Annotated in this window: 123 protein-coding genes (2 of these 123 running past the window's edge); 60 read left to right on the top strand and 63 right to left on the bottom strand. The window is 68.4% G+C overall.

Annotated elements, in window-relative coordinates:
- The 17 genes from M2351_RS36810 to M2351_RS36730 all read right to left on the bottom strand — a co-directional run.
- Positions 1-198: the 5' portion of a phage tail protein gene (locus M2351_RS36810; protein WP_264660941.1), read on the bottom strand. Its footprint begins 171 nt before the window's first position; 198 of the gene's 369 nt are visible here — the first part of the coding sequence; the start codon lies at positions 196-198; its stop codon lies beyond the left edge, outside the window.
- Positions 195-3,092: a phage tail length tape measure family protein gene (locus tag M2351_RS36805; RefSeq protein WP_264660940.1), complete on the bottom strand. Its 2,898-nt coding sequence runs from the start codon at positions 3,090-3,092 to the stop codon at positions 195-197. The genes M2351_RS36810 and M2351_RS36805 overlap by 4 nt, the downstream gene beginning before the upstream one ends.
- A gap of 2 nt (positions 3,093-3,094) precedes the next feature.
- Positions 3,095-3,736, bottom strand: coding sequence for a DUF6441 family protein (locus tag M2351_RS36800; RefSeq protein WP_264660939.1), 642 nt, complete (start codon positions 3,734-3,736; stop codon positions 3,095-3,097).
- A 9-nt stretch (positions 3,737-3,745) separates the two neighbouring features.
- A complete protein-coding gene (locus tag M2351_RS36795) occupies positions 3,746-3,943 on the bottom strand; it encodes a hypothetical protein (RefSeq protein ID WP_264660938.1) in 198 nt (65 codons plus the stop codon).
- Between the two features lie 47 nt (positions 3,944-3,990).
- Positions 3,991-4,338: a hypothetical protein gene (locus M2351_RS36790; protein ID WP_264660937.1), complete on the bottom strand. Its 348-nt coding sequence runs from the start codon at positions 4,336-4,338 to the stop codon at positions 3,991-3,993.
- A gap of 92 nt (positions 4,339-4,430) precedes the next feature.
- Entirely contained in the window at positions 4,431-4,892 is a 462-nt protein-coding gene (locus tag M2351_RS36785; protein ID WP_264660936.1) for a hypothetical protein, read from the bottom strand.
- A 54-nt stretch (positions 4,893-4,946) separates the two neighbouring features.
- On the bottom strand, positions 4,947-5,393 hold the full coding sequence (locus tag M2351_RS36780) for a hypothetical protein (protein ID WP_264660935.1): 447 nt from the start codon (positions 5,391-5,393) through the stop codon (positions 4,947-4,949).
- Positions 5,390-5,695, bottom strand: a complete 306-nt coding sequence (locus M2351_RS36775; protein ID WP_264660934.1) for a head-tail joining protein — start codon at positions 5,693-5,695, stop codon at positions 5,390-5,392. Before M2351_RS36775 ends, M2351_RS36780 begins: the two co-directional genes overlap by 4 nt.
- A 66-nt stretch (positions 5,696-5,761) precedes the next feature.
- Entirely contained in the window at positions 5,762-5,938 is a 177-nt protein-coding gene (locus tag M2351_RS36770) for a hypothetical protein (RefSeq protein ID WP_264660933.1), read from the bottom strand.
- A gap of 13 nt (positions 5,939-5,951) precedes the next feature.
- On the bottom strand, positions 5,952-6,974 hold the full coding sequence (locus M2351_RS36765) for a major capsid protein (RefSeq protein ID WP_264660932.1): 1,023 nt from the start codon (positions 6,972-6,974) through the stop codon (positions 5,952-5,954).
- Between the two features lie 63 nt (positions 6,975-7,037).
- Positions 7,038-7,400, bottom strand: a complete 363-nt coding sequence (locus tag M2351_RS36760; protein WP_264660931.1) for a head decoration protein — start codon at positions 7,398-7,400, stop codon at positions 7,038-7,040.
- Positions 7,401-7,434: 34 nt separating this feature from the next.
- Positions 7,435-7,935 carry a hypothetical protein gene (locus tag M2351_RS36755; RefSeq protein ID WP_406567487.1) on the bottom strand — a complete coding sequence of 167 codons (501 nt, stop codon included), beginning with the start codon at positions 7,933-7,935 and terminating at the stop codon, positions 7,435-7,437.
- An 11-nt stretch (positions 7,936-7,946) separates the two neighbouring features.
- The gene (locus M2351_RS36750; protein WP_264660930.1) at positions 7,947-8,789 is read right to left on the bottom strand and encodes a S49 family peptidase; all 843 of its coding nucleotides are present in this window, start codon (positions 8,787-8,789) and stop codon (positions 7,947-7,949) included.
- Complete coding sequence (locus tag M2351_RS36745; protein WP_264660929.1) at positions 8,789-10,339, bottom strand: phage portal protein; 1,551 nt, start codon at positions 10,337-10,339, stop codon at positions 8,789-8,791. Before M2351_RS36745 ends, M2351_RS36750 begins: the two co-directional genes overlap by 1 nt.
- A complete protein-coding gene (locus M2351_RS36740; protein ID WP_264660928.1) occupies positions 10,339-10,563 on the bottom strand; it encodes a phage head-tail joining protein in 225 nt (74 codons plus the stop codon). The genes M2351_RS36745 and M2351_RS36740 overlap by 1 nt, the downstream gene beginning before the upstream one ends.
- A gap of 7 nt (positions 10,564-10,570) precedes the next feature.
- Positions 10,571-12,526 carry a phage terminase large subunit family protein gene (locus M2351_RS36735; RefSeq protein WP_264660927.1) on the bottom strand — a complete coding sequence of 652 codons (1,956 nt, stop codon included), beginning with the start codon at positions 12,524-12,526 and terminating at the stop codon, positions 10,571-10,573.
- Complete coding sequence (locus M2351_RS36730; protein ID WP_264660926.1) at positions 12,501-12,995, bottom strand: hypothetical protein; 495 nt, start codon at positions 12,993-12,995, stop codon at positions 12,501-12,503. The genes M2351_RS36735 and M2351_RS36730 overlap by 26 nt, the downstream gene beginning before the upstream one ends.
- A 397-nt stretch (positions 12,996-13,392) precedes the next feature.
- Here M2351_RS36730 and M2351_RS36725 point away from each other — a divergent pair, with 397 nt between their 5' ends.
- Positions 13,393-13,707 (top strand): hypothetical protein, encoded by a 315-nt coding sequence (locus M2351_RS36725; RefSeq protein ID WP_264660925.1) that lies wholly within the window; start codon positions 13,393-13,395, stop codon positions 13,705-13,707.
- On the opposite strand, the gene M2351_RS36720 is transcribed toward M2351_RS36725, so the two are convergent.
- The 13 genes from M2351_RS36720 to M2351_RS36660 all read right to left on the bottom strand — a co-directional run bounded on the left by M2351_RS36720 (position 13,690) and on the right by M2351_RS36660 (position 20,897).
- Positions 13,690-13,827 carry a hypothetical protein gene (locus M2351_RS36720; RefSeq protein WP_264660924.1) on the bottom strand — a complete coding sequence of 46 codons (138 nt, stop codon included), beginning with the start codon at positions 13,825-13,827 and terminating at the stop codon, positions 13,690-13,692. The genes M2351_RS36725 and M2351_RS36720 overlap by 18 nt on opposite strands.
- 2 nt (positions 13,828-13,829) lie before the next feature.
- Positions 13,830-14,063 (bottom strand): hypothetical protein, encoded by a 234-nt coding sequence (locus M2351_RS36715; RefSeq protein ID WP_264660923.1) that lies wholly within the window; start codon positions 14,061-14,063, stop codon positions 13,830-13,832.
- Positions 14,064-14,245: 182 nt separating this feature from the next.
- Complete coding sequence (gene nusG, locus M2351_RS36710) at positions 14,246-14,818, bottom strand: transcription termination/antitermination protein NusG (RefSeq protein ID WP_264660922.1); 573 nt, start codon at positions 14,816-14,818, stop codon at positions 14,246-14,248.
- A gap of 156 nt (positions 14,819-14,974) precedes the next feature.
- Entirely contained in the window at positions 14,975-15,478 is a 504-nt protein-coding gene (locus tag M2351_RS36705; protein WP_264660921.1) for a DprA-like winged helix domain-containing protein, read from the bottom strand.
- Entirely contained in the window at positions 15,475-16,128 is a 654-nt protein-coding gene (locus tag M2351_RS36700; RefSeq protein WP_264660920.1) for an SAM-dependent DNA methyltransferase, read from the bottom strand. The genes M2351_RS36705 and M2351_RS36700 overlap by 4 nt, the downstream gene beginning before the upstream one ends.
- A complete protein-coding gene (locus M2351_RS36695; protein ID WP_264660919.1) occupies positions 16,128-16,355 on the bottom strand; it encodes a hypothetical protein in 228 nt (75 codons plus the stop codon). The genes M2351_RS36700 and M2351_RS36695 overlap by 1 nt, the downstream gene beginning before the upstream one ends.
- Positions 16,352-17,728, bottom strand: coding sequence for a DEAD/DEAH box helicase (locus M2351_RS36690; protein ID WP_264660918.1), 1,377 nt, complete (start codon positions 17,726-17,728; stop codon positions 16,352-16,354). Before M2351_RS36690 ends, M2351_RS36695 begins: the two co-directional genes overlap by 4 nt.
- Entirely contained in the window at positions 17,725-18,132 is a 408-nt protein-coding gene (locus tag M2351_RS36685) for a RusA family crossover junction endodeoxyribonuclease (protein WP_264660917.1), read from the bottom strand. The genes M2351_RS36690 and M2351_RS36685 overlap by 4 nt, the downstream gene beginning before the upstream one ends.
- Positions 18,129-18,914, bottom strand: coding sequence for a hypothetical protein (locus M2351_RS36680; protein ID WP_264660916.1), 786 nt, complete (start codon positions 18,912-18,914; stop codon positions 18,129-18,131). The genes M2351_RS36685 and M2351_RS36680 overlap by 4 nt, the downstream gene beginning before the upstream one ends.
- A gap of 25 nt (positions 18,915-18,939) precedes the next feature.
- Entirely contained in the window at positions 18,940-19,227 is a 288-nt protein-coding gene (locus M2351_RS36675; protein ID WP_264660915.1) for a LexA family protein, read from the bottom strand.
- Positions 19,224-19,682: a hypothetical protein gene (locus tag M2351_RS36670; RefSeq protein WP_264660914.1), complete on the bottom strand. Its 459-nt coding sequence runs from the start codon at positions 19,680-19,682 to the stop codon at positions 19,224-19,226. Before M2351_RS36670 ends, M2351_RS36675 begins: the two co-directional genes overlap by 4 nt.
- Positions 19,683-20,256: 574 nt before the next feature.
- Positions 20,257-20,637, bottom strand: coding sequence for a hypothetical protein (locus M2351_RS36665; protein WP_264660913.1), 381 nt, complete (start codon positions 20,635-20,637; stop codon positions 20,257-20,259).
- Positions 20,634-20,897: a transcriptional regulator gene (locus tag M2351_RS36660; RefSeq protein ID WP_264660912.1), complete on the bottom strand. Its 264-nt coding sequence runs from the start codon at positions 20,895-20,897 to the stop codon at positions 20,634-20,636. The genes M2351_RS36665 and M2351_RS36660 overlap by 4 nt, the downstream gene beginning before the upstream one ends.
- A 27-nt stretch (positions 20,898-20,924) precedes the next feature.
- On the opposite strand from M2351_RS36660, the gene M2351_RS45415 reads away from it, so the two are divergent.
- The gene (locus tag M2351_RS45415) at positions 20,925-21,317 is read left to right on the top strand and encodes a helix-turn-helix transcriptional regulator (protein ID WP_406567486.1); all 393 of its coding nucleotides are present in this window, start codon (positions 20,925-20,927) and stop codon (positions 21,315-21,317) included.
- 203 nt (positions 21,318-21,520) lie between these two features.
- Here M2351_RS45415 and M2351_RS36655 read toward each other — a convergent pair whose 3' ends face one another.
- Complete coding sequence (locus M2351_RS36655) at positions 21,521-22,876, bottom strand: IS701 family transposase (protein WP_264657647.1); 1,356 nt, start codon at positions 22,874-22,876, stop codon at positions 21,521-21,523.
- Between the two features lie 62 nt (positions 22,877-22,938).
- Between M2351_RS36655 and M2351_RS36650 the strand changes: the two genes are divergently transcribed.
- From M2351_RS36650 to M2351_RS36635, 4 genes are all read left to right on the top strand, one after another.
- Positions 22,939-23,217 carry a hypothetical protein gene (locus M2351_RS36650; RefSeq protein ID WP_264657648.1) on the top strand — a complete coding sequence of 93 codons (279 nt, stop codon included), beginning with the start codon at positions 22,939-22,941 and terminating at the stop codon, positions 23,215-23,217.
- A gap of 323 nt (positions 23,218-23,540) precedes the next feature.
- Positions 23,541-23,786, top strand: coding sequence for a hypothetical protein (locus M2351_RS36645; RefSeq protein ID WP_264660911.1), 246 nt, complete (start codon positions 23,541-23,543; stop codon positions 23,784-23,786).
- A 110-nt stretch (positions 23,787-23,896) separates the two neighbouring features.
- Positions 23,897-24,034: a hypothetical protein gene (locus M2351_RS36640; RefSeq protein ID WP_264660910.1), complete on the top strand. Its 138-nt coding sequence runs from the start codon at positions 23,897-23,899 to the stop codon at positions 24,032-24,034.
- Positions 24,035-24,069: 35 nt separating this feature from the next.
- Positions 24,070-24,300, top strand: coding sequence for a hypothetical protein (locus M2351_RS36635; protein ID WP_264660909.1), 231 nt, complete (start codon positions 24,070-24,072; stop codon positions 24,298-24,300).
- A gap of 59 nt (positions 24,301-24,359) precedes the next feature.
- Here M2351_RS36635 and M2351_RS36630 read toward each other — a convergent pair whose 3' ends face one another.
- From M2351_RS36630 to M2351_RS36615, 4 genes are all read right to left on the bottom strand, one after another.
- Positions 24,360-24,806: a hypothetical protein gene (locus tag M2351_RS36630; RefSeq protein WP_264660908.1), complete on the bottom strand. Its 447-nt coding sequence runs from the start codon at positions 24,804-24,806 to the stop codon at positions 24,360-24,362.
- Complete coding sequence (locus tag M2351_RS36625; RefSeq protein WP_264660907.1) at positions 24,800-25,192, bottom strand: helix-turn-helix domain-containing protein; 393 nt, start codon at positions 25,190-25,192, stop codon at positions 24,800-24,802. The genes M2351_RS36630 and M2351_RS36625 overlap by 7 nt, the downstream gene beginning before the upstream one ends.
- Before the next feature lie 37 nt (positions 25,193-25,229).
- Entirely contained in the window at positions 25,230-25,634 is a 405-nt protein-coding gene (locus M2351_RS36620) for a hypothetical protein (protein WP_264660906.1), read from the bottom strand.
- A 199-nt stretch (positions 25,635-25,833) separates the two neighbouring features.
- Positions 25,834-26,301: a hypothetical protein gene (locus M2351_RS36615; protein WP_264660905.1), complete on the bottom strand. Its 468-nt coding sequence runs from the start codon at positions 26,299-26,301 to the stop codon at positions 25,834-25,836.
- 307 nt (positions 26,302-26,608) lie between these two features.
- Here M2351_RS36615 and M2351_RS36610 point away from each other — a divergent pair, with 307 nt between their 5' ends.
- The 9 genes from M2351_RS36610 to M2351_RS36570 all read left to right on the top strand — a co-directional run bounded on the left by M2351_RS36610 (position 26,609) and on the right by M2351_RS36570 (position 31,466).
- Positions 26,609-26,809 carry a hypothetical protein gene (locus M2351_RS36610; protein ID WP_264660904.1) on the top strand — a complete coding sequence of 67 codons (201 nt, stop codon included), beginning with the start codon at positions 26,609-26,611 and terminating at the stop codon, positions 26,807-26,809.
- Entirely contained in the window at positions 26,809-27,141 is a 333-nt protein-coding gene (locus tag M2351_RS36605; RefSeq protein ID WP_264660903.1) for a hypothetical protein, read from the top strand. Before M2351_RS36610 ends, M2351_RS36605 begins: the two co-directional genes overlap by 1 nt.
- Positions 27,138-27,506, top strand: a complete 369-nt coding sequence (locus M2351_RS36600; RefSeq protein WP_264660902.1) for a hypothetical protein — start codon at positions 27,138-27,140, stop codon at positions 27,504-27,506. Before M2351_RS36605 ends, M2351_RS36600 begins: the two co-directional genes overlap by 4 nt.
- Entirely contained in the window at positions 27,506-27,694 is a 189-nt protein-coding gene (locus M2351_RS36595) for a hypothetical protein (RefSeq protein WP_264660901.1), read from the top strand. Before M2351_RS36600 ends, M2351_RS36595 begins: the two co-directional genes overlap by 1 nt.
- Positions 27,695-27,915: 221 nt before the next feature.
- Positions 27,916-28,680: a hypothetical protein gene (locus M2351_RS36590; RefSeq protein ID WP_264660900.1), complete on the top strand. Its 765-nt coding sequence runs from the start codon at positions 27,916-27,918 to the stop codon at positions 28,678-28,680.
- Between the two features lie 5 nt (positions 28,681-28,685).
- Positions 28,686-28,925, top strand: a complete 240-nt coding sequence (locus M2351_RS36585) for a hypothetical protein (RefSeq protein WP_264660899.1) — start codon at positions 28,686-28,688, stop codon at positions 28,923-28,925.
- Positions 28,922-29,914 (top strand): hypothetical protein, encoded by a 993-nt coding sequence (locus M2351_RS36580; protein ID WP_264660898.1) that lies wholly within the window; start codon positions 28,922-28,924, stop codon positions 29,912-29,914. Before M2351_RS36585 ends, M2351_RS36580 begins: the two co-directional genes overlap by 4 nt.
- A 5-nt stretch (positions 29,915-29,919) precedes the next feature.
- Positions 29,920-31,260, top strand: coding sequence for a recombinase RecT (locus M2351_RS36575; protein ID WP_264660897.1), 1,341 nt, complete (start codon positions 29,920-29,922; stop codon positions 31,258-31,260).
- Entirely contained in the window at positions 31,260-31,466 is a 207-nt protein-coding gene (locus M2351_RS36570) for a hypothetical protein (RefSeq protein ID WP_264660896.1), read from the top strand. Before M2351_RS36575 ends, M2351_RS36570 begins: the two co-directional genes overlap by 1 nt.
- A gap of 11 nt (positions 31,467-31,477) precedes the next feature.
- On the opposite strand, the gene M2351_RS45410 is transcribed toward M2351_RS36570, so the two are convergent.
- A complete protein-coding gene (locus M2351_RS45410; RefSeq protein ID WP_406567507.1) occupies positions 31,478-31,858 on the bottom strand; it encodes an HNH endonuclease in 381 nt (126 codons plus the stop codon).
- Positions 31,859-32,578: 720 nt separating this feature from the next.
- Complete coding sequence (locus M2351_RS45405; RefSeq protein WP_406567485.1) at positions 32,579-32,770, bottom strand: hypothetical protein; 192 nt, start codon at positions 32,768-32,770, stop codon at positions 32,579-32,581.
- Positions 32,771-33,029: 259 nt separating this feature from the next.
- Between M2351_RS45405 and M2351_RS36560 the strand changes: the two genes are divergently transcribed.
- The 5 genes from M2351_RS36560 to M2351_RS36540 all read left to right on the top strand — a co-directional run bounded on the left by M2351_RS36560 (position 33,030) and on the right by M2351_RS36540 (position 35,773).
- A complete protein-coding gene (locus tag M2351_RS36560) occupies positions 33,030-33,581 on the top strand; it encodes an HNH endonuclease (protein ID WP_264660894.1) in 552 nt (183 codons plus the stop codon).
- Positions 33,578-34,072, top strand: a complete 495-nt coding sequence (locus M2351_RS36555) for a hypothetical protein (RefSeq protein WP_264660893.1) — start codon at positions 33,578-33,580, stop codon at positions 34,070-34,072. The genes M2351_RS36560 and M2351_RS36555 overlap by 4 nt, the downstream gene beginning before the upstream one ends.
- The gene (locus tag M2351_RS36550) at positions 34,073-34,339 is read left to right on the top strand and encodes an excisionase (protein ID WP_264660892.1); all 267 of its coding nucleotides are present in this window, start codon (positions 34,073-34,075) and stop codon (positions 34,337-34,339) included. It abuts the gene before it with no gap.
- Entirely contained in the window at positions 34,323-35,435 is a 1,113-nt protein-coding gene (locus M2351_RS36545; protein ID WP_264660891.1) for a phage integrase Arm DNA-binding domain-containing protein, read from the top strand. The genes M2351_RS36550 and M2351_RS36545 overlap by 17 nt, the downstream gene beginning before the upstream one ends.
- A 155-nt stretch (positions 35,436-35,590) precedes the next feature.
- A complete protein-coding gene (locus M2351_RS36540; protein WP_264660890.1) occupies positions 35,591-35,773 on the top strand; it encodes a DUF1178 family protein in 183 nt (60 codons plus the stop codon).
- A gap of 30 nt (positions 35,774-35,803) precedes the next feature.
- On the opposite strand, the gene M2351_RS36535 is transcribed toward M2351_RS36540, so the two are convergent.
- Positions 35,804-36,769, bottom strand: a complete 966-nt coding sequence (locus tag M2351_RS36535; RefSeq protein WP_264660889.1) for a peptidoglycan-binding domain-containing protein — start codon at positions 36,767-36,769, stop codon at positions 35,804-35,806.
- A 231-nt stretch (positions 36,770-37,000) separates the two neighbouring features.
- Here M2351_RS36535 and M2351_RS36530 point away from each other — a divergent pair, with 231 nt between their 5' ends.
- Positions 37,001-37,261, top strand: a complete 261-nt coding sequence (locus M2351_RS36530) for a hypothetical protein (protein WP_264660888.1) — start codon at positions 37,001-37,003, stop codon at positions 37,259-37,261.
- 17 nt (positions 37,262-37,278) lie between these two features.
- On the opposite strand, the gene M2351_RS36525 is transcribed toward M2351_RS36530, so the two are convergent.
- A complete protein-coding gene (locus M2351_RS36525; RefSeq protein ID WP_264660887.1) occupies positions 37,279-37,689 on the bottom strand; it encodes a hypothetical protein in 411 nt (136 codons plus the stop codon).
- A gap of 7 nt (positions 37,690-37,696) precedes the next feature.
- On the bottom strand, positions 37,697-39,130 hold the full coding sequence (locus M2351_RS36520) for a GH1 family beta-glucosidase (protein WP_264660886.1): 1,434 nt from the start codon (positions 39,128-39,130) through the stop codon (positions 37,697-37,699).
- Between the two features lie 145 nt (positions 39,131-39,275).
- Here M2351_RS36520 and M2351_RS36515 point away from each other — a divergent pair, with 145 nt between their 5' ends.
- The 6 genes from M2351_RS36515 (at position 39,276) to M2351_RS36490 (ending at position 43,585) form a co-directional block, all read left to right on the top strand.
- Positions 39,276-39,470, top strand: coding sequence for a twin transmembrane helix small protein (locus tag M2351_RS36515; protein ID WP_264660885.1), 195 nt, complete (start codon positions 39,276-39,278; stop codon positions 39,468-39,470).
- Between the two features lie 20 nt (positions 39,471-39,490).
- Positions 39,491-40,087 (top strand): cob(I)yrinic acid a,c-diamide adenosyltransferase, encoded by a 597-nt coding sequence (locus M2351_RS36510; RefSeq protein WP_264660884.1) that lies wholly within the window; start codon positions 39,491-39,493, stop codon positions 40,085-40,087.
- A 158-nt stretch (positions 40,088-40,245) separates the two neighbouring features.
- Complete coding sequence (locus M2351_RS36505; RefSeq protein WP_264660883.1) at positions 40,246-41,010, top strand: electron transfer flavoprotein subunit beta/FixA family protein; 765 nt, start codon at positions 40,246-40,248, stop codon at positions 41,008-41,010.
- A gap of 1 nt (position 41,011) precedes the next feature.
- Positions 41,012-41,959 (top strand): electron transfer flavoprotein subunit alpha/FixB family protein, encoded by a 948-nt coding sequence (locus M2351_RS36500; RefSeq protein WP_264660882.1) that lies wholly within the window; start codon positions 41,012-41,014, stop codon positions 41,957-41,959.
- Between the two features lie 40 nt (positions 41,960-41,999).
- A complete protein-coding gene (locus M2351_RS36495) occupies positions 42,000-42,878 on the top strand; it encodes a 3-hydroxybutyryl-CoA dehydrogenase (protein ID WP_264660881.1) in 879 nt (292 codons plus the stop codon).
- Between the two features lie 146 nt (positions 42,879-43,024).
- Positions 43,025-43,585, top strand: a complete 561-nt coding sequence (locus M2351_RS36490) for a DUF4142 domain-containing protein (protein WP_264660880.1) — start codon at positions 43,025-43,027, stop codon at positions 43,583-43,585.
- Positions 43,586-43,734: 149 nt separating this feature from the next.
- Here the strand turns inward: M2351_RS36490 and M2351_RS36485 are convergent, their stop codons facing one another.
- Complete coding sequence (locus tag M2351_RS36485; protein ID WP_264662408.1) at positions 43,735-44,382, bottom strand: TlpA family protein disulfide reductase; 648 nt, start codon at positions 44,380-44,382, stop codon at positions 43,735-43,737.
- Positions 44,383-44,421: 39 nt separating this feature from the next.
- Here M2351_RS36485 and argH point away from each other — a divergent pair, with 39 nt between their 5' ends.
- The 5 genes from argH (at position 44,422) to M2351_RS36460 (ending at position 50,539) form a co-directional block, all read left to right on the top strand.
- Positions 44,422-45,846, top strand: a complete 1,425-nt coding sequence (gene argH / locus M2351_RS36480; protein ID WP_264660879.1) for an argininosuccinate lyase — start codon at positions 44,422-44,424, stop codon at positions 45,844-45,846.
- Entirely contained in the window at positions 45,843-46,028 is a 186-nt protein-coding gene (locus M2351_RS36475; protein ID WP_264660878.1) for a hypothetical protein, read from the top strand. Before argH ends, M2351_RS36475 begins: the two co-directional genes overlap by 4 nt.
- Positions 46,025-47,290: a diaminopimelate decarboxylase gene (gene lysA, locus M2351_RS36470; protein ID WP_264660877.1), complete on the top strand. Its 1,266-nt coding sequence runs from the start codon at positions 46,025-46,027 to the stop codon at positions 47,288-47,290. Before M2351_RS36475 ends, lysA begins: the two co-directional genes overlap by 4 nt.
- A 119-nt stretch (positions 47,291-47,409) precedes the next feature.
- Complete coding sequence (locus M2351_RS36465; RefSeq protein WP_264660876.1) at positions 47,410-47,829, top strand: bacteriohemerythrin; 420 nt, start codon at positions 47,410-47,412, stop codon at positions 47,827-47,829.
- A 211-nt stretch (positions 47,830-48,040) separates the two neighbouring features.
- Complete coding sequence (locus M2351_RS36460; RefSeq protein ID WP_264660875.1) at positions 48,041-50,539, top strand: TIGR02302 family protein; 2,499 nt, start codon at positions 48,041-48,043, stop codon at positions 50,537-50,539.
- Positions 50,540-50,694: 155 nt separating this feature from the next.
- Here the strand turns inward: M2351_RS36460 and M2351_RS36455 are convergent, their stop codons facing one another.
- Entirely contained in the window at positions 50,695-51,339 is a 645-nt protein-coding gene (locus M2351_RS36455) for a zinc-ribbon domain-containing protein (protein WP_264660874.1), read from the bottom strand.
- 219 nt (positions 51,340-51,558) lie between these two features.
- On the opposite strand from M2351_RS36455, the gene ftsE reads away from it, so the two are divergent.
- The 11 genes from ftsE to M2351_RS36400 all read left to right on the top strand — a co-directional run bounded on the left by ftsE (position 51,559) and on the right by M2351_RS36400 (position 67,589).
- The gene (gene ftsE / locus M2351_RS36450; RefSeq protein WP_264660873.1) at positions 51,559-52,239 is read left to right on the top strand and encodes a cell division ATP-binding protein FtsE; all 681 of its coding nucleotides are present in this window, start codon (positions 51,559-51,561) and stop codon (positions 52,237-52,239) included.
- A 19-nt stretch (positions 52,240-52,258) separates the two neighbouring features.
- Positions 52,259-53,152 (top strand): cell division protein FtsX, encoded by an 894-nt coding sequence (locus tag M2351_RS36445; protein ID WP_264660872.1) that lies wholly within the window; start codon positions 52,259-52,261, stop codon positions 53,150-53,152.
- Between the two features lie 52 nt (positions 53,153-53,204).
- Entirely contained in the window at positions 53,205-53,843 is a 639-nt protein-coding gene (locus M2351_RS36440) for a YdcF family protein (protein ID WP_264660871.1), read from the top strand.
- A 12-nt stretch (positions 53,844-53,855) separates the two neighbouring features.
- Positions 53,856-54,647 carry a lysophospholipid acyltransferase family protein gene (locus M2351_RS36435; RefSeq protein ID WP_264660870.1) on the top strand — a complete coding sequence of 264 codons (792 nt, stop codon included), beginning with the start codon at positions 53,856-53,858 and terminating at the stop codon, positions 54,645-54,647.
- Positions 54,648-54,767: 120 nt separating this feature from the next.
- Complete coding sequence (locus tag M2351_RS36430) at positions 54,768-58,268, top strand: LAGLIDADG family homing endonuclease (RefSeq protein WP_264660869.1); 3,501 nt, start codon at positions 54,768-54,770, stop codon at positions 58,266-58,268.
- Between the two features lie 251 nt (positions 58,269-58,519).
- Positions 58,520-60,037 carry an alpha/beta hydrolase gene (locus M2351_RS36425; protein ID WP_264660868.1) on the top strand — a complete coding sequence of 506 codons (1,518 nt, stop codon included), beginning with the start codon at positions 58,520-58,522 and terminating at the stop codon, positions 60,035-60,037.
- A gap of 4 nt (positions 60,038-60,041) precedes the next feature.
- A complete protein-coding gene (locus M2351_RS36420) occupies positions 60,042-61,301 on the top strand; it encodes a patatin-like phospholipase family protein (protein ID WP_264660867.1) in 1,260 nt (419 codons plus the stop codon).
- Positions 61,302-61,328: 27 nt separating this feature from the next.
- Positions 61,329-62,789 (top strand): GntP family permease, encoded by a 1,461-nt coding sequence (locus M2351_RS36415; RefSeq protein WP_264660866.1) that lies wholly within the window; start codon positions 61,329-61,331, stop codon positions 62,787-62,789.
- A gap of 27 nt (positions 62,790-62,816) precedes the next feature.
- On the top strand, positions 62,817-63,899 hold the full coding sequence (locus M2351_RS36410) for an efflux RND transporter periplasmic adaptor subunit (RefSeq protein WP_264660865.1): 1,083 nt from the start codon (positions 62,817-62,819) through the stop codon (positions 63,897-63,899).
- The gene (locus tag M2351_RS36405) at positions 63,896-66,979 is read left to right on the top strand and encodes an efflux RND transporter permease subunit (RefSeq protein WP_264660864.1); all 3,084 of its coding nucleotides are present in this window, start codon (positions 63,896-63,898) and stop codon (positions 66,977-66,979) included. The genes M2351_RS36410 and M2351_RS36405 overlap by 4 nt, the downstream gene beginning before the upstream one ends.
- 31 nt (positions 66,980-67,010) lie before the next feature.
- Entirely contained in the window at positions 67,011-67,589 is a 579-nt protein-coding gene (locus tag M2351_RS36400) for a hypothetical protein (protein ID WP_264660863.1), read from the top strand.
- A 79-nt stretch (positions 67,590-67,668) separates the two neighbouring features.
- Here M2351_RS36400 and M2351_RS36395 read toward each other — a convergent pair whose 3' ends face one another.
- The 4 genes from M2351_RS36395 to M2351_RS36380 form a co-directional block, all read right to left on the bottom strand.
- Positions 67,669-68,160, bottom strand: coding sequence for a HEPN domain-containing protein (locus M2351_RS36395; RefSeq protein ID WP_264660862.1), 492 nt, complete (start codon positions 68,158-68,160; stop codon positions 67,669-67,671).
- On the bottom strand, positions 68,157-69,239 hold the full coding sequence (locus tag M2351_RS36390; RefSeq protein ID WP_264660861.1) for a DUF262 domain-containing protein: 1,083 nt from the start codon (positions 69,237-69,239) through the stop codon (positions 68,157-68,159). The genes M2351_RS36395 and M2351_RS36390 overlap by 4 nt, the downstream gene beginning before the upstream one ends.
- A gap of 231 nt (positions 69,240-69,470) precedes the next feature.
- Positions 69,471-69,731, bottom strand: a complete 261-nt coding sequence (locus M2351_RS36385; RefSeq protein ID WP_264660860.1) for a carbohydrate kinase family protein — start codon at positions 69,729-69,731, stop codon at positions 69,471-69,473.
- Between the two features lie 138 nt (positions 69,732-69,869).
- Positions 69,870-70,757, bottom strand: coding sequence for a hypothetical protein (locus tag M2351_RS36380; RefSeq protein ID WP_264660859.1), 888 nt, complete (start codon positions 70,755-70,757; stop codon positions 69,870-69,872).
- 252 nt (positions 70,758-71,009) lie between these two features.
- Between M2351_RS36380 and M2351_RS36375 the strand changes: the two genes are divergently transcribed.
- The 3 genes from M2351_RS36375 to M2351_RS36365 all read left to right on the top strand — a co-directional run bounded on the left by M2351_RS36375 (position 71,010) and on the right by M2351_RS36365 (position 72,832).
- Positions 71,010-71,744 carry a helix-turn-helix domain-containing protein gene (locus tag M2351_RS36375; RefSeq protein ID WP_264660858.1) on the top strand — a complete coding sequence of 245 codons (735 nt, stop codon included), beginning with the start codon at positions 71,010-71,012 and terminating at the stop codon, positions 71,742-71,744.
- A 103-nt stretch (positions 71,745-71,847) separates the two neighbouring features.
- Positions 71,848-72,300, top strand: a complete 453-nt coding sequence (locus M2351_RS36370) for a DMT family transporter (RefSeq protein WP_264660857.1) — start codon at positions 71,848-71,850, stop codon at positions 72,298-72,300.
- A gap of 79 nt (positions 72,301-72,379) precedes the next feature.
- A complete protein-coding gene (locus M2351_RS36365) occupies positions 72,380-72,832 on the top strand; it encodes a hypothetical protein (RefSeq protein ID WP_264660856.1) in 453 nt (150 codons plus the stop codon).
- A gap of 18 nt (positions 72,833-72,850) precedes the next feature.
- Here M2351_RS36365 and M2351_RS36360 read toward each other — a convergent pair whose 3' ends face one another.
- A complete protein-coding gene (locus tag M2351_RS36360) occupies positions 72,851-73,138 on the bottom strand; it encodes a hypothetical protein (protein ID WP_264660855.1) in 288 nt (95 codons plus the stop codon).
- 229 nt (positions 73,139-73,367) lie between these two features.
- On the opposite strand from M2351_RS36360, the gene M2351_RS36355 reads away from it, so the two are divergent.
- Entirely contained in the window at positions 73,368-73,592 is a 225-nt protein-coding gene (locus tag M2351_RS36355; protein WP_264660854.1) for a hypothetical protein, read from the top strand.
- Positions 73,593-73,641: 49 nt separating this feature from the next.
- Here M2351_RS36355 and M2351_RS36350 read toward each other — a convergent pair whose 3' ends face one another.
- Positions 73,642-74,730, bottom strand: a complete 1,089-nt coding sequence (locus tag M2351_RS36350; RefSeq protein WP_264660853.1) for a TRAP transporter substrate-binding protein — start codon at positions 74,728-74,730, stop codon at positions 73,642-73,644.
- 151 nt (positions 74,731-74,881) lie between these two features.
- A complete protein-coding gene (locus M2351_RS36345; protein WP_264660852.1) occupies positions 74,882-76,249 on the bottom strand; it encodes a dicarboxylate/amino acid:cation symporter in 1,368 nt (455 codons plus the stop codon).
- A 195-nt stretch (positions 76,250-76,444) separates the two neighbouring features.
- Here M2351_RS36345 and M2351_RS36340 point away from each other — a divergent pair, with 195 nt between their 5' ends.
- Positions 76,445-76,606: a hypothetical protein gene (locus tag M2351_RS36340; protein WP_264660851.1), complete on the top strand. Its 162-nt coding sequence runs from the start codon at positions 76,445-76,447 to the stop codon at positions 76,604-76,606.
- Between the two features lie 122 nt (positions 76,607-76,728).
- Here M2351_RS36340 and M2351_RS36335 read toward each other — a convergent pair whose 3' ends face one another.
- The 5 genes from M2351_RS36335 to M2351_RS36315 all read right to left on the bottom strand — a co-directional run bounded on the left by M2351_RS36335 (position 76,729) and on the right by M2351_RS36315 (position 83,375).
- On the bottom strand, positions 76,729-78,402 hold the full coding sequence (locus M2351_RS36335) for a hydrogenase maturation protein (protein WP_264660850.1): 1,674 nt from the start codon (positions 78,400-78,402) through the stop codon (positions 76,729-76,731).
- Positions 78,402-79,544 carry a hydrogenase formation protein HypD gene (gene hypD, locus M2351_RS36330; protein WP_264660849.1) on the bottom strand — a complete coding sequence of 381 codons (1,143 nt, stop codon included), beginning with the start codon at positions 79,542-79,544 and terminating at the stop codon, positions 78,402-78,404. The genes M2351_RS36335 and hypD overlap by 1 nt, the downstream gene beginning before the upstream one ends.
- An 88-nt stretch (positions 79,545-79,632) precedes the next feature.
- Positions 79,633-80,274, bottom strand: a complete 642-nt coding sequence (locus M2351_RS36325; protein WP_264660848.1) for an SH3 domain-containing protein — start codon at positions 80,272-80,274, stop codon at positions 79,633-79,635.
- 123 nt (positions 80,275-80,397) lie between these two features.
- Complete coding sequence (locus M2351_RS36320; protein WP_264660847.1) at positions 80,398-82,362, bottom strand: M1 family metallopeptidase; 1,965 nt, start codon at positions 82,360-82,362, stop codon at positions 80,398-80,400.
- A 38-nt stretch (positions 82,363-82,400) separates the two neighbouring features.
- Positions 82,401-83,375 carry a quinone oxidoreductase family protein gene (locus M2351_RS36315; RefSeq protein WP_264660846.1) on the bottom strand — a complete coding sequence of 325 codons (975 nt, stop codon included), beginning with the start codon at positions 83,373-83,375 and terminating at the stop codon, positions 82,401-82,403.
- A 110-nt stretch (positions 83,376-83,485) separates the two neighbouring features.
- On the opposite strand from M2351_RS36315, the gene M2351_RS36310 reads away from it, so the two are divergent.
- Positions 83,486-84,358 carry a LysR family transcriptional regulator gene (locus tag M2351_RS36310; protein ID WP_264660845.1) on the top strand — a complete coding sequence of 291 codons (873 nt, stop codon included), beginning with the start codon at positions 83,486-83,488 and terminating at the stop codon, positions 84,356-84,358.
- An 83-nt stretch (positions 84,359-84,441) separates the two neighbouring features.
- Here the strand turns inward: M2351_RS36310 and M2351_RS36305 are convergent, their stop codons facing one another.
- Positions 84,442-85,002: a gamma-glutamylcyclotransferase gene (locus tag M2351_RS36305; protein ID WP_264660844.1), complete on the bottom strand. Its 561-nt coding sequence runs from the start codon at positions 85,000-85,002 to the stop codon at positions 84,442-84,444.
- Positions 85,003-85,208: 206 nt separating this feature from the next.
- Between M2351_RS36305 and M2351_RS36300 the strand changes: the two genes are divergently transcribed.
- Both M2351_RS36300 and infC read left to right on the top strand, forming a co-directional pair.
- Positions 85,209-86,222 (top strand): DUF2125 domain-containing protein, encoded by a 1,014-nt coding sequence (locus M2351_RS36300; protein WP_264660843.1) that lies wholly within the window; start codon positions 85,209-85,211, stop codon positions 86,220-86,222.
- Positions 86,223-86,857: 635 nt separating this feature from the next.
- Positions 86,858-87,391, top strand: a complete 534-nt coding sequence (infC, locus tag M2351_RS36295; protein WP_264662407.1) for a translation initiation factor IF-3 — start codon at positions 86,858-86,860, stop codon at positions 87,389-87,391.
- Positions 87,392-87,456: 65 nt separating this feature from the next.
- On the opposite strand, the gene M2351_RS36290 is transcribed toward infC, so the two are convergent.
- Together M2351_RS36290 and M2351_RS36285 are read right to left on the bottom strand one after the other, a co-directional pair.
- On the bottom strand, positions 87,457-88,350 hold the full coding sequence (locus M2351_RS36290) for a prephenate/arogenate dehydrogenase family protein (protein WP_264660842.1): 894 nt from the start codon (positions 88,348-88,350) through the stop codon (positions 87,457-87,459).
- Between the two features lie 103 nt (positions 88,351-88,453).
- Complete coding sequence (locus tag M2351_RS36285; RefSeq protein WP_264660841.1) at positions 88,454-89,566, bottom strand: ABC transporter ATP-binding protein; 1,113 nt, start codon at positions 89,564-89,566, stop codon at positions 88,454-88,456.
- 228 nt (positions 89,567-89,794) lie between these two features.
- On the opposite strand from M2351_RS36285, the gene M2351_RS36280 reads away from it, so the two are divergent.
- Together M2351_RS36280 and M2351_RS36275 are read left to right on the top strand one after the other, a co-directional pair.
- Positions 89,795-91,060 carry a cation:proton antiporter gene (locus M2351_RS36280; protein ID WP_264660840.1) on the top strand — a complete coding sequence of 422 codons (1,266 nt, stop codon included), beginning with the start codon at positions 89,795-89,797 and terminating at the stop codon, positions 91,058-91,060.
- A 135-nt stretch (positions 91,061-91,195) separates the two neighbouring features.
- On the top strand, positions 91,196-92,431 hold the full coding sequence (locus M2351_RS36275; RefSeq protein ID WP_264660839.1) for a YeeE/YedE family protein: 1,236 nt from the start codon (positions 91,196-91,198) through the stop codon (positions 92,429-92,431).
- Between the two features lie 168 nt (positions 92,432-92,599).
- Here M2351_RS36275 and M2351_RS36270 read toward each other — a convergent pair whose 3' ends face one another.
- Positions 92,600-93,415, bottom strand: coding sequence for a mechanosensitive ion channel family protein (locus M2351_RS36270; protein ID WP_264660838.1), 816 nt, complete (start codon positions 93,413-93,415; stop codon positions 92,600-92,602).
- Positions 93,416-93,556: 141 nt separating this feature from the next.
- Here M2351_RS36270 and M2351_RS36265 point away from each other — a divergent pair, with 141 nt between their 5' ends.
- Positions 93,557-94,672 carry an S-(hydroxymethyl)glutathione dehydrogenase/class III alcohol dehydrogenase gene (locus M2351_RS36265; protein WP_264662406.1) on the top strand — a complete coding sequence of 372 codons (1,116 nt, stop codon included), beginning with the start codon at positions 93,557-93,559 and terminating at the stop codon, positions 94,670-94,672.
- Positions 94,673-94,733: 61 nt separating this feature from the next.
- Complete coding sequence (gene fghA / locus M2351_RS36260; protein WP_264662405.1) at positions 94,734-95,579, top strand: S-formylglutathione hydrolase; 846 nt, start codon at positions 94,734-94,736, stop codon at positions 95,577-95,579.
- Here fghA and M2351_RS36255 read toward each other — a convergent pair.
- Complete coding sequence (locus M2351_RS36255; protein WP_264660837.1) at positions 95,576-96,574, bottom strand: sensor histidine kinase; 999 nt, start codon at positions 96,572-96,574, stop codon at positions 95,576-95,578. The two genes, fghA and M2351_RS36255, sit on opposite strands and share 4 nt — an antisense overlap.
- 154 nt (positions 96,575-96,728) lie before the next feature.
- Between M2351_RS36255 and M2351_RS36250 the strand changes: the two genes are divergently transcribed.
- Genes M2351_RS36250 through M2351_RS36240 form a run of 3 tightly spaced genes read left to right on the top strand, consistent with a single transcriptional unit; the run spans position 96,729 to position 100,426 of the window.
- On the top strand, positions 96,729-97,250 hold the full coding sequence (locus M2351_RS36250; protein WP_264660836.1) for a (2Fe-2S)-binding protein: 522 nt from the start codon (positions 96,729-96,731) through the stop codon (positions 97,248-97,250).
- A 6-nt stretch (positions 97,251-97,256) separates the two neighbouring features.
- The gene (locus M2351_RS36245; RefSeq protein ID WP_264660835.1) at positions 97,257-98,240 is read left to right on the top strand and encodes an FAD binding domain-containing protein; all 984 of its coding nucleotides are present in this window, start codon (positions 97,257-97,259) and stop codon (positions 98,238-98,240) included.
- Positions 98,237-100,426, top strand: coding sequence for a xanthine dehydrogenase family protein molybdopterin-binding subunit (locus tag M2351_RS36240; RefSeq protein WP_264660834.1), 2,190 nt, complete (start codon positions 98,237-98,239; stop codon positions 100,424-100,426). The genes M2351_RS36245 and M2351_RS36240 overlap by 4 nt, the downstream gene beginning before the upstream one ends.
- Before the next feature lie 12 nt (positions 100,427-100,438).
- On the opposite strand, the gene M2351_RS36235 is transcribed toward M2351_RS36240, so the two are convergent.
- The gene (locus M2351_RS36235) at positions 100,439-101,191 is read right to left on the bottom strand and encodes a TSUP family transporter (protein WP_264660833.1); all 753 of its coding nucleotides are present in this window, start codon (positions 101,189-101,191) and stop codon (positions 100,439-100,441) included.
- 123 nt (positions 101,192-101,314) lie between these two features.
- On the opposite strand from M2351_RS36235, the gene gcvA reads away from it, so the two are divergent.
- Positions 101,315-102,193, top strand: coding sequence for a transcriptional regulator GcvA (gene gcvA, locus M2351_RS36230; protein ID WP_264660832.1), 879 nt, complete (start codon positions 101,315-101,317; stop codon positions 102,191-102,193).
- Between the two features lie 10 nt (positions 102,194-102,203).
- Here the strand turns inward: gcvA and M2351_RS36225 are convergent, their stop codons facing one another.
- On the bottom strand, positions 102,204-105,032 hold the full coding sequence (locus M2351_RS36225; RefSeq protein ID WP_264660831.1) for an ATP-binding protein: 2,829 nt from the start codon (positions 105,030-105,032) through the stop codon (positions 102,204-102,206).
- A gap of 668 nt (positions 105,033-105,700) precedes the next feature.
- Between M2351_RS36225 and M2351_RS36220 the strand changes: the two genes are divergently transcribed.
- Positions 105,701-107,557: an MHYT domain-containing protein gene (locus tag M2351_RS36220; RefSeq protein ID WP_264660830.1), complete on the top strand. Its 1,857-nt coding sequence runs from the start codon at positions 105,701-105,703 to the stop codon at positions 107,555-107,557.
- 9 nt (positions 107,558-107,566) lie between these two features.
- Here M2351_RS36220 and M2351_RS36215 read toward each other — a convergent pair whose 3' ends face one another.
- Together M2351_RS36215 and M2351_RS36210 are read right to left on the bottom strand one after the other, a co-directional pair.
- The gene (locus tag M2351_RS36215; protein WP_264660829.1) at positions 107,567-108,349 is read right to left on the bottom strand and encodes a Crp/Fnr family transcriptional regulator; all 783 of its coding nucleotides are present in this window, start codon (positions 108,347-108,349) and stop codon (positions 107,567-107,569) included.
- A gap of 145 nt (positions 108,350-108,494) precedes the next feature.
- Positions 108,495-108,661: the end of a methyl-accepting chemotaxis protein gene (locus tag M2351_RS36210; protein ID WP_264660828.1), read on the bottom strand. The gene runs 2,002 nt beyond the window's last position; 167 of the gene's 2,169 nt are visible here — the last part of the coding sequence; its start codon lies off the right edge, out of view — the gene reads right to left on this strand; its stop codon occupies positions 108,495-108,497.

Raw genomic sequence — 108,661 nt, 5'->3', positions numbered from 1 at the left:
AAACGCCTCGATGGTGTCGGCGTCGGCGGTGGTCAGCGCGTCCCATTTCAGGTCCCACGCGGCCGGACGGCTGTTGAGGCCGTCGGCGGCGCGCTGCCGGTAGCCGTCGCCGAACTCGGCCTTGAGCACGCGCGGCTGCACGGTCTTTTGGCTGTTGACGCTCGGGCTGACCGGCGGGGCGAAGGTGGGGGTGGTCATCGGGAGCCTCCGTTGAGCAGGCCCATCGGCCGCATCTGCTGGCGCAGCACGGTCACGATGCGGGCGTCGAGCTGATCACCGACCGCCCGGCCGATCTGGTCGGCGAGGTCGGCGTTCTGCTCCTGCGTGCCGCCGCTGGCGTTGACGGTGATCGGCATGTTAATGGACACCGGGCCGTTGGTGTTGGCCGCGCCGAGGTTGAAACGGTGGCGTGGGTCGTCGGCGGTGAGCACCTCCTCGCCGCGCTGCAGGATGGCCGGGACCTCGTCGCCGGCGATGCCGCCGGTGTGGTAGCGCGGGGCGCCGCTGAAGACGGACGGATCGACGCTGCGCTGGAAGGTCCAGCCCGCCCCGACGACGCCGCCGTCGTGCAGGCCGCCGACGATGCGCCCAGCACCGCCGACCACGGTCGAGCTTGTCGTGTAGGCGCCGAACGACGAGCCGCCGGCAAACAGCCCCGTGAGGCCGCCGAGCACGGCGTTCTTCATGGGGTTGATGACGGCCAGCTTGAGCAGGTCCGACGCGATCGAGGCGAGCACGCCGGAGACGACGCTGCGGAAATTCACCGCGGCGCCGCCGCCCTGCACGAACGCCTGCGTGATCGCGTCGCCGACGCGGTCGAAGGCGTTGTCGAACACTTGGCTGATCTGGTTGAGGCGGTCCATTTCGACGCCCGCCTTGGCGATGGCCTCGGCGTTGGCAAGTGCCCGCTGCGCCTCCGTGCTCGACAGGTCGGCGCCTTCACGGCGCAGTTGAAGCTCCATTTGCAGCCGAGCAAGGCCGACGGCGCGCTGCTCGGCGGTGGCGAACAGCAACTCCCGCTCTTTGCCGAGCGTGGCGAGCTGCTCGCCCTGCCCCTGCAGGATGCCGCCGAGACGGGCTTTGCGCTGCGCGGCATCGTCAGCGACGACCGCCGCCGTCTTGGCCTCGATGATCCGGCGCAGCGCGTCGGCGGTGGCACCCTGCGCGTTCTCCAGGGCGATCGTCTCGCCGATGGTCGCCTGCCGCACCTTCTCGGCGAGTTCCGCCTTCTGCTGCGCCTCGACGCCGAGCAGGGAGGCGTCGGCGAGGCGCTGCCGGGCGGCGGCGCTGACCTGCGTCGTCGCGACTTCCTGCGCCCCGCTGGCGGCCTGCGCCGCGGCGCGCTCGGCGAGGATCTGGCGGTAGCGCGTCTCGACGTCGATGCCGGAGGTCAGGCTGTCGATGCGCGCCTGCTGCATCGCCTTGGCGCGCTCGCCGGCGGCGGAGGATTGCAGGTAGGCATCGGCGGCCTTGAGCGCCTCCTGCGTGTTGATGGTCAGTTGTGCGGTCTGCTCGGCGATGCTGCCGGACAGTTCCAGCCGGGCCTTGCGCTCGGCCTGGAGGCGCAGCGCCGTCGCCGAGGCGTCCGTGCCGCCCCGCTCCATCTCGGCGTCGAACGCCGCCTGCCCGGCGAGGAAGATCGTGCGCGCCGCCCCGACCTTGACCATCGCGGTCGCGAAGTTGTCGTTGGCCTTCGCGGCGTCGGAGACCCGGAACGCCTGGTCAAGCGTCATGCCGGTTTGCGTGGTCGGCTTGCGGCCGGGGATCGGGGCGCCGGGGGCGGCGCCGCTCGCATCCGGGTAGACGGCGCCGGTGAGCGCGCCCTCGCCCGGGCGGCGCGGGTTGTTGTTGAGGCGCGGTGTGTAGGCGACCGTTCCGCCGAACTCTTGGGCGATCAGTTGGCCCATTTCCAGGCCGGGGATGACGTTGCGGATCAGGCGGTCGCGCATCGGGCCGCCGCCGGTCTCGAAAAACGTGCCCAACTCGTCCATCAGGCCCGACGTCTTGACGACGACGGAGATGGTCAGCGGCGAGTTGGCGGCCTTGGTCACCAGCCGGTCGTAAGCGTTGCTGAAATCCTCCATCGCCTTCTGTGCCGGCGACAGCGACTCCTTGTGCAGCCCGCCGAAGCGGTCTTTCAGTGCGTCGACGACGATCTGGAGGGCCTTGGCCTTGTCGCCGTGCTCCAGCGCGGCGCGCGCCGCCTCATATTGCGCGACCGACAGCGCCTTCGTTTCGGTCGCCAACTGGCGCAGGCCGGGGATGCCGCCGGTCAGCCCGGCGGTGAGCTTGCCGAAGGCATCCGTCGTCGAAATGCCGAGTCCGGCGCCCATGTCGGTCGCCAGCGTGCCGAGGTCCGCCGCCGTGCCCGCGCCCTTGAGTTGCCCATTGCGCAGGTACGTCGTTGCCATCGCCACGGCGTCGGCGCGCGAGGTGCCGAGGCGCGTCATCTGCGTAACGGCGCCCTGCATGGCCGTGGCGGTGGTGCGCGCCTCGTTGCCCGTCGCCTTGAGCACGACGTTGAAGCCGCGCACCTCGTCCTGCAGCGCCATCGCCTTGGCGACGACCACGCCGAAGCCGACGCCGAGCGCGGCGACGGACAGCCCCGCTGCGACGGTGGGCGTCGCCAGCAGGGACAGCGCCCGGCCGACGCCGCCGACGGCGCCGGTGGCCTGCGGCCCCTGCTGCATCAGGATCAGGAACGGGTTCTGCCCGCCGGCGAGCTGCACGGCGGCGTCCTGGATCTGATAGGTGAGGTTGGTCATCTCGTGCGCGGCGAGCTTCGTGCTCTTGGCCGCCGCGCCGTGCCGCTGCGCCGAGGCGGCGAGCAACTCGTTGTGGCGGGCCTGCGAGATGATGCCGGCCTGCAGCGCCTTGCCGAGCGTGTCGCTGTCCTTGGCGAGTCCCTGCGCGGCGCGCGCCGCCGGGTCGAGCCGCGACTCCAGCGCCTGCAACTGGCGCTGCAGGCCGTCGGTGCGCAGCCCGCCGACGTGCGTGACCTCGGCACCGAGATCCTTCAGCTTCTGCTTGACGGCGTCGAGGTTGTCGGCCTCGACCTTGAGCCGGACGCTGACTTCTTTTCCTGCGGCCATCGCTACCGTCCGATCATGTTGGAGAGGTTGGTTGCGAGCCGCGCTTCCGCCTTCTTCGCGGCGGCGCCGATGTCGAGCAGCTTGCGGCCACGGGCCTTGCTGACCAGGAGGAACAGCGGCACCGCCGGCGCCCCAGGCTTGCCGTCGGCGACGAGCAGCGCCCGCTTGTTGCCGTCGAGCGGAACGAAGCGCAGCCGCCCGAAACGGCCTTCCGCGGCGGCGACGTTTGACCACTTCGCCATCTGGCCGCCGCGCCCGGTCTTGCCCTGGCGACCGGGGATGCGGCGCTCCCGGCTCTTGTCGAGCCCGGCGGCCTTGGCCGCGTCGAGCGGGATGGCAAGCCACTTGCCGCCGCGCGCGGTGACCGTATCGCCGCCATCGAACGCGTCGTGCAGGCGCTCCGCTTTCGACCACACCAGGCCGGCGGGGCGCAGCGACTTGCGCCCGGCGCGCGGGTAGACGTCGAGCCGCCATGCCTTTTCCAGCCCGACGCCGAGGCCGGCGGCGCGCACCTGCGCGCGCAACTCCGCCTGCAGATCCTCGGCCGCGGCGCGCGTGGCGGCGCGGGCGGCGTCGGCAACCTCGTTGAGCTGCTCGTTGAGCAGCGCTTTGAGGTCGCCGGTGATGTGGCCGACGATCAGCATGGCCCGGCCTCACTCGCCCTTTTTGCGCCCGCGCAGGAACGCCGCCAGCCCCTGCGCGACCTTGCCCTTGTCGGGCGGCGGCGGGGCCGGTTTGTCGTCAGCCGACCCGAACGGGTTGGTGCGCTTGACGAAGTCGAGCTTGCCGTCGAGCGCCAACTCGATCAGGGGGATCGGGGTGTCGAGCGCGAGGTCCGGCGGCCACCCCAACCACCCGGTCGCGTACTTGAACAGTTCGTCCAGGTAGGCGTCGAAGGTCAGCTTTGGCCGTTTCCCTCCGCGCCCTCGTCGGCCGGCGCGGACTCGCCCCGCGGCTTGCCGCCGTTGCACAGGAGGGTGATGAACTCGATGGCGTCGCCGGCGACGTCCTGCAGGCCGGCGGCGAACACCTGCGCCTCGGTGCGCTTGGCCGCGTCGCCCGCCCGGTTGGCGCCGGCGTTGATCACCGCGACGATGGCGGTCATGTCGAGGCCGATGCAGCGCTGCTGCGCCTGGAGCAGCCCGCCGAACGCGTCGGACAGGCGCATGGCGGCGCGCGGCGTGCACAGCATCTCGACGGTCTCGTCGCCGAGGGTGATGGTCTTGCGGCCTTGGGAAATCTGCATGGTCGGGATCCTTGTCGGGGTGTCGGGAGTCGGGAAGGGTGAGGCCGGCAGCGCCCGACACGCCGCCGGCCCCGCTCTCGCGAGAGAGCCGGTTAGGAGGCCGAAGCCGCCGTTTCGGTGATGTCCGAGGTGATGTCGAGGTTCACGGTCGACTTCACGACGCCATCCACACCGCCGATGTTGGTGGTGTAGGACAGCGCGAGCGCCTTGACGATGAAGGTGGTCGGCTTGGCGCCGACGCCGTCGGGGGCGTCGTCCAGCGTGATCTTGATGTTGAAGGCGTCGTTGTCGTCGACGGCAAGCTGGAGCGCCGTCTGCCCGGCATCGTCCGGCACGCGGCCGAGCGTCAGCGACAGCGAGCCCTCGTCATACGAGCCCTTGAGCTTCTGCGTGCGCTTCGACCCCACCGGGTTGAACTTGACGCTCTGGTAGGTCTTGCCGAACTCGCCGAAGGACTCGATCTCGGCGACCTCGGTGTAGGTGTCCGAGGCCCCGTTGCTCGCCGTGGTGCCGATAAACAGCTTGGCACCGGCGGACTGTACAACACCGCTCATGGTTGCTCTCCTAGTGGATGGTGCGCGGCGGAGCGCCGCCGGTGTCCGCCGCGGTCAGGCGACGGTATCGGGGGACCCGTGCGGGGTCCGGTAGGTGATGCGGTACTGCAGGCGCGCGGCGGCGAGGTCGGGCAACCCCTGCCCCTGGTCGCCGGCGCCGGTCAGTTCAATGTCGGTGCGGGTCAATTCGCTGTCGTTGGCGAGGCCGCCGAGGCGCGGCGCGGCGTCCATCGCGGTCTCGACCTGCGCGCACAGCGCGTCGAGGTCGGCCGAGGCATCGTCAGAGCCGGCGGCGGTGAACACGTCCACGGCGAGGGTCAGACGGCGCTCTTTCGTGCGGCCGGTGCTGATCCGCTCGGCGTCCTCCTCCAGCGCATAGACGGCGATGGCCGGGAGCTTGGCGCTGGTCAGCGAGCGCACGCGGTTGACGGCGACGGTGGCAACGAGACCGGCCAGCCGGGCGGCGACGGCCTCGCGGATCTGCTGGCGGGCATGGGTCATTGCAGCTCCAGCCGCCACAAGCGGCGATCGGCGTCGGGCTGCGTCGCCCGGGTGATGCGGTAGGTCTGCCCGGCAACGGCGAGCGTGCCGGACTCCTCGGGCGCGGCGACTTCGGCGGCGCGCACCTCGGCGATCCGCGCCGGCAGCGTCACACCGCCGCCAAACGCCGAAAACTCGGCGTCGGGCTGGCGGAAGGTGACCCAGCAGGGCACCGGGGCTCCGCCATCGGGTGGCGTGTAGACGGCCTCTGTGCCGAGCCTCAGGAACGTACTGTCGAGCAGGCGCTGAAAAGGATTGGCCATGGTCGGGCTCCCGGCGGCGAAGGGCAGACCGAAGCCTGCCCCTCTCCATGTCGCTGGCGGTGCGGCTTACTTGCCGTCTTCCTTGGGCTCGGGACCGGCCTTCTTGGCCGGCTCGACCAGGATCTTCTCAGCATGGCAGGCTGCGATCAGCGCCTTGCCGGCCTCGTCTTTCACGTCGAGTTCCGTTCCGGGGGTGTGGAGCTTCCTGTCGTGCTTCACGGAGACGACGGTGCGGATCTTCATGGCGGGCCTCCCCTTAGAGCACGGTGGCGGCGAAGGAGCCGTTCGGGCGGCGCGGATAGACCAGCGGCGCCGACTGGCTCAGAATGAAGCGGGCGCTCGGGTCCTCCTGGGTCCAGCTCTTCACGAAGATCGGCATCGCCTGCAGGCCGGCCGCCTCGTCGCGGATGGCGCCGAAGGCCTGCACGCCCTCGACGTTCGGACCGAAGCCGAGCACGGTGCCGCTGGGCAGCAGCGGCGTGACGGTGCCCGTGGTCGGGTCCTCGTAGTATTCGCTGTAGACCCAGATATCGAAGGACCCGATGGTGCCCTTGAACTGGGCACCGCCGACGTAGGTGGAGGGGCCGAGCTCGACCGGGGTGCCGGCGGCGCGGCGGACGTCGAGGAGCTTCTGCACCTGGGCGTTCTGGCGGAATGCCGCCCAGGCGTCGGGATCCATGACGATGGTGGTGATGACCGCGCCCTCGGTTTTGTGCACCAGCTCGGCCCAGGCTTCCAGGTCGTCCAGCGGCGTGCTGGCCGCGTCGCCCCACTTGTCCGTGCCGGTCAGCGCGATGGTGAGCGCGGTGCTGCGGCCGAAGCTGACGACCTGCGTCTCAAAGCCCTCGCCGGTGACGGTCACCTGGCTGAGGCGCAGCGCCTCGGCGGCCATCAGCTCCAGGCGACGGGTGATCTGGTCGGCGTGGTCCTCGATGATGGCGCGCACGGTGGCCATCAGGCGCTCCTGCGGATTCATCGTGCCGCCGATCTGCTCGCCGGCCTGACGCTTGAAGGCGCGGTTGGGATCGACCACCGACTTCGGCTTGATGTAGGCCGGCTTGTACAGCTTGGTCGTGAAGCCGTCCTGGGTCAGCACCTTGCCCGCCACCAGCGGCGAGACGAAGGGCGCGACGCGGCGGTTGCCGATCAGAATGTCCACGGCGATCTGCTCGGCCGTCTCGGTCTGGATGGTGCCGAAGACGGTATTGAGGAGGAAGGTCTTCGGACGCTTCAGGCTCTGCACCACGCCGTTGAGGACGGCGGTATCGTAGATGTTCATGTCTGCTCGTTCCCTGTGACGTGGCGCCGAGGCGCACGGGGAGGTGGGGGCGCCGACCGGCGGTCAGCGGATGTGGATGTTCAGGTCGCGCAGGCCGTCGCGGATGGAGGCCAGCGTGTGACCGGCGCCGAGCGTCAGCGCCGAGCCGAGGAACTCACCGCTTTCGTAAATGCCGACCGTCTTGTCGCCGCCGCTGGCGTCGCAGTCGTCGACCAGGACGGCGACCGGCGTCTGGCTGCCGTCGTTCGCGGCCGACGTGCTGAGGACGTACTTGCCCGAGGCGGTGATCTTGCCGAGCACAGCGCCGCGGACGAGGTTCTGGCCGGTCGCCAGGGTCACGCTGCGGGTGATGCGGGGGAAGTCGCCGGCCACCAGCAGGTCCGGCGAATAGGCGTCGGACGTGACGCCCGGCTTGAAAATGCCCATGGGGATGCTTCTCCAGAAAAGGCGAAAGCCGGCGTTAGGCGCCGGCTTTCAGGATTTGCGCGACGAGCGCCTTGGGGTCGTCACCGCCCTCGCCCGGCTTGTCGGCACCGACGTTGGGGTTGCCGATGGCCCCCATGGCGGTGGCGAAGGGGTTGCCGGCGGGAGCCGGGGCCGGAGACGAGGCGGCCGGAGCCGTCTTCAGCACGGCGATCGCCTGCTCGGCGGAGAGGTCGGTGGTGAAGGCGAGCGTGGCGGCCATGGCCACGCGGCCGCCGGCGGCGGGGTCGGCGAAGATGGCCGAGCAGCGGGCGCGCTCCTCCTGCCGGGCTCGGGCGGTGGCATCCTCGCTGCTCGCCTGCGGCGCGGCGGGGGCCGGGGCAGCGGACGGGGGCGGCGCCTCCGACGGCTGGGCGGCCGGAGCAGTGGCGGCCGGCTGGTCAGAGGCGGGCGCTTGCGGTGCCGCGGCCGGAGCGGCGGGCGGCGTGACCGTGGACGGCTTGGCGCTGCCCATGAGGTGGGCGAACATGTTCTTCACGGTGGGCTCCGTCAGGTGGTGAGGGTGTCGAGAAGCGCTTGGAAGGCCCGGTCGGGCGCCAGCACGGCGTCGGCGAAGCCCGACGCCACCGCCTCGGCGGTCCCGCTCGGGCCTTCCCAAGTGCGGGCCTGCGAGGCGAGGACGGCGTCGAGGTCGAGCGATACGCCCGCCGCGGCGCGGTTTTGCGCCACGGAGGCGGCGAACAGCTTTCGGATGTCCTCGCATTCCGCCAGCCAGCGGTCGCGCACCTCGCCGGGCAGCGGCTCATAGGCGTTGCCGTCGGCCTTGCGGTCGCCGGCCGCGATAATCGTTGCCTTGATGCCGGCCTCCTGCAGCGCCGCGCTGAGGTCCCAATGCACCATGATGACGCCGATCGAGCCGACACCGCCGGTGCGCGGCACGCTGATGCTGTCGGCGGCACTGGCCAGCCAGTAGGCGGCCGAGTAGGCGAACTCCGCCAGAATGGCGACCACCGGCTTGCCCGCCGCCGCCTTGGCCTCGACGATCCAATCGGCGAGGTCGGCGACGCCGCTGACCAGGCCGCCGCCGCTGTTGACCAGCAGCACGATGGCGCGAACGGCCGGGTCCTCGAAGGCCATGGCGAGCTGCAGGCGCAGGCCGTTGCAGCCGGTGACGTAAGGCGAGCCGATGTACCAGTAGGTCGGCACGATCACCCCGGCGATGCTGATCACCGCCACGCCGTTGACGACGTCGTACGGCCGGGTGCCGGCGCCGAGGTCGCCGATGTAGACGGCGCCCTTCGGCGGCGTGGCGCTCGCGCCCACCACGGCGGCGGCGCGCGGCACCCACGCCGGCGCCAGCAGGGCCGGGCCGGGCTCAGGCATCAGCAGCATCAGTTGTCTCCGGTCTGGTCGGCGGTCTGCCCGGCCGCGGCGGTAGGGGCGGTCTGTTCCCAGGGCACGGGCAGGCCGAGGTGGCGCAGGAGCGCGGCCTCGCTAGCCCGCTGCTCGGCGACCTCGCGCCAGTCCTTGCCCTGCTCGGCGCACTCGTCCTCCAGAGTCGAGACGCCGATCTCCATGCGCAGCTTGGCGGCCTGGGCCTCCTTGACCGGGTCGACCCAGCCCTTGCCGGCGCCGATCCAGCGGCAGCGCGTGTAGGCGTAGCGGTTCCGGTAGAAGTCCAGCGCCTCGACCTCGCCGAGGTTCACCGTCTCCTCCAGCCAGAGCTCGAAGACCGGCGAGGCCCAGTAGGTGGCCAGCCATTGCCGGCGGCCGTTGAAGAAGCGCCACGCCTCCAGCAGAGCGGCGCGGGCGCTGCTGTAGTTGGTCTGGGTGAAATCCTTCATCAGGATTTCGTAGGGGATGTTCAGGCCGGCGCTGATGTGGCGCAGGACCGACTTGGTGAAAGCATCGAAGGCGGCCGCCGGGCGCGCGGGCGTGAAAGCCTGCACCTCGTCGCCGGGGAACAGCGGCAGCACCGCCCCGCCCTTCAGGTGCACCGCGTGCTCGGCGCGGGCCGCCAAATAGTCGTCGGCGCCGCCGAACAGATCCACCAGCGCGTCGCCCGGCATGGTGCTCTTGACGAAGGCCGCGATCATGGCGTTGACCACCGCGGCCTGCAGCTCGGCCCGGCCGTAGTGGTCGAGCGTCTTGAACTGCGACAGCACCGAGCTCAGCAGCGGCTTGCCGCGGCTCTGCCCGGTCCGCTCGCGGTCGTGCACGTGGATGACCTGGCGGCGGCCCCAATGGGTAAAGGCCGGGACCTTGGTCCACTGGTACAGGCCGGGATCCCAGGTCAGCAGGTCACCCGGATGGCTGTTGCGGATCCAATAGGCCTGCGGGGCGCCGTAGCGGTCGATCTCGATGCCGCCGCGCAGTGTGGCGCTGTCCTGCTCGCCGAGCGGGTTGGACAGCCGGTCGGCCTCGACGAGTTGGATGCAGGTGGCATAGGTGCGGTCGCGGCTGGGCAGCCAGAGCGGCAGCCCCAGCCCTTCGCCGTTGAGCAGGCCGGCGCGCGCCACCTGGACGGTCAGGCCGGCGAAATTCAGCGAACGGGCGGCGTCGCAGTCGGTCGTCTCCGCCCAGGCCCGCCACTTCGCCTCCACGGTGGCGCTCCAGGCGTCCGCCCAGGCCTTGTCCCTGCCGAGCGCCCGGTAATCGGGCGTCGAGTTCAGGCGCAGGCCGCAGCCCACCACGTTGTCCAGGATCGCCTGGATGCCGCTCGACGCGATCCCGTTGTTGCGGGCCAGGTCGCGGGAGCGGGCCACCAGCGTGGACAGCTCGGGCAGCAGCTCGGCGTCGGCCGAGGTCGGCAGCACCTGCCAGGAGGCGAGCTCGCGCGAGGTCATCGACGCGCCGTCGTACGACGTGTCGGCCGCGGCGAACCGCCTGGGCGCCGGCATCGGGTTGCCGTGCCGGTCGAGGATCTGAACGGCTTGGCGCATCAGAAGCTCATGTACAGCGGGCGGCGGGGCTTGCCGGACAGGCGGTCGATCTCGGCGCGGAGCGTCGCGATGTACCGCTCCAGCTTCGGCGCATCGAGCGAGACGGCATACTCGACGGTCTTGCCGTCATAGCTGACCTTGACCTCGGTCTCGCCGATGTTCAGGCGATGCAGAGCGGTCTCGGCCTCGGCAAGCCGGGCCTGAAGGGTCGCAAGATCGGCCATGGGGTCCTCACAGATGCGGGTCGTCGGCGTAGGTCGCCTTGGGCATCGGAATGCGGCGCTTGGTGGGCGCTGCGGCGGCCGACGGGGCGGGTGTTGCTGGTGTCGGTGAGACGGCCTCGGACGCCGGCGTCGTGGTCTTCGGAAACGCGTCCTCCAGCGCCGCCCAGCGCGCGGGTGACCAGCGGTCCATGCCCATCGCTGCGGTGACGGCGCGGGCGTACTTCCAGCCGTCGAGCGCTTCGGTGGCGTGGACCTGCTTCCATTCGCCGCGCTCTTCCATCCACTGATCGCCGACGAGCTGCTTGCAGACCTCTTCGGTGGCCAGCTTGGAGAGGTGGACATAGCCCGCCGGGAAGCCGGCGCCCTCGGCCCGCTGCTCCTCGGTCGGCGGCTCCAGGCTGAGCAACCCGTACAGCTCCAGGGTTGCCAGATGGCCGCCGATCATGCCCAGCCGCAGGCCGCGCTTGCGCGTCTTGCCGTTCGGCGTGACCTCGCGGACGCTCGACCAGGCGAAGACCGGCGCGCCGAGTGTCGTGGCCCCCTTGACCGGGATCACCAGGCCGGGGTGTTTGCGCGCCCAGGCCTCGACCTGCGTGGTGGCGAAGCCGGTGTCCGCCCCGACCTTGGACAGCTTCAGTTCGACGCCGGACTCGTGCCGCCACGTCCGCTGGATCGCCTCGGAGGCCTCGGCCCAGACCTTCGCCTCGTATGGGTTGCCGGGAATGACGATGTGATCGACGAGCCAGCACTGCCGGTCCCGGCCCCACGCCCACACGAAGAGTTCGATGCGGCCGGGGCTCTTCTGCACGTCGAGGCCGGCGGTCAGGATCAGACCGCCCATCGGCACGGTGCCGGGCCGGTAGTCCTCCCGGCGCTCATACAGGCGGCGCCATTCCGGCGCCTCGCCCCGAGCCGCGTAGGTTTCCCCGAGCACCTGGTTGACCCAAACCCGCAGGCGGTTGGGGTCCTTCTTGACCTCGACGAACTCCTTGGCGATGTGCAGCCAGGAGGCCTGCTTGAACTGGCTGTAGGCGGCCCAGATGTGGAAGGAGCGGTGCGGCCAGTTCTGCGGAGCGTGGGCCCGCCACTCGCCGTGCTCGTCCATCCAGGCTTTGTCGTCCTCCTCGATGAGGCAGCCGTTGACGCAGACGTACCAGGCCCGCGTGGGATTGTCCTTCGGCTCATAGCGGATGCCCGCCCCTGTGCCGTCACCGAACACGAGAACCTGCATCTCGCGACAGTGTGGGCACGGCACGTAGCGGTGTTCCTGCGTGCCCTGCAGGAACAGCGTGTCGATCTTGCTGGCGCCCTGCACCGTCGGCGTGGAGCCGGCCGCCTTCAACGGCTCGTCCGAGGTCAGGTTGCGCTTGAAGGCGAGACCGGCCGGATCGCCCTCCACGCCCGAAGCGTAGGGATAGCCGTCCGGCTCCTCCAGCAGCACCTTGTCAGCGGTGATGCGGCGGAACTCCTTGGGACTGTTCGCCCCCTTGATCTTGATCCAGCCGCCGGGGAAGCGCTTGGAGCGGATCGTGTTGTTGCTGGTGCGCGTCTTGTTCGGAATGACCCGGCGCACCGCCGGCCAGGTCAGCAGCGCGGCGATGTCGTCTTTGGCGAAGTCCTCGGCGTCGTCGATGGTCGGTTGGTAGACGAGCACCCGGCAGGGATTCTGGTCGGCGCAGTAGCCGATGAAGTTCTTCACGATCTGCGAGTAGCCGATGCGGCTCGATTTGCGCACCGAGATCTGCGCCACCTCCGGATCGGTGAAGGCGTCCATGATGCCGACCTGGAACGGAAAGGCGGTGTAGCGGCTACCGTCCTCCAGCCGGGCGTTCTTCGCCGACCACTCGGACAGGGACTGCCGCTTCTTCGGTTTCAGCGCGGCCAGCCAGCGACCGACGTGCTCGACCAGCACCGGGCCGCCGCGCACGGCGATCACGTCAGGCATCGTCGGGTTCGTCGTCATCGTCGCTTCCACCGAGCTCTTCGATGATCCGGGACTGGCTGAGTTCGCTGAGCGCGTCGGTGAGGGCGTCGGCGATCCGCGCCTTGAGCTTGCCGTCGCTCTTGGCCACCTTGGTCGGCACCCGCATGATCTTGGCCTTGGCCATCTCCAAGACGGAGACGACGGCGGCTGTGTAATCGCCGATGCGCACCAGTTCCTTGCGCGTCTCGGCGTTATCCAGCGCGATGCGTTCGCGTTGCACCCGCGCCAACGCGGCCCGTTCGGCCGTGAGGTCGAGCTTCTCGTCATCGGCGGCATCCGACGCCCGACCAGCCGCTCTCTCGCGCAGGTGCCGGATGTAGGCAACCCGGCAGGCGTCGAGGTCCATGTTGCCGCGGGCGTCGGCGTGAAAGACCCCGCGCTTCTTCAGGTCGCGCACCGAGCGGTCAGAGAGGTCCAGGTGCGCGGCGATCTCGGCCTGTGTTGCCATCGGCGCACCCTTCGTTCGGAGCGAACCGGAACCCCCCTCTCGACGTTCACGGATTTCGCCGCCTCCCCTGCGGCCAAGGGGGAGGGGGTTCCGGTTCCGAGTAGCCTCAAAGCCGCATGTAAGCTTGGTTCAAGGGGCGAACCGGAAGCGGAACCCCCTCGGCGATTTCTCACACCTGGATGGCGATCGGACTTTTGCCACCCGTATCGGGTTGAGCCGGGGAAGGACCCGCTCCCACCCTGCCGTCGATCGGTCGCCGCTCCATGCCCGCACTTGTCGCCTCGACGCCCTCCCGTTCCTCATAGCACGGGCGTGGCATGTCATCTGTGCGTCGGCACATTGTGATGGATTCGCTGTTCGTCGGGAAAACGGCTGAAGACAAGAGACGAGCGTCACCATGAGCGATGATGACATGAGCGACGATGACCACTTCATCGCGATGATCTGGTACAGGCGCGAGGACTGGCCCGAGATCAAACGGCGATTTCCCGACAGCGCCAAGCTGGGCGATAGCTATGACGAATGGCTTCGGCGATCTGAAGCCGTGGCCATAGGAACTGAGGCCAAGGGTTGCACCGTCTTTAAGGTTTTCATTCGGCCGAACGAGTTTGCTGTCTGGTGCGCCGAGCGGTACCTGGACATGGACGCCGAGGCGCGGACTGCGTTCGCCTCTGAGACGCTGCTTCGCGCACTCCTACGCCTCCAGAAATGAACGACTGCGCGACCTTGCCCCGCCCACATCCGCCCGCGGCCCCATGCGCTGACGCGCCGCCTCGATGACGGCGATCATGCGACCCAGCACGTGGGAGGGAATGTTCAGCAGGCCCACCATGCTCAGCCCTCCTTGCTCTGACGCTTCTCACGAATCTCGTTCCACATCAGGACCAGACGCCCGACCAGCAGGGCGAAGGCGCCGGCGGCCATGATGCCGTGGTAGCCGTAATTCACGAGGTCGATCCACCAGGGCAGCGACAGCACGCTGGTGGCGGCCGTGGCGTCCGCGGCGGCCTTGCGGATGACGGGATCACCGGCAGCGTCCAACGCTGCGGTCACAAGGCGCTGGGACATGGAACAGCTCCGGAATGACAAAACCCGCCGCGGCAGAACCGGGCGGGTGGAGGCGCGTCAAGCGCGGATCAGGTGGGGCGCTTCGATAGCTGCCGCAGTCCCATCCCGGACGGTTGCCGGGGGACCAAGGGCATGGTATGCCCGCTAATCATTTCGAAATGGTTAAGCTTAACCCCATCGCGTTACGCTCCGAGCGCTGATGCGACCGGCTCAAGGTTCGTCACCGGCATCGCGATTCGGCTGGTCCGCCCGAACAACTCGACCAGGACGAGCGCCATGTCCCCGCGCTTGTCGGCCTCCAGGAAGACCGCCGCGAAGTCCCGGAATGGCCCGTCGATCACGCGCAGGGCCTGCTCGGGCTCCCAGGTCACGGCTGGTCGCGGTTCGGGCCGCGCGGGCTGGCGTGGGCGCAGATCAACCGAGCCGCCGTCCGCCATGCAGCGGGCCTGCACGCGGCGCAGCACCAACGGAGACACCCGCAGCGGTATATCACCCACCCCACGCACGATGAACGCCACGCCGATCGTGTTCAGAACCGGCCTGAAGGGCTGCTCGCTGTGGCAGCCCACGAACTGGTAACGGTCGAACAGCGGCCGGGCCACGGTCTCAACCCGCCCAGGGCCGTTGCTGCGCTCCCGCAGGCACATCGGCAGGAACGAGCGATAGCCCTGCTCCTCGAAGCGCCTGTGCACCTCCTGGTTCTTGCCGGGCTTCACCACCACGGCGAACCACTCCCGGTCGGAGAACATGTCCATCGTCTCAGGCGTCCTCAGGCTCAAGGATTTCGGCAACCAGGTCGGGCGGGGCGAAACACCCGGGCTCGAACGGTTCTGGCCCGGCGGTGATCGGCCACAGGCGCTTGTCCCGGTATCCGCTCAGCAACAGCCGCCACGTGCTTCGTGATTTTCCATTCACAATCCCATCATCATCCCCGGCCCCCTCTGGGGGGTTTGGGGGGATATCTGGATTCTGGCCTCTGGCCTCTGGGTGTTATCCCGACCCTTAACCCGCCGCTTAACCCGCCCCTTATCCGACGCGGAATTTTCTTTTTCGGAACAGAGACTTGGGTTGCCTCCGGATTTGCCGTTTTTCCGCGCTGTTTGGGCCTTCTTGTGGTCACGGGTCATGCGCCGGGAGTAGATCACGCCCTTGCTGTTTCGCGAGAAGACGCCGGCCAATTCCAGCTCGGTGAGCAGTGCTGCGAGCTGGTCCGGGCTGGCGCCTGTCAGGAGCGCAAGCTGCGTGTCGGTCACGGGCCGTCCGTTGACGACGAGGTGCCCATAGGGGTCGGCTTCGTGCATGATGCACATGCACTCGATCCAGAGGCCGCGAGCGGCCAAGGAGACGACGCGCAGCCCTTGGTCGGCCCGCCAGTCGGTCGGGTAGAACTTCAGCCAGGGCTGCTCGGCGGTCATGCTGCGGGTTCCTCAAGCGCGGCCTGAGCGGCCGATTCGGTGGGCCAGTCGCTGTCCCGGTCGAGGTCCTTACGGCTCGGGGGAATCCAGCGCAGGCGGGTGTCGGTGTGGCCCTTGGCCCAGACGATCCAGGCATAGCTGGTGGCGGTGCTGGCGGTCCGGTCGAGGCGCCCCTTGACCATCGGCACGCGCTCGGCGAACTGCGCGACGACGGCCGGCGGGCACTCGGTGAAGAACCGGTAGCGCTCAGCGCTCTCCAGGAACGTGGTGCGCACAAGCAGAGCAACGCCGACGTCGGCCAGCTCCAGCGCGCGCCGTGCGAATTCGATGCCCAGGCGGAAGGGCGGGTTGGTGATGATCCAGTCGGCACACCCGATCCCGTCGGGCGTGTAGGGCATCAGGAAGTCGTGCACCGGGAAGCCGGCGCCGTAGTCGTGGACATCCGAACCGGCGACCGCGAGGGCGTATTCCTGGAGCGGCCGCACCATGTCGCCACGCCCGCACGCCGGGTCCCAGGCGATGTGGCCGAACAGGCCGATGACGTGCTCGCACAGCGCCCGAGTGGCCCAAGCCGGCGTCGGGAAGAAGTCGAGGGAGTCGTGCGGCTCGCGCCGCTGGGCCATGACGGCGTGCGAAGTGTTCTGCGCCATCACGCCCACCCCCGCGCCACGCGGTCGCCCGCGGCGGTCCGGCAGTACAGCAGGTCGCGCGGCACGCGGATCGTCTCGACGTAGCCGGCGGCCGTCAGCGCCGGCATGATGGCCAGGGCCTCGGACAGAGAGAGCTTCGCACGCTCGGCGATGACCGGGATCCGTTGCGCCTCCAGGGCGCAGGCGGCCGGCGTGGCGCGCAGCATGGTGAGCATCGAAGGCGTCATGCGTGCCTCCGCTGCATGTCCCGCACCGCCTGCCGCTGCTGCGCGTAGTAGACCCAGCCGGAGGCAAATCCCTTGAGCCGGGCGATGCGCTCCAGGTCGCTCTTGCTGCGCGCCAGATGCTCGGCATCTTCGGTGCGCATGGCGCGGATCGCGCTGTCGGCCAGCATGTCGAGCTGCCGCGGCGCCGCTGTGTCCCAGCCCCGGAACGTCCGGCCGCAGCTCGGGCACTTCGGGCCGGCGACGAAGCGGCGGTGGCAGACCGGGCAACGGATGGTGCGGTGGGCGAAGGGCACCAGCCCGGTTTCCAGCGTCCACACGCGGTCGGACTCGGGCATGCCGTGGATGCGCACGTTGTCGGCCATGTCGATGATGCAGGCACGCTGCTTGCCGTCCGCGATGCGCAGGACGCGGCCAACCTGTTGCATGTACTTCAGCACGCTCTTGGTCGGGCGCAGCAGCATCGCGCCGGCCACCACCGGAACGTCCGTGCCCTCCGACACGATCTCGCACGAGGTCAGGACCTGGATGTCGCCGGAGGCGAGTCCCTGAATGGCCGCGTCCCGGTCCGCCGTGCTCATATCGCCGTCGACCGACACAGCCCGGTAGCCCTGCCGCGAGAAGGCCTTGGCGACTTGGCGGGCATGATCCACCGACACACAGAACGCGATCGCCGGCTCCAAGGCCATGCGCGCGGTATACTGGTTGATGGCGAGGCGGGAGATCGCGTCGTCGTTCATCACGCGGTCCAGGTCCGAGGCGACGTAATCGCCGCGGCTGATCTTCACCTGGGTGAGGTCCAGACTGGCCACTGGAGACCACACCTCAGCCGGGCAGAGCCAGCCGGCTGCGGTCAGCTCGGCGACGCTGGGCCCGCGCACCACCTCGTCGAACAGAGCCCCCAAGGGCTTGCCGTCGCCCCGAAACGGCGTCGCCGTGACGCCCAGGCGCTGTGCATGCGGCATAGCCTCCAGCAGCGCCTGCCAGCCCGGGGCAACAGTGTGGTGGGCTTCGTCGATGACCACCAGCCGGATCGTGCGCAGCCACGCGGCCAGCCGGCCCTGGCGCGCCTTCAGCGTGTCGATGCTGGCGACATGGACCAGCGCCGACGGATCTGGATCATGATCCGGATCGACAACCGCGGCAGGGATGCCCGCCTTCGCGAGCGTGCGCACCGACTGCTGCAGCAGCTCGCGCCGGTGCACCAGGAAGGCGACCGACCAGCCGTGGTTCACCACGGTGCGGATCACGCCCCCGACCACAACGACCGTCTTGCCACCGGCGGTCGGGAGCACGTAGAGCGAGCCCGGCACGCCACGCTCGAGCAGGGCGAGGATCTCGTTGGCGTTCTTCTCCTGATAGGGGCGGAGCTTCATGCCGCCCCCATCAGCTTCAGGGTCGCCTTATAGACGATCACCTCGACGCGCGGCCGGTTCTTGTCGATGAATCCGGACTCGGCGACGTGGCGCACCTGACGATCATTGACGATGATCCGGCCCTGGATGGCGTCGCGGACGAGCGAGGTGTCCAGATCAGGCTGGCGCGTTTTGTAGAAAGCCGCTGCCTCGATCGAGACGTCGCCATCGTAGGGCTCGGCCAGCTCGGGCACGTGCAGCCGCGCCACCGCCTCAAAGGCCAGCCCCTTCTCGCTCTTGATGAGCGCGGGCCGGCCCTTGATCGTGACCAGCTTGCGGCTATTGCCCTTGGCTGCCGGCTCACCAGGGATGGTGAACCGGGCCAGGACGTCGCCGCGGACCCAGGTCGGTAGCGGCGCGGTCATTCGGCGGCCACGACGCTGGCGGCACGCTCGGCCGCTGGGAACGGCACGACAGTCGTGGCGTCGAGAGCCTCGTCCTCGGGCTGCTCCTTGGCTTCGTTATCAGCGTCTTCGCCCTGCCCTTCCGAGGTGGCATTGTCCTCGGCGTCCGCCTGCGCGGCACCCCGCGCACGACCACGCTCCCACAGGCCATGTTCGACCGTGCCGGCCTCATGCGGGTTGCCCTCCGGTGCGGCGCCGTTGCGGCCGGCTTCGAGCCCGGCGTTGGCGACGAAGCCGGCTCCCTCCGGCATGTCCGCGGCCACGGCCAGCGGCGCCGGGTCTTCGGTGGATTCGTCGGCCTCCGTGTCGGCTGATGCGGGCGCGGCCGGCGCGCGATCCGCCTCGAACGGCAGGTCGACGCCTTCCGGCTCGGCCTCGCGCAGCGCATTGCTGGCGTTGCGAAGCTCCTCCTGCACCGCCGGCGCCACGGCCGGAGCAACGTCGGCGCCGAACAGGTCAGGGTGCACCTTGTCGGCCAGCAGCGCCTGCCAGGCAACGCGCAGCTTGTTGATCCGGCGCTGCCGCTGGTCGTCGTCTTCCAGGTGCCGGATTTTGTGGAACATGTTGAAGATGTCAAAGTCGATGCCGGTCGCCTTCACCGCGGCCTTGGCGGCGTTGACGGGCATGCGGGCGGCTTCGAGCGCATCCTGAGCCTCCACCAGCTCGCCCGAGGCGCGGACCAGCGTGTCGGCGACGTCGGCCTGGGCCATGTTGGTGGGGTTGTCTTTGCGTTTGCGAGCCACAGAGGGTCTCCTTGGGTCAAGGGGATCAGGGAACGGGGCGCCGCAGGACCTCAATGGCCCGGGCGCGCTTGTTCAGGCGGCGGATGGCGCCGCGTTCTTCGAGCCCCGCGAGCAGGCGGGCGATGCCGGACGTGGAGGCCAAGCCCATCGGGCGGAGCATGTCGCGCACGCTCGGCGTCACGCCTGTGTTCCGGGCCTGGTACTCGGTGATGAAGGTCAGCAGCTTGCTCTGCTGCGGCGTCAGGCCGACCGGCGTGGAGCAGCGCTCCGCAGTCATGGGTTGGCCGCAGGTCGGGCAGGTGCAGGTGCTCATTCCCCCACCCTCCCCGCCCGGCGCGCGTTGACGTGACCGATCAGCTTCATGGCGAGGTCGAGGGCCTTGGCCTGCCAGATCGGGTCCTCGGTGTGGTCGATCCGGCCGTCGGCCAGCATGTCGGCCAGATCGCGCAGCGCGCTGACCAGCTCGGCGTTCATGCGGAACACGTCCGGATCGCCGGCCTCGGTCGGGCGGGCCTGATAGCCGACCAGCGCCAGCATCTCGTTGAGGATGCGGTCGCCGCCTTCGGGCAGCAGGAACATGCGCAGGAAGACATCGAGCTGCGGGGCGCGTTCGCCCTGCACGTAGCTGTCCATCGTGCGCTGGTCGACGTCGAGGATCTCCGCCGCCTCCTTCACGGAGTAGGTCATCCCGCGCCCGATCCGCTGCCGCAGCAGGCGGGACAGCTTGGCCTTGACCAGATCGGTGGTGATGTCGCGAACTTTCAGCACGGCATTGCTACTCCGAATAAGCGAGGCTAAGGGGATGAGACAGACGCCCCATGCCTGCCCCGATGTGTCAGGCTCCAAGCGCGATCGCGGCCAGCGGGGCGACGCCGAGCAGGACCACGCGGAGGTGATGAGCACTGCTACGCCAGGGGTAGCCGGCATCGCCGAATGCCCAAGCGACAGCGTGGCGCACGATTTCGTAGGATTGACGAGGCGCAGAAAGCTGGGAGTTTATGCCTGTGATCTGAGAAGCCGGCCGACGGCGCGTAAGGTGCTGCATCATTCCCGCGCTCCTCAGCTACATACCGGCGTATGCATATTGGAAGTTGCGGAGCGGGCCATGACAGCCCGCCCCGCTTTCCCTATGCTGGGGGCGTCCAAAACCACAGCATGGGAACTCTTTGAATGGCCAATACCGCAACCCACGCCGAACTCGTTGCCGCGGTGGAGCAAGCGCAGCGGCACGCACAGACAGTCATTTCTGATGCGCGTAGCATCGCTGGGCGCGCCGACAGCTTTTCCCCTGAAGGCCGGCTCGCTGGAGCAGTTCACACTCTTGCTCAATCCCACGATATCCTCAGCCGAGTTCTTCTGGAACTGCTACACCAACAAGCTCAGCAAGGCGCACAACCGACCGGTGATATTCCGTAATCGACCGGCAAAGCCTTTCGACGGGATCGTCAACCGCCTTGTCATCAGTCGGCGGCTCCTCACCAGGGGCCGCCTTCCCGCCAAGCACGAAGTCGGCGTAGGCCTGAGCACGTTGCACGACCTCTGTGGGGTCCACGGTTTCGGTGAAGCCGCGTGCGTTGCTGGACAGAACCAGGCACTCCAGGCGGATGCGCTGCTCGGCGCGCTCCCGTCCTTGGCCGGACGCCTTCAGGGCCTCCATCAAAGCCCGCCCCTCACCGTCGAGGCGCAGCGTTACAGTCGCAGTCGTGTTCTCGGTCGCGCTCACAGCGCCCCTCCATGGCTATGGGTGTGGGAATGCTCCCCCGACGAGCACTTGCGGCGCGGGGCGGGGGCTTCAAAGACGTCCGGTCGCAGGTCGTGCGCGGTAATGGCGCCGTTGAAAGCGCGGACGATGCCCGGGACGGCCTCGGCCGGAATGCGGCGTTCGCGTCCCCACTTTTTCACGGTATCGCGCTTCCTTCCGATCAAATCGGAAAGCTCTTGCAGCGTCATACTGTGTGAGCGGCAAAGTTCGGTGAGCGTCATGACGCGCAATGTACCCATGGTGGGTACATGACGCAAGCGCTATCCCTGAGCTTTCCGTACCCAACGAGAAGCCTGCCAGCACGGACCCAATGCGGGTACATTACCTACACTATGGAGTATCCGAACAGACTGGCCGAGCTACGTAAGCGAGCTGGAGTATCGCAAGGGCGCCTAGCTGATGCCCTGAACTCTGGGCGCTCAACTATTGTCAAATTGGAAAAAGGTGAGCGCGAGCTTTCTTTGGATTGGATGGAGCGCATTGCTCCAATTTTGGGATGCGCTCCTTGGGACCTTCTCCCAGAGGCAAAGTCCGAGCACCACAAAGAAATAGAGATGCGTCTCCGCTACCGCGCTATGACCGCTGAGCAGCGGAATTCAATTTTGAGTGTGGCCCAGCAGATGGTTCCGAAGCGGGGCTAGACACTTCTATCGCGCGCGCAGCTTCCAGCAACACATCCTTCTGCATCCGGGGTAAAGCCGCAAAGAGTTCCATGAACTCTCGCTCTCCACAGACCTCCCCCACTTCGACCATCGCCGTTCCTCTCGGCTTTGCGCATCGTGGGACATCCGTCCGTTCTGGGACGGTGGTCATCCGGCCAAGCGGAGTGCGGGATTGACGTGGCTCATGGAGCGTAGCAGACGGATTCGATGAGGCGGCGCAGGAGCGGAGGGGCGGTTTTCGTCATCTCGGTGGTTTCGGACGAGATGGCGAAAACCTGTTCGAACCACAGGTGCCGGCGCAGGCGGGCCAACGCATCAGCGAAGGTCGGCGCCGGCTTGGGGTACCACAGGGCGCGCCGCGGCGACAGCGCCAGCCGGTCGGCATGTTGGTGCACGTACAACGTGATCAGCGAATACAGCCCGAACAGCAGCGGCGTCGTGCGGAACACCGCCGGATCGGTCCACTGGCGCTGCGTCGCGATCCCGATGTGGGCGCGACTTTCTTCGTAAGTGGTTTCCATGGACCAGCGACGATTGAACCATTCCAGCACCGTGCGCGGCGGCACCGTCGGATCGGTACACAGGAAGGCTTCGGGCTCGCGCCGGCCGTCGGGATAGCGGACCAGCACCCACAGGATCGGCACGACCGGCTTACCCGCATGATACCACAGCGCCGTGCCGCTGGCGTACTCGATCCAGCCACCGGTGCGCCACTGGGTGCGGCTGGCCTGGACAGCGCGCCGCCAGACCGTCTCCGGGTCGCTCAGCCGAGCGCGCAAGCTCGGCTGCCGGGCTCCCTTGACCGCCGGGCGGCCATAGTGTTGCTCGGCCGGCGGGGGATCGAACAGGGCGGCATCCAAGCGCAAGCGCGTGACGACAATGATGGATGGGCTCAGCGCGTCGAGCAAATCCAGCGCGGCGAACCCGCCGTCCATAACGGCGACCACCAGCCGCTCCGGCAGCCAGCGGTGCAGGCGCCGCAGGACGGCGCGTGCCCAGTCGTTGACCGACCGGTAATGTCGTCCGTGCTCCTGGCACCAGGAGCGGCTGGGCGTCAGCGCGGTGAGCACCGGCAGGCCCCAGATGCGGCCGGCGAACGGCACCTCGACCAGCAGCATGGCGGTCAGCCAGCGCAGGCCGTGGCTGGTGACCCGTCTCTTCTTGGACGACCGCACCGCGTCATAATACTGGCTGGCCGGGCGGATGCACGGGCCGCGCCGGCGCTCCAGAGTGTGATCGACGCCGATGACGACCGGTCCGTCCGGAACGAAGGCGCCGACCAGGGCGTGCAGCAGCGTGCGGGCCAGCACCAACCCCGACCAGGCGTTGCGGTTGAGCACGCGGTGAAACGTCGCGAACCCCGGCTCATCGGCCAGACCGAGGGCGCGCAGCGCATTGGCGACCGTGCGCGGGCCGACCGCCAGCACGGCGCCGACGGCGAGTGCCGCCACCGTGGCGCGGGTGCGTCCGGAGAAGGCCTCCAGGTACGGCCAGAGCCACGCGACGAAGCTTTTGGGGAGGACAATGGGGCGTACCATGGTACACCTCTGGCGGCGCCGGATGTATGACCACCCAACAGACTTGCGCACGCGTGATCGCGATGCCCACGACCGACCCCGTCCTGGAGCGGATTGCCACCTATCCCTGGCCGCGCGGCGGCCTCACCGTCCGCCGGATCAACCGCGGCTACTCACTGTTCAGCGCCCGCACCGGCGCGCCAGTTGCCCGCTTGCGGCCACTGGGCGAGACCAACCGCGTCGAAGTTCTGTGGTGGCGGCGCGAGGCCTGGGGACCGGCTGGACCCTTCGGGGCGGTGTTCGACCTTGAGGACGCTCTCGCCTTCATCGCCGATGAACCGGCCTTCTGGATCCGGGCATGAGGGAAGGAATGCCGTCCCAGATCGCGCAAAGCCGAGGAGAACGCACGCCCAAAAACAAGAACACTTCGCGAACGATAACCACACCTCTCGTTCCCGTCTACCGCCCGAATCGGCCTGGATAAGACATAAATCACCTGTATAATTCCTCAGAACGGCCCATCCGGCGTTGATTTTGAACGACCCCGCGCGCCTTTTGTCATATCCCGCTATGCCCTCATAGGCTGCGCATAGCTGATATGCTTCTTATCCTAGAGGTAGGAAACTTGACTTTGGGCCGATATCGACCGGAACGTAATGAGAACACGCCAACCGGAAGAACGTTCATGGCGCTCCAGACCCACATCATCGTGCAGCCCTACGTCAGCGGGAAGAAGGGCGCGCTCGCGCCGGCGCCAGCCATCAAGGTGAACACCGCCGATGCCGGCAGGGCGCGGGCGCAGCGAATCATGGAGATCGGTCGCTTCCTCGGCGTCGACGTCGTGCAGACCGAGCTGGACGAGGAGGCCGGTAATTACGGCGAGCCGGCGTTCCTGTTGCGACTCGGCCTGGTGCCCACCGTTGAGGCGTAAGGGAGGGAGCCATGTTCCAGGACTTGGAGCTCTATGTGGTCGAGCACGACGGCGATCGCGTTATCGTGTTCGCCAAGCACGCAGGCAAGGCCCGGTAGGTCGCATCGGTCATGTTCTATGGCCGGAAGGACGCTCCCGAGCGCGATCGTTTCCTGGTCCGGGAGCCCGAGGAGGAGGAACGCGCGGCATTCGCGGCGCATGAGCCGGCGCCAGGAAGCGAGGTGCGGCTGGCCTCCATCCACCTCTGATCAACCGCGGCATGGAGGGAAGAACGATGCAGGGTATGACCGACGCTGAAGCCCGCATCACGGCCCTGGAGATCCTGGTCGAGCAGTTGATCGTAGAGCGATGCGCGATGACCGACGATCCGCTCGGCACCGCGGAACAGGCGCGCGACCGGTTGACCGCCATGGCTCAGGCCGATACCACGGGCCGGATCACACACAGCGTGGCGGCGGCTCTGACGGACGCCATGCAGCGAGTCGTGGAGCGGATCGAGGGAATGGCAGGCTGAGAGGCGGAAACGCGAAGGGCGCCCGGAGGCGCCCTCACACTTACGCTGAAATTGCTGGATTAGCTTTGCGCCGCTTCCGGAAGAGGCTGGATGCGCACGTATAGCCTGCCAGCCCACATGGTTTCTCTCTCGGTCTCTGCTGTCACCTCAATGAAACCTTCAGAATGAATGACGCACGGAGAAAAGTCGAAGCTTGCACTGATTCCTGCCGCGACCAGAGGCCGCCCATGAATAGGCGTCGGCAGCGGAACTTCCGGAATTACTGCTTCGTGTGAGTCTGGGCCAAGGGGCGGACCAGAAGCGCGGATTTTCAGGCGCTGAATTGGATCATCAATAGCTGACATTGCCTGGACCAAAATTAACAACCGAGGTAACGTGATTGGAGGAGTTCCGAAAATGGACATTTCGGACGAATAAACTCCGATGATTATATGCTTACCGGTTATTTCTTGGCGCACATCGTCACAAAAGATTGTGTGCGCATAGCGAGGCTGCGAGGTCACCATGCGCCAACCTTCACTTTAACCACGTCGGATATAGATTGCGAAACGCCCATTGGAGAGCTTGCCGCGACAACCACACGGGGGTCAGTGACTTTCTCCTGCACCGAAGGCACCGCACCGTTGGTCGTCGTTGCCGCCGAGTACGTGACGTGGTTGTTACCGCCGCCCATTTTGTCACGATCCGGCAGCGAAATGCGCACTGGCCGGTTAAGCGCAAAGGCAATATCCGCCAGCGTCTCCAGCGTCATATTGCTTGCTCCGTTAAGCTTACGCGAAACAAAAGATTTATCTCGTCCAAGGATACGAGAGATTTCAGCCTTGGTCAGCCCGCGCTTAGCATGCTCTTCGGCAAGAGCTTGATTGAGCTCGTGCTGGATGTCGCCGATCATGCGAACATAGGTTCGACGACGCGGATCGTTGGACACCCTAAAGGACATCTTGCAACCTCGTTTCCGTCAGGCATGGAGGAGGATCGAGATCAATCGTCGCCATATAATCCCGCACACGTCTTATATGCGGTTCATAGGCGCCCCAATTGGCCACATTCCTCTTCATTTCTCCATGGTGGACAATGAAGGTGGATCGCCGATAGAAAAAACCAAAAGCACGAACGCTTATTGTTTTGAACTCCCACACATGAAATGGCAGGGGCTCAAGTTTTTTCAGGTCAACGTCGTACGCCATTGGGCGCCCGAGAATGAAAGCAACGAACACATTCCACAGCTCTTCGGATGGATAGAGCTTCCGCTTCGGCGGACGTGGCTCCTGATCAAGCGTGCTGCGCAGCCATTCCTCGCACTCCCGTGTATACCAAAGCGTGCGGTCGGACATTTCGTCAGCCTCCAGATCCCCACGGAACTGGATGAGCTCGCCACGCATCTCTATATCGCCTGGTGTTGCCATATAAGTCAACTACCCTATCGGGCAAGAGGGATTTGCAAGGACGTCACGGGCGGAGAGTGTGGAATTGGCAATGCTGCATCGCCCAGCCCACACCCCACCCGGCGAGGTGCGGCGGCGGGGTGGGTGGTCAAGAGGCAACCAGCCTCAGGTAAGCCACGTTCATTGACGTCGGCCCGTCCCGCCCATCGAAGATCACGAAAGCGCTATCGCCTGCCAGAGCCTGGACTGTGCCCTTTCCAAAGGTTTGGTGCTGAACGCGGGAACCAACCTGAACTTTGCCCGCTTCCGCCGCCGGTTGACTTTCCCACTGAGAAGCGTCTGGAGGGAAAGCCGCAGCTGGCCGATTGACCGGCGCATTTGCCATCCCCCCAAGCCGCTCAATCGCATCACGCACAGTAGCGAACCCGATCAGCATGCAGCCGGTCATGAACAAGAAACCAGAGATGGTGACGGTGGCGGTTTGCTGGCTGAGCAGGCCGATGTTGACCACACGGTTCACTGCGCCAATACCGCCGGACACGCTGGTGTCCATGCCTAATCCCACCAGGATCCCCAACACGCCAAGCGCGATCAGCGCATAGCCAAAACCCCGCATCCTGCCCTCATGCATACCGCAGTATGTGCGCCCACCATCGAGCGCAACCGGAGGGATTGTGGCGATATATCAGCCGAAATGCATGACCCCATTTTGGGTACATTTTGATCTTGACCGAATGTACCCATGGTGGGTACCGTTCTCAACACCACCCGACCGAGCTACCCCGCCCCACGGCGGCCACCTCATCGGATGGGCCGGGCCTGCGGGCCCGCTCTTGGTAGCGTTTCCTCCCTGACTTCCCCTCGGCGCTGACAGTGGCTGCCGAGGGGGCCTTCCCGGGAGGAGCGCTCCGCAGACGGGAGGGATGATGAGCAGGCAAGAGCGTGAACTGGCCGAGGCGCTGAAGGCGCTGGGCCACCTTGTGGACGTGGTGAAGCGCAGCGATCCCGAGCTTTACCCGGATCGTTCCCAGGCTCCGGACGAGCAGGAGTGGGACGCCGCCATTGCGGACGCCGAGGCCCTGCTCGCCTCGCACAAGGCCGCCCAGGCCGTTGAGGTGGCGTGATGAGCAAACACACGCCAGGACCTTGGACCGTCGAGCAAGAAGCCGCTGACTGCCCCATCGACATCATCGGCGGAAATGGCGCCGTTCTCGCTACCGTGCTCGGCGCGCAGGAGCAGTGCCAGATTCTTTCGGAAACCCAGACTGCTAACGCCACGCTGATTGCGGCCGCTCCGGACCTGCTGGCAACGCTGCAAAAGATTGCCGAAGTCCAGGTGCAGAACTACGGAGACGCAACCCGCCTGCATCTCCGCATGATCGAACTCACTGCGGAGGCCAGCACCGTCATTGCCAAGGCCATTTGCTCCACCGCCAACGGGGAGGCCGCCCAATGACCCTGCGCCCCCTCAACACCGTGACCAGCCACGACACCTGGACGTTCCATCCGTTCCTGATCGACACGAACCAGGGACCGATGGGCGTGGACCATGGTAAGGCGCGCCGTGCCTTCGGCATCCACCGGAGCGATGCCGGCTGGAATCTCACGCACCTGCCCACCGGCGCCCTGATCGGCGTGGCGCCCAGCCTCGACGATGCGATGCGCGCCGCCGACGGCATCGAGGGCGCCTGGGACTGGTCGGTCGTGGGCGTGCCCGCCGCCGCCGAGCTGGCGGTGATCAAGGAGGCGCTGCGCTCTTACGGTGTGGAGCATCCGGCCGACCGGCCGGCGTGGAAGCCCACTCTGGAGCTCGCCGCCTGATGGACACGCCTTCCGTATACCACGTCGGGCCCTTCGCCACGACGGACCTTGAGCCGACCCGCGGCTGGTACGTCAGCCGCCTGACCGACGACGGCGAGCCCAACGGCCCCTTCGTCACCCGCGAGCGGGCGGAAGCGTGGCTCGAGGAGGCCCTGCACGGCCTGACGCTCGACCGGCGGTGCGCCTGATGTCGGCTGTCCGCGAACTCCTCACCTTCACCACCCTCTGCCTGGCCGCCTCTGTCGGCTGGCTGGCCTCGGTCCCGCCCGCGCACTGACCCGCGCCTCAAACCTCCATACCCCGCGTTCGCGCGCTCCGGCCGGCATGGGTAATTCCAGCCGGCTTGAGGCGTCAGAGAGAGCCGCGGCGAGTCAGCCCCACCGGGACAACTGCGCAGGACGCAGGACCAATGGCGGGGCATGTGGCCGGCGTCGGCGCGGAGATAGAAGCCGGCTCTCTCCCCTTCTTCGCCCGGCCGTCAGGGCCGATCACCCCGGAGGACGCGATGAACCTGATCGCCATGCCCACCCGCCCCGCCGCTCCGCCCATGACCGTCGAGGAACTGGAGCAGATGGACGACCACGCCCACACCAGCAGCCGGGCCCGCCATCTGGAGATTGCCAACCACGTCCCGCTCACCGTCGACCCGCGCGGCATGGCCGACCGCTGGCGCCGTCGCGCCGAGCAGCACCGCAACACCGCCCGCATGCTCGTCGGCATCCTGCGCTTTCTGAAGCTGCATCCCGAGGCCCACACGGTGCGCGTCGGGGGCTGCGATTGGACGGAGCAATCCGCCCGCAAGGAACTCGCCTACCAGCGCGACCGCCACCGCCAGTGCTGCGGGCAGCTAGGCGGCTGGCTGCCCCAGGCGGCGGCCCTGGACTCGGAGCCTGCGATGATTGTGCGCCCGCAACTTGGCTTTCAAATCCGTCAGCTCGGCGCGCAGGAGCTGTCGCTCGTCATCGACCTTTGGGACGCCCAGCACGACGTCTACATCGCCAGCGTGAATGAAGACGACCGTGCGCTCGATACCGCCCTGATCGACCGTGCCCGCGCCGCGTTCCTGCTGAACGATGCCCGCCGCTGGCTGCTGGTCACGCCCGAGGCCGCGAAGACCTGGTTCACCGACGCGCTGCGCCGCGCCCAGCCGCTGCGCCTCCTCGCCGCGGAGTGACGGGCATGGCCTCGCCCTACACGGTCACCGAATCCGACGAGACCGCCTACGGCAGCCTGATCCTGCTGCATGGCCGCGCGCTGCTGATCACCGGCATCTCCTCCGACCACCCCGACCAGCACAACCGCCTCGCTCACCTCATGGTCGGCGTGCTGGAGCGCCTCACCCCGGCCGAGCAGGCCGAACTCGACCAGATCGTCGGCTCCCACGAGGAGCGCTGGAGCCAGGAGCCCCACTCGCGATGAACGCCATCCTCCCCAAGTCCCGCGACGACTGGCACGAGCTGCGCGCCCAGCACGTCGGTGGGTCGGAGATCGCCAGCCTCTTCTATCTGTGGCAGCTCGCTAACGGGCAGCTGGCCTACCTGCACATGTTCGAGATGCCGCCCGCCGGCGCCACCATGCTGGGCTGCGTGTCCCGCCACACCACCGGCTTCCGGCTCTACCACCAGAAGGCTGAGATCCTGCCGCCGGAGGATCTGGACGGAAATGAGCGCATCCGGCTCGGCCGCTGCCTGGAGGCCGGCATCGCCGAGGCTGCCCGCGACAAGTGGGCACCCTGGCCGCTGCGCAAGGTGCACCGCTACCTGCGCCACGCCGCCGTGCCCGGCATGGGCGCCAGCCGCGACTATGAAGAGCACGCCGAGGGCCTGCCGCCGGTCGAGATCAAGAACGTCGACTATCTCGTCTTCCAGGACCTCTGGCAGGCCAAGGGCGACGACATCGAGGCGCCGCCGATCGACATCACGCTGCAGCTTCAGCACCAGATCGCCTGCGAGCGCATCCACGCCCCGCACGGCTGGATCATCGCCTGCGTCGGTGGGAGCAGCCTGAAGCGTGGCCGCATCGAGCGGCACGAGCCGACCATCGCCAAGATCGAGCAGGCCGTCGCCGCCTTCTGGGCGGCCATCGCCGCCGGCACCCCGCCGCTCGACGTCGCTGACTTCGACACGGTAGCCGACCTCTCGCTGCTGGGCGCCGGGGTGCGCTCGGCGCCGCTCGACCTGACTATGGACAACCGGCTGCCGACGCTGTGTGCCCGGCTTCTGAAGACGCAGTCCATCCGCAAGCGGGCCGAGAGCGCCGAGAGCCGCGTCAAGGCGGAGATCGCCACCAAGCTCGGCGCCGCGCCGGAGACGATCCGCGCCAAGGCCGCCGGATTCAACATCACCTGGGTCTACGTGAACGGCAAGAACGGACCGCATCGCGGGGCCATGACGATTCGCGAGGTTTGATCCCCATGAGCACCAACACCGGCACCGCCGTCGCCACCACGCGCGACGCCTCCCCCCTTGACCGGGTGCGCCAGCAGATCGACGCCATGGGCGACCAGTTCGCCCTCGCCCTGCCCCAACACATCCCGGTGGACCGCTTCAAGCGCATCGTCCTGACCGCCATCAACCAGAACCCCGACCTGCTGAACGCCGACCGCAAGTCGCTCCTAGGCGCCTGCATGAAGGCCTCGCAGGACGGACTCTATCCGGACGGCCGGGAGGGCGCTCTGGTCATCTTCAACACCAAGGTGGGCACGGACGACAAGGGCAAGGCCATCTACGGCAAGGCCGTGCAGTGGATGCCGATGGTCTACGGCATCATCAAGAAGATGCGGAACTCGGGCGAACTGTCATCCATCGTCGCGCATGCGGTCTATGAGAAGGACCATTTCGAATACGTGCTCGGCGACGATGAGCGGATCGACCACAAGCCCACGCTGGCCGACGTCCGCGGCAAGATGATCGCCGTCTACTCCATCGCCAAGCTGAAGGACGGCACCGTGCAGCGCGAGGTGATGACGCGCGCCGAAGTCGAGAAGGTGCGCAGCGCCAGCCGGGCGAAAGACAGCGGGCCGTGGGGACAGTGGTACGAGGAGATGGCCCGGAAGACGGTAGTGCGCCGACTGTCTAAGTACCTGCCGATGTCCACCGAGGTTGAGCAGGTCCTGCGCCGCGATGACGCGCTCTACGCCGGTGGCGACACTGAAGCGGCGAAGATCGCGGCGCCGATATCCGGCACCGCCGCCGGCCAGCTTTCGGCCTTTGCGTCGTCCCCGCTGATCGAGCATGAGGACGCTGGACAGACGCAGCAGGTCTACGCCCTGGTGACGCTCGACGGCGAGGTGAAGGAGTTCACCAGCAGCGCCGAATGGCTGGCCCGCTTCGAGGCTGCGCTGCAAGGCGCCGCCGATCCGGCCAAGCTGTGGGAGCTGAACAACGACGCCGCCGAGTGGGCCGCTGACATGACCGAGGGCGGGGACGACACACTGGCCCGCCTGCGCAAGGCCTACCTGACCAAGCCTGAAACCGAGCAGGGCAAACCGGAGCAGGCCGGACAGCCGGACGCGACCTCCGCGGCCCAGGGTGACACCGCCGCGCCGGCCGGCGACGAGTGGGCGGATGAGGCTGCCGAGCTGCAGCGCATCGGCGGCACCTGCCAGACCTTCGGTCAGTGGACCGCCTTCCTGGACGACCACGCCGACCGGATCACCGCACTGATCGCCGCGAACGGCAGGGCGCATACCGCCGCCTGGCGCGAGTTCGTCCAGGGTCGGACGGCCGGCTTCCAGGGGAAGGGGAAGAAGTGATGGCGAAGAACAGCCGCAGCCATCAGCGCCGCCGGGAGCGGCGCGCCACCATCAGCCGGAAGGAGGGCGGCCTCACCGCCCTCCAGGCTCTCGTCATGGCCGACGATCTCGATCTTCCGGACGGAGCCGCCTACGCCTTCGCCATGGAGATGTCGGGCCTGGATCACGACAGCTTCTTCGACGATCTGGCGGCGGGGGCGCGGTGATGGGCAGCAGTTTAAGCCATAACCCGCTTTCGCCGCGTCCGCTTACCGGGCCCAACCGGGGCCATTGCCCGTTCGAGCTGGAGGATCGCCTCGCCCAGGGCGTCGTTGATCTGCTTGCCATCCGCGCCATGATGGACGCGCCGATGGCAGGTCGGGCACACCCCAGCGACGTGGCGAGGATCGTCCGGCCCACCGTCGCTCACACGTCGGATGTGATGGGGTTCCAGGTAAGGTTCGCCGTTAGCTCGAACGAAGGGCGCGGGGCCCCTGCAGCACTCGCAGATCCCAGCGGCCCGGGCGAGCACATAGCGGCGTACCGCCTCACTGCGCTGGTAGATGCGCCGGCGCGCGCCTTCGACCGGCTCTTCGTCGCCGGTGGATGCAGCTTCCATTGCAGCGCTCCGGAGAGCAGCCAGATGGAGACCGGCCGCGTTGGGGTCTGGCTCAGGCTCCGCAGCGTCCACATCGTTGAGCGCTTCGACCGGCACCAGGTGGAAGACGATCCCGCTCCTCATGTTCCCAAGGCGGTCTGGTGTCGGTTCTCTGGTTGTGTTCACACAGACGAATTGGCCGAGAAACCGAAGCATCCCGGACCGATCCTGCTTCTGGAAAAGGAGCAGATCCTCCCCCTCGGCGACGTGATCGCGGATCGCTTTGTTCCCAGAGGTGAAGGTCATATTGCCTTCCTGACCTTCACCGAAGTAGCGGAACACCTGACCATCGTCGGTCCAGCCATCGTGATAGCCGTGCTGGAGGCCGCTCTCTCCGGTGATTGCAAATATGACCGGATGCTCCGAGGGTGTGATGATTCCGCCTTGGCGCTGACCGCCGTACGGCTGGTGGAGATCGCGCCGGCGATTGTAGCGATGATCACGGACGAAGTTCCCGAAGGTCATTTGCTAAGCCTACAGCCTGGATTGTGTGGACGCGCTTCCACTACCATCGCGTGTCGCACTGGAACCCACAAGCGGGAACGTAACGGCCCCATGAGCGGTGCACTCGATGACCGCTCCAAATCGACCTTGATGGTGCGCGCCCTACGAACCGGCCGGAAGACTCAGACGCGCCGCCTTGCCTCCTCCCCGCTCGCCGCTGTGCAGCCGGGCTCACGATCAATTGATGCGACGACAACTTTTCGCCGGTGTGTTCAAACCAGCGGCAATGAGCTTTGCCGCCTGCTCGGGGAGCGTATCCAAAAGCGAAGATGCCGTAACAACATGCGCCCCGGTTTTCAGATCGATGATGCACCAATGGGCGCTGCTACGGCGAGGGCAAGCGATGAACCTCAGGGTGTCCCCTTCCATGCGTCTCTCCCCAACTTCTCGCGCTTATCGCTCTGCGCTGGGAACGTATGGTCACTAAACAGGTATGCCGTTTCAATAACCAAATCGGCGGCACTTCGGCGTGCGCACCCGATGTGCATTCCAATCACACGACGTACGTTCGACAACGGCCTGTTCACTAGAAAGTGGGGGAACACTAGAACAACCTTCCTCCGTTTGGCTGAGAACACCTTCACCGTCCACCGGGCGAACATCGACGCGCTGACGCCGGAGGTGGCCCATGCCGATCCGGCCTGAGCAGCGTGCTCTCTATCCGAGGGAGTGGAAGGCGATCAGTCTGCGCATCCGGACCGAGCGGGCCGGCGGCCGATGCGAGTTCTGCCGGGTGGCCATCAACGGCCAGCCGCACCCGGTGACCGGCTCCAAGATCGTGCTGACGGTTGCCCACCTGAACCACGATCCGGCCGACTGCCGAGACGAGAACTTGGCTGCCATGTGCCAGAAATGCCATCTGACCTACGACGCGGCCTTGCACCGGGAGAACGCGGCCAAAACGCGGCGCGCGCGGATGGCGCAGCTTGACCTGGTCGACATGCTGGACATTGGAACGGAGCCATCAGTGAAGATTAGCGACGTGTCCGATACCAACGCGGTCGAAAAAATCAACCAACTCGACAGCTTCAAGCAAGTCGATGCCGTGGGCCATCAAGCGCCTGAGATAAGGCGGGGAATCAGCGTAGTCGCCACTGCCGAGCTGGACAACAGCCCAGGTGTCACCAAAGCGAGCAATTTCGTATCGAACAGTCATGACAGAAACGGTGTCGCTACATGAAGTGCATCAGTGATTATCAGAAACGAACTAAAAAACCGATGCGCTTTTCGTCTTTTCAGACGGGACAGGTGCCCCAACAACTCAGCCACGTTTTCAGCTTCGAACCGGAGCAGGCCTACTTGCTGCATTCCCTCAAAAATGACGGGCTTGCCGGTATTGGAATCGAACACCGTCCAGCCAATGCCCTCTTTGTCGGGCTTGATTTCATAACGATTTCCCATGTGCCAAGCATGGCTTTTTGCGACGCAGCAGAATACGACAAAGAAGTAGAAGCGGAACCTTCCATTGATGAAGCGCGCCCTCTTACGAAAGGGGCGGGGTCACCGACTGGGTTGGCGGCCATAGACCGCCCTTTATGCGCCTGCCCGCCACCCTTGCCCCACCTAGTGGGCGATGGGCGCGGCGGCTATCGCTGCTCCTGGTGCGCCCAGCCGCCGGCCCCGGTGCGGCGGAACGATGCCCCGGAACGAGACGAACGGGAGGCGGCATAGATGGACAAGCTCCTGACCCTGGAGGAGTGGGCGAAGGCGGTCTATGGCGAGCACCCGCCGGGGATTGAAACCCTACGACGATGGGCGCGCCAGTCCCGCCTCTTCCCAGCCCCCGAAAAGCACGGCCGGACCTACTTCGTGCGGTCCACCGCCCGATACATTGACCCCTCGAAGCCCATCACGGTACCGGAAGCGCCTGTCCAGCCGCGCCGGGGCTCGCTGGCGGAGCGCATCATGCAGGAGCGTCGGCGTGGGAAGACGTCGTAGCAGAACCACCAAGAGCCTCCCGACAAACCTCTATGAGCGCAACGGGTACTTCTCCTGGCGCGACCCGCAGACCGGCAAGGAGCATGGCCTGGGGCGCGACAGGAGGAGCGCCATTGAGCAGGCGGTCGAGGCCAACATCGTCGTGGAGGGCGCGCGGGCGAAGCGGCGCTTGGTCGACCGGATCACCGGCGCCAAGGAGAGCAGCGTGGAGGCGTTCTGCGATCTCTACGGCGGTGTGATTGACGCGCGCTACGCCGCCGGGCGAATCAAGAAGAACACCTATGCCGCCTTCGTGCGTCAGCTTCGGATCGTCCGCACGGCCATGGAGGGACGTCACATCGACGCCATCACGACTCGGGACGTGGCCGACTTCCTGGCGGATTGGGAGCAGCGCGGCAAGATGCGCATGGCGAAGGCGATGCGCTCGTTCCTGCTCGACTTCTTCGGAGTCGCCGTCTCGAAGGGCTGGGCCCAGACCAACCCGGCCACGGCGACCAAGGCGGCTCATGTGGACGTGCAGCGTGCCCGCCTGACCCTGGAGGACTTCCTGGCCATCTACGAGGTGGCCGTCCGGGACTACGCGCCCTGGCTCGCCCGCGCGATGGCACTCGCCCTGGTCACCGGGCAGCGCCGGGAGGAGATCGTGAACCTCGGCCCCCGTGACGTACGGGACGGGAAGCTGTGGATCGTGCCGGCCAAGACCGAGAAGCACGGAGTCCGCATTTGTGTCCCGGTGGAGCTGCGCCTGCAGGTCGTCGGCTGGTCCGTGGGCGAGGTGATCGCCCGATGCCGGGACAACGTGCTGTCGCGGCACTTCGTCCACCATTCGACCTTCGCCGGCCGCGCCAAGCCGGGGGATCGTGTCCGGCCGCACACCGTCACGGCGTGGTTTGCCGAAGCGCGCGGCAAGGCAGGCCGGTCCTGGCCCGCCGACAGCACGCCGCCGAGCTTCCACGAGATCCGGTCGCTGGCCGCCCGCCTCTACCACGACCAGGGCATCAACGCCCAGGCGCTGCTCGGCCACAAGTCGCCGGACATGACCGCCTTGTACCGGGACTCCCGCGGGGCGGAGTGGACGGAGGTCAAATGCTCCTGACGGGGCGATGGGGCCGTTCGAAACTGCCTGCTAAGTCTTTGATTGCGTTGTCGCGTATGACCGTGTTTTGACGCACTATCGACTGCCCCAAAGGCGCTACCAAGGTGTTGATGCAACTGCGCTTTTTAACTTTCTGTCGCGCATACTTCGAGAACATGGCCGACTACGACGCCAAGAAGGCCTCCGGCCTCGCCTGCCCGTCCTGCGGCGGGGCCGAGGTGTCGAAGGCCATCATGGCCCCGCGGGTCGGCAAGGCGCCGTCGGCGCCCGCCCCGATGCCGGCCTGCAACCCGGCCGGCTGCGGCAACGCCATGTGCCCGATGTCGCAGATGGCGTGAGAGTCTAAAATCCCGTGAGCGGAGGGCGGCCTAACGCCGCCCGCGCCCGCCGCTGGTCAGGGGCGGCAGGGATCCGGTGGTCAGCTCCTCCCGGCGCTTGCCGCCGAAGCTCGGTTCGCGGCGGACGTCGCGCGGCGCCTCGTCCCGCGGCGCGTTCTTCGGGGCCGAGGAGGCCCGGCCGCTGCGCCACCAGCCGAAGCCGATGCCGCCCACAGTCAGGGCGAGCACGCCCATCACGATGTGACGCAGGCTGTTGGTCGCCCAGGCCGGCAGCAGGGATCCGCTGTCGGCCGGCGGCTCGACCACTGGGGCCGGTTGGCCGGACGGAGTCGTGGCGGACACGCTGGCGCGTGGCGCTGCCTGCGGGACAGGACCCTGCGACGCGCTGCTGGTGGACGCGCTGCTGGTGGACGCGCTGCTCGACGGGGCACCGCCGGAGGACACGGCGCCACCACTGTTCTGGGTGCCGCTCGGGGCGCTGCTGCTGGAATGGCTGCTGGTGGCGGGCGGGCCGGCGCTGAACTGGGCGCCGCCGGCGAACTCACCGTTGCCGCTGTCGATTCGCTGCGTCGGGGCGGCGCGCGGCACGACCTCGCGCTGCGGCTCCCGCGGGGCTTGGCCCGGCCCGCCGCCGCCGATCTTCTGCTGGGCGAGATTGCCGACGGTCGGCGCCGCCTTGCCCTGCCGCTCGCCCATCATCTTGTCGACGGTCGCCTTGTCGAGCTGGCCGGTCGCCGGCAGCCCGTGCGCGGCCTGGTACTTGGACAGCGCCGACTTGGTTTCCGGGTGCATCGTGCCGTTGGCACGGCCGCCGATGTCGTAGCCCTTCTCCTTCAGGATGGTCTGCGCCCATTGGATGTCGGCGGTCGACTGCGCCAGAGCCGGCACTGCCCCCAGCACTCCACCCGCGAGAACCGGCACCACAACCGCCAGCGCGACCGCGCGGCGTGCGCGCTGCAACTCCGCGCGGCGCGCGCGATGCGAACCACCCGACATGCCTTCCTCCGTCCGTCCAACCGAACCAAATCGCCAATGCGAATTAGTGTTACCAGATTGCGGCGGATTTCCGGGCGCGATTTTTGTGCGCCTGCGTTGCGTCTGCTCCAGAATACCGCATCCGAATCATCCCATGGGATTGCGCATATTCCTCTTCCGTTAACCTTCGCGCGGACAAAATCGTGGTAATTTGATGCCATCGGGGCAGGAGGCGGGACAGGAGGCCGGGCCATGGCGACGCTGAGGTTTGCAGTTCTGCTGGGCGGCACCCTGACGCTCGTCGCCTGTGGGAGCACCCCGACCTACCGCGAATGGACGGCGACGGAGAACACCGCCACCGCCGCCTTCGACGAATGCACGGACCAGGTGGACACCACCATGCGGCTGCGCGGCTATCCCTATCGTCCCTTGCCGGAGACGCCGCAGTTCAAGTACCGCAAGCAAATCTTCGCGCAGTGCATGCGTCGCAAGGGCTATTCCGCCGACGACTGAGCGTTCAGTGCGCCCGTTTAATGCGGGGGCGCCCCGAAGCGCACGTACAGCAGCACCCCGATCAGCGACCCGATCAATATCACCGTCACGTAGAATCGCAGCGGCAGCGGCACCTTTTCCGCCGCCCGCCGCGTGGCGGCGCGGGCCGGCTTCGGCGCCGGCTTGACCCGGCCGCCCTTCCCGGCCTTTCGGGTGGGATCGTAAAGCTCGATCAGCGTCCAGTTGAACTCCAGCCCCTCGAAGTCCGCCCCGGCGTTGTGGTCCAACTGGATCAGGCGGAAATAGGCCCGCGGGTTGACCCGCACCATCAATTCGAAGCGAGCGCGGGCGTGGTCCAGGTCCTCGCCGACCTCCAGCGTCTTCCAGCCCTTGCCGCGCGCCTTCTGGATGGCGAAGCGGGTGGGTTGAGGGTGCGGGTGGGGCGCCATGCGGCCACTACACCGACGGGACACCGTTCTTGCGGATCACGTCGGCGTACCAGTGGTAGCTGGCCTTCGGCGTGCGCTTCATGGTCTGGCGGTCCACCTGGACCAGCCCGAAATGCCGCCGGTAGCCCTCCGCCCATTCGAAGTTGTCGAGCAGGGTCCACACGAACCAGCCCTTCAGGTTCGCGCCCTCGTCGATCGCCTTGCGGGCGAACAGCAGGTGGTCGCGGATGAAGCCGATGCGGTCGCCGTCCTCGACCTTGCCCTGCGGGCCGACGCTGTCGGGATAGTCGGCGCCGTTCTCCGCCACATAGACGGGCGGGTTGCCGTATTCCTGCTGAAGCTCGCTCAGGATCTCGGCCAGCCCGTCGGGCTCGACCGGCCATTCCATGCCGGTGCGGCGGGTGCCCTCCGGCGCGGAGCCGTAGCCGGTGCCGAACAGCCCGCCGGGATCGGGCTGCTGGTGCGTGCGGCTGTAGTAGTTGAGGCCCAGGAAGTCGATGGGCTGGCGGATCGTCTCCAGGTCGCCCGCCTTGACCAGCGGGGCGAAGCCGTCGCGCAGCAGCTCCGGGTACTCACCCCTCATCAGTGGGTCGAGGCAGGCACGGTTCCACGCCGCGTCCCACATCAGCGACGCCTGGTAGTTGGCGTCCAGCCCGCCGACCGGCCAGACCGGCTGGAGCGACAGCACCGTGCCCAGCTGCCACCCCTTTCCTCCACCAGCGGCACGCAGCGCCTTCAGCGCCGTGCCCTGCGCCAGGTTCTGGTGGTGGATCGCCTTGAAGTAGTTGGCCTTGCCGGTCATCCCCGGCGCATGCACGCCCAGCCCATGCCCGAAGATCGCGACGACGGAGGGCTCGTTCAGCATGCACCAGTGCTTGGCGCGGTCACCGATGTGCCCCGCGACGATCTGCGCGTAGTCGGCGAACCATCCCGCGATGTCCCGATTGGTCCAGCCTCCCTTGTCCTGGAGCGCCTGGGGCAGATCCCAGTGGAACAGGCAGGGCCAGGGCTCGATCCCCTTGGCCAGCAGCGCGTCGGTCAGCCGGTCGTAGAAGTCCAGCCCCTTGGCGTTCGGCGCCCCCGTGCCCGACGGCTGGACGCGCGGCCACGCCACCGAGAACCGATAGGCGCGCATGCCGGCGCGGGCCATCAGCTCCACATCCTCGGCGTAGCGGTTGTAGTGGTCGCAGGCGACGTCCCCGGTGTCGCCGTCCGCCACTTTGCCGTAGGCGTGGCTGAAGGTGTCCCACACGCTGGGGCCGCGCCCGTCCGTGGTCACCGCCCCCTCGATCTGGTAGGAGGAGGTGGAGCAGCCCCACAGGAACCCCTTCGGGAATTCCGTCACCGTCTGCCCTTGGGCCAGCGCCGGCACCGGCCGCACGCCGGCCGCGGACGCCAGTCCGGCCACCGCCGCCGCCTTCAGGAAACTCCGCCGCCGCATTCGCCGATTCCTTCCTCGCTCACGCTTATCCGCGTCAATGTAAGGAGGACGCGGGAAGACGCAACCATGTGATGGAGGCGCCCGTGTAGCCGGGGCACGCGTCGCCGGGATAGGCGGCGGCCACCCGCCGCGCTATATTGGTGGGATGAACGGAATCGTCGCCATCCTCCTGATCCTCGCGCTCGGCGCCGTCGTCGCCTCTCTGTTCGTCGGGCTGTTCTTCATGGCGCGGGGCGGCCAAGGCGATTCGCGCAAGTCGAACAAGGCGATGCGGCTTCGCGTCGCGCTCCAGGGCGTGGCGCTGGTTCTGTTCCTGCTCGCCATCCTGACCCAAGCCTAGGGACTCGGCCGGACCGCTCCATGGTAAAACTGACCCGAATCTACACCCGCGGCGGCGACAAGGGGGAGACGTCGCTGGGCGACGGGTCCCGCGTGCCCAAGCACGACCTGCGCGTCGCCGCCTATGGCACCGTGGACGAGGCCAACGCGGTGATCGGGCTGGCCAGACTCCATACACAGGGCCTGCACACCGCGGCCCTGCCGGCCTCCTTGCCCGACGTCGACGCCATGCTGGCGCGCATCCAAAACGATCTGTTCGACCTGGGCGCCGACCTCTGCACGCCGGAGGAGCCGGACCCCAAATACCCGCCGCTCCGCGTCCTGGAGTCGCAGGTGGACCGGCTGGAGGCGGAGATCGACGCGATGAACGCGGATCTCGCCCCCCTCACCTCCTTCATCCTGCCCGGCGGCTCGCCGGCGGCGGCGCACCTGCATCTGGCCCGCACCGTGGTGCGCCGCGCCGAACGGCACATCACCGAACTGGCGGGCCAGGAGCCGGTGAACCCCGCCGCGGTCAAATACGTCAACCGCCTGTCCGATCACCTGTTCGTGCTGAGCCGTGCGGTCAACGGCAACGGGGCCGGCGACGTGCTGTGGGTTCCGGGCGCAAACCGTTGATCCGAAATGCTGTCCGCGACGTTGAGGCCTTCGCACCTGCGGCGCGGGCGGCGTTGACAGCCAATAGCACAAATCCTATGGTCGCAGCGCTGTCACAGCTGCCCGATTCGGCGCTCGGCCTGAAGGCGCGCCAGGAAAATTGAAGAAAAGGGTGGGATATGAAGGTCCTCGTCCCGGTCAAGCGGGTGGTCGATTACAACGTCAAGATCCGCGTGAAGGCGGACGGCTCGGGCGTTGAGACCGCCAACGTGAAGATGAGCATGAACCCCTTCGACGAGATCGCCGTCGAAGAGGCCGTACGCCTGAAGGAAGCCGGCAAGGCCACCGAGGTCATCGTGGTCACCGTCGGCCCGACCGCCGCGCAGGAGACGCTGCGCACCGCGCTCGCCATGGGCGCCGACCGTGGCATCCTGGTGCAGACCGACGCCGAAACCCAGCCGCTGGCCGTCGCCAAGGTGCTGAAGGCGCTGGTCGACAAGGAAGGCCTGAATCAAAATGGTTCTGGGCTGGTCATCCTGGGCAAGCAGGCGATCGACGACGACTGCAACCAGACCGGCCAGATGCTCGCCGCACTGCTCGGCTGGCCGCAGGGCACCTTCGCCTCCAAGGTCGTGCCCGGCGAGGGCGCGGTGACCGTCACCCGCGAGATCGACGGCGGCCTCGAGACGGTGGAGCTGAAGCTCCCGGCCGTGGTCACCGCCGACCTGCGCCTGAACGAGCCGCGCTACGCTTCGCTGCCCAACATCATGAAGGCCAAGAAGAAGCCGATCGACACGCTGACGCCCGACGCGCTCGGCGTGGACGTGGCGCCCCGGCTGAAGACGCTGAAGGTGGCCGAGCCCGCCAAACGCAAGGCCGGCGTGAAGGTGGCGGATGTCGCCGCCCTGGTCGACAAGCTGAAGAACGATGCGCGGGTGATCTGACATGGCCATTCTCGTCATTGCCGAACACGACAACGCCGCGCTGAAGCCCGCCACGCTGAACGCGGTCACCGCCGCTGCCAAGATTGCAAACTCTCTTGGGGGCGACATCCACCTGCTGGTCGCCGGCCAGGGGGCCCAGGCCGTTGCCGATGCCGCCGCCAAGGTGACCGGCGTCTCCAAGGTGCTGCTGGCCGACGACGCGGCCTACGCGCACGCCCTGCCGGAGAACCTCGCCCCGCTGGTCGTCGGCCTCGCCAAGAGCTACGGGCACGTGCTGGCCGCGGCGACGTCGGAGGGCAAGAACCTTCTGCCGCGCGTGGCGGCCCTGCTCGACGTGGCGGCGATCTCCGACATCACCGGGGTGGTCTCCGCCGACACCTTCGAGCGGCCGATCTACGCCGGCAACGCGATCGCCACGGTGCAGTCCTCGGACGCCATCAAGGTGATCACGGTCCGCACCACCGCCTTTGAGGCGGCGGCGACCGGCGGTTCGGCCGCCGTTGAGAGCGTGGCCGGGACGGGCGATGCCGGTTCCGCCAAGTTCGTCGGCCAGGAGCTGACGAAGTCGGAGCGTCCGGAGCTGACGCAGGCCAAGATCGTCGTCTCGGGCGGCCGCGGCATGCAGTCGGGTGAGAACTTCAAGCTGCTGGAAGCCCTGGCCGACAAGCTCGGCGCCGCGGTCGGCGCCAGCCGCGCGGCGGTCGACGCGGGCTTCGTTCCCAACGACTACCAGGTCGGGCAAACCGGCAAGATCGTGGCGCCGGAGCTGTACATCGCCGTCGGCATCTCGGGGGCCATCCAGCACCTCGCCGGCATGAAGGACAGCAAGGTCATCGTCGCAATCAACAAGGATGAGGAAGCGCCCATCTTCCAAGTGGCGGACTATGGTCTGGTCGCCGACCTCTTCAAGGCGGTGCCGGAGCTGACCGACGCGCTCGGCAAGGCGTAAGCCGGTCCAAGTCCCACCAACCACTCGCGGGGAAGCTCACATGTCCACGATCAAGAAGATTGGCGTGATTGGTGCCGGCCAGATGGGCAGTGGCATTGCCCACGTCTGCGCCCAGGCGGGTTACGAGGTCATCATCTCCGACATCAGCCCGGAGATCCTGCAGAAGTCGGTCGCCGGCATCTCCAAGAACATGGACCGTCAGGTCCAGAAGGGGAAGCTGACGGAGGCCGACAGGGACGCCGCGCTGGCCCGCATTTCCACCGGCTCCGACCTGTCGGTCTTCGGTGACGCCGACCTCGTCGTCGAGGCGGCGACGGAGAACGAGGCGCTGAAGCGCGAGATCTTCAAGAAGCTGGTCCCCAACCTGAAGCCCGAGGCGCTGATCGCGACGAACACCTCGTCGATCTCGATCACCCGCCTCGCGGCCTCGACCGACCGGCCGTCGAAGTTCATGGGCATGCACTTCATGAACCCGGTGCCGGTGATGCAGCTCGTCGAGCTGATCCGCGGCATCGCGACCGACGAGGCGACCTTCGCCGCCGTCGCCGAGCTGACCGCCAACATCGGCAAGACGGCGGCGGTGGCCGAGGATTTCCCGGCCTTCATCGTCAACCGCATCTTGCTGCCGATGATCAACGAGGCGGTCTACACCCTCTATGAGGGCGTGGGCGGCGTGTCGGCCATCGACACCGCGCTGAAGCTGGGCGCCAACCACCCGATGGGCCCGCTGGAGCTGGCCGACTTCATCGGCCTGGACACCTGTCTGGCGGTCATGCAGGTCCTCTACGAAGGCTTGGCCGACAGCAAGTACCGCCCCTGCCCGCTGCTGGTGAAGTACGTCGAGGCCGGCTGGGTCGGCCGCAAGGTCGGTCGCGGCTTCTACGACTACTCCAAGAACCCGCCCGTCCCGACTCGCTGAGGCCCGACCCGCTGAGGGTTGGTCCGCAAGGGCTGACAAAGAAAAACCCGCCCTGGGAAGCCAGGGCGGGTTTTTCTTTGCGGAACCGCCGAGCCCCCGCTCTGTTCGTCCCGGCAAGACCCATTCTTCAGGCGGGAGAACGGACGATGCGGCGTGCCCTCATCTCGGCGGTGCTTCTGGTGTCCCTGGGGCATGCGGCGCTGGCTCAGCAACCGCTGCCGCTCTCCCGCCAGGAACGGAACTTCATCAGCGAGGCGCTGGCCGACAGCATGGCGGAACGCGCGCTCGGCAAGCTGGCGCAGGACCGGGCGGAAACCGAATCCGTCCGCCGCTTCGCCCGCCGCGTCGTGGACGAGCATGGCCCGGTGGCCGACCGTCTCGTCGACATGGCCCAGCGCCACGACATCCCGATTCCACGCGAGCTGAACCCGGCCGCCCGCGCCCATCTGGCGAGCCTGCGCGACACTCCGGAGGAGGCCTTCGACCGCCGCTACATCGCCGCGGAGGAGGAAACCCACGCCCGCGCCATCAAGCTGTTCGAAGCCCAGGCCGAACGCGACGGCGAGACCGCCGACTTCGCCCGCGACACCCTGCCGATGCTGCACGCCCACTTCGAGGACGCCCGCGCCATCGCCCGCGACCTGTCCCACCGCCCGGCGCCGCCACAGAGCCAAGCGCCGCCGGCGACGTCGGGGTCGTCGGAATAGCTTTTTGCCCCCTCTCCCCCTGGGGAGAGGGGTAGGGTGAGGGGGCGCCCGAAGGGCGTCAAACCACTGCAATGAGTGGACGTTTCCGGCCTGCGGCCGCCCCCTCATCCTAACCTTCTCCCCGGAGGGGAGAAGGAACTAGGCCGCTCTCATCCCCCCGTCTTCAGCACCCCACCCCGCGTGTCGCGCGCCGGGCCGCCGCCGTGGCCCATATGCTTGCGCAGGAAGGCCACGACCTCCGGCGAGTCCCACTCCACCGCGCCCTCGATACGGCCAAGCTCGCGGCCTTCCTGGTCGACCAGCAGGGTTGTGGGCAGGCCGCGCAGGGACAGCGCCTGCATGCTGCTGCTTCCCGGATCGAGGTAGAGCCCCAGGTTGCGCACGCCGATCCGCTGGAAGAAGGGCTGCACCTGGTCCTTGCCGCCGCGGTCCACCGACAAGGCGACGACCTGGAAGCCCTCGCCGCCCAGCTGCGCCTGCAACCGGTCGAGCGCTGGCATCTCCTTCACGCAAGGCGCGCACCAGGTCGCCCACAGGTTCAGCAGGACCAGCTTGTCCTTGAACTCCGATAGGTCCACCCGGCGCCCATCCCCGTCCACGAAGGACAGCGACGGAATCGGCTTGGGATTCTCGGCGGAGCGGTACTTATCCAACCCGGCCATGACCACGCCAAGCTCCGCGCCATCCCCCTTGCCCAGCACCGTGACCGGCGGGGCGGCGGGTCCGGCCAGCGCTGCCCACAGGCCGCCGCCCGCCAGACTCACACAAAGGATTGCGGTGGCCGCCAAAGTCCGCATACTCACGCTCCAAGCCCTCCCACCGTGATCTTGTCCATCATGAGCGCCGAACAGCCAAAGCCGCCAGCCCCCTCCGCAGCCCCCGCCGCCAGCCAGATGTGGGGTGGCCGCTTCGCGCGCGGCCCCGCCGCCATCATGGAGAAGATCAACGCTTCCATCGGCTTCGACAAGCGTCTTGCCGACCAGGACATCGCCGGCTCCAAGGCGCACGCCGCCATGCTGGCGAAACAGGGCATCATTTCCCAGGCCGACGCCGACGCGATCCGCACCGGGCTCGACCGCGTGAAGGAAGAGATCGACTCCGGAGCCTTCACCTTCAAGGTGGAGCTTGAGGACATCCACATGAATGTGGAGGCGCGGCTGGCCGAGCTGATCGGCGAGCCGGCCAAGCGCCTGCACACCGGCCGGTCGCGCAACGACCAGGTGGCGACCGACTTCAAGCTGTGGGTGCGCGACGCACTCGACCGCGCCGACCAGGGGCTGAAGGCGCTCCAGACAGCGCTCATTGATCTGGCGGAGAAGCACACCGACACGGTGATGCCCGGCTTCACCCACCTGCAGGCCGCCCAGCCCATCAGCTTCGGCCACCACCTGCTGGCCTATGTGGAGATGTTCGGGCGCGACCGCGGCCGGCTGCGCGACGCCCGCGCCCGGCTGAACGAGTGCCCGCTGGGCTCCGCCGCGCTGGCCGGCACGCCCCACCCCATCGACCGCTTCATGACGGCGGAGGCGCTGGGCTTCGACCGGCCGACGGCGAACTCGCTGGACGCCGTGTCGGACCGCGACTTCGCGCTGGAGTATCTGGCCGCCGCCAGCATCTGCGGCATGCACCTCTCCCGCTTCGCGGAGGAGATCGTGCTGTGGTGCTCCGCCCAGTTCCGCTTCATCCGGCTAACGGACGCCTTCACCACCGGCTCCTCCATCATGCCGCAGAAGAAGAACCCGGACGCGGCGGAGCTGGTGCGCGCCAAGGCCGGCCGGGTGATCGGCAGCCTGAACAGCCTGCTGGTCGCCATGAAGGGCCTGCCGCTGGCCTATTCCAAGGACATGCAGGAAGACAAGGAACCGGTCTTCGAGGCCGACGACACGCTGGCGCTGTGCATCGCCGCCATGGAAGGCATGGTCCGCGACATGGAGCCCAACGTCCCGGCCCTGAAGGAGGCGACCGACCGCGGCTTCCTGAACGCCACCGACCTCGCCGACTGGCTGGTGCGGGAGCTGAACATGCCCTTCCGCGAGGCGCACCACGTCACCGGCCGCGCCGTCAAGCTGGCGGAGGACAAGCGCGTCGGCCTGACCGGCCTGACGCTGGAGGAGCTTCAGTCCGTCGAGCCGCGCATCACGCAAGCGGTCTTCCCGGCGCTGAGCATCGAGGCGTCGCTGGACAGCCGGCGCAGCTTCGGCGGCGCCTCCCCCGTCCGCGTGCGCGAGGCTGTGAAGGCGGCGCGGGAGCGTTTCCTGTGAAGCGCGCCCTGCTGATCCTCGCCACCGCGGCGGTCGCGCTGACGCTCGCCGGCTGCGGTAAGAAGCCGGGCTTCGTCGACGCGCCCCAGGGCCGCGAGAATGACCGCTTCCCCCAGGGTTACCCGAACCCCAAGACTGATCCCAAGCCCAGCCAGCCGTCCTCCGGAGTCCGTTTCCCATGAGCGCCTTCGCCTACCGCAACGGTGTGCTGCACGCCGAATCCGTGCCGCTGCCGGCCATCGCGGCGGCCGTCGGCACGCCCTTCTACTGCTACTCCACCGCGGCGCTGGAGGCGCACTACAGCGCCTACGCCGGGGCCTTCGCGGGCCAGGACGCCGGCGTCTGCTACGCGGTGAAGGCCAACTCCAACCTGGCGGTCATCCGCACCTTCGCGCGGCTGGGTGCCGGGGCCGACGTGGTGTCGGGCGGCGAGATGCAGCGCGCGCTGGCCGGCGGCATTCCGCCGGAGCGCATCGTCTTCTCCGGCGTCGGCAAGACGCGCGGCGAGATGCGCGCCGCGCTGGAGGCCGGCATCCACCAGATCAACGTGGAATCCATCCCCGAGGTGGAGGCGCTGTCGGAGGTGGCGAGCAGCCTGGGCGTGGTCGCCCCCATCGCCTTCCGCGTGAACCCGGACGTGGACGCCAAGACCCACGCCAAGATCGCGACCGGCAAAAAAGAGAACAAGTTCGGCATCGACTACGACCACGCGCGGGAGGTCTACGCCAAGGCAGCCCGGCTGCCCGGCATCAAGCCGGTGGCCATCGCCGTGCACATCGGGTCGCAGCTGACCGACCTCGCCCCCTTCCGCGCCGCCTACGAGCGTGTGGCCGCCTTGCTCCACGTGTTGCGCGAGGACGGGCACGACATCCAGCGCCTCGACCTCGGCGGCGGGCTGGGCATCACCTACAAGAACGAGACGCCGCCGGATCTGGCCGACTACGCCGCCATGGTGCGGTCGATCACCGGCAATCTCGGCTGCCGCATCACGCTCGAGCCCGGCCGCTCGCTGGTCGGCAACGCCGGCATCCTGGTGTCGAGCGTGATCTTCGTGAAGCCCGGCCTGCACCGCCGTTTCGTCATCGTCGATGCGGCGATGAACGACCTGATCCGCCCGGCGCTCTACGAGGCCTATCACGGCATCGTCCCGGTGACCGAGCCGGACCCGGCCGCCATCAAGGAGCCGTTCGACGTGGTCGGCCCGGTCTGCGAAAGCGGCGACACCTTCGCGCTCCAGCGCCTGCTGCCACCGCTGGGGGCGGACGACCTGGTCGCCTTCCTGTCGGCCGGTGCCTACGGCGCGGTGATGTCCTCCACCTACAACACCCGTCCTCTGGTGCCGGAGGTGCTGGTGAACGGCAGCGACTTCGCCGTCATCCGCCCCCGCCCCTCCGTTGAGGAAATGCTGGCCGCGGAGCGCGTGCCCGACTGGCTGAAGGCCTGAGCCAAGCCCCGTCTTCCGCCCGGGTGGAAGACGGGGCCGCCCTCTGCGCGCATTCGCGCCTGCCTTTTCCCGCCGGCCCGGCGTACAATGCCCCCTTCACAACCGGAGCGGGGACCGCCATGGACTGGGACGCGACCTACGCCATCGGGCAGGCCGCCGTGGACGCCGACCACCAGCGGCTGTTCCAACTGTTCAACCTCTTCAGCGCCGCGATCGCCGCCGGGGAAACCCGGGAGTCGGTGAACCGGTTCCTGCGCGACCTCGCCGACTACTGCGATTATCATTTCCGCCGCGAGGAAGGCCTGATGCGCGCGACGGGCTACCCCGACGCGGCCAAGCACACCGCCATGCACGACGGCTTCGCCGCTTTCGTGCGCAAGCAGTCCACCACCGGCGACCACGACCTGGAGGAGGTGCAATTCCTCCAGAACTATGTCGAGATGTGGCTGTGCGGCCATATTTTGGTCATGGACAAGTGGTTCGGTGAATGGCTTGACGGTCGGGCCGGGAAAAACGCCGCGGCCGAGCCTATATCCTGACGACGCCCCGGCCGCCGCTCTCCCTTACGGCCGGTGCAAGGGCCACGGGACGGCGGCGGAACGGGAGTGCGGGATGAGCGACAGCGAAGAGCGGCCCCAAAACGAGGGATTCCGGTTCCCTTTGCGGAAGCCGCAGCCACAGGAGCCTCGCGGGCCGGAACCGCGTTTCCGCCTGTGGCAGGCGCGCGCGGCGCTCCTGTGGGAATCCCTCTTGCCGGCCGTCTGGATTCCCGCGGCCATCGCCGGGACCTTCCTGGCCCTCGCCCTCCTGAACCTGCTGCCGCTGCTGCCCGGCTGGCTGCATCTGCTGGCGTTGCTGCTGTTCGCCGCTGCCTTCGGCTTGACGCTGTGGCGCGGCCTGCGCCGCTTCCAAGCCCCCGACGAACCGGCGGCGCGGCGGCGGCTGGAGCGTGACAGCGGCCTGCCCCACCGCCCCCTCCAGACCCTGCGCGACCGGTCCGCCGGCAACGACCCCGTCGCGGCGGAGCTGTGGCGCCTGCACCAGGAGCGGGTGCGCGCCGCCATGCGGCGGCTGCGCGTCGCCTGGCCGTTGTCCGACATCGCGTCGCACGACCGCTACGCGCTGCGCGCCTTGGTGGTTCTGGTGCTGATCGTGGCGGGTGGCGCCACCTGGGGCGACTGGACCCCGCGGCTGGTCGCGGCCCTCAGCCCGCGCCTCACGGGCGAATCCGGAACGGCCACCGCCGCGCTCGACCTCTGGGTGACGCCGCCGGAATACACCGGCCTGCCGCCGATCTTCCTGAAATCGGCCAACGCGGCCCACACCCCGAACCTGCCCAACCCCGTCCCGGTACCGAAGGGCAGCCTCGTGCTGGCCCGCGTCACCGGCGGCAGCGGCACCCCGACGCTGGAGGCCGGCGACAAGACCGCCGACTTCGAGAGCGTGGACTCCTCGACCTTCCAGATCCAGCAGCCGATCCAGGCCGGCACGAAGATCGCCGTCAGCCAGGGTTCGCGCTCGCTGGGCTCCTGGGCGGTGCAGGTCATCCCCGACCAGCCGCCGATCATCGCCTACAACAGCCCGCCGACGAAGGCCGAGCGCGGCGCCCTGCGGCTCGACTACGCCGCGCACGACGACTACGGCCTCGCGGAGGTCAAGGGCATCATCAAGCTGGCATTGCAGGAGGGCGAGGCCCCGAACCTCGACCGCACGCCCATCGAGCTGCCGTTGGCCCTGCCGGGCGTCCGGCCGAAGGACGCGCACAACGCCGGCTTCCACGACCTGACGGCGCACCCCTGGGCGGGCCTGAACGTCACCGTCCGGATGACCGCCGTGGACGGCGCTGGCCAGACCGGCAGCACGGAGGACGTGGCGATGGTCCTGCCGGAGCGGGTGTTCAACCACCCCGTCGCCCGCGCGATCATCGAAGAGCGCAAGAAGCTGACCCTGCGCCCCAAGGAGTCGCGGGTGGAGGTCGCCCGTGCCCTGGCGGAGCTGTCGTCGCGCCCCGGCCAGTTCAGCGGCGACATCGTCGCCTTCCTGGCGCTGCGCACCTCGGTCGGTCGGCTGATGCTGGACGAGCAGGGGGAGCAGATCCCGGCGGTGCAGCAGGTGCTGTGGGAGACCGCCCTGCGCATCGAGGACGGCGGCCTGTCGCTGGCCGAGCGCGACCTGCGCGACGCCGAGCGCAAGCTGTCGGAGGCGCTGGAGAAGGGCGCCACCGACCAGGAGCTGAAGCAGCTGATGGACGAGCTTCAGCAGGCCATGGACAAGTTCATGGAGGCCATGGAGCAGCAGATGCGGGAGGCGCTGGCCCGCGGTGAGCAGATCCCCATGATTCCGCCGGAAATGGCCGACCGCATGATGGACCGCCAGGACCTGCAGCAGATGATGGACCAAATGCGGCAGATGGCGGAAACCGGGTCCCGCGACGCGGCACGCCAGATGCTGTCGCAGCTTCAGCAGATGCTGGAGAACATGCGCTCCGGCGCCATGGCCCAGATGCAGCAGCAACAGGGCGGCCAGAACGAAGCTTGGCAGATGATGAAGGAGCTTCAGGACTTGGCGCAGCAGCAGCAGCAACTGCTCGACCAGACCTTCCGCCAGTCGCAGGACCAGATGGGGCAGCAGCAGGGCCAGCCCCAGATGGGCCAACAGGGCCAACAAGGCCCGCGCGGTCGCCAGAACCGCCAGCAGCCCGGCCAGCAGGGGCAGCAGGGCCAGAACCAGCAAGGGAACGGAAGCCCGCTGTCGCAGCAGCAGGCCGAGCGGCAGGAGGCTCTGCGCCGCCAGCTGGGCGAGCTGATGCGCCGCATGGGCGAACAGCAGGGCGACATCCCCCGCCCGCTGGGCCGCGCCGAACGCGCCATGCGCGACGCCGGCCAGTCGCTCCAGCAGGGCCAGCCGGGCTCCGCCGTGCCCTCGCAGACCCAGGCGATGGACGAGCTTCAGCAGGGCATGCAGGCCTACGCCGAGCAGCTGATGCAGCAGATGATGGGCCAGCAGGGCGGCCCGGGCATGATGGGGCAGCAGCAGGGCCAGCAGCAGCGCCAGGGCCGCAACCGCGACCCGCTCGGCCGCCGCCCGTCCGGCTATGGCAACTACGACGGCAACGACGTGAAGATCCCGGAGGAGGCCGAACTCCAGCGCGCCCGCGAGATCCTGGACGAACTCCGCAAACGCTCCGGCCAGTACAACCGCCCGCAGATGGAGCGCGAATACATCGACCGGCTGCTGAAGCAGTTCTGATCCAGTCAGCGTCAGTCTGGTGGAATGCAACCACAGAGACACAGAGAGATCCGAACGCAAGGCATCCGGTCTTTGATCAGAGTGTAAAGAAGCTCCGTGTCTCTGTGCCTCTGTGGTGAATGTCCTCTCCGGCAACCGGTTGTGCCGCCCGGGCCTCACCCCCCGTCAAACGTGACCATCACCTCCAGCACCGCCCCCGGATCGCGCTGCGCGTCACGGAAGACGGCGATCTCGCCGGGGAGGAGTTGCGCCGGCGACGCCTCGACCGTCCAGCTCCGGATCGGTTTGCGGTCTTCGCCGAGCGAGGTGACGCGCACCACCGGAACCGGACGGACGGTGTCGGACACGTTGACGATCTGCCCGTCGACGACCAGCACCGGGGCCCCGCCCTCCACCTTCTGCTCCGACCGCAGGTTCTGCAGTTGAAGGCCGGTTCCCGGCGGCTCCACGCGTAGGCCTACGGTCTCGTACAGAAGGGCGGCCGGCGGCCAAAGCCGCACGATCTGGCCGCGCGCCGCGACCGCGCCCCCGGCGAGCGCCAGCACCACCGCCACGAACAGGCCCCAGCCGATCAGCGCCCGGCGCATCGCCGCCCGGTCGCGCGGCGGCCGTTCCACGGTGGGGGCCGAGGTCTGCCGGATTTCGGTCACATCGTTCAGCGAGAAATCCAGATCGTCCTCGTCCGGCGACTGCCACCAGGTGTGGCCGCACTTGGCGCAGCGGACTTTCCGTCCCTGCGGTCCGACCGCCGAATCGGCCAGTGTGTAGCGCGTGGCGCAGGTCGGACAGGCGATGATCATGGAGGCCGATCGAGGTCACCGAAATTGCAGAATGTCGTTATAGGTAGTCATGAGGTATGAAGCAAGGAACGCCCAAGCGGCCACCATCCGGAGCGGCGGGAGCGGCCTTTCGTCCGGCTGGTCCCACGGCGGTGGACGTACCGGCGGCACCGGTGCATTGTCTTGTCGCACCCCAGGCGGGGTACCGCCCGGGGGCGTCGTCGCGGCCTTGGTGAGATTGTGATTCGTTTCGAGAACGTGGGTTTGCGCTATGGCACCGGCCCCGAGGTGCTGCGCGACGTCAGCTTCACCCTGCCCCCCGGCTCCTTCCATTTCATGACGGGGGCGAGCGGGGCGGGCAAGTCGTCGCTTCTGAAGCTGATGTACCTGGCGCTCCGCCCCTCGCGCGGGCTGATCACGCTGTTCGGGCGCGACATGGCACGGCTGACGCGGGCCGACCTGCCGGAACTGCGCCGCCAGATCGGGGTGGTGTTCCAGGACTTCTCGCTGCTCGACCATCTGTCGGCGCTCGACAACGTGGCGCTGCCGCTGCGCATGGGCGGCGCCGGCGAGGCTGAGGTGGTGGAGCACTGCACGGAAATCCTGCGCTGGGTCGGGCTCGGCAACCACCTGCACGCCCTGCCCTCCACCCTGTCGGGCGGCCAGCAGCAGCGCGTCGCCATTGCCCGGTCCGTGATCAACCGCCCGCGCCTGCTGCTGGCCGACGAACCCACCGGCAACGTGGACGACGGCATCGGCATGCGCCTGCTGTTCCTGTTCGAGGAGATGCACAAGCTGGGCGCGACCGTGGTGATCGCCACCCACAACGAGGCGCTGATCCGCCGTTTCAACCACCCGCGCATCCATCTGGAGAACGGGCGCCTGCACGTCATGCCCGCCCAGTCGGCGCACTGGGCCTGAGGGGAGGGAACGGATCACCATGGCCCTGCCCCCCCTACGCCGCAAACGCTTCGACCTGCCGTTGGCGAAGGACCCGACGTCACGCTTCCTGACCTGGCTGACCGCGCTGATGGTCTATCTGGCGGCGCTGTCGCTGGCTGGCGCGCTGTTCGTGTCCGACATGGCCCGGCGCTGGGACACCGGCTTGGCAGGCGGCCTGACGGTGCAGATCGTTCCCCTGCCGGCCGGCTCCGCCACGCTGAACGAACGGACGGAGGCGGCGCTGACCGTGCTGCGCTCCACCCCCGGCATCAGGTCGGCCACGGCGCTGACCACCGACGACATCGGCCGCTTGCTGGAACCCTGGCTGGGCAAGGAGGCCGCCGACCCGCTGCTGCCCATGCCGCGGCTGATCGACGTGGTCACCGACGGGCCGGTGGACACCACGGCCCTGACGGCGCGGCTGAAGTCCGCAGCCCCCGGCGCCACCATGGACGACCACGCGGTCTGGCTGGCCGACCTGCGGCGCTTCGCCGGGGCACTGCACCTGGCGGCGCTGGCCGTCGTCGCGCTGATCGGCGGGGCCGGCGTGATGGCGGTGGTCTTCGCCGTGCGCGCCGGCCTGGCGATCCATAAACATGTTGTGGAACTGCTGCACCTGATGGGCGCCACCGACCGCTACGTCGCCCGCCAGTTCGAATCGCACGTCCTGTCCCTGACTCTGCGCGGCGGCCTTGGCGGTCTCGTGCTGGCGGTGGCGACGCTGGCCGGCATCGGCCACGCGGCCGCCGGGCTGAAGGCCAGCCTTCTGCCGACCGTCACCATCGACGTCTGGCATCTGGCCATCCTGGTGGTCGTGCCGGTCGTGGCCTGCCTGCTGGCCATGGTCACAGCGCGCTGGACGGTGCTGCGCACGCTGGAGTCGTTGCCGTGACGGCGCCGCCCCCGCCGCCTTCGCCACGGCCCGCCTGCCCATGGAGCGCGTGATGGCGCGGGTCGGCTCCCGGAGCGTCTGGTTCGCCCGGTCGCTGGGCCGCCTGCTGGCGGCGGGGCTGGTGGCGGGACTCGCCTGGGCCGGCGGGCTGGTCTGGTTCGCCAATTCGATTCCGCGCCCCCCGGCGGGTGAAAGCGCGGACGCGACGCGCCCCACCGACGCCATCGTCGTGCTGACCGGTGGCAGCGGGCGGCTCGGTATGGGGCTGGATCTGCTCACCGCCGGTCGGGCCCGCAAGCTGTTCGTGTCCGGGGTCTACGAAGGGCTGGACGTCCAGGAGTTGCTGCGCAAGTCGCGCCAGTCGCCGAGCGACGTCGAATGCTGCATCACGCTCGGCTATTCCGCCGACAGCACCATCGGCAACGCCTACGAGACGGCGGACTGGCTGCGCGAGCAGGGCTTCCGGTCGATGCGGCTGGTCACCGCCAACTACCACATGAAGCGCAGCCTGCTGGAGTTCCGGATGGTCATCCCGGACGTGGAGGTGGTGCCGCACCCCGTCGCCTCTCCCAACGTCCATCTGGACGACTGGTGGAAGTGGCCCGGCACCGCCAGCCTGCTGGTCACGGAGTACAACAAGTACCTTTTGACGCTGCTGCGCTACGAGCTTGAGATGCTCCTCGAATCCTGACAAGTTCCGCCGATGATCTACCTCCGCTCCCTCGCCTTCAATGTCGCGTTCCACGTGTGGACCGCGATCTGCTGCTTCGGCCTGCTGTGGATGCTGCTGCTGCCCCGGCCGACGATGATCCGTGTGGTCAAATGGTACCTGGGCACCGTCAGCTGGCTGGAACGCACGCTCGTCGGCATCCGGTACGAGGTGCGCGGGAGGGAGCATCTGCCGGCCTCCGGCTCCTTCCTGCTGGCCGCCAAGCACCAGTCGGCGTGGGAGACATTGAAGCTCCATTTCCTGGTCGACGACCCGGCGATCATCCTGAAGCGGGAGCTGCTGTGGATCCCGATCTGGGGCTGGTACGCGGCGAAGGCGCGCATGATCCCGGTGGACCGCGGCGCCCGCGGCCGGGCCATCGCGTCGCTGATCCGGAACTCCAAGCCGGTGCGCGACGAAGGACGGCCCATCGTCATCTTCCCGCAGGGCACGCGGGTGGCCGCCGGAGCTCACCGCCCCTACCGGATCGGCGTGGGCGTGCTGTACGAGAGCCTGGACATCCCCATCGTGCCGATGGCGCTGAACGCCGGCCTCTACTGGGCGCGCCACAGCTTCATCAAGCGGCCGGGCACGATCGTCGTCGAATTCCTGCCCCCGATCCAACCCGGCCTCGGCCGCGCCAAGGCCATGCAGTTGCTGGAAGAGCAGCTGGAGGCCGCCACCGACCGCATCGTCGTCGCGGCCGGCGGCCCGGCGACCGTGCGGCCGAAGCCGGCGGACGAGTCGGCCGGAGTCTCGGAAAAGGCCGCCAGCGCGGCGTCTTGACGTCTCTCCCAGAACGCAAGAAGAACGTCCGCATTGACCGTTGAGGGGGTGACACGTACTCTTTCGCGGGTGTTGTAAGCGGGCCGGCCTTTCCTCGGCCGGCCGCGCGAGGGAGGACGCATGCCGGGCATCGCCGCCATTTCCCAGCGGATCTGGGACATGAAGTACCGCTTCAAAACGGCCGAGGGCGAGCCCGTCGACCGGGAGATCGCGGACACCTGGCGTCGCGTCGCCACCGCGCTGGCGGCACCCGAATCCGACCCGCAGGCCTGGGCGCCCCACTTCGAGGAGGCGCTGTCCCGATTCGAGTTCCTGCCGGCCGGGCGCATCCTGGCCGGGGCCGGCACTGGCCGGTCGGTGACACTGTTCAACTGCTTCGTCATGGGGACGATCGAGGACGACCTCGGCTCCATCTTCGCCCATCTGCGCGAAGCTGCGCTGACCATGCAGCAGGGCGGCGGCATCGGCTACGACTTCTCCACCCTGCGCCCCAAAGGCGCGCCGGTGCACGGAGTCGGCGCCGATGCGTCCGGTCCGCTGTCCTTCATGGACGTGTGGGACAGCATGTGCCGCACCATCATGTCCGCCGGCGCCCGGCGCGGCGCCATGATGGCGACGCTGCGTTGCGACCACCCGGACATCGAGGCCTTTATCGACGCCAAGCGCGAGCCCGGTCGCCTGCGCATGTTCAACCTGTCGGTGCTGGTCACCGACGCCTTCATGGACGCGGTAAAGGCCGACAAGCCCTGGCCGCTCGTCTTCGGCGACCGCGTCTACCGCGTGGTGCAGGCCCGCGCCCTGTGGGACCGCATCATGCAGGCAACCTACGCCTACGCGGAACCCGGCGTCATCTTCATCGACCGCATCAACGAGTCGAACAACCTGCGGTATGCGGAGCGGATTTCCGCGACCAATCCGTGCGTTTCGGCCGACACCTGGGTGCAGACCGCCGAAGGGCCGCGCCGCGTCGGCGATCTGGTCGGGCGCCCCTTCATGGCGGTGGTAAACGGGGTGTCCTTCCCGTCGACCCCAGAAGGCTTCTTCAAAACCGGCACCAAGCCCCTTCTGCGCATCACGACGACGGACGGCTTCGCGCTCCGCGTCACGGCGGACCACCCCGTGCGTTCCGTCGTCACGATGACGCGCTATGGAATCGAATCGGCGTGGACCAAGGCCGGGACCATCGCGCCGGGCGACCGGATCGTGCTCAACGAGCACGGGACGGACCTGCACTGGGAGGGCGCCTACGGCGAGGCCGAAGGCTATCTGGTCGGGCTGCTGGTCGGCGACGGCACGCTGAAGGAGGACAAGGCCGTCCTCTCCGTCTGGCCCGGTGAGGCGACCGTGAACGGCGGCCTCCAGCGCCCCGGCGTCGCCGGGGTCATGGACGCCGCGCTGGCCGCCGCGCACAGCCTGCCCCATCGGTCCGACTTCAACGGCTGGGTCACGGTGCCCGGCCGCGGGGAACGGCGTCTGGCGCTCGGGTCGGTCAAGCGCATCGTCATGGAACTGGGCATGGCGCCCGGAAGCAAGACCATCACGCCGGCCGTGGAGCGGACGTCCAGCGCGTTTCACCGCGGTTTCCTGCGCGGTCTGTTCGACGCCGACGGGGCCGTGCTCGGCGACCACGAGAAGGGGATCAGCATCCGGTTGGCGCAGAGCGACCTGGACCGCCTGCGGGCGGTTCAGCGCATGCTGCTCCGCCTCGGCATCGTCGGGCGCCTCTACGCCGAGCGGCGGCCGGCCGGCATGCGCCTGCTCCCCGACGGCAAAGGCGGCCGCAAGGAGTACCAGTGCGCCGCCGACCATGAACTGATCATCGCGAAGGACAATGTCAGCCGTTTCGCCGAACGGATCGGCTTCGCCGACACCGAAAAGCAGGCACGGCTGCGCGCCGCCATCGCCGGCTATCGCCGCACGCCCAACCGGGAGCGATTCGTCGCTGAAGTCGCAACGGTGACAGAGGACGGCGTGGAGGACGTCTACGACGCCCAAATCCTCGGCGCCAACGCCTTCGACGCCAACGGCGTGCTGGTGCACAACTGCGGAGAGCAACCGCTTCCCCCCTACGGGGCCTGCCTGCTGGGGTCCATCAACTTGGCGGGGCTGGTGCGCGATCCGTTCGAGGACACCGCAAGGCTCGACATGGACCGGTTGCGGGAGCTGACGGCGCTGGCCGTGCGGATGATGGACAACGTCGTCGACGCCTCCCGCTTTCCTCTGCCGGAGCAGGCGCGGGAGGCGCAGGCCAAGCGGCGCATCGGGCTGGGCGTCACCGGGCTGGCCGACGCGCTGATCCTCTGCCGGACCCGCTATGGGACAGAACGCGCGGTAGCCCTCACCGACAGTTGGCTCGGCACCATCAAGAACGAGGCCTACCGGACATCGGCGCGGCTGGCCGCGGAGAAGGGGGCCTTTCCGCTTTTCGACCGCGACGCCTACCTCGCCGCACCCATGGTGCGGTCGCTGGACGCCGACGTGCGCGCGCTGATCGAGCGGCACGGCGTCCGCAACGCGCTGCTGACCTCGATCGCGCCGACTGGGACGATCTCGCTGTTCGCCGACAACGTGTCCTCGGGCATCGAGCCGGTCTTCTCCTACAGCTACGAGCGCACGGTGCTGCTGCCCGACGGCGCCCGCCGGACGGAGGAGGTGAGCGACCACGCCTACCGCCTGTTCCGGGCGGCGTTCGGTCCGGACCGCCCCCTGCCCGATTATTTCGTCGACGCCCAGGTGCTGACCCCGGCGGAGCATGTGGTCATGCAGGCGGCGGCGCAGCGTCACATCGACAGCTCCATCTCCAAAACCATCAACTGCCCGGAGGACCTGCCCTTCGACGCCTTCAAGGACGTCTACCGGCAAGCCTACGAACTGGGCTGCAAGGGCTGCACGACCTACCGGCCGAACGCCGTCACCGGCTCCGTCCTCGCCGTGAAGAAGGAGGAGCCGAAGGCCGAGACGCCGCCGCCCGCCCCTCCGGTACCGGCGGAGACCGGCGGCCACCGGGGCGAGGTCGGCTCGGTCGTCTACATGACCAAGCCGCTCGACCGGCCGGAGGCACTGCCGGGCGAAACCTACAAGGTGCGCTGGCCGGACAGCGACCACGCCATGTACATCACCATCAACGACATCATCGAAGGCGGCCGGCGGCGCCCGTTCGAGGTGTTCATCAACTCCAAGAACATGGAGCATTACGCCTGGACCGTGGCGCTGACGCGCATGATCTCCGCGGTGTTCCGGCGCGGCGGCGACGTCAGCTTCGTGGTGGAGGAGCTGAAAGCGGTCTTCGACCCGCGCGGCGGCGCCTGGATGCAGGGGCGCTACGTGCCGTCGCTGCTGGCGGCCATCGGCGACGTGATCGAGCGCCACCTGAAGGCCATCGGCATGCTGCCGGAACCGGACACGCTGCTGGCCGAGGCGGCGCGCAAGGCCATGGGCGACCCGGAGGTCGCCCGCCCAACCATCGAGCCGCCAGCCGTGGAACGGTCCGCCGTGGAGCAAAGCGTCGAGCCGCGGCCGGTTCCCACCCGCCAATGCCCGAAATGCGGCCAACCCGGGCTGATCCGGCAGGAAGGCTGCGACACTTGCCTGAATTGCGGTTATTCGAAGTGCAGCGGGTGACCCCGACCCACGCCGCCTGAGGGGTGATCCCCGCGTTCCCGGACGTACGCGCCCGGCGGGCCAAGCCGCGGAACCGCCGGACGAGCTGGTTCGGGGATACCGTAACTCGGCCTAGTGCGCGTCCTTGTTACTTTTGGTCCTTCCTGGTTTCCATGCTCGATGGCACCGCCTGACCGGAGCTGCGCGCACGGCGTCATGGACGAACGCCGGGCGCCGCCGGTCTGCTGTTCAAAGGCAGGAAGCGTGGTGTCATGCGGCGATGGGCCTGGAAGTCGACAAAGAAGATCGCGGCGCTGATCGCCCTGGGTGTCCTGGCTCTGTTGGTCGTGCGCATTTACGATTCACAGCGCGGCCCGCCGCTTGAGGTCTGGCACACTTTCGTGCCCGAGGAACTCCACAAGAAGAACCTGGACCACAGCGATTGGTCCCAATACTTGGCGGCCGAGGACACCCTATTCGACAGCGTGCGTACGGAGGTGACGCAGAAGCTGTCGCCAGGGGAGCGCGTTCCCGTCAACCGATACTTCGATGGAAGCCCGATCTACCCCGGCCGCTTCGCCCAGGACTGGAACCGGTCCTACCTGCTTGAACCCGAAGGCCCCGTCAAGGGAGCGGTCGTCTTCCTGCACGGCCTGACCGATTCCCCCTACAGCCTCCGCCACATTGCCCGCCTCTACCGGGCGCATGGCTATGTCGCGATCGCCATTCGCTTGCCCGGCCACGGCACGGTTCCCGCGGGCCTGACCGACATCGCGTGGGAGGACTGGCTGGCGGCGACCCGGCTGGCGGCGCGGGAAGCGCAGCGGCGCATCGGCCCGACGCAGCCGTTCCACATCGTCGGCTTTTCCAACGGCGGCGCGCTGGCGATGATGTACGCGCTCGACGCCCTTGATGATCCGGAATTGCGGCGCCCCGACCGCATCACGCTGATCTCGCCGATGATCGGCATCACCGCCTTCGCGCGCTTCGCCGGCCTGGCCGGCTTGCCCGCGCTGTTCCCCGCCTTCGCGAAGGCCGCGTGGCTCGCCGTCGTGCCGGAGTTCAACCCTTTCAAGTACAACTCCTTTCCAATCAACGGCGCGCGGCAGTCCTACCTTTTGACCACCGCCCTGCAAGGCAGAATCGCCAGCCGCGCCGCCGATGGCCGGCTGGCTGACTTGGCGCCGATCCTGACCTTCCAGTCGGTGATGGACTTCACCGTCAGCACGCGCGCGATTCTGTCCGGCCTGTACGCCCACCTGCCCGCCGCCCATTCACCCGAAAATGCAAGCGAGCTGGTGCTGTTCGACGTGAACCGCAACACCAAGTTCGGCCCGCTCCTCAGTTCGGCGTCGGACAGCATGCTGGCGCGCGTCCTGCCCGATCCGCCCCGGCGCTTCCGGACCACGGTCATCACCAACGCGGACGCCGACCGCTCCGACGTGGTCGAGCGCGTCACGGAGGCCGGCGCGGACACGGAGCAGGTGAACCCGCTGGGTCTGGCCTATCCCTTCGACGTCTATTCCCTGTCGCACGTCGCCCTGCCGTTCCCGACGAGCGACTCCCTCTACGGCCTGCAGCCCGATCCGGCGGAGGACTTCGGCATCCACCTGGGCGCCGTGGCCGCCCGTGGGGAGCGCGGGGCGCTGATCGTCAGCATGGACAGTCTGCTGCGCATGTCGTCCAACCCCTTCTTCCCCTACCTGCTGCGCCGCATCGAGGAGCCGCTGACCCAGGCGTCCTCCCGGCAGGCGTTGCGCCACGATTCAGCCGAACCAGGAAGGCGGTGAAGCTATGGCCACCAAAAAGGTCGCGATCGCCTGCCAAGGCGGGGGAACGCACGCGGCGTTCAGCTGGGGCGTGCTGCGGACCATCCTGGCGGCGAAGAAGCGGTGGGACGCGAACCCGCAGGGCGGCGACAGCTTCGACATCGTCGCAGTCAGCGGCACGTCGGCCGGCGCGCTTTGCGCGCTCGCGACCTGGTACGGCCTTGTCCCGAACACCGCCGACCGGACCTGCGGCACCGTCGACAAGGCCATCGAGCGGCTAGACTTCCTGTGGACGACCTTCGCCGCCGCCAACCCGGTGGAGGCCGCGCACAACCAGATGGTCGGCGCCCTCCTGGGCTGGAAGTCGCAAGGGCTGCCGCTGCCGGAACCCAACCCCTACGCGGCCTGCGGCAAGCTCGGCCTGACCAGTCTCGCCATGATGGGCGCCCGCCCGCAGTATCTGGGCTTTGCGGAACTGCTGAAGGACCTCTGCCCGCACTTCGACGCCATCGACTGGCCGGCGCTGGCCAAGGCCGACATCCGGATTCTCGCTGGCGCCATCGAGGTGCTCAGCGGCAACTTCGAGGTGTTCGATTCCGACAAGACGCTGGAACAGATGGGCCTGCGCCCCGATGGGCGAGCGATCAGCCAGTATGACATCACCCGCTGGCGCATGCGCCGGGCGATCTCGCTGGACGGCGTAGCGGCGTCGGGGACCCTGCCGGAGGTGCTGCCGGCCCAGATGATCCCCGACATGGTCTTCCCCACCTGCACGCCGGGCCGGACCGTCACCCGCAACGGCTTCTATTGGGACGGGCTCTATTCGCGCAACCCGCCGGTGCGCGACCTGCTGGACGGGCAGACGAAGGACGAGAAGCCGGACGAGATCTGGATCGTCCGCATCAACCCGCAGGAGTTCCAGCCCGCCTCCCCCAACATCGGGCTGGAGGACATCCGCGACCGGGAAAACGACCTGGCCGGCAACCTGTCGCTGAACCAGGAGCTGGACGGGATCATGACGATCAACCACTGGATCGAGCGCTACGGCGACCGCCACCCACCGCTGGACAGCCGCAAGATCGTCGCGGTCCGCACCATCAAGATGACCCGCGACACCGCCTGGGGCCTGAAGCACACGTCCAAGTTCAACCGCAGCCCGGACTATTTCGCGACGCTGCGCGAGGAGGGGCGGATGGTGACGGAGCAATGGCTGGCGGACTGGCGGCGGCTCGGCGCGGACTTTCCCCGCTATCCCTACGACGCGCGCTACCCGGAGCCGGCCTGACATGAAGCGCGAAGCGGAGCCGAAAGCATGACCGATCTTGCCGCCGTCCTCGTCGCGCTCGGGCTGCTCATGGGCCTGGCCTACCGTGGCGTGACCCTGCTGATCGCGGCCCCCGCCACGGCGCTGCTCGCGGCCCTGCTAACCGGCGGGCTGCCCATCCTCGGCGCCTACACCCAGATCTTCATGAGCAACACCGGCTCCTTCATCGTCTCCTTTTTTCCGCTGTTCATGCTCGGCGCGATTTTCGGGAAGCTGATGGACGACAGCGGGTCGGCGCGGTCGCTCGCCCGGCTGGTCAGCGCCCGCCTGGGGCCGGAGCGCGCGGTGGTCGCGGTGGTGCTGTGTTGCGCCGTGCTGACCTACGGCGGCGTGTCGGCCTTCGTCGTCGCCTTTGCGATCTACCCGGTCGCCGCCGCCCTTTTCCGCAACGCCGGCATCCCGAAGCGGCTGATCCCCGGCGCGCTGGCGCTGGGCGCCTTCACCTTCACCATGTCGGCCCTGCCTGGGTCGCCGGCGATCCAGAACGCGATCCCCATGCCCTTCCTCGGCACCACGGCCTTCGCGGCCCCGGCGCTGGGGATCGTGTCCGGGCTGGTGATGTTCGCGCTGGGCGTGCTGTGGCTGAACGGCCGCGCCGCCCGCGCGCAGGCGGCCGGCGAAGGCTACGGCCACCACGTCGACAGCGCGCCGACGCTGGACCGTGCGACGCGGGAGCGCGCGCAGTGCGAGGGCTTCGACATCGTCGAACTCTCGCCCGGGCCCAACGTGGAAGACCGCCTGCCCCCGGCCACGCTGGCGGTGCTGCCGATCGCCGTGGTCATCGTCAGCAACTTCCTGTTCATCCAGCTCGTCGTTCCGCGCATGGACACGGCCTTCCTCGCCGAACCGAAGTTCGGGGCGACGACCATCGAGACCGTGCGCGGCGTGTGGGCGGTCATCGTCTCGCTGTCGGTCGCCATCCTCTTGCTCATCGCCGGCAACTGGCGCCGCTTGGATGACCTGCGCACGAGCCTGGACCAGGGGGCCGACGCCTCCGTCCTGCCGATCTTCAACACCGCGAGCCTCGTCGGCTTCGGCGCGGTGATCGCCGCCCTTCCGGTGTTCGGCACGATCAGCGACGCCGTCCTGACGCTGGGCGGGGGAAATCCGCTGGTGTCGGTCGCGGCGTCGGTGTCGGTGCTGTCCGCGATGACCGGATCGGCGTCGGGCGGCATGAGCATCGCGCTGGACGCGCTCGGCCCGACCTTCGTGGACATGGCGCGCACGACCGGCGTCTCGCTCGACGTGATGCATCGCGTGACGGCCGTCGCGTCAGGTGCGCTCGACGCGCTGCCGCACAACGGCGCCGTCATCACGCTGCTGACCGTCTGCCGGCTCAGCCACCGGGACGCCTACGGCGACGTCTTCATCGTCGCGGCGGCCATCCCGATGGTCGCGCTGGTCGTCCTGATCGTCCTGGCCGGCCTGCTCCGGAGCTTCGGGTTCTAGCCCGGCACCGCAAGAATGGAGGCTCCGATGAAGAACAGTCTGAATCGTCGTCGGGCGTCGCTTGCCCTCCTGCTCCTGCTCGCGGCTTGCGGCTCCGGCGAAGCGCCCGTCGCGGATCCGGTCCGGCCCGTGCGGGTGGCGGCGGTCGAGCGGCGTGCGGCCGGGGAGACGCTGACGCTGCCCGGCCAGATCCAGGCGCAGGACGAGGTCAGCCTCTCCTTCCGCATCGACGGCCGGATGGTCGAGCGGCTGGTGAACGTCGGCGACACGGTCAAGGCGGGTCAGGTGGTTGCCCGCCTGGACCCGGAGCCGACCCGCAACGCCCTGCGCGCGGCGCGGGCGAACCTGACCGCGGCCATGGGGCAGCAGACCCTGGCCCGCAACGACTACGAGCGGCAGGAGACCCTGCTGCGCCAGGGCTGGACCACCCGCGCGCGCTACGACGCCGCGGCGCAGGCGTTGAAGGCCGCTGAGGCGCAGGTCGATGCGGCGCAGGCGCAGTTCGACACCGCGCAGGACCGGCTGGGCTACACGGAGCTGGTGGCCGACGGCCCCGGCACGGTCACCGCCCGCGGGGCCGAGCCCGGGGAGGTTGTGGCGGCCGGCCGCATGATCGTGCATCTGGCCCGCCAGGGCGGGCGCGACGCGGTGTTCGACGTGCCGGCCTCCGCGATCCGGGACGCGCCCGGCAATCCGTTGGTCACGGTGTCCCTGGTCTCCGACCCCGCGGTGCGCGCCACCGGCCGTGTGCGCGAGGTGGCGCCCCAGGCCGACCCGGTCACCCGCACCTTCAAGGTCCGCGTCGGCCTTCAGGATCCGCCCGACGCCCTGCGGCTCGGCTCCACCGTCAACGGCTCGATCCAGGTCGGCGGCGTCGGCGGCATCGAGATCCCGGCCACCGCCCTGACCCAGGCGAACCAGCAGCCGGCGGTCTGGATCGTCGACCGGGCGACGAACACCGTCGCCCTGCGCAACATCGACCTCGACCGCTACGACCTCGCCCGCGTCACGGTGGCGCGCGGGCTGGAGGCCGACGAGATCGTGGTGACCGCCGGCGTGCAGGCGCTCCGCCCCGGTCAGAAGGTCCGCATCCTGGGGGAGGGCTCATGAGCGGCTTCAATCTCTCCGCATGGGCGATCCGCAACCGCTCCCTGGTCCTGTTCCTGATGATCGGGGTGGTGGTGGCCGGCACCGTCGCGTTCCTGAAGCTCGGCCGGGCGGAGGATCCGGTCTTCACCATCCGCACCATGGTGGTGCAGGCACACTGGCCGGGGGCCACGCTGGACGAGACGCTCCAGCAAGTGACGGAGCGGATCGAGCGGACGTTGCAGGAGGTGCCGAACCTCGACACGTTGCGCAGCTACACCGTTCCCGGCACGACCGTGATCTTCGTCGATCTGGTCGGCAGCGCCCATGGGCGCACGGTGTCCGACACCTGGTACGAGGTGCGCAAGCGCGTCGGCGACATGCGCCACAGCCTGCCGCAGGGGGTGCTCGGCCCCGGCTTCAACGACGACTTCGGCGACACCTTCGGCATCATCTACGGCTTTACCGCCGACGGCTTCACGCACCGGGAGCTGCGCGACGCGGTGGAGGACGTGCGGTCGCGCCTGCTGCTCGTCCCCGACGTCGCGAAGATCGAACTGCTGGGGGAGCAGGACGAACGCATCCACGTCGATTTCTCAGCAGAGACTCTGGCGGGGCTGGGCGTCGAGCCCGGCGCGCTGATCGCCGCGCTCCAGGCGCAGAACGCCGTGCGCCCGGCCGGCGTGCTGCGCACGGGGAAGGAGGCGCTGTCCCTCCAGGTGTCCGGCGCCTTCGCGTCGGAGCAGGACATCCTCGACGTCAATTTCGTGGCCGGCGGACGCATGCTGCGCCTGCGCGACGTGGCGGAGGTGCACCGCGACTTCGCCGACCCGCCGCAGCCACTGTTCCGGGTGGACGGCAAGCCGGCGATCGGGCTCGCCATCGCCATGCGTCCGGGCGGCGACATCCTGGCGCTGGGGCGCAACATCGCGGCGGAGATGGCGCGGGTCACCGCCGACCTGCCGGTGGGGATCGAGGCGCACCCCGTGGCCGACCAGGCGCGCACGGTGGACGAGGCGATTTCCGACTTCATCACCTCGCTGTGGCAGGCCGTCGTCATCGTGCTGGTGGTCAGCTTCATCGCGCTCGGCCTGCGCGCCGGCACGGTGGTGGCGATCACGATTCCGCTGACGCTGGCGATGGTCTTCTCCGTGATGGATCTCGCCGGCATCGATCTCCAGCGCGTGTCGCTGGGCGCCCTGATCATCGCGCTGGCCCTGCTGGTGGACGACGCCCTGACCACCGTGGACGCCATGACGCGGCGGCTCGCCGCCGGCGATCGGATGGAGGTCGCGGCCGTCTACGCCTTCAGGACCCTGGCCTTCGCCATGCTGTCCGGCACGCTGGTGACCATCGCCGGCTTCGTGCCCATCGGCTTCGCGCAAAGCTCGGCCGGGGAGTACACCTTCTCCATCTTCGCGGTGGTGGGCATCGCGCTGATCGCGTCCTGGCTGGTCGCGACCGTCTTCGCGCCGGTGCTGGGCACCATGCTGCTGAAGCCGCCCAAGCCCGGCCGGGGGGAGCAGCCCGGTGCGGTGATGCGCCTCTACCGCCGCGCGCTGGAGGCGGCAATCCGGGCGCGCTGGCTGACCATCGCGACGACGCTCGGCCTGTTCGTCCTGGCGATCATGGCGCTGGGCCTCGTCCCGCGGCAGTTCTTTCCGCCGTCGGACCGGGTCGAGCTGCTGGTCGACCTGCGCCTGCCGCAGAACGCATCGATCCACGCCACGCGCGAGGCGGTCGAGCGCTTCGACACGCTGCTGAGCAAGGAACCGGGCGTGGAGCGCTGGAGCAGCTATGTCGGGCGCGGCGCGATCCGCTTCTACCTGCCGCTGAACGTGCAGCTCGCCAACCCCTTCATGGGCCAGTCGGTGGTCGTGACCACCGACGTCGCGGCGCGGGAGCGGCTGCAAGCCCGCCTGGAAGCCCTGCTGGCGGAGGAGTTCCCGAACGCCGTCGCCCGCGTCTACCCGCTGGAACTCGGCCCGCCGGTGGGGTGGCCGCTCCAGTACCGCGTCCTGGGTCCGGACCCCGGCCAAGTGCGGGAGATCGCGCTGAAGCTCGCGCAGGTCGTCGGCACTTCGCCCGAGGTGCGGCGGATCAACTTCGATTGGATGGAGACCGCGCGCACGCTGCGGGTGCGCATCGACCAGGACGAGGCGCGGCGCCTGGGCCTGAGTTCGGCCGCCGTCGCCGCGATGCTGGACGCCACCGTCTCCGGCACCGCGGTGACCCCCGTCCGCGACGGCATCTACCTGATCGACGTCCTGGCCCGCGACGCCCGCGGCCAGACCCTGTCCATCGATACGCTGCGCAGCCTGCCGGTGCCACTGCCGAACGGGCGGAGCGTGCCGCTGAGCCAGCTGGCCTCCTTCGGCTACGGCCAGGACCTGCCGCTGGTGTGGCGGCGCGGCCGGGTGCCGGCCCTGACGCTGCAAGCGGACGTGGCGCCCGGCGTCCTGCCGGAAACCGCCATCGACGCCCTGGCGCCGCAGATCGCGGACCTCTCCGCCGCCCTGCCGCGCGGCTACCGCATCGAGGTCGGCGGCATCGCCGAGGAGAGCGCCAAGAGCCGCGCGTCGGTCTTCGCCGTCGTGCCGGTGATGCTTCTGCTCGTCCTGACCGTGCTGATGGTCCAGCTCCGCAGCTTCCAGCGCCTGTTCCTGGTGCTGAGCGTGGTGCCGCTGGGCCTGATCGGCGTGGTGATGGCGCTGCTCGCCTCCGGCCAGCCGCTGGGATTCGTCGCCATCCTCGGCGTGCTGGCGCTGGTCGGCATGATCGCGAAGAACGCGGTCATCCTGATCGAGCAGATCGAGGCGGAGCGCAGCGCCGGGCGCGGCATCGCCGACGCGGTGATCGCGGCGAGCGCGTCCCGCTTCCGCCCGATCATGCTGACCGCCGCCTCCACCGTGCTCGGCCTGATCCCCATCGCCTTCACGGTGTTCTGGGGGGCGATGGCCTTCGCGATCATGGGCGGCCTTCTCGTCGCGTCGCTGCTGACGCTGATCTTCCTGCCAACGCTCTACGTGGCGTGGTTCGGCGGCCGGGAAATGGTGCGCGAACGCGCGCCGGTTCCCCCGCCCTTCCCCCCATCGACCGCATGACGACCGCATGACCGGCCCGGAGCCCACGGCCATGGACACACGAGCGACGATCCGGGCGGACGGCAGCGGCAGCGATGGCGGCGGCATCGACGTCCGGCTGTGCGACCTGTCGCAGCTGTTCCGCAGCCTCGACCCGTCGCCCTTCCGCGCGGGCACCCTGACGGCCGACGCGGATGCCTATTTCCTGAACCGGGTGAAGGAGCAGCCGGACGGCCAACCGGTGCGCATCATCCTTCGCCTGCCGGCCGGAACCCTGGCGCGCCACCCGTCCTTCGACATCGCGTCAGCCCTGACCGGCCATTTCTCCGCCTGCGCCGCCGCTGAGAAAAAGCGCCTCCGCGAGTCCGTTCAGACCTGGCGCCAAGCGGCCCTGATCGGCTTCGCGACGCTGTCCGTCTGCCTCTTCCTCGCTTGGCAGATCTCCCACAACCTCACCGCCCGCCCAATGACCCGGATCCTGCAGGAAAGCTTCGTGATCCTGGGCTGGGTCTCCGTCTGGAAGCCCATCGAGACGTTCCTGTACGAGCTGCTGCCATCCCGCCAGCACCGGCGCCGGAACGCGCTGCTCCGCCTTGCGGCGGCGGAGGTGGTTGTGCGCGAGGACGGGTAGGAGTTGTTGTTTTGGCGAGGATTGGTGGCCGTCAGAAGGCCTAATTCTGGCAAAATCCGGTGCTATTTACTTCGTTAAGTCACGCAACTCCCAGAAAATTGGTATAAATTCTGTCCAGCAAGCCACTGTAGGCGTCGAAATAGTTCTGCAGCTTGGTTGATGATACGTCTACGTGAACCTTCTTACGATGCGCAATCGTAATGCGGTCGTCCACCATATTGTCGATATGCTGCTTCTCGACATCGTGCTCATCATCCCATTGGCGTTTCAGCTCAGCTTCGAAAGCTGCATCGAACAAGCCAACCAGTTCCAGAATTTTGGTGGTTTTTGGATTCTGGTAGCTTTCGCAAATTTTCTCAATGGGCCGGTAAATGCGGCTGTTTGAGCGCTGCTTCGCGTACTCGATAAAAATTCGCTTAAGCATTTGCTCTAGGCTTCCGCATATCGAGACACAGATTTGTTGGCTAGACAGGGATATCAACTCGTCCCGATCTTTTCCAGACCCCTTCTTGATAAAGGATATCTGGTAGCTGAGGCGGTCAAATTCGGCTTGAAGTTCCTGTCGCTTCATATATTGGCAAAGGCCTTCTCAGCCTCCTCCATGCGCTTCCTGACGTTCTCCTCATCAGCTGTGGAGCGGATATAGCCTTCGATAAAGCGTTCATTCTGAAGTAGGGCGTTGTACGCTGACAAGGCCACCTCACTTGGAGGTGCCGCCTTCACTGCGAGACGGCGGGCAAGCGCGCTAGCGACGGAATCAAAAACGGCGGTGTTGAGGGAGCGATCAGGACGGAAGGTACGGGTACCCAACGCTTCTTTTACAAAACCCACCATCTTCGAAAAAATGTTCCCCAATTCTTGCAGCTGCGCATCCGAAAGGTTTCGCTTTTCCTTCATGTAATCATTCAGGAAATGCTTCATTGGGCTCTTATATTCGGCGCCTTTTTCGTAGAAGGCCATGAAGCGCAGGATGAGTTCTACATCTTTGAGACGCTTGCTTTTCGGCCCGTACACCGCCCTCCACTCTGCATTATCGTTGAGTTTGTGCAGGTAATCGTTGAATCCTCCATGACAAATACATGACCGGATTTCCTGCGGTGAGAGCTTAATGCCACCCGTGTTGATACGTTCAAAGACCTCATAGACGCTGTTAATTTCGCCTTCGGGTAAGTCCTGCTTGAACACCGTGGCGTGGATTACTGCATCATCAAGACGAGCCCGGTCGGCCTCGTCCAGCGTCGTGTAAGTTCGGCCGTTAAATTTGGTTTCGAGCCCGCTCAAGGCGAACTCCTTTCCGTTAATAAGGCCTTTAGCAAAATAGAGAAGCGACTTGAGACGCTGCTGACCATCAATGACTAGATGCTTGCCGGAATCGGCTTCCTTAAACAGGAAGATGCCGGGAACGGGAAGTCCAAGAAGAAGGGATTCAATGAAGCGGGAGCACTGATTTTGGGACCAGACGAAAGCGCGCTGGAAGGGCGGTATATAAAATAACTTTTTATCCATCCGAGAAACAAGTGTCTCGACAGGATAATCCACACCAAAAGACGAGATCGAAAATAACTCTCCGGTGGTGGATACGTCTTCTTCTGCATCCTCTACATTAGCGAGATCATCCAGATCTTCTTGAAGCTGCTTGATGTCGCCCACGATTCCCTCAGTCTTGATGTGCGTGAAGTGCTTGCATTATACGCTGTCGGCAAAAGACTCAACATGGCTGGAACAGCTTGTTATCTAGACCAGAAACGGGAGCGCTGTTCAACCTGGATGTAGTTTCGCCTCACAAATTTCCCGTACGGAACGTGGGAAGATACATTTTCCGTAGGAAAAGGTATAGATGGTTGCCAAACACCTACCGCAGCAAGGCAATGGTCCGATCGACTATAGCGAAAGGGGCAGCGGGTTGGTCGTATCAGGCGAAGGGAACACCCCCGCCAGCATTCTGTCGAAGAACGCGACGTGCGGCTCCGGCAAGGTGCCCGCCGCCCAATGGGCGAAGGCATCGCAGAACCATTCCTCCGCCACCGCGTCGTGGTTGGACAGGAGCTTGCGCGGCACAGGATCAACGAGCCCGTCGAGCCGCTGCATGCGGCGCAGGAAGTCGGCCTGCTCCGCCTTGCGTCGGCGGAGGTGCATGTTCACGAGGATGCGCCCGACACCGAATCGAGGACCGATCTGCCGAAGGCATGACCCTTCGGCAGATCGGCACAAGGTTGGCGGGCCTTACGCGTCGACGGTCGTCATGAAGATGCCGTCCTTGCCCGAGCCGGTCCAGAACAGTTACGGCGTCTGGTTGTACAGGATGGCGCAGGGGCTCGTGCCGCCGAGGATGCCGGGGTCGCCGTTCGGGCAGGTGACGCGCACCTGTGACGTCCAGGTTTTGTCGCCGGTGCCGTCATAGGAGGTGACGAAGATGCCATCCCGGCCGGACCCGGCAAAAAACACCAGCAGCTTGTAGGTGCTGCCGCTGAGGCAGACCGATGGGCTGGTGTTCTCCAGGAACCCCATGTCCGTGATCTGCCCCTTGATTCCGAACGGCTTCTGCCAGCCCTGGTTGGTCAGAACGGTATAGTAGGTGCCGTCGTTGCCGGAGCCATTGTAGAACAGGTAGAAGTCGGTCATGTATTCGACGGCGCAAGCGCTGGTTCCGCCGGCGACGCCGATTTCGGGCACATAGTTCTTGATGTTGGTCTGGCCCGTCCACGTGTTGTGGTCGAGGATGCTATAATAGATTCCGTCGTCGCCGGAGCCGATCCAGAACACATACGGGTTGCCATACACCGTCGCCGTCGGGCTCGTCTTCTCCTTGAAGCCCATGCCGCCGATAAGCCCCTTCATTGCCACCGGGCCTTTGACATCGGTGCCGTCGAAGGTGATGTAATAGGTGCCGTCGTTGCCGGCGCCATTGTAGAAGACATACAGCAGATCACGCACCACCACGGCGGACGGGCTGCTGTTGTCGGCGACGCCGACCCCGGTGACCACGCCGCCCAGGCGGGTCGGCCCGGTCCAATCCTTTCCGTCATAGGTGACGAAGAACAAGCCGTCGCCGCCAGAGCCGTTGTAGATGACGTACAAACTTCCCTGGTACACCGCCGCGGATGGGCTGCCGTTGATGCCGATGCCCTTTACGTAGTCGCTGAGATTGAGCTGATCGGTGAATTTCATGACGTCTTTCCCCCAGTTCCGGCATGCAGCGGTAAGGCTGCGCAGCAACGATACCCGAGTGGATTGCATTTTTTTCCAGATTTATATGACATTTATTGTCAATATCGCACACTTATCTCGGTTTGGTGGCGTTGAATAACGATAATCGCAACCAAAAAATGGGCCGACGATCAACCTCGCGATGGCGTTTTCCGGAGCGCTGGTCCACAGTGGACAACCTGTGTCCACCCCGATCGCTGGTCTCCACACCCGATGGCGCCGGATTTCACCCCGCTCTTGCCTGGAACCTGGGACTACTGGCGCCCAACCGGCAGCCGCATCGTCGAGCTGGGAACGGTGCGCGGGTTTGACGTGGCGTTGCCGACTCATTTCCATGACGAAGACCAGATGACGTTCGTGCTGTCGGGACGGCGCCGGTTCGTCATCGGCAACGAGGTGTTCGACATCGGCCCCGGCCACGGCATGCACATCCCGGCGGGAACGCCCCATCGCTCGCTGTCCGAGCCGTCGGAGGTCGTGTGCATCAACATGTACACGCCGTCGGGGGTCTACGCGGCGGGCGACCTGATCTCCGGTCTGGCTCGGCACTGGCGGAGAACGGGGCATCTTGGGTGGCCCGACCTCACGCTCATCGCCGAGGACCACAGGCAACGCGCGGGAACCATCGCGCGCCGGACCGGCAACCCGACGGGCGGCAACCCGGCCGCCACCCCGATGGGCGGCATGCCGTGGGAAACGGTGAGCCAAGCGGCGCAACAGGCCGGCATGAGCCGTGAGGGATTTTCCCGCCGGTTCAGGCGGCAGCACGGCATGTCGCCGCACGCCTTCTGGCTGCTGGAAAAGCTGAACGACGCGCGGCGCCTGCTCCGCGCCGGGGAGGCGATCGCGGCCGTCGCCGCGGACACCGGCTTCGCCGACCAAAGCCACCTGGGCCGCTGCTTCCGGCGCGCGTTCGGCGTGACGCCGGGCCGATATCGCGCGGGATAGGTCACATCCGTTCCAGACCGCCGTTGCCCACCCCTGCTATCCATCCGCCCGGACGCGCCGCACGGAACCGGTCCGCTGCGAGCGCTTGATTGGGGAGCACGGAATGACAGCCGCTTTGACCGCATTCTCATACCTCCTGGTAGTCGGCGCCGGGGTAAGCGTCGCCCTGCAACAGGTCTTGAACGCAAACCTGCGGACCGAAATCGGGTCGCCCTGGTGGGCCGGCTTCGTGAGCTATTTCGTCGGCATGCTGGCCATGCTGGCCGTTGCGCTGACCTCCTCCGGCCCGCGGTTGCCAGACTCCTTCGCAGGGGTGACGTCGTGGCTGTCCTGGACCGGGGGGCTTTTCGGCGCGCTGTTCATCGGGACCGCCATCCTGATGGTCCCTCGCCTTGGCGCCGCAACGGTTCTCGCCCTGATCGTCGTCGGCCAGATGACCGGCTCGCTCGCCTTCGACCACTTCGGCCTGTTCGGGCTTTCCCAGCAGCCGGTGAGCGTCACCCGGCTGGCCGGCGCGGCCTCCCTGATCCTGGGGGTCGTTCTGATCCGCTGGTAGCGGGCAAAGGTCACGTGCCCTGGCGGCCGATCTGTGACACTGTCCCGCCCCTTCGATTGGGCAGGCGGTGGAGTGGGGAATGCGGGGACGGCAGACGCGGGCGCAGATTCGGGCGCCCTATCTCGACCCCGTGCGCGTGGGGGAGTCGTCGGGGAACCTGCGCTGCCGCTGCTGCGGGCGGCCGGACGGCGTCGTGGTGCGCGGCTTGCCGGACGGCCGCTGGTACGACGGCGCGGACGAGACTTGGCGCGACGCGCGGGGCCGGCGCGTGGATTGGCCGGAGCCGGTCGAATACGGCGCCACCACCGACACCCTGGTCAGCGTGGATGCGTTGCGCATCACCAACGCCCCCGTGGAGCGCGTGCGGCTGCTGTGCAACCGCTGCCGCCGGCTGGAGGGCGCCGTGCATGGCCGGGCGCGGGCGCGCATCAGCATCCTGCTGCGCCGGGCCATCGGCGACCTGTTCCTCGGTCGTTACGACGACCCGGGCGTGCTGGCGAAGCTGGTCGAGATGTTCCGCAAGAACAACTGATCCAGGATTTGAGGGTCCTCAGACACCATCATCCATGGCGATGCCGCCGTCCAGCCTTGCGGCGAGTTCCCGCCGCGCCAGCAGCTCGGACGGCACCCGCTCCGCCACCGGCACGGGCGGCGGGGGCGTGAAGGCGCCGTAGGGGCCGGCGTCGCCGACGATCCACTCATCCTGGGGCTGCGCCTCGATCCGGCGGAACAACGCCGCCGCGGAGGAGAGCGCCGAGTTGGCGATTTCCGGCACGGGCAGAGCCTTGCGCTCCTCCCGCCCCTGCATGGCAAAGACTTCATCCTGCGCGTCGGACATCGGCATCTCCATCGCCACCTTGATTAAGAAAGTGACATCCCCGCTGCCCTGTTCCAATCGCCCAAACGGCCAGTCCCGGCCACGTTTTCGCAAGCCCAGCGCGAAGGCGCGATTCCTGTGCACTGCAACAAGAGTCTTGCGGTTTTGCCGGCCGGGCCGGAAACTCTCCCCGGGTGTCGTTCGGGAAGCTTTGCGCAACCTTGAAGAAATGGGCTGAGGAGAATTGGGAATGGCTGGTTACGACAACGCCGACGGCCCTGCGGGGCTGGTCATTCGATTGATCGACACCGCGGTGAAGGCGCTCGACGAGATGTCGGACGCGGCCGGCGAGATCGCGCCGGACGTGGGGAATTTTACGGACGCCCTGGTGGCCGCCCAGCGCATCGCCGACCGCGCGGCGCAGGACCTGAAGCGCCTGTCCCAGAAGGTAGCCGCGGACGCGAAGACCGCCTGACGGTTCCGCGGAAAACGGTGCGGCGCCGAAGCGCCGCACCAGTCCATGCTCAGCGACGAAGCCCCGCCGTGAAAGCGAAGTTGTCGAAGCTGCTCTCGGCGACGCGGAACCACAGGTATTCCTCGTCGCGGAACTTCTTCCACGGCTCGTAGATCTTGGCGAACTTCGGGTTGGCCTTGGCGGTTTCGTCGTACAGCTCGGTCGCCGCCTTGTAGCTCGCCTCCATGATCTCGCGCGGGAAGGGGCGCAGCTGGGCGCCGCCGGCCACCAGACGCTTCAGCGCGGCGGGGTTGTCGGCGTCGTACTTGGCGTTCATCACCAGCGTCGCCTCGTAACAGGCCGCCTCCAGCGCCGCCTGGTATGGCTTCGGCAGCTGGTCCCACTGCTGCTGGTTGATGTAGAGCGAGACGTTCAGGCCACCTTCCCACCAGCCGGGGTAGTAGTAGTACTTGGCGACCTTGTTGAAGCCCAGCTTCTCGTCGTCGTAGGGGCCGATCCACTCCGCGGCGTCGATGGTGCCCTTTTCCAGCGACGGGTAGATGTCGCCGCCGGCGATCTGCTGCGGCACGACGCCGAGCTTCTGCAGCACCTGGCCCGCGAAGCCGCCGATGCGGAATTTCAGGCCCTTCAGATCGTCGACCGTCTTGATCTCCTTGCGGAACCAGCCGCCCATCTGGACGCCGGTGTTGCCCGCCGGGAAGTTGACGATGTTGTAGTCCTTGAAGAAGTCGCGCAGCAGCTCCATGCCGCCGCCCTGCATGATCCAGGCGTTCTGCTGGCGGGCGTTCAGGCCGAAGGGCACCGTGGCGTCGAAGGTGAAGGTCGGGTCCTTGCCCACGTAGTAGTAGCTGGCGGAGTGGCCGCACTCCACCGTGCCGTCCTTGACAGCGTCCAGCACCTGCAGGCCGGGCACGATCTCGCCGGCGGCGAAGGGGCGGATTTGGAACTTGTTGTCGGTGATCGCGGCGACGCGGCGGGCGATCACGTCCGCGCCACCATAGATGGTGTCCAGGCTCTTCGGGAAGCTGGACGCCAGGCGCCAGCGGAGTTCCGGAGTCGACTGGGCGATCGCCGGGGCCGCCAGCGTGCTGGCCGCCACGCCGACGCCGGCCGTGGTCAGGAACGAACGACGCTTCATTGAGATCCCCTCCGGTATTTTCTTTGGTGCAAACAATCAGAGGGACCCTAGCAGCCTCGTTCCCGCCGCGGCAAAACCGTTAGCCCTGCAATGATCGAATGGCATACCCCCCAAAAACGCTGGCCCCATAAAAACGCCGGCCAGCCGCAACTCAGCGGTGTGCGGCTTCCCGCCCGGCCATGGCGTCCTCCGGGTTGTCGGCCTCGGCGTCGGTCTCGTGGGTCAGGTGGCGGTGCATCCGCTCCTCGTCCAGGGCGCCTTCCCACTTGGCGACGACGATGGTGGCCACACCGTTGCCGACCAGGTTGGTCAGCGCGCGCGCCTCGGACATGAAGCGGTCCACGCCCAGGATCAGCGCGATGCTCGCCACCGGGATGGTGCCGACCGACGCCAGCGTCGCGGCCAGCACGATGAAGCCGCTGCCCGTCACCCCCGCCGCCCCCTTGGAGGTCAGCAGCAGCACGCCGATGATCCCCAACTCGTGCGCCAGCGTCAGCGGCGTGTTGGTCGCCTGCGCCAGGAAGATGGCGGCCATGGTCAGGTAGATGCAGGTGCCGTCCAGGTTGAAGGAATAACCGGTCGGGATCACCAGCCCGACCACCGACTTGTCGCAGCCCAGGTTCTCCAGCTTCGCCATCATCCGCGGCAGCACCGATTCCGACGAGGAGGTGCCGAGCACGATCAGCAGCTCCTCCTTGATGTAGCGGACGAAGCGGAAAATGTTGAAACCGGCCATCCAGGCGACGAAGCCCAGCACGACGAAGACGAACAGTAGGCAAGTCGCGTAGAAGCCGGCCATCAGCTTGCCCAGCGACAGCAGCGTGCCCAGCCCGTACTTGCCGATTGTGAAGGCCATGGCGCCGAAGGCACCCAGCGGCGCCACGCGCATGATGATGCCCACGACCTTGAACAGGGCGGCGGAGGTCAGGTCGATGACCGACAGCAGCGGCTTGCCGCGTTCGCCCAGGAAATGGATGCCGAAGGCGAACAGGATCGCGAACAGCAGCACCTGGAGGATTTCGCCCTCCGCGAAGGCGCCGACGACGGTGTCCGGGATGATGTGCAGGATGTAGTCGACGGCCCCGGTCTTCTCCGCCGCCTGGGTGTAGGTCTGGATCGCCTTGGTGTCGAGCGTGGAGGGGTCGACGTTCATGCCCGCGCCGGGCTTCCACAGGTTGACGATCACCAGCCCGATGACCAGCGCGATGGTGGTCATAGCCTCGAAATACAGGATCGCCTTGATGCCGACGCGGCCGACCTTTTTCATGTCGTCCATGCTGGCGATGCCGTGCACGACGGTGCAGAAGATGATCGGCGCGATCAGCATCTTGATCAGCTTCACGAAGCCGTCCCCGAAGGGCTTCATCTTCTCCGCCAGCGCCGGATAAAAGTATCCGAGCGCGATCCCGATCGCGATGGCGCACAGGACCTGGAAATACAGGTTGGTGTAGAGCGGCTTGTGAGCCGGCGGTGACGGCGGGCGGGGGCCTGCGCCGGCCGTCCTGATCTGTTCCTGCATGGCGCGTCTCCCACGATTCCATCATGTAACTGCGCCGGGGCGCCCGGAGATGCACGCTACCCCGATATTTCCCCGGTTTCCGGCACGTTCCGCCGCCGCTTTGTCACGGCCAGGCACAGGAGGATTGTTCCGGATCAATGCCGTACTGGGTGCGCGCGCCTAGGCTCGCGATCAGACCAAAGGGGAGATCGCGTCATGAGGATCCTGGATGCCCGCGCCGTCACCACCCTCCAGCGCGCCCGCGTGGTCACCACCGACGACCTGGACCGCTGCCGCACCATCGCTTGGTGGAAATTCGTGACGGGTGCCCTGTTCTTCAGCGCGTGCAGCCTGCTGCCGTCGTTGCTGCCCTGGTGAGGGGGTAGCCGTAAGCCCCCACCCTCCCACGCTGGCGCGTGGGTCCCTCCCTCCCCCGCTTCGCGGGAGAGGGTGGATTCGCAATGCGGCGGCAGTCCCCTCCACCTCGAAGAGGGGGAGGGTTAGGGAGGGGGCAATCCCCGGTGCCGCGCCAAATACAACGGCGTGCGCGACTTCGGCACCTTGAAGGTGAAATTGTACCGCGCGACGTGGTAGCTGGGGTCGAAGCCGTAGAAGTTCAGGCGCATGCGCTCCAGCTCTTCCGCCCGGTAGGCTTCCAGCGGCTTCACCGCCTCATCCTCCGCACGGTGCCGCCGCTTCTCCTCCACCAGCACGGGCAGCGCCGGGTCGGCGGCCAGCGCGCGGGCGCGCTCCCGCACCTCCGCCCGGAAATCGGCTACACCACGCCCGAACGCCTCGTCCAGCAGCCCGAGCCGCCGCGCCTCCGGCGTGCCCATGGGCAGGCGGGCCTCGGTCACCGCGCGGGCGCGCTCTTCCCCCACCCGTCGGGGCAGGACGTAGGTCCAGTATTCGCTGCCATAGAGGTTGCCCATGCCCTTGTAGTGCGGGTTCAGCACCACGCCAGAGCGCGCCCACACCCGGTCGACGGCCAGCGCCAGGAACACCCCGCCCGCCCCGGCGTTGCCGGCCAGCGCCGCCACGGTGATCTTGTCGCCCGTCGTCAGGATGGCGCGGGCGAGGTCGTCGATGGCGTTGATCGTGCGCCAGGACTCGTCGGCCGGGCTGTCCGCCGCCTCGATGACGTTCAGGTGGATGCCGTTGCTCCAGAAATCGTCGCCGCCGGCCAGCACGATCACCCGCACGTCGCGCCGGCAGGCCGACTGATAGGCGGCGAGCAGCCGCTCGCACTGCCGGGTGCTCATGGCGCCGTTGTAAAACGGAAAGTGCAGCCAGCCGACGCCGTCCGCCTCCTCGTACCACAGGTCGCGGTAGCCCGGTGCCTCCGGCAGGCGTGCGGCGGCCTCCCCCAGCACCAGCGCGGCGGGCAGCTTCAGGGAAATCTCGGCGTCCCACGGCTTCAGGTGCCCGATCCACACCGCGCCATCCACCGTGGCGCGGCACACCGCCCCCTCGCAGCGGGCGATCAGCGCGCCGGGCATGCCGCGCAAGGACGCCTCCGGTCGGGCGTCGAACAGGCTGACCTCGCGGTCCCCGATCCGGTCGCGCACGCCCGGCATGCCGTCGCCGCTGCGGATCTTGCGCAGCACGGCGGCGGTGTCGTCGCGGCCCCAGTCGATGGACCGGTCAGCCTGCCGCATCGCCGGGCGGGCGCGGCCAAAAACAGCCAGGTCAGCCGGATCGAACGGTGCCGGCTTGCCCCCGGCCGCAAAGCGCTCCAGCGCGTCGAGCACCGCCGCGACCGCGCCCTCCGTCACCTCGTGCCGGTACAGGCTGGCCTTCGGCGCATCGCGCATCACGAAGGGGACGGAGCCCCAGACGTCGCCCGCGTCCATCTCCCCGTTCGCCTGGAGCAGGGTGACGCCCCAGCGCTCCGCCCCCTCCAGCACCGCCCAATCCAACGCCGACGGCCCCCGGTCGCCCAAGGGGCCGGGATGCACGACGAGGCAGGGCACACGGCGCCACACGTCCTCCGGGATCGCGCGCTTCAGGAAGGGGGCGAGGACGAGGTCCGGGCCGAACAGCCCGACCGCCTCCCGCGTCACCGCGTCGTTGACGTCGAATTCCAGCGACAGCGCGTGCCCGCGCTCCGCCAGTTCCACGTACAGACGTTGCACCAAACTGTTGAAGGCGTGGCACAGGATCAGGATGCGCATCAGGCGGCCCCCGCATTTTGGTGGTCGCGGAAGCGCCCGTAGGTGTAGTGGGCGGCGCAGCCCCCCTCCGCCGACACCATGCAGGACCCCATGGGGTTTTCCGGCGTGCAGACCGTGCCGAACAGCTTGCAGTCGCTGGGCCGCTTCACCCCGCGCAGGATCGCCCCACACTCGCAGCCCTTGTGGTCGGGCACGGAGCGGCCGGGCACGGCGAAGCGCCGCTCCGCGTCGAAGGCGCCATAGGCCTCCTTGATGCGCAACCCGCTGTAGGGAACGATACCCAAGCCGCGCCATTCGAAGCTGCGCCGCATCTCGAACACCTCGGCGACGAGCCGTTGGGCCTTGCGGTTGCCGTCGCGGGTCACGGCGCGGGTAAACTGGTTCTCCACCCCCGCCCGCCCTTCGTTCACTTGGCGCACCAGCATCAGGATGGCCTGGAGCACGTCCAACGGCTCAAACCCCGCGACGACGACCGGCTTGCGGTATTCCTCCGCGAAATACTCGTAGGGACGGCTGCCGATGACGACGGAGACGTGCGCCGGACCGATGAAGCCGTCCAGCGGCAGGGTGCCCAGCTCCCGCACCTCCGGGCTTTCCAGGATGTTCTGGATGGCCGAGGGGGTCAGGACATGGTTGCAGAAGACGGTGAAGTTGGACAGGCCCCTGGCCTGCGCCGCCTGGATGGCCAGCGCCGTGGGCGGGGTCGTGGTCTCGAAACCGATGGCGAAGAAGACGACCTCGCGGTCCGGGTTCTCCTCCGCGATGCGCAGGGCGTCCATGGTGGACAGCACCATGCGCACGTCCGCACCGCCCGCCTTGGCCTTCAGCAGGCTGACCCGGCCGGAGCCCGGTACGCGCAGAACGTCGCCGTAGGTGCAGAGGATCACGCCGGGCTGGCGCGCGATGGCAATGGCGTCGTCGATGCGCCCCACCGGCAGCACGCAGACCGGGCAGCCCGGCCCATGGATCATGCGGACGTTGGCCGGCAGCAGGTCCGGGATGCCGTAGCGGGAAATGGCGTGGGTGTGCCCCCCGCAGAATTCCATCAGGTGATAGGACCGCCCGGCCGCCGCCTCCCGCCCGATGGCCGCGGCGAGGCCGCGGGCGAGACCAGCGTCCCGGAATTCATCGACGTACTTCATGGGCCCCGCCCGTTCGTCCAAGCCGGACGGCATTTGGCCGCCTGGAGGGCGAACGGGCGTTGATGCGGATCAAGAATGCGACGCGGGATTACCGCGACGCGCCCATCAGCGGCAGGGCCATCTCCGGCCCGCGGTTGCCGTCCTCGATGGCGATGGCCGAGGAGCCGGGGGAGCCCAGCGCCACGTTCACCGGCCGCCCGTTGTTGTGGTTCTTCCACATCTCGTACAGCGCCAGGGCCGCGTAGATCTTGGCCTCGCGGCTGGTGTTGTAGAGCCATTCCTGCGTCGGGATCACGCGCAGGCCGCCGTCGTTGGTCTGCTCCACCCGCTCCGCCATGCGGTAGCCGAGTTGGTTGTTGATGTTCGCCAGCAACCCATCAAAGCCCGACGAGATGCGGCCGAAGCCGGCGTCCGTCGCTGCCGCCGACGCGCCGCTGAGCGTGCTGGGCGTGCGCCGCTTCACGAGGTCGGCGAAGACCCAGCCCTCCTCGCCCGTGCGCATCGACCGCACGCCGAGCCAGTTGCCCTCCTGCTTCAGCTCGATCACCTCGTCGCCGCGCCCGACCGTCGAGCGGATCGAGGCGTTGTCCGACGGTGCCGCGCGCAGGTTCACCTTCTCGCCGCTCACCGCATAGATGTCGCCGGGCGCCGCGGCCGCCGGCAGGGCGAGGGCCGCCGCCATGCCGATCCCGATCACGGAACCCAGAAAAAGCTTCGCTGTCCGAGACATTGCATCCTCCCGCAGGGTTGCGCGCAGAACGCGCGATTTCCCCTTCAACACGCGAGGGCGGGGGTATGCTCCATGGGTACTGTGCGAAAGGCCAGAGTCTTCAGTCGAGCGACCGGCGAGTCTTCAATTGAGCGCGCGGCGCAGCGGGCTGTCGCTGGCCGGCCAGACGCCGCGGTCTTCCGCCTTCGCCCCGTCGAACACCAGCCAGCTCTGCCGGCCATAGTGCGGCAGCGGGCGCAGCAACGCCTGCAAGGCCGCCGCGTCGTCGCCCGCTACCGCCAGGACCGCGCGCCCCTGCGCCGTGCGGAAGGCCCAGACCCGCGCCGTACCGCGCTTGGCAAGGCTGTCGGGCACCAACGGCAGCCGGTAGAGGGCGAGCAGCCGGTCCACCCCCTCCGTCGTGCCGATCAGCGTCAGCGGGGCCACCGGGTCGGTCCGGTCCGGCGCCACGATGCGCGGCTTGCCGTCGGCCAACCGCTCCGCCAGCGCCCGCGCCGCCTGCGCCGCGTCCCCATCAGCGGCGATCACCGTGTTGGCGGCGTGGTCGAGCGTCACGTCGCGCAGGATCGGCGGCGCCTCGCCCGGGGCCAGCCGGCGGAACAGATCGAAGGCCGGATCAACCGACACCGCCTTGGGCGGAGCGTCGGTGCGGATCGTCGTGGTGGCTTGCCGCCCGTCCAGGCGGACGCTGCCCCACACCGTGCCGTTCGCCGTCTCCACCGCCACCGGCACGGTCATCGCGTAGGTGGGGGAGCCCTGCTGCACGGTCAGCGTGACGCCGTCGGCCTGCGCTTTCGCATCGGCCAGCCGCAGCGTCGGGGCGCCGACGCGGATCAGCCACTGCTCGAAGAAGGGGCCGAGGTCGCGGCCGGACGCCCCCTCGAAGGCGCGGCGCAGGTCGGTCCAACCCGCCTCCTTGAAGCGGTGGTCGGTCCAAAATCGTCGGATTCCGTCGGAAAAGGCGCTCTCGCCGATCTCCGCGCGCAGCATGTGGAACAGCATCGCCGCCTTGCCGTAGCCGACGATCTGCGAGGCGTCGTGCACCTTCGACCGGAAGGCGGTCAGCGCCGAGTCGCGGTCGGCCGGCAGGGCGGCGTAGTCGCGCAGCCAGTCCATCCGCATCGCCCGCGCCGCGTCGGGTCCGCGCGATTCGGCGGCGGCGTAGTCGGCCATGAAGGTGGTCAGCCCCTCGCACCAGTTGCCGCCCTCGCCCACACGCACGCCGTTGCCCCACCAGTTGTGCAGGATCTCGTGCGGCAGCGACTGCGCCCGGATGAAGGGAAGGGGCAGCACTTGGCGCCCGATGTAGGTCAGCCCGGGAAAGCCCAGCCCCACGGGCAGCGGCGCCGACAGGATGGAAAAGCCGGCGAAGGGGTAGGCGCCGATGCGCCGCGCCTGCTCGTCGATGGTGCGGGCGGACAGGTCCAGGTAATCGTCGGACAACCCGGCCTGTTCGGGGTGGAAATAGGTCCGCAGGCGCAGGTCGCCGTCCTGGCGCTCCTTCACCTGCCAGGGTCCGGCGAAGAGCGACGGCTCCTCGACGCTGCGCTCCTCGGCGAAGACGGCGCGGTAGCTGTCGCCGCCGCGCGCCTCCTCCAGCAGCCGGCCGGTCGCCACCGCCACGAACGGGGCGGGCACGCGCACGGCGAGCCTCCAAGTCGGCGGCTCATCCCCGCCCAACATATCTCCGGAGGCCGGCAGCCAGCCGCTTCCGGCCGGCAGGTAGGCGCCCTCCTCCCCGGCCATCGGGCCATCGCCACGCGCCTCAGTGGACAAAGGCGCCAGGGTTCCGGAATAGCGCAGCACCACCTCCCCGGCCCCTTCCGGCACAGACAGCCGCAGCGTCGCGCCGCTCCGGTTCACGGGGAGCGGACGCCCACCCGCCGTCGCATCCCCAACCGTCAGTCCGGGCGCGAGGTGCAGCGTCCGGTCCCCCACCGGCAGGTGGAGCCGATCCACCACCTCCAGCCGCCGCGTGTTCGGGTCGAGCGTGACGTCCAGGTCATGGTGCAGACCCGCCGCCCAGGCGGGCAGGGTCCAGGCGAGGGCGGCGATGAGGATGGGAAGGGCAATCCGACGAGCGCGCATGCCCTTCCATATAAGACCCGGCAGCATGAGCGCCAGGATTACGGCACCAGCACCAGCGCGCCGGCGGTGCCGCGGCTTTCCAGCGCCCGGTGGGCGTCGGCCGCGGACTCCAGCGGCAAGGTGGTGACCGGGCCGGCGCTCAAACCCTCTGCGGCGCGGCGCACCACCTCCGTCAAGGCCGCGCGGTAGGTTGCGAGGTCGGCCATGTAGCCGAAGGAGCTGGGCCGCGACACGGCCAGCGATCGGCGCGGGCCGATCTCCGCCAGATCGATGGGCGGCACCGGCCCGCCGGCCTGCCCGACGCTGGCGACCATGCCGAACGGGGCGACGGCGTCCAGCGTGCGGCGGAAGAGGTCGCCGCCGATGCCCTCCACGGCGAAATCCACGCCCCGTCCGCCGGTCAGCTTGCGCGTCCGGGCGGCGACGTCCTCTTCCCGGTAGAGGATGGCATGGTCCAGGCCGTGGGCACGGGCAATCGCCGCCTTGTCCGCGCTGCCCACGGTGCCGATGACCGTGGCGCCAAGGCCCTTCGCCCATTGCGTCAGCACCAGCCCGAGCCCGCCCGCCGCCGCGTGGACGAGCATCGTCGTGCCCGGCCCGACGGGGTGCACGCGGTTCACCAGCATGTGCGCCGTGATGCCGCGCAGAAGCAGCGACGCGGCGACGACCGGGTCCAGCCCCTCCGGCAAGCGGACGGCGCGCTCGGCCGGCAGGTTGCGGGCCTCGGCATAGCCGCCGACCGGCGCGCCGGCCCAGGCGACCCGGTCGCCCGGCCTGAAGCGGTCCACATCCGGCCCGACCGCCTCGACCACGCCGGCACCCTCGACGCCGATCACGGCGGGCGGCGGCGGCAGCGGGTAAAGGCCGGTGCGGTGGTAGACGTCCACATAGTTCACCCCGACGGCCAAATGGCGAATGCGCAGCTCGCCGGGACCGGGGTCGGGCAGGTCGATGGTCTCCAGCCGCAGGGCGTCGGGGCCGCCGGGGCGGTGCAGGCGAATGGCGCGGATCATGGCGTCGTATCTCCACTGTGTGTGCGATGGAGCGACGGTATCCTGTGGCGTTCCGCACGGACATTCGGCAAACTCCCCCATCCTGTGTGCAAATTTCCACAGAGAGGATCATGGACTGGGGCGACTTGCGCTTTTTCGTCGAGCTGGCGCGCAGCGGCAGCCTGTCGGCGACGGCGCGACGGCTGAAGGTCGACCACACCACGGTCGCCCGCCGCGTCGCGGCGCTGGAGGACAGCCTGGGCGTCCGGCTGTTCGACCGGCTGCCGCGCGGCTACGCCCTCACGACCGAGGGGGAGGAGGTCGCGGCGCTGGCAGGACGGCTGGAGGAAGGCGCCTTCGCCATTGAGCGCTTCGCCCGTGGCCAGTCGGCGGAGCCCGCCGGTACGGTGCGCCTGTCGGCCCCGCCGGTCTTCGCCAGCGCCTTCCTCGCCCCGAACCTGGGGCCGTTCCGGACCCGCTTTCCGCAGGTCGTCCTGGAGCTGATCGGCGATTCCCGCGCCGTCAGCCTGACCCGGCGGGAGGCCGACCTCGCCATCCGCCTGAAACGCCCGGAGGATGACGGGCTGGTCAGCCGCCGCGTCGGCACCATGGGCTACGGCCTCTACGCCGCCCCCGCACACCTGGAGGGCCGAGCGGAGGCCGACTGGGAGTTCGTAGGGTATGACGAGAGCCTGGACCACGTGCCGCAGCAGCGCTGGCTGCGCGGCGTGGCGGCGGGCCGGCCCTTCGTGTTCCGTGCCAACGACCTGGGCAGCCTCGCCTCCGCAGCCCGCGCCGGGCTGGGTGTCGCCGCCCTGCCCCATTTCCTGGGCATACCCGACCCCGGGCTGGTCCGTCTTCCCTCCGACCCGGCGCCGGAGGGACGGGAGCTGTGGCTGCTCGTCCACGGCGACCTGCGCCGCGCCGCCCGCGTGCGCGCCACCATGGATTTCCTGATCGCCCTCCTGACGGAGAAGAAAGGGCTGCTGGAAGGCACCGCGTAGGTTGGGTGGAGCGAAGCGCAACCCAACAGGTACGCAATGCAACGTGTGTTGGGTTTCGCTGGCGCTCCACCCAACCTACGGGCTCATCCCGTGCAGTCCATCCGCCGCCGCACGGCGGCGAGCAAGCTGGACAGGCTCTTGTCGCGGATGCCCAGCTCTTCCAGGTGCGCGACGGTGTTGGCGAGATAGTCCAGGTTCGGCCCGCGCTCGCCGCGGCAGCCGGCGATGCGGTCGGCCATGGTCGACTCGTCGAGGCAGCCACAGTACTGGCAATGCCGGCGGTCCACCACGAAGGTGCAGGCGGTCACCGGCGCCCGTCCGCCGCCCAGGCGCACCGGCACCATCTTCGGCCGGTAGACCCGGTTGATCATCTCCCGGTCCCACAGATAGTCCAGGGTCGTCGGCACATGCTCCGGCGCCACGCGGAAGACGAGGCCCCGGCAGGAGCCGCCGCGGTCCAGCCCCAGCACCAGCCCCGGCCGTTCCGGCGTTCCGCGGTAGCGGTACGAGGAGACGCAGAAGCGCCGGTGATAGCCGCCGATGACCGCCGGCTGGCTTTCCAGGAATGGGAAGCCGGGGTTCCACATCAGCGATCCATAGCCGAAAACCCACAGATCGGCGCCGGGATCGACGGTGATGTCCATGGTCCATCGGGGCGGATGGCGGGGGGTGGCGGGGGGCGTCGCGCGGGTCGGCGCAACAACCGGAAGCTCGGCAACAAGCGATTGCGTATCGAGCAGCATGTCCCAGAAGTATTCAATTGGCGCGATCTTGCGCCGACCGGGTGAATGCTAGCACGGTCCCGGCCTGCCCGCTATAACGTGGGTGTCATACAACGGAAATGCCACACATGCGCACACGCAGGGTCATCGCGACCGTCATCCTGGCCTTGGCGGTCGCCATCGCCGCCTATTCCGTCTGGTGGTGGCAGGCAGCAATGGCGGTGGAGCGCGGCGTGCTCGCCTGGATCGAGGAGCAGCGCTCCGCCGGAACGATGGTGGAGCATCGCGGCCTGACCGTGACCGGCTATCCCCTGTCCATCCGCGCCGCGCTGGAGTCCCCGCACCTCGCCACCCGCGGCGTGGAGTGGCAGGGCACCCGTCTGGTGGCCGAGGCGCCGCCCTGGAACCACACGCGCATCGCGCTGGACCTGCCGGGGGAGCAGCGCCTGACTCTGGTCCAGGCCAACCAGCCGCCCTTCGACCTCCGCGCCAAGGGGGGCGGCACGGGGCATGTCCTGCTGACCTTCGGCGGGCTGCCGGTGGAACTCCAGATTGGCCTCAAGGACCTCGTCGCCCAGCCGGACGCCCTGCCCGTCCCGGTCGCGGCGCTGGACCTGACCGCCACCCAGCCCGCCGAGCCGCCGGCCGGCCACGGCGACGCGGGCCTGTCCGTCTCCGCCACTGCCAGCGGCGTGACCCTGCCGCAGGAGGTGCCGGGCTCGCTGGGCCGCCAAGTGGAGCGCGCGCTGGTCACCGCGCGCGTGATGGGCCGCCCGCCCAAGCCGGAGCCGGCCAGTCTGTCGGCCTGGAGTCGCGAGGGCGGCACGGTCCAGCTCGACAGCCTGAAGCTCGATTGGGGGCCGCTGAAGCTGGCGATGAACGGCACGCTGGCGCTCGACGCCGCACTCCAGCCGCAGGCGGCCCTGACCGCGGAGGTGCGCGGATTCCAGGCCGTGCTCGACGCCCTCCAGGGTGTATTCCGGCCCAAGGAGCTGGCCTTCGCCCGCACGATGCTGACCATGCTCGCCCGCCCGGCCGAACCCGGCGGCGAACCGGTGCTGACCGCCCCCGTCACGGTGCAGAATCAGGCGCTGTTCCTCGGGCCCCTGAAGGTCGCCGCGCTGCCTCCGGTGGTGTGGTAAAGCGGATTGCGATCCGCTTTGGACTGCGACCGCGGTCCCGGCCGCCCATGCGGCCGAAGCCCGGCCGGCGAATGAGGCCGTGTGAATCTAAAGCGAATGAAAATTCGCTTTAGGCGCTTCGATTCGCGCCACCGGCCATGTTTGCGGCCATGTTTGTGCTTGCATGCGCCGGTGGAGGCACCACTTAGAACGAACCGAAGTCGCTCAGCGCGATGCGTTCGCCGGCCCCCGTCCCGGGTCCGGGCCTTGTCCCCGTTTGAATGGGATGCCGTTCGCGTTTTTGCCGAGAACCTCTGCGCCGTCCAAGCGTTGCAGTGTTCGCCGCGGTGCACCGATGCGCACCGGAGCGGTCTTTCACACAAACCGAGACAAGAGCCGGCGGGGACACACCCGACCGGGCCGGAGGATTCTTATGACGACTGCCATCACCCCGACGGACCGCACAAACGCCACGCCGCAGACGCACGTGGCCCCGGACATTCGTCCGCTGACGCCCCGTGGGCCGGAGTGGCCCCGCTTGACCCGGCGCGAAGTGCGCCAAATTATTCTGGACATCATGGGATAATTGGGGTCACGTCCCCATCGCATGAGTCCCACGCCACCACTGGCATGGTGAAACTTTTAGGAGATCGACAATAGCCAAGCTTTATGACGCGGATCCGGTCCGCGAAGGCCCGCGCCTCAATCGGGAAATCACCGCCCGCACCGTCCGTCTGGTCGGCGCCAACGGGGAGATGATCGGCATCGTCTCCCTGCGCGACGCTTTTGACGCGGCGGCGGATGCGGAACTTGATCTGGTCGAGATTGCGCCCCAGGCCGACCCGCCGGTCTGCAAGATCCTCGATTACGGCAAGCACCGCTTCGAGGAGCAGAAGAAGGCCAACGAGGCGCGCAAGAAGCAGAAGATCATCGAGTTGAAGGAGCTGAAGCTCCGCCCCAACATCGATGACCACGACTATGACGTCAAGATGCGCGCCGCGCAGCGGTTCCTCGAAGAGGGCGACAAGGTCAAGATGACCATGCGCTTCCGCGGGCGCGAGATGGCCCACCAGGATCTGGGCATGAACGTGCTCATCCGCGTGCGCGACCAGCTCCAGGACGTGGCCAAGGTGGAGCAGATGCCCCGGATGGAAGGCCGCATGATGATCATGGTCCTGGCCCCGCGCTGACAGGGCCATGAGCTGACCGTGGCTACGGCGCCGGGAAACCGGCGCCGGCGGCCAGCTACGCCGTTTTACGCCTGCCGGGCGTCGATGATGCCGCGGCGGATGGCGCGCGTCTTGGTGAAGTGGTCCTGCAGCACCTCGCCTTCGCCCCAGCGGATGGCGCGCTGGAGGGCGGTCAGGTCCTCCGTAAAGCGCTGGAGGATCTCCAGAACCGCCTCGCGGTTGTTGATGAAGATGTCACGCCACATCACCGGATCGCTGGCCGCGATGCGGGTGAAGTCGCGGAAGCCGCCGGCCGAGAACTTGATCACCTCCGACTTGGTGTCGTCCTCCAGGTCGGACGCGGTGCCGACGATGGTGTAGGCGATCAGGTGCGGCAGGTGCGACGTGATGGCGAGCACCCGGTCGTGGTGGTTCGCATCCATGATTTCCACCGTCGACCCGACGCGGCGCCACATCTCCGCGACCTTGTCCAGCGCCTCCGGGTTGGCCCCGGACGGCGGGGTCACGATGCACCAGCGGCCCTGGAACAGGGTGGCGAATCCGGCCTCCGGACCGGAATGCTCGGTGCCCGCCACCGGGTGACCGGGGATCAGGTGCACGCCCTCGGGCATATGCGGCCCGACGTCGCGCAGCACCGCCTGCTTCACCGAGCCCACGTCGGTCACGATGGTGCCGGGGCGCAGCAGCGGCCCGATGCGCTCCCCGACCTCCGCGAAGCTGCCGACCGGGGTCGCCAGCACGACGAGGTCGGCGCCGGCCAGCGCCTCGGCGAGGTCGGTCGTCGCCCGCTCCACGATGCCCAGTTCCATCGCCTTGGCGCAGGCCTCGGCGCTGCGGTCGGCGCAGACCACGTGCGCCGCGACCCCATACTCCGTGAGCGCCCGCGCCAGGGAGGAGCCGATCAGGCCGATGCCGAGGATGGCAACGCGGTCGAACAGGGGGGCAGCGGTGTCGCTCATGATGGGGTACCGGCAGCGGAAGGGTTGCGGAACGCCCCGCTATAAACCACCAAGCCGCCCGACGACCAAGCGAAAGTTGGGCCCCAATGTTGAACCCAACGAATCACCCGGCCGCGCGGCCGTCGCCCTTATCCAGCGGAATGGCCGGCACCACCCACCCATCGCGGATCGCCAGCCGCAGCGCTTCCCCCGTCGCGACCTGGGCGTCGCCGCCGATCCGCAGCATCAGGCGGACGCCCGGCGCCTCCGCCGGTTCCGCCTCGACCAGCACGAAGCCGCCCTTGTAGGCGGCGCGCACCACCGTCGCCGCGATGGAACCCTGCGGGTCGGGCTCCAGATCCTCCGGGCGCAGGCAGAGCGGCGCCGGCCCTTCTCCCTGGCCGGGCCGGCAGCGGACCACGGCCTCCGCGCCGAACAGCCGCACGCGGCATCGGCCGTCCACGGCCGTCGTCAGGACCACGCACTCCACCACCGCGCCCTGGCCGACAAAGCCCGCGACCATGGGCGTCGCCGGCTCCCGGTAGAGCGTGCGCGGCGGCGCCACCTGGGCGAGGCGCCCGTGGTCGAGCACGGCGATGCGCGTCGCCAGCGCCATCGCCTCCGCCTGGTCGTGCGTCACATAGACCATGGTGGCGCCGGTCTTGGCGTGAAAGTCCGCGAACTCCTCCTCCATCGCCGCGCGCAGGTGCACGTCGAGGTTGGCGAGCGGCTCGTCCAGCAGCACCAGTTCCGGGCTCATGACCAGGCAGCGGGCCAGCGCGACGCGCTGCCGCTGGCCGCCCGACAGCTCCGCCGGTCGGCGCGCCTCGTAGCCGGTCAGGCCCACCGTCTCCAGCGCGGCGCGGACCCGCCGTTCCCGGTCGGGCTTCGGCACGCGCGCCGTTTCCAGCGGGTAGGCGACGTTGCCGGCCACCGTCATGTGCGGCCACAGCGCGTAGGACTGGAAGACCAGCCCGATCCGCCGCTCTTCCGGCGGGACGTGGGTGCCCGGCCCGGACAGCGTGCGCCCGCCGACGGCGATCCGCCCGGCGTCCAGCCGCTCGAACCCCGCGACCATGCGCAGCAGCGTGCTCTTCCCGCAACCGGACGGCCCGAGCAGCGCCAGGAACTCCCCCGCCGCGACATCGAGGGTCACCCCGTCCACCGCCGGTGCGGCGGTGCCCGCGTAATGGCGGGAGGCGGCGTCAATCAGGAGGGCGGGCGTCTGGTCGGGCATGGAAACCGGCCGAAAGGGTGGCGAACGGGGATACGCAGTGCGCAGAAGGCGCCGGCCAAGTCAAGTGACGCTGCGGTGACGCCCAAGGCAATCGCCTATGGCCGAATAACCCTCTCCCCCTGGGGAGAGGGGATTTGAACCGCGATGACGCCGCTCGTTCCGGGGCCGGAATGCAATGCCCCCCGCCCTGTTGGCTGCCGGTGATCCCGCAACTCTCCTTCGGTGCCCATGGGCCTGTTCGAACTGGTGTCCATCCTGCTGACCCTGGCGGCCCTGTTCGGCTTCGTCAGCCACCGCTGGCTTCGCCTGCCTGGGACGGTCGGGGTGTTCCTGCTGGCCTTCGGCGTCGCCTTCGCAACCAGCCTCGCCGCCTCCCTGGTGCCCGGCGCCGAGGGCGTCCGCGACTGGGAGCAGAAACTGATCGCGTCCGCCAACCTGCCGGCAACCCTGCTGCAAGGGGCGCTTGCCTTCCTGCTGTTCGCCGGCGCGATCGAGCAGGACAGCGCAGAGCTGTGGCATCGGCGCTGGTCGGTCGCGGCGCTCGCCTCGCTGTCGGTGGTCATCTCCACGGCGGTGTTCGGCACCGCGATGTGGCTGCTGTTCGGCTGGCTGGGGCAGGCGGTGCCCTTCGTCTGGTGCCTCGTCCTCGGGGCGGCGCTCGCCCCCACCGACCCGGTCGCCGTGCTGGCGGTGCTGGAGCATTCTCCGCTGCCCGGTGGCCTGCGCGCCGCCATCGCCGGGGAAAGCCTGTTCAACGACGGCGTGGGCGTCGTCCTCTTCACCGTCCTGCTGGGCATCGCCACGGGGGCGGAGGCCGACGTGACCGTCGGCGGAGTCGCCCCCATCGCGATTTGGGACTTCGTGAAGGAGGCCGGCGGCGGGACGCTGCTCGGCCTCGCGACCGGCTCCGTCGCCTTCTGGGCCAAGAAGCAGGCCGACGACGCGTCGGTGGAACTGTCCATCTCGCTCGCGCTCGCCGCCGCGACCTACAGCCTCGCGCTGCGGCTGGACGTGTCGGGGCCGATCGCGGTCGTGGCGGCCGGCCTGCTGATCGGCACCACGGCGGAGCGGCACGTCTCCTCCGAAAAGGCCGGGCGCATCCTCAAGACCTTCTGGCAGAAGGTGGACGCCATCCTGAACGCGATGCTGTTCCTTTTGGTCGGGCTGGAGGCGGCGATCCTGTCGTCGTGGAGCGGCGCGGTCCTTCTCGCGGCGCTGGCCGCCCCGCTGGTTGCCCTGGCGGCGCGCTTGGCGAGCGTGGTTCCCGTGGTCCTCGCCCATGCCCGCTATGAGCGCAAGGCGGGGGCCATCGCAGTTCTGGTGTGGGGCGGCGTGCGCGGCGGCGTTGCCGTGGCGCTGGTGCTGTCCCTGCCCGACAGCCCGCACCGGGACGCGCTGCTCACCGTCTGCTACGCGGTCGTCGCCTTCACCCTCGTGGCGCAGAGCTTGACGCTGGGCCGGCTGGCGCGGCGTGCCTTTCCCGACGCCGGGTGATTTCACACGCTCAGCCGACGCAAACCAGGGATGCACAAGACGGCCTTTCGCGAGAAGCTCTTCCCATTATCTACTCCACCGTGAGCGTTCTTACCCCTTACATACACATTTTCTTGTGTAAATTGGAGAGTCGGCATGGCTGACGTGACACTCGGCCGGGCGGCGGGCCCGGCCGTGTTTGTGCCCGGGATCGACTGGCGTGTGGCCGGGGCCGCGCTGCTGGCGCTGGCGGGCGGCGGCCTGTGGATCGGGGGCTCCGTCTCCGGCACGCAGGCGGCGCTGTACCTGATCGGCGGGGCCATGGGCCTTGTCCTCTACCACGCGCTGTTCGGCTTCACCTCCGCCTTCCGCGTCTTCATCGCGGACCGGCGCGGGGCCGGCCTGCGGGCGCAGATGATCATGCTGGCGGTGGCCTGCGCGCTGTTCTTCCCGGTGCTGGCGGCGGGGACGCTGTTCGGAGCGCCGGTGAAGGGGCTGGTGTCGCCAGTCGGCGTCTCGGTCGTAATCGGCGCCTTCCTGTTCGGCGTCGGCATGCAGCTGGGCGGCGGCTGCGCGTCCGGCACGCTCTACACCGTGGGCGGCGGCAGCACGCGCATGCTGGTCACGCTGTTCTTCTTCGTCGTCGGCTCCGTGCTCGGCGCCTATCACCTGCCCTGGTGGCAGACGCAGCCGACCTTCGCGCCGGTTTCGCTGGTGTCGGCCTGGGGCTGGCCGCTGGCGCTGGCCGTGAATCTCGCCATCTTCGCTGCGGTCTACGCCGTGACCGTGTTGCTGGAAAAGCGTGCTCACGGCCGCCTGGTCGTAGGCGCGCCGGCCCGCACCGTGGGTTTCCAGCGCTTCCTGCGCGGCCCCTGGCCGCTGGTCTGGGGTGCGGTCGCGCTCGCCCTGCTGAACTTCGCGACGCTGGCGCTGGCCGGCCGCCCCTGGGGCATCACGTCGGCTTTCGCGCTGTGGGGCAGCAAGGGTCTGGCCGCGCTCGGCGTCGACGTCGCCTCCTGGCCCTTCTGGCAGCCGCCGGCCCAGGCCAAGTCGCTGCAGGACAGCGTGCTGGCCGACGTCACCTCGGTGATGGACTTCGGCATCATCGTCGGCGCGCTGTTCGCCGCCGGGCTGGCCGGCAAGTTCGCGCCGATCTGGAAGCTGCCGCTGCGCTCGCTCGTCGCGGCGGTGGTCGGCGGCGTGCTGCTCGGCTACGGCTCCCGCCTCGCCTACGGCTGCAACATCGGGGCCTATTTCAGCGGCATCGCGTCGGGCAGCCTGCACGGCTGGGTGTGGATCGTCGCGGCGCTGGCCGGCAACGTGCTGGGCACCCGCCTGCGCCCTGCGTTCGGCCTGGAGGTGGAGCGCATTCCGCGGCAGACGTCTTGCTGATTGGCTGACGCGTCCTGCTGATAAGTCGTGTGAAGTCGTCGCGTTGGGGCCCCACCCAACCCTCCCCCACTTCGCGGGGGAGGCCTTTCATCACAGAGCGGCGGCAGTCCCCTCCCCCGTCGAAGATGGGGGAGGGTTAGGGTGGGGGCCCAACGCCCGGACCTGTCGTCACGCCGCCGACGGCAACTTCACGATGCCGCTGTCCTTCAGCGCGCGGTCGATGGCGGCCATCACGCGGTCCTGGACGCGTGCCACGTCGCCGCGGTGCGGCGGGCTCCACCAGCGGATGTGCAGCACGGCCTTTTCCGGTGAGACGGAGGTCGTCAGAACCTCCGGCGCCGGGTCGGTCAGCACGCCGTCCACGCCGCGCACCGTCGTCAGGATGGCGTTGCGGGCGCGGTCCAGGTCGGCCCCGATGTCAACGGCCAGGTCCACCTCCGACCGGCGGCCCTTGTAGGCGGTGTTGACCAGCACCGCGTCGGTGAACAGCTTGGAATTGGGGATCACCGCCCGCCGCCCATCGTAGGTGCGCAGCTCCGTCGCGCGGGTCTGGATGTCCTCCACCGTGCCCTCGAACCCGCCGAAGACGATCTCGTCGCCGATGCGGAAGGGCCGGGTCACCAGGATCAGGATCCCGGCCAGGAAGTTCTGCAAAACGTCCTTGAAGGCGAAGCCGACCGCCACGCTGCTGATGCCCAGCAGCTGGACGAGGCTTCCCGCGGTCAGGGTCGGGATGACGATGGTCAGGGCCACGAACAGCCCGACGATGGTCACCGCACCCTGGACCAGACGGCCCAGCACCCGCTCCAGCCCCGCCGAGGCGTGGCGGCCGATCAGGCGCAGCACCAGCGATCGCACCATCCGGGCGACGACCAGGAAGATCAGGAAGACCAGAACGGCGATCATCAGGTTCGGCAGCAGCGCGATGGCGCCGTGCAGCATCGACTGAATGCGGTCGGCGGCTGCGGACAAATCAATGTTCATCAAAAATCCCTCAACAGTCCGGGCACACCATTTTCAATGCCCAAAGGGCGGGGATGTTCCACCGGTGCGGCGTTGCCAAAGCGCGCGCGCCGGTCCACCTTCCCTGGCAGCAAACAACCAGAATACGGAGACGGTGGGATGGTGAAGTCACGCGCGGCGGTTGCCTGGGAAGCGAAGCGTCCCCTGGAGATCGAAGAGGTTGAGGTCGCAGCACCCAAGCAGGGCGAGGTCCTGGTGCGCATCGTCGCCACCGGCGTCTGCCACACCGACGCCTACACCCTGTCCGGCGCCGATCCGGAAGGCATCTTCCCCGCGATCCTCGGCCACGAGGGCGGCGGCGTGGTGGAGGAGGTCGGGCCCGGCGTCACCTCCGTCGCCGTCGGCGACCACGTCATCCCGCTCTACACGCCGGAATGCGGAAAGTGCAAATTCTGCCTGTCCGGCAAGACCAACCTGTGCCAGGCGATCCGCGCCACCCAGGGCAAGGGCCTGATGCCCGACGGCACCAGCCGCTTCTCCGCCAAGGGGCGGGAGATCTTCCACTACATGGGCACCTCCACCTTCTCCGAATACACGGTCCTGCCGGAGATCGCGCTCGCCAAGATCAACAAGGCCGCCCCGCTGGAGAAGGTCTGCCTGCTCGGCTGCGGCGTCACCACCGGCATGGGTGCTGTCCGCAACACCGCGAAGGTGGAGCCCGGCTCCACGGTCGCCATCTTCGGGCTGGGCGGCATCGGCCTGTCGGCGATCATCGGCGCGGTGATGGCCAAGGCCTCGCGCATCATCGGCGTCGACATCAACCCCGACAAGTTCGAGATCGCCCGGCAGCTCGGCGCCACCGACGTCATCAACCCCAAGGACTACGACCGCCCGATCCAGGAGGTGCTGGTCGAGATGACCGACGGCGGCGTGGACTACAGCTTCGAATGCATCGGCAACGTGCAGGTGATGCGCGCGGCGCTGGAATGCTGCCACAAGGGCTGGGGCGAGTCGGTCATCATCGGCGTCGCCGGCGCCGGGCAGGAGATCAGCACCCGTCCCTTCCAGCTGGTCACGGGCCGCGTCTGGCGCGGCTCCGCCTTCGGCGGCGTGCGCGGCCGGTCGGAGCTGCCGGACTATGTGGAACGCTACCTGAAGGGCGAGTTCGAACTGGACACCTTCATCACCCACACCATGGGCCTGGAGAAGATCAACGAGGCCTTCGACCTGATGCACGAGGGCAAGAGCATCCGCTCCGTCATCCTCTACGGGCAGTAACGACAAGAAGCCCTTCTCCCCTTGGGGGAGAAGGGCTTCCAACCAAGAACAAGGGGGGATGATGGACACGGCCCTGACTCAGATCGCGGCGAACCGTTGCTTCGGCGGCTGGCACAAGCGCTTCCGGCACCGCTCCGCGGTGCTGGACTGCGACATGGTGTTTGCCGTCTACCTGCCGCCGCAGGCCGAACACGGCAAGGTCCCGGTGTTCTACTGGCTGTCCGGCCTGACCTGCACGGACGAGAATTTCATGCAGAAGGCCGGCGCCATGCGGACGGCGGCGGAACTCGGCATCGCCATCGTGGCGCCGGACACCAGCCCGCGAGGGGCCGACGTGCCGGGCGACCCGGACGGGTCCTGGGACTTCGGGCTCGGCGCCGGCTTCTACGTCAACGCGACGCAAGAGCCCTGGGCGAAGCACTACCGGATGCACGACTATGTGGTGCAGGATCTGCCGGCGCTGGTGGAGGCCGAACTGCCGGTCACCGACCGCCGCTCCATCTCCGGCCATTCCATGGGCGGGCACGGGGCGATCGTCTGCGCGCTGCGCAACCCCGGCCGCTACCGCTCCGTGTCGGCCTTCGCGCCGATCGGCAACCCGGCCAGCGTGCCCTGGGGCGAGAAGGCCTTCGAGCGCTTCTTCGGCACCGACTACGCGACTTGGCTGGAGTGGGACAGCTGCGCCCTGCTCGGCCGGGCCAAGGAACGCCTGCCGATCCTCGTGGACCAGGGCGACGCCGACGGCTTCCTGGAACGGCAGCTGAAGCCCGAGAACCTGAAGAAGGCCGCTGAGGCCGCTGGTTACCCGCTGACCCTGCGGATGCAGCCGGGTTACGACCACAGCTACTTCTTCATCGCCAGCTTCATCGACGACCACCTGCGCCACGCCGCAAAGGCGCTGACCTAAGCCGCGGCGGGGAAGCGCAGCGTCGCCTGCACCCCGCCCTCCTCCCTCGGCCGGATCTCCAGCGTGCCGCGCAGCTGCAAGGCCAGCTGCTGCACGATCTGGCGGCCGAGGCCGGTGCCCTTCGGCGCGCTGGACGACAGCCCCTCGCCGTTGTCGCAGACATGGAGGACGCAAGCCCCGTCCGCCATCCGGAAAGTCAGGTCGATCCAGCCGGCCCGGCCGTCCGGGAAGGCGTATTTCACCGCGTTGGTGACCAGCTCGTTGGCGATAGTGCCCACCGCCACGGCCGTGCCCATGTCCAGGTCCAGGCTGTCGACGTTGGCGCTCAGCGCGATGGGGCGCACGCCCACCATGCCGGCCTGCAAGTCCTCCACCAGGCTGTCCAGGAACTCCTTCGCGTTGACGATGCTGGTGCCCTCGCTCCGGCGCAGGCGGGTGTAGACGCGGGCCAGCACGCCGATGCGGTCGATCGTCCCCGCCACGATGGCCTGGGTGTTGTCCGACCGCATGGCCGCCAGCGACAGCTGCGCCACGATCAGCTGCAAATCGTTGCGGATGCGGTGGTGGATTTCCTGCAGCATCAGGTCCTTCTCCCGATCCGCGGCGGCCACCTTCGCCCAGGCGTCGTGCAGGGCGTCCAGCGTCTTGCGCAGAGTCTCCGTCACCGCGGCGATGCCGAGGCCGAGGCCCGTGTAGATGATGAAGGCCAGCTGGTCGCCGGGATTGGCAATGGCGAAGCGGTACTTCGGCTCGATGAACAGGTAGAGCGTCACCACGCAGGACAGGATCACGGCCAGGAACCCCGACGCGCGGTCGAACAGCAGCGACACCAGGAAGATCGCCGGGATGTAGAGCAGGAACGGATAGGCGTGCAGCACCGGGTCGAGGCTGTAGCGCAAGGCCGTGGTCACGGCGACCACCGCGACGGTCACGCCATAGCGCACCCAGAGCGAGCGCGGGGTCCGGGGAAGAAGCTGGAACAGCAGGTTTTCCATGCCGCCTTTCCGGTTGGGGCAACGGATGACCCGTGGACAACACGGGAAACCCCGCTTGGTGTTGCATGCGGCGTGGTGGGGAACCGCTCTGGGCGGCTCCTGTTCCCGGAAGGGCGGCCCTGGACCGACAGGAGGTCGCCCGACAGGAGATTCCATGCCCGAGCCGGCCAACAACACACCCCTGACCGCCGCCATGGCGGCCGACATCACGCTGGACGTCAACGGCGCGCGGCACACGCTCCACCTCGACGTGCGCACGACGCTGCTGGACGCGCTGCGCGACCATCTGGGGCTGACGGGGACCAAGAAGGGCTGCGACCTCGGCCAATGCGGGGCCTGCACGGTGCTGGTCGACGGGCGGCCCGTCGTCTCCTGCCTGACGCTGGCGGCGACCCAGCAGGGCCGCGCCGTCACCACCATCGAGGGGCTGGAGCGCGACGGGAAACTGCACCCCGTGCAGGAGGCCTTCATCGAGCACGACGCCTTCCAGTGCGGCTATTGCACGCCGGGGCAGATCATGGCGGCGGTCGGCCTGCTGAACGAGGGCGTTCCCACGACCGACGCGGCGATCCGTGAGCGCATGAGCGGCAACCTGTGCCGCTGCGGCGCCTACGTGAACATCGTGGAGGCGGTGAAGGCCGCCGCCGCCATGGCCACTCCGGATCAGAAAGGCTGACCCGCGATGCACCCCTTTGCCTACACCGCCGCCCAAACGCCGCAGGACGTCACCACGCGCGGCAGCCACCCGCCGCACCCCGACATCCTGGCCGGCGGCACCGACCTGCTGCAGCTGCTGAAGGAGCGGGTGCGCACGCCGGCCGAACTCATCGACATCAACGGCCTGGACCTCGGCGGCATTGACGAAAAGAACGGCTGCCTGCGCGTCGGCGCGCTGGTCCGCATGAGCGAACTGGCCGCCGACCCGCGCGTGACGCGCGACTGGCCGGTCGTGTCCAAGGCCCTGCTGGACAGCGCCTCGGCGCAGGTGCGCAACATGGCGTCCATCGCCGGCAACCTGCTCCAGCGCACGCGCTGCCCCTATTTCCGCGACGCCACCACCCCCTGCAACAAGCGCGATCCGGGGACCGGCTGCTCCGCGCTGGACGGGCTGAACCGCACCCACGCGATCCTCGGCACCAGCGACCGCTGCATCGCCGCCCACCCGTCGGACCTCGCGGTGGCGCTGGTGGCGCTGGACGCGCGCATCTCCATCCTGGGGCCGGACGGGGAGGACGAGGTCGCCGTGGAGAACCTGCACCGCCTGCCCGGCGACACCCCGCACATGGAGACGGTGCTCCAGCCCGGCGACCTGATCACCGCCATTCACATCCCGGCGTCGGAATGCGCGCGCCGGTCCCATTACGTGAAGGTGCGCGACCGCGCCTCCTTCGAATGGGCGCTGGTCTCCGCCGCGGTCGGGCTGGACATGGACGGCGGCACCATCAGCGACGCCCGCGTCGCCGTGGGCGGGGTCGGCACCAAGCCATGGCGCCTGCGCACCGTGGAATCGCTGCTGATCGGCAAGGCCCCCGGCCCACAGGTCTTCAAGGCGGCGGCCGACCGCGCCGCCGACGGCGCCCAGCCGCGCGGCGGCAACGCCTACAAGGTCGAGCTTCTGAAGCACACGGTCACCCGCGCCCTGATGGAGTTGGGAGGTTGCGCATGACGGACACCGCCATGACGGTCATCGGCCAAAGCGTGATCGGAAAGCCCGTCAGCCGCGTGGACGGCCGTGCCAAGGTCACGGGTGCGGCCACCTACGCCGGGGAGTTCCGGCCCGACCGCCTCGCCCACGCCGCGGTGGTGACCAGCACCATCCCCGCCGGCCGCATCCGCGCCCTGTTCGCCGACGCGGCGGAGTCCTCGCCCGGCGTCCTGGTCGTCGCCACCCACCACAACGCGCCGCGCCTGCCCTACAACAGCATGGCCCAGCGCCCGCAGGTGGACCCGCAGGCGGGCGACCAGCTGCGCGTGCTCCAAAGCCCGGAAATCCGGTTCAACGGCCAACCCATCGCCGTGGTGGTGGCCGAAACGCTGGAGCAGGCGACCCACGCCGCCGCGCTGATCCGCGTCGAGTACGACCCCGCCCCCGCCGTCACCCGCTTCGAGGAGGCGGCGAAGAGCCCCCGCAAGCCCAGCGCCGGCAAGCCGACCGACCTCGCCCGCGGCGACGCTGACGCGGCGCTGGCTGCGGCCCAGGTCACCATCGACGCCACCTACGACCAGCCGATGGAGCACCACAACGCCATCGAGCCGCACGTGACCATCGCCGCCTGGGACGGCGACCGGCTGACCCTGTGGGACAAGACCCAGTGGGTCGGCAACGACCGCGCGGAGATCGCCCACGTCTTCGGCATCCCGGAGGAGGACATCCGCGTCGTCTCCCCCTTCGTCGGCGGCGCCTTCGGCTCGGCCCTGCGCACCTGGCCGCACGTCACGCTTGCCGCCATCGCCGCCAAGATGGCCGGCCGCCCGGTGAAGCTGGAGCTGACCCGGCGCCAACTCTTCTCCGCCATCGGCTTCCGCCCGCGCACGGTGCAGCGGGTGGCGCTGGGCGCGGAGGCCGACGGCCGCCTGACCGCCCTGATCCAGGAGGCGGTCGGCCACACCTCCCAGTACGAGGATTACGCGGAGACGACGGTCGAGCCGGCGTCCATGCTCTATTCCTGCCCGAACCTGCGCACCGCCTACCGGCTGGCGCCCATGAACATCAACTCCCCCTGCCCCATGCGGGCACCGGGGGTGGTCACCGGCGTGCTGGCGCTGGAGATGGCGATGGACGAGCTGGCCGAAGCCGCAGGCGTCGATCCCCTCGACCTCCGCCTGCGCAACTACGCGGAGCGCGACGAGAACAAGGACCTGCCCTGGTCCAGCAAGGGCTTGCGCGACTGCTACAAGACGGCGGCGGAGCGCTTCGGCTGGAGCGGCCGTTCCCCCAAACCCGGCAGCATGCGCGACGGGCGGGAGCTGGTCGGCTGGGGCATGGCGACCGCGGTCTACCCCACCCACCGCGCGGCGGCCAGCGCGTCGGTCGTCATCCGCGACGACGGCACCGCGGTGGTGCGCAGCGCTGCCAGCGACATGGGGCCGGGCACCTACACCTCCATGACCCAGGTCGCGGCGGAGGCGCTGGATCTGCCCGTCGAGCGCGTGCGGTTCGAGCTGGGCGACACCGACCTGCCCAAGGCGCCGGTGCACGGCGGCTCCATCACCATGGCGAGCGTCGGCTCCGCCGTGCAGGCGGCCTGCGTCGCCGCCCGCGCCCGCATGCGCGCCCTGTCCAACGCGGTCGACCCGGTGCGCGGGGCGGACTACGCCGAGATCCTGCGCCGCCACGGCCTGCCACAGGTGGACGTGGAGGCCGACGCCGCCCCCGGCATCGAGCAGAAACGCTTCTCCATGTACGCCTTCGGCGCGATCTTCGCGGAGGTGCGCGTGGACCCGGACCTCGGCACCGTCCGCGTGCCGCGGCTGGTCGGCGCCTACGGCTCCGGCCGGATCGTCAACCCGAAGACAGCGCGCAGCCAGTGCGTCGGCGGCATGGTGCTGGGCCTCGGCATGGCGCTGAGCGAGCAGAGCGAGTGGGACGACCGCTTCGGCAAGGTGATGAACGCCAACCTCGCCGAATACCTCGTCCCGGTGAACGCCGACGTGCCGCACCTGGACGTCACCTTCGTGGACGAGCACGACCCGCACGTGAACCCGCTGGGCGTGAAGGGCTTGGCGGAGATCGCCGCGGTCGGCGTGACGCCCGCCATCGCCAACGCCGTCCACCACGCCACGGGCATCCGCTTCCGCAGCCTGCCGATCACCCCGGACAAGGTGCTGGCCGGGCTGTCCAAGAAGCGGTGATCCCGTCGAGGGTCACCCCGCGACCAGCAGCAGCATCCCCTGTCCCAGGTAGACGCTGCCGGTCAGCAGGACGATGCGCTGGCTCCAGGCGCGGAACTGGGTGTCGGTCATGGCGTCCAGCACCCGACGCGACAGGTTGGTGCCCAGCACCGCCATGCCGACGCTGAGCAGCGTCACGACGATGTCCATGGACTCCGACGTCGAGCCGGCAATCATGCTGCCGAAATAGACCGCCTTGAACAGGTGGCCGAACACCTGCACCGTCGCCTTGGTCGCGACGATGCTCTGCCGCGTCAGGCCGGACTTCACAAAGAACACGTCGAGCAGCGGGCCGGAGATGCCGGCGATCAGCTGGATGCCCATGCACAGCAGGCCGGCCAGCGAGGCGTGGCCGCGGCGGGTGACGTTGGGCGCCCAGCGCTCCGGCACCGCGAAGGCGATGAAGGGCGATAGCCCCAGCACGATCAGCGACACCGCCTTGCCGGGCACATAGCCGACCAGCGCGAAGGCCGCCACCGCCACCGCGCCGCCGAAGAAGAACCGCGCCACGATGCCCCACGCCACATGCTGGCGCCAGAGCCACGCGCGCCAGCCGTTGGACGTCATCTGGGTAATGCCGTGCAGCAGCATCGCGGAGCTGACCGGCATCAGCGCCAGCAGGATGCCCATCAGCACCATACCGCCGGCCATGCCGAACAGGCCGGACAGGAAGGAAGTGACGAGCGCCGTCAGGCCGATCCCCGCCACCAGGGTAAGAGGCAACATCCAGGGCCACGTTGTTTTTGTTGGGCTGCGCGCCCATGCTGCACCGCAGGGGCTTGCGCCGCAAACGGCATTGCCTGATGCTGACCCCCAGGAAAAGTAGGGCAGAAAATGTTAGGGTGATCCATGCGGCGCCTGCCGTCCCTGAACGCCTTGCGGGCCTTCGAGGCGGCGGCCCGCACCGGCGGCTTCACCGCCGCCGCGCGGGAACTGAACGTGACCCAGGCCGCGGTCAGCCGTCAGGTCGGCCTGCTGGAGGATCGGCTGGGCTTCCCCCTGTTCGAGCGGCACGCCAACGCGCTGGCCCTGACGGAGCGCGGGCGGGCCCTGCTGCCTGGCCTGACCGGCGCCTTCGACGCCATCGCGGAGAGCGTGGAGCGGGTGACCTGCATGCGCGGCGGCCCGGTGCTGACCATGGGGGTGGGCGCCACCTTCGCGGTGCGCTGGCTGATCCCGCGCCTGTCCGGCTTCCACACCCGCCACCCGGACATCGAGGTGCGCATCACCACCGGCGGGGCCGGCAACCCGATCCGCGAGGACTGGACTTGCGCCCTTCTGCTCGGCGACGGCCATTGGGCGCGGCACGAGGCGGAGCCACTGTTCACCGCCGGCATGCTGCCGGTCTGCGCCCCGGCCCTGGCTCGGACGCTGCGGGAGCCGTCCGACCTGCTGGGCGCCACGCGGCTGTCCGTCGCCCACTGGCCGAACGACTGGCCGCAGTGGTTCGCCGCCATGGGGCTGGAGCCGCCTGCGGGAAAGGGCCTGTCCTTCGGCAGCTACGCCATGGCCCTTCAGGCAGCGATGGACGGGGTGGGCGTGGCGCTGGGCGCGCAGCCCTACATCGCGGACGACGTGGCCGCCGGCCGGCTGGTCACGCCCTTCCCGCAGCCGGTGCCCATGGGGCGCGCCTGGTATCTGGTCGCCCGCCCCGCGCGCCGGTCCGATCCGGGCTTCGCCGCCTTCCGCGCCTGGCTGCTCGACACGGCGCGGGCGGAGGCGCCGTAGGAGGACGCTTTCAGGACGCGGTGTCCTGGAGGTTCTTGGCCTGGCCGGCCTCCAGCGCGCGATCGAGCGCGCGGCGCAGCTGGCGCGGTGTGACCGGCTTGCGCACGACCTTCAGCCCGTGCTGCGCGGCGTCCTGCTCACACTCCGGGCCGGACTCGCCGGTCAGGATCATCGCCGGGATCGGGGCGCCGGCCATGGCGCGGATGCGCACCACGGCCTCCGTCCCCACCCGCCCTTCGCGCAGGCGGTAATCGACCAGCATCGCGTCGGGGAAGCGCCCGGCCTCCCGCACGCGCTCGATCGCCTGGTCGGTGGAGCCGGCGATCAGCACCTCGTAGCCCCATTCCCGGAACATGTCGCGGAGCCCCAGCAGCACGATGGCGTCGTCGTCGACCAGAAGGGCGAGCGGCGCATGGCCGTCGTCGGTCGGCTGCGCTTCGGCGGGCGGTGGCGGTTCCACCTCCGCCCGGTCGAGCGGCACGTCGATGGTGAAAACCGATCCCCGGCCGGGTTGGGAGCGGACCTCCACCGGGTGGTCGAGGATGACGGACAGGCGCTGGACGATGGCCAACCCCAGCCCCAGGCCGCGGGCCCGGTCGCGTTCCGGGTTGTTGACCTGATGGAACTCAGCAAAGATCTGGTCCAGCTGGTCCGGGGGAATGCCGATGCCGGTGTCGGCGACCTCGATGCGCACCTTGCCGCCGAGTGGGCCGCCGAGTGGGCCGCCGAGTGGGCCGTCCAGCAGGCGGAGGCCGATCTCCACACCGCCGCGCTCCGTGTACTTCACGGCGTTCTCGACGAGGTTGCGCACCATGCGGCCGAGCAGGACGCGGTCGCTGCGCACGGACACCGTCCGGTCGCCGGCCACGCGGAAGGCCAGGCCCTTGCTCTCCAGGATCGGCGCGTAGGAGGCGACGATCTCGTCGACCAGACCGCCCAGCGCCACGCTTTCGATGCGCGGCTCGATGGCGCCGACGTCGAGGCGGGAGACGTCCAGCAGGCTGTCCAGCAGCCCCTTCAGCGTGTCCAGCCCGCGCTCCAGCATCTCCAGGCTGCGCTGGCCCTGCTCCCCCGTCACGTGGCGGTGGAGGATGCCGCTGAACAGGAACATGGACTGCATGGGCTGGCGCAGGTCGTGGCTGGCCGCGGCCAGGAACTTCGACTTGGCGCGGTTGGCCTGGTCGGCCTGCTCCTTCGCCTGGTGGAGCGCCATCTCCATGGCCTTGCGCTCGCCGACGTCGCGCAGGGTGCAGATGGCGAGCACGATCCGCCCGCCGGGATCGCGGACCGGCGCCGCGCTGACCGACAGGGTGACCATGCCGCCGTCGGCGCGGCGGTAGTCAAGGTCCTCCTGCTCCACCACCTCGCCCGCCAGCAGGGCGCGGGCAAGCGGGGTCTCCCCCCCGCCGTAGAGCCTGCCGTCCGGCCGGTGCGGCCCGAAGCCAGGCGCCGGCGGCACATCGTACTGGCGCTCCGCCCCGATCACCCGGGGCAGCGGCTGGCCGAGCATCCGTTCGGCCGCAGCGTTGACCTTCACGATGCGCCCGGACGGCGCTTCCGCCACCAGAACGCCCGACGGCATGTGGTCGAGCACGGCGCGCAGGAGCGTCCGTTCCTCCTCCAGCTGGCGGTTGAGGAGCGCGCGCTCCTCCTCGTGCTGCTTGCGCTGGCTGACGTCCTGGAAATAGATCACCAGCCCCTTGCGCGACGGGAAGGCGCGCGCCGCGAACCAGAGGCCGGTGGTCGGGCCCAGCAGTTCGAAATCCACCGGCTCGCGCGCCGTCATCGCGTGGTTCAGGCTGTTCCAGGCCGTGCCGCCGATCAGCTCCGGAAAGGCTTCCCACCCGTTGCGGCCGTAGAGCGTGGAGGAGTAGGGAAGCAGCGCCTTCGCCCGGTCGTTGAGGAAGACGACCTTCCAGTCGCGGTCGACCTCCGCCACGGCGTCGGTCGTGCTTTCCAGGACGGAGGCCATCTCCAGCGCGGTGTCGTGCATCCGCTCGCGCATGCGCAGGAACTGGCGCAGGCCCCAGGTCGCCCCCAGGCAGCAGAGCAGAAGCGTTCCGCCGAAATAGGCCAGCGACTGCATCATCGCGTCGTTCACCGGCGCCATCGCGGCGTCGCGGCCCACCCCGACGGCCAGCATCGTGCCGCGCCAGCCCGCCCCTGGCGGCGACACTGCGACGATCCGCCGGATCCCGTCCAGGCCCGCCACCTCGATGGTCTGCGTGTCGGTCGCCGACAGCAGCGTCCGCAGCATGTCGCTCGGCACGGGGCGGCCGATCAGCTCCGGCATCGCCGGAACCCGCGCCATGACGATGCCGTTCCGGTCGGTCAGCAGGATGGCCATGCCCGCCGGCAGGTTGCGGTGGGCCAGGTCGTCCTCCAGCCAGCCGACGTCGAGCAGGACGCTGACCACCCCCGCCATGGCGCCGTCGGGGCCCCGGTAGCTCATCCTGAACGGCAGGACCGGACGCCCGATCCCGCGGGCGGCGCCATATTCGCCGAGCACGATTCCGTTGGAGCGCATGGCCTCCTGAAAGGTGCCGTAGTCGCCGACCGAGATCCCCAGCGTTCGCGGGTCGGTGGTGCACCAGACCGATCCCTCGCGGTCCGCGACCTCGATCGTCAGGTAGGCGGGGTAGCGCGCCTTCATCCGGGCGAGCGTCGCCTGGCAATCCACCGGCGCGGTGCGCGGGATGCCGGATTCGACCACCGCCGCCAGGACATGCTGCGCGTCGGCGGCGATGCGCTGCTGTTCGGCGTCCACGAGATGCAGCAGCCGGACGACGTCGTTTTGAATCTCAACCGTGCGATGCTGCCGCACGTTGTATTGCATCATGAACTGCAGCGCCGCTAGCGGAATAACGGCCGCCACGAGCAAGAGAAACAAGCGTGAGTAGTGTGGCATCACGAATACTGTTGAGCGGCAACCGCAACCGATGCACCCGGGCGGTTGATACCGTCTCAAGAGCAGCAATCACAGATCCGCTATTCCGTTGGCGTTCTTCGTTCTTAACGGGACGTTCATGCCACAGCGAAAGGGAGATGCAACGCATAATACCCTTTATAATACTTATTTGCTCCCCATCGCGTTATTTCCCCTATTTCTCTTGGAAAATACCCGAAGAAAAATCAAGTCCAAAATTGCCAAGCCTCCGCACGGTGCCATGGCAACTAAAGGGCGATCTTTTTTGGTGGTCTTCCATAGACGCCACGACGCCTTCCACATTTCGATCCTTATTTTCAACAGGTATTGGCTGATCAGCTTGTGGCGCATGGCTGCGCACTTTAGAGTAATTTTACAGTTTACTACTCCTTAACGATAAGAACTGAAGGTGACCCTAAGCAATAGCCGACTCGGTTGCTCCGGTATGTCGGCCTGCCCCGTGCAACAGGAAGAGAACCAGAGTCCGTGCGACCAATCCTCGAACGAATCGGACAGCCCGCCGCCCCCGCGGCCGGCCCAACCGGTCATCGACGGAGCGGCCGGGTTGGAGACGGCGTCGGATGCATGTGAGCAGTCACCACCAGCCCCTGCTGGTGGCACTATCGGCGGCGGTGGCGGTCTTCACTGCCTATGTCGCGCTCGACCTCGCGGGCCGGCAGCGGAACGCCGCAGGGAAAGGCGCGACAACCGCGCGATGGGCGTGGCTGGGGGCAGCCGCGGTGGCGATGGGCGGCGGCATCTGGTCGATGCACTTCATCGCCATGCTCGCCCTGGTGACGCCGGTGCCCGTCGCCTACGACCTCAACATCACGCTGGTGTCGCTGGCGCTGCCCATCGTCGTGACCGGCGGCGCCCTGGCGCTCACCGCGCGCGACGGGCTGGCCGCGGGGCGCCTGATTCTGGGCGGGCTGGTCATGGGCGGCGGCATCGTGCTGATGCATTACGTCGGCATGGCCGCCATCACCATGGACGGCACCATCACCTACGACCCGGGGCTGGTCGCGCTGTCGGCGCTGATCGCCGTCGCGGCAGCCACCGCCGCCCTGCGTCTGGCCGGCGCGGTGCGGACGCCCGGCCAGCGCGCCCTGGGTGCTGTCACCATGGGGGCTGCGGTCATCGGCATGCATTACGTCGGCATGGCGGCGGCGACCTTCACCTTCCACGAGGGGAACGCCCAGCCCTGGTTCCAGGCCACGCCCGTCGAGCCCCCGGTGCTGGCGCTCCAGGTCGCGGGCGTGACCGGCGTGGTGCTGGCGCTGGCGCTGACCTCCTCCACGCTGGCCCGGCGCAGCGCCGAGCGCAAGGCGCGGGAGGCGGAGGCGAGGCTCGCCGAAGAGCGGGAGCACACCGAGACCCGCCTGCGGCAAAGCGAGGAGCGGCTGCGGCTCGCCGTGCAGGCGACCGGCCTCGGCACCTGGGACTGGGACATGTCCCGCGACGTCATCCTGTGGTCGGAGCGGACCTACGCGCTGTTCGGCTTGGCCCCAGGCGGCGTGGTCGATTACGCGCAGTTCCTGCGCGCGGTCCACCCGGACGACCGCGCGGCGACCGAGGCCGCGGTGCGCGCGGCGCTGGACCCGGACGGCGACGGGCGCCTGGCGGCGGAGTTCCGCGCGCTCCAGCCCGACGGCACGGTCCGCTGGCTGAGCACCCAGGGGCAGACCCATTTCGAGAACGGCGATTCCAATGCCGCGGGGCGGCGGCCGGTCCGCCTGCTCGGCACCATCCTGGACATCACCGCCCGCCGGCTGGCGGAGGAGCGGCTGCGCGCCTCGCTGCAGGAGAAGGAGATGCTTCTGCGCGAGGTGCACCACCGCGTGAAGAACAACATGCAGGCCATCACCGCCATCCTGCAGCTGGAAGCCGCGCAGGTGGCGGATGAGAAGGCGCGGGAGGGCTTTGCCGCCGTCGGCCAGCGCATCCAGGCGATGGCCCGCCTGCACGAGCAGCTGTACAGCGCGCAGGATCTGCGGCGCATCGACCTCCGCAGCTATTTCGGCGATTTGGGCCAGGGGCTGGCCGCCCTGCACGTCGGCCTGCCGGTGCGCATCGAGTCCGCGGTGGAGGCGCTGGTCTGCGACCTGGACACCGCCATGCCGCTGGGCCTCATCGCCAACGAGCTGGTGACCAACAGCCTGAAGCACGCCTTCCCCGACGGCCGCTCCGGCACCGTCCGCATCCGCCTGTTCCGTGAGGGCGATGACGTCGTCTTCGAGGTGAGCGACGACGGGGTCGGCTCCGACACCGGGGAGCGCGCGAAAGGTCTGGGCAAGCGCCTGATCGAGGCGCTGGCGCAGCAGGTCCAGGCACAGCTGGATATCAACCGCGCCGGCGGCTACCGCTCGTGCTTCCGCATGCCCGGCAACCGCTTCACCGCGCGGGAGGCGGCGGGAACGCCGACGGAAACGGTGGGATGACTCCCGCCCTCACGCCGCGAGCGTCGCCGTGGCTTCCAGCGCGGCGGCGTCGTCCAGGCGGATGCGGTCGTTGGTCAGGCGGGTGATGGCGCCGGCGTCCTCCAGCTTGCGCAGAACGCGCGACAGGGTCTCCGGGCGCAGGCCCAGGTAGGCGCCGATGTCCACCTTCGGCATGGGCAGGAACACGCTGGGGCTGCCGTCCGGCAGCGGGCGGGAGCGGCGCGACAGGGCCAGCAGGAAGCTGGCGACCCGTTCCACCGCGGTCTTGCAGCCGAGCAGCAGGATCTGGTCCTGCGCCGCCGACAGCTCCACCGAGGTCATGGCGAGCAGCCGCCCCTGCACGGCCGGCCGGCGCTCCATCAGCCGATGGAGCGTGGTGCGCGGTGCGCGGCAGACGGTGGAGGCGGTGACCGTCTCCGCCGTGTAGGCGTAGACCTCGCCCACCGCCAGCCCGATCACGTCACCGGCCGTGGCGAAGCCGGTGATCTGCTGCCGGCCGTCGGGCAGCGTCTTGTAGAGCTTCAGCATGCCCGACACGACGGTGAAGACGCTGTCGGCCTCCGCCCCCTCCAGCACGACCGGGGTGGAAGACAGCAGGTTGATGGTGCGCGACGCGGCGGTCAGCTCCGGCAGTTCCTCCGCCGGCAGGGCCGCGCACAGCCCCTTGCTCCGCGCCGCGCAACCGGCGCAGCGGCTCTTCTCCGTCGCCGCCGCGGGACCGGACACCGCAACCGTGGCGGGGATGGACACCGGAGCGGCGGCGATGGTCTCGGCGGCGACGGAGAAGGTCATGGTGGGCACCTCGTGCTGTCCGACCCAGGGTGCCGCGGGATCGCCCCGCGGCTGATACCAAGGCCTCAAATCTCAGCAAAAGGTATTGGCCTTGGGTCTTGCCTGCCCTGATCTGGATCAAGGGTTCCTGCAACAATCCGTTGCGTCACGCCGCCTCCACGTTGCGGATCGCGCCGAGGAAGCGGTCGATCTCGCCGCGCAGCGCGTCGGCCTGCCGGGCGAGCCCCTGCGCCGAGTCCAGCATCTCGGAGGCGGCGGCCCCGGTCCTTCCCGCGGCCTCGCTGACGCCGACGATGGTGGTGGACACCGTCT

This window comes from Azospirillum canadense, assembly GCF_025961225.1.
In the GTDB taxonomy this organism is placed as follows: domain Bacteria; phylum Pseudomonadota; class Alphaproteobacteria; order Azospirillales; family Azospirillaceae; genus Azospirillum; species Azospirillum canadense.
This window is presented reverse-complemented; position numbering and strand designations above follow the sequence as displayed.

Bases quoted from the DNA above. Each gene is read 5' to 3' on its own strand.
- M2351_RS36805 (WP_264660940.1), bottom strand. From the start codon at position 3,092: ATGGCCGCAGGAAAAGAAGTCAGCGTCCGGCTCAAGGTCGAGGCCGAC.
- M2351_RS36800 (WP_264660939.1), bottom strand. From the start codon at position 3,736: ATGCTGATCGTCGGCCACATCACCGGCGACCTCAAAGCGCTGCTCAAC.
- M2351_RS36790 (WP_264660937.1), bottom strand. From the start codon at position 4,338: ATGCAGATTTCCCAAGGCCGCAAGACCATCACCCTCGGCGACGAGACC.
- M2351_RS36785 (WP_264660936.1), bottom strand. From the start codon at position 4,892: ATGAGCGGTGTTGTACAGTCCGCCGGTGCCAAGCTGTTTATCGGCACC.
- M2351_RS36780 (WP_264660935.1), bottom strand. From the start codon at position 5,393: ATGACCCATGCCCGCCAGCAGATCCGCGAGGCCGTCGCCGCCCGGCTG.
- M2351_RS36775 (WP_264660934.1), bottom strand. From the start codon at position 5,695: ATGGCCAATCCTTTTCAGCGCCTGCTCGACAGTACGTTCCTGAGGCTC.
- M2351_RS36770 (WP_264660933.1), bottom strand. From the start codon at position 5,938: ATGAAGATCCGCACCGTCGTCTCCGTGAAGCACGACAGGAAGCTCCAC.
- M2351_RS36765 (WP_264660932.1), bottom strand. From the start codon at position 6,974: ATGAACATCTACGATACCGCCGTCCTCAACGGCGTGGTGCAGAGCCTG.
- M2351_RS36760 (WP_264660931.1), bottom strand. From the start codon at position 7,400: ATGGGCATTTTCAAGCCGGGCGTCACGTCCGACGCCTATTCGCCGGAC.
- M2351_RS36750 (WP_264660930.1), bottom strand. From the start codon at position 8,789: ATGCTGCTGATGCCTGAGCCCGGCCCGGCCCTGCTGGCGCCGGCGTGG.
- M2351_RS36745 (WP_264660929.1), bottom strand. From the start codon at position 10,339: ATGCGCCAAGCCGTTCAGATCCTCGACCGGCACGGCAACCCGATGCCG.
- M2351_RS36740 (WP_264660928.1), bottom strand. From the start codon at position 10,563: ATGGCCGATCTTGCGACCCTTCAGGCCCGGCTTGCCGAGGCCGAGACC.
- M2351_RS36735 (WP_264660927.1), bottom strand. From the start codon at position 12,526: ATGACGACGAACCCGACGATGCCTGACGTGATCGCCGTGCGCGGCGGC.
- M2351_RS36730 (WP_264660926.1), bottom strand. From the start codon at position 12,995: ATGGCAACACAGGCCGAGATCGCCGCGCACCTGGACCTCTCTGACCGC.
- M2351_RS36725 (WP_264660925.1), top strand. From the start codon at position 13,393: ATGAGCGATGATGACATGAGCGACGATGACCACTTCATCGCGATGATC.
- M2351_RS36720 (WP_264660924.1), bottom strand. From the start codon at position 13,827: ATGGTGGGCCTGCTGAACATTCCCTCCCACGTGCTGGGTCGCATGATC.
- M2351_RS36715 (WP_264660923.1), bottom strand. From the start codon at position 14,063: ATGTCCCAGCGCCTTGTGACCGCAGCGTTGGACGCTGCCGGTGATCCC.
- nusG (WP_264660922.1), bottom strand. From the start codon at position 14,818: ATGGACATGTTCTCCGACCGGGAGTGGTTCGCCGTGGTGGTGAAGCCC.
- M2351_RS36705 (WP_264660921.1), bottom strand. From the start codon at position 15,478: ATGACCGCCGAGCAGCCCTGGCTGAAGTTCTACCCGACCGACTGGCGG.
- M2351_RS36700 (WP_264660920.1), bottom strand. From the start codon at position 16,128: ATGGCGCAGAACACTTCGCACGCCGTCATGGCCCAGCGGCGCGAGCCG.
- M2351_RS36695 (WP_264660919.1), bottom strand. From the start codon at position 16,355: ATGACGCCTTCGATGCTCACCATGCTGCGCGCCACGCCGGCCGCCTGC.
- M2351_RS36690 (WP_264660918.1), bottom strand. From the start codon at position 17,728: ATGAAGCTCCGCCCCTATCAGGAGAAGAACGCCAACGAGATCCTCGCC.
- M2351_RS36685 (WP_264660917.1), bottom strand. From the start codon at position 18,132: ATGACCGCGCCGCTACCGACCTGGGTCCGCGGCGACGTCCTGGCCCGG.
- M2351_RS36675 (WP_264660915.1), bottom strand. From the start codon at position 19,227: ATGAGCACCTGCACCTGCCCGACCTGCGGCCAACCCATGACTGCGGAG.
- M2351_RS36660 (WP_264660912.1), bottom strand. From the start codon at position 20,897: ATGACGCTCACCGAACTTTGCCGCTCACACAGTATGACGCTGCAAGAG.
- M2351_RS45415 (WP_406567486.1), top strand. From the start codon at position 20,925: ATGACGCAAGCGCTATCCCTGAGCTTTCCGTACCCAACGAGAAGCCTG.
- M2351_RS36655 (WP_264657647.1), bottom strand. From the start codon at position 22,876: ATGGTACGCCCCATTGTCCTCCCCAAAAGCTTCGTCGCGTGGCTCTGG.
- M2351_RS36650 (WP_264657648.1), top strand. From the start codon at position 22,939: ATGCCCACGACCGACCCCGTCCTGGAGCGGATTGCCACCTATCCCTGG.
- M2351_RS36645 (WP_264660911.1), top strand. From the start codon at position 23,541: ATGGCGCTCCAGACCCACATCATCGTGCAGCCCTACGTCAGCGGGAAG.
- M2351_RS36640 (WP_264660910.1), top strand. From the start codon at position 23,897: ATGTTCTATGGCCGGAAGGACGCTCCCGAGCGCGATCGTTTCCTGGTC.
- M2351_RS36635 (WP_264660909.1), top strand. From the start codon at position 24,070: ATGACCGACGCTGAAGCCCGCATCACGGCCCTGGAGATCCTGGTCGAG.
- M2351_RS36630 (WP_264660908.1), bottom strand. From the start codon at position 24,806: ATGGTGACCTCGCAGCCTCGCTATGCGCACACAATCTTTTGTGACGAT.
- M2351_RS36625 (WP_264660907.1), bottom strand. From the start codon at position 25,192: ATGATCGGCGACATCCAGCACGAGCTCAATCAAGCTCTTGCCGAAGAG.
- M2351_RS36620 (WP_264660906.1), bottom strand. From the start codon at position 25,634: ATGTCCGACCGCACGCTTTGGTATACACGGGAGTGCGAGGAATGGCTG.
- M2351_RS36615 (WP_264660905.1), bottom strand. From the start codon at position 26,301: ATGCGGGGTTTTGGCTATGCGCTGATCGCGCTTGGCGTGTTGGGGATC.
- M2351_RS36610 (WP_264660904.1), top strand. From the start codon at position 26,609: ATGATGAGCAGGCAAGAGCGTGAACTGGCCGAGGCGCTGAAGGCGCTG.
- M2351_RS36605 (WP_264660903.1), top strand. From the start codon at position 26,809: ATGAGCAAACACACGCCAGGACCTTGGACCGTCGAGCAAGAAGCCGCT.
- M2351_RS36600 (WP_264660902.1), top strand. From the start codon at position 27,138: ATGACCCTGCGCCCCCTCAACACCGTGACCAGCCACGACACCTGGACG.
- M2351_RS36595 (WP_264660901.1), top strand. From the start codon at position 27,506: ATGGACACGCCTTCCGTATACCACGTCGGGCCCTTCGCCACGACGGAC.
- M2351_RS36590 (WP_264660900.1), top strand. From the start codon at position 27,916: ATGGCGGGGCATGTGGCCGGCGTCGGCGCGGAGATAGAAGCCGGCTCT.
- M2351_RS36585 (WP_264660899.1), top strand. From the start codon at position 28,686: ATGGCCTCGCCCTACACGGTCACCGAATCCGACGAGACCGCCTACGGC.
- M2351_RS36580 (WP_264660898.1), top strand. From the start codon at position 28,922: ATGAACGCCATCCTCCCCAAGTCCCGCGACGACTGGCACGAGCTGCGC.
- M2351_RS36575 (WP_264660897.1), top strand. From the start codon at position 29,920: ATGAGCACCAACACCGGCACCGCCGTCGCCACCACGCGCGACGCCTCC.
- M2351_RS36570 (WP_264660896.1), top strand. From the start codon at position 31,260: ATGGCGAAGAACAGCCGCAGCCATCAGCGCCGCCGGGAGCGGCGCGCC.
- M2351_RS45410 (WP_406567507.1), bottom strand. From the start codon at position 31,858: ATGGAAGCTGCATCCACCGGCGACGAAGAGCCGGTCGAAGGCGCGCGC.
- M2351_RS45405 (WP_406567485.1), bottom strand. From the start codon at position 32,770: ATGGAAGGGGACACCCTGAGGTTCATCGCTTGCCCTCGCCGTAGCAGC.
- M2351_RS36560 (WP_264660894.1), top strand. From the start codon at position 33,030: ATGCCGATCCGGCCTGAGCAGCGTGCTCTCTATCCGAGGGAGTGGAAG.
- M2351_RS36555 (WP_264660893.1), top strand. From the start codon at position 33,578: ATGAAGTGCATCAGTGATTATCAGAAACGAACTAAAAAACCGATGCGC.
- M2351_RS36550 (WP_264660892.1), top strand. From the start codon at position 34,073: ATGGACAAGCTCCTGACCCTGGAGGAGTGGGCGAAGGCGGTCTATGGC.
- M2351_RS36540 (WP_264660890.1), top strand. From the start codon at position 35,591: ATGGCCGACTACGACGCCAAGAAGGCCTCCGGCCTCGCCTGCCCGTCC.
- M2351_RS36535 (WP_264660889.1), bottom strand. From the start codon at position 36,769: ATGTCGGGTGGTTCGCATCGCGCGCGCCGCGCGGAGTTGCAGCGCGCA.
- M2351_RS36530 (WP_264660888.1), top strand. From the start codon at position 37,001: ATGGCGACGCTGAGGTTTGCAGTTCTGCTGGGCGGCACCCTGACGCTC.
- M2351_RS36525 (WP_264660887.1), bottom strand. From the start codon at position 37,689: ATGGCGCCCCACCCGCACCCTCAACCCACCCGCTTCGCCATCCAGAAG.
- M2351_RS36520 (WP_264660886.1), bottom strand. From the start codon at position 39,130: ATGCGGCGGCGGAGTTTCCTGAAGGCGGCGGCGGTGGCCGGACTGGCG.
- M2351_RS36515 (WP_264660885.1), top strand. From the start codon at position 39,276: ATGAACGGAATCGTCGCCATCCTCCTGATCCTCGCGCTCGGCGCCGTC.
- M2351_RS36510 (WP_264660884.1), top strand. From the start codon at position 39,491: ATGGTAAAACTGACCCGAATCTACACCCGCGGCGGCGACAAGGGGGAG.
- M2351_RS36505 (WP_264660883.1), top strand. From the start codon at position 40,246: ATGAAGGTCCTCGTCCCGGTCAAGCGGGTGGTCGATTACAACGTCAAG.
- M2351_RS36500 (WP_264660882.1), top strand. From the start codon at position 41,012: ATGGCCATTCTCGTCATTGCCGAACACGACAACGCCGCGCTGAAGCCC.
- M2351_RS36495 (WP_264660881.1), top strand. From the start codon at position 42,000: ATGTCCACGATCAAGAAGATTGGCGTGATTGGTGCCGGCCAGATGGGC.
- M2351_RS36490 (WP_264660880.1), top strand. From the start codon at position 43,025: ATGCGGCGTGCCCTCATCTCGGCGGTGCTTCTGGTGTCCCTGGGGCAT.
- M2351_RS36485 (WP_264662408.1), bottom strand. From the start codon at position 44,382: ATGCGGACTTTGGCGGCCACCGCAATCCTTTGTGTGAGTCTGGCGGGC.
- argH (WP_264660879.1), top strand. From the start codon at position 44,422: ATGAGCGCCGAACAGCCAAAGCCGCCAGCCCCCTCCGCAGCCCCCGCC.
- lysA (WP_264660877.1), top strand. From the start codon at position 46,025: ATGAGCGCCTTCGCCTACCGCAACGGTGTGCTGCACGCCGAATCCGTG.
- M2351_RS36465 (WP_264660876.1), top strand. From the start codon at position 47,410: ATGGACTGGGACGCGACCTACGCCATCGGGCAGGCCGCCGTGGACGCC.
- M2351_RS36455 (WP_264660874.1), bottom strand. From the start codon at position 51,339: ATGATCATCGCCTGTCCGACCTGCGCCACGCGCTACACACTGGCCGAT.
- M2351_RS36445 (WP_264660872.1), top strand. From the start codon at position 52,259: ATGGCCCTGCCCCCCCTACGCCGCAAACGCTTCGACCTGCCGTTGGCG.
- M2351_RS36440 (WP_264660871.1), top strand. From the start codon at position 53,205: ATGGCGCGGGTCGGCTCCCGGAGCGTCTGGTTCGCCCGGTCGCTGGGC.
- M2351_RS36435 (WP_264660870.1), top strand. From the start codon at position 53,856: ATGATCTACCTCCGCTCCCTCGCCTTCAATGTCGCGTTCCACGTGTGG.
- M2351_RS36430 (WP_264660869.1), top strand. From the start codon at position 54,768: ATGCCGGGCATCGCCGCCATTTCCCAGCGGATCTGGGACATGAAGTAC.
- M2351_RS36425 (WP_264660868.1), top strand. From the start codon at position 58,520: ATGCGGCGATGGGCCTGGAAGTCGACAAAGAAGATCGCGGCGCTGATC.
- M2351_RS36420 (WP_264660867.1), top strand. From the start codon at position 60,042: ATGGCCACCAAAAAGGTCGCGATCGCCTGCCAAGGCGGGGGAACGCAC.
- M2351_RS36415 (WP_264660866.1), top strand. From the start codon at position 61,329: ATGACCGATCTTGCCGCCGTCCTCGTCGCGCTCGGGCTGCTCATGGGC.
- M2351_RS36410 (WP_264660865.1), top strand. From the start codon at position 62,817: ATGAAGAACAGTCTGAATCGTCGTCGGGCGTCGCTTGCCCTCCTGCTC.
- M2351_RS36405 (WP_264660864.1), top strand. From the start codon at position 63,896: ATGAGCGGCTTCAATCTCTCCGCATGGGCGATCCGCAACCGCTCCCTG.
- M2351_RS36400 (WP_264660863.1), top strand. From the start codon at position 67,011: ATGGACACACGAGCGACGATCCGGGCGGACGGCAGCGGCAGCGATGGC.
- M2351_RS36395 (WP_264660862.1), bottom strand. From the start codon at position 68,160: ATGAAGCGACAGGAACTTCAAGCCGAATTTGACCGCCTCAGCTACCAG.
- M2351_RS36380 (WP_264660859.1), bottom strand. From the start codon at position 70,757: ATGAAATTCACCGATCAGCTCAATCTCAGCGACTACGTAAAGGGCATC.
- M2351_RS36375 (WP_264660858.1), top strand. From the start codon at position 71,010: ATGGCGCCGGATTTCACCCCGCTCTTGCCTGGAACCTGGGACTACTGG.
- M2351_RS36370 (WP_264660857.1), top strand. From the start codon at position 71,848: ATGACAGCCGCTTTGACCGCATTCTCATACCTCCTGGTAGTCGGCGCC.
- M2351_RS36365 (WP_264660856.1), top strand. From the start codon at position 72,380: ATGCGGGGACGGCAGACGCGGGCGCAGATTCGGGCGCCCTATCTCGAC.
- M2351_RS36360 (WP_264660855.1), bottom strand. From the start codon at position 73,138: ATGTCCGACGCGCAGGATGAAGTCTTTGCCATGCAGGGGCGGGAGGAG.
- M2351_RS36355 (WP_264660854.1), top strand. From the start codon at position 73,368: ATGGCTGGTTACGACAACGCCGACGGCCCTGCGGGGCTGGTCATTCGA.
- M2351_RS36350 (WP_264660853.1), bottom strand. From the start codon at position 74,730: ATGAAGCGTCGTTCGTTCCTGACCACGGCCGGCGTCGGCGTGGCGGCC.
- M2351_RS36345 (WP_264660852.1), bottom strand. From the start codon at position 76,249: ATGCAGGAACAGATCAGGACGGCCGGCGCAGGCCCCCGCCCGCCGTCA.
- M2351_RS36340 (WP_264660851.1), top strand. From the start codon at position 76,445: ATGAGGATCCTGGATGCCCGCGCCGTCACCACCCTCCAGCGCGCCCGC.
- M2351_RS36335 (WP_264660850.1), bottom strand. From the start codon at position 78,402: ATGCGCATCCTGATCCTGTGCCACGCCTTCAACAGTTTGGTGCAACGT.
- hypD (WP_264660849.1), bottom strand. From the start codon at position 79,544: ATGAAGTACGTCGATGAATTCCGGGACGCTGGTCTCGCCCGCGGCCTC.
- M2351_RS36325 (WP_264660848.1), bottom strand. From the start codon at position 80,274: ATGTCTCGGACAGCGAAGCTTTTTCTGGGTTCCGTGATCGGGATCGGC.
- M2351_RS36320 (WP_264660847.1), bottom strand. From the start codon at position 82,362: ATGCGCGCTCGTCGGATTGCCCTTCCCATCCTCATCGCCGCCCTCGCC.
- M2351_RS36315 (WP_264660846.1), bottom strand. From the start codon at position 83,375: ATGATCCGCGCCATTCGCCTGCACCGCCCCGGCGGCCCCGACGCCCTG.
- M2351_RS36310 (WP_264660845.1), top strand. From the start codon at position 83,486: ATGGACTGGGGCGACTTGCGCTTTTTCGTCGAGCTGGCGCGCAGCGGC.
- M2351_RS36305 (WP_264660844.1), bottom strand. From the start codon at position 85,002: ATGGACATCACCGTCGATCCCGGCGCCGATCTGTGGGTTTTCGGCTAT.
- M2351_RS36300 (WP_264660843.1), top strand. From the start codon at position 85,209: ATGCGCACACGCAGGGTCATCGCGACCGTCATCCTGGCCTTGGCGGTC.
- M2351_RS36290 (WP_264660842.1), bottom strand. From the start codon at position 88,350: ATGAGCGACACCGCTGCCCCCCTGTTCGACCGCGTTGCCATCCTCGGC.
- M2351_RS36285 (WP_264660841.1), bottom strand. From the start codon at position 89,566: ATGCCCGACCAGACGCCCGCCCTCCTGATTGACGCCGCCTCCCGCCAT.
- M2351_RS36280 (WP_264660840.1), top strand. From the start codon at position 89,795: ATGGGCCTGTTCGAACTGGTGTCCATCCTGCTGACCCTGGCGGCCCTG.
- M2351_RS36275 (WP_264660839.1), top strand. From the start codon at position 91,196: ATGGCTGACGTGACACTCGGCCGGGCGGCGGGCCCGGCCGTGTTTGTG.
- M2351_RS36270 (WP_264660838.1), bottom strand. From the start codon at position 93,415: ATGAACATTGATTTGTCCGCAGCCGCCGACCGCATTCAGTCGATGCTG.
- fghA (WP_264662405.1), top strand. From the start codon at position 94,734: ATGGACACGGCCCTGACTCAGATCGCGGCGAACCGTTGCTTCGGCGGC.
- M2351_RS36255 (WP_264660837.1), bottom strand. From the start codon at position 96,574: ATGGAAAACCTGCTGTTCCAGCTTCTTCCCCGGACCCCGCGCTCGCTC.
- M2351_RS36250 (WP_264660836.1), top strand. From the start codon at position 96,729: ATGCCCGAGCCGGCCAACAACACACCCCTGACCGCCGCCATGGCGGCC.
- M2351_RS36245 (WP_264660835.1), top strand. From the start codon at position 97,257: ATGCACCCCTTTGCCTACACCGCCGCCCAAACGCCGCAGGACGTCACC.
- M2351_RS36240 (WP_264660834.1), top strand. From the start codon at position 98,237: ATGACGGACACCGCCATGACGGTCATCGGCCAAAGCGTGATCGGAAAG.
- M2351_RS36235 (WP_264660833.1), bottom strand. From the start codon at position 101,191: ATGTTGCCTCTTACCCTGGTGGCGGGGATCGGCCTGACGGCGCTCGTC.
- gcvA (WP_264660832.1), top strand. From the start codon at position 101,315: ATGCGGCGCCTGCCGTCCCTGAACGCCTTGCGGGCCTTCGAGGCGGCG.
- M2351_RS36225 (WP_264660831.1), bottom strand. From the start codon at position 105,032: ATGATGCAATACAACGTGCGGCAGCATCGCACGGTTGAGATTCAAAAC.
- M2351_RS36220 (WP_264660830.1), top strand. From the start codon at position 105,701: ATGCATGTGAGCAGTCACCACCAGCCCCTGCTGGTGGCACTATCGGCG.
- M2351_RS36215 (WP_264660829.1), bottom strand. From the start codon at position 108,349: ATGACCTTCTCCGTCGCCGCCGAGACCATCGCCGCCGCTCCGGTGTCC.